This window comes from Brevundimonas balnearis (assembly GCF_042434805.1).
GTDB lineage: Bacteria > Pseudomonadota > Alphaproteobacteria > Caulobacterales > Caulobacteraceae > Brevundimonas > Brevundimonas balnearis.
On record NZ_JBHLSW010000003.1, the window covers coordinates 54,268 to 160,777 of the forward strand.

Genomic DNA, 106,510 nt, shown 5'->3' on the forward strand with positions numbered 1-106,510 from the left:
CAATGTGGCGCCCGAGGCGATGGTGGCGCTTTACGAGGCGGTCATGGCCTGCGACCGCGAGGCCGCCGGCGTGTGGCAGGAGCGGCTGATCGCGCTTCACAAGGCCCTGTTCCTCGACGCCTCTCCGGCGCCCGCCAAATACGCCCTGTCGCGCCTGGGCCAGTGCGCCGAGGAGACGCGGCTGCCGATCACGCCGTGCGCCACGGCTGTGCGGCCCGCGATCGACGCCGCGATGGCCGAAGCCGGTCTGCTCTGATGGCCGAGGGTATGGCCCGGATCATCGCGGAGAACCGCCGGGCGCGGTTCGACTACTTCCTTGAGGACTTCACCGAAGCCGGCATCCAGCTGACCGGGACCGAGATCAAGGCGCTGCGTGACGGCCGCGCCAATATCGCGGAATCCTATGCGGCCGTGGAGGGGCGCGAGATCGTCCTGATCAACGCCGACATCCCGCCCTATAAGCAGGCCAACCGCTTCAACCACGAGCCGAGGCGGCCCCGGAAGCTTTTGCTGCACCGGCGCCAGATCGACCGCTTCATCGGGGCGGTCCAGCGCGACGGCCGCACCATCGTGCCGACCAAGCTCTACATCAACGAGGCCGGGCGGGCGAAGCTGGAGATCGCGCTGGCCAAGGGCAAGAAGCTGCACGACAAGCGCGAGGCCTCGGCCGAACGCGACTGGCAGCGCGACAAGGCGCGCCTGATGAAGGATCTGGGCTGAGCGTCAGCCCGTGATCGGACGGGCGTCGATCACGCCGGGCGCTTCCGCCGGCGCGAAGCCGCTGCTCCACTGCCCAAGCGGCGGGGCCATGAACTCCCGCGCGAGGAAGGCGCCGTAGGCGGCGATGACGGTCGCGATGACCAGGGCATACAGCGCCATCTTCCGCTCCGTGGGCGAAAAGGCGCTCGACGAACGACGAGACATGGTCCCCTCCATGTCGGCTCCAACGCCGGTCCAGCCGGCCCGTTCCCGACCACCCGAAGATACCACCGAGTCTCGATTTCGCCTGTGGCGCGAACGCCACGAAACGCCGGACGGAAGGGTTAAGGCCGGGAGGCGATCAGGTCGCGGGCCCGCTCGAACACCTGCCGGAACATCTGGGGCGTCAGACGTCCGGTGTTCGTGTTCAGCCGGGAGCAGTGATAGCTGTTCAACAGCGCACAGCCGCCGACCTCCGCCTCCGCGCCGTGGCCTGACGGCGCCGCCGAGCCGGGCAGGCCGAGCGCCTTCAGCACGTTCCGGCGGGAGACGTCGCCGAGGGTCACGATCACCTTCAGCCGCGGCAGGGCCGACAGCCGGGCGGTCAGGAAGGGGCGGCAGGTCGCCTCCTCGACCGGCAGCGGCTTGTTGCCGGGCGGGGCGCAGCGGACGGCGTTGGTGATCATGCAGTCGACCAGCTCCAGCCCGTCGTCGGGCCGGGCGTCGTAGCGGCCCCGCGCGAAGCCCGTGGCCAGCAGGGTCTCGTAGAGCAGCCAGCCCGCGTGGTCGCCTGTGAAGGGCCGGCCCGTCCGGTTCGCGCCGGTGCGTCCGGGCGCCAGGCCGACGACCAGCAGGCGCGCCTCCGGGTCGCCGAAGGAGGGCGCCGCGCCGTTGAACCAGGTCGGCGCCTTCGCCGCGTTCTCCTGACGATAGGCGACCAGCCGGGGGCAGAGGGGGCAGTCGCGCGGGGCCTCCGGCGTCATGCGCCGGCCCGCTGGCGCCCGAACAGGTCGAGCAGGTCGGCGAGGTCGATGAAGGCGTCCGCCTGCCGCCGGAGCTCATCTGCGATCTGGGGCGGCTGGCTCTTCAGCGTCGAGACGACGGTGACGCGCACGCCCTTGTCCTGCAGCGCCTCGACCAGGCGGCGGAAATCGCCGTCGCCGGAGAACAGCACCGCGTGATCCAGCTGGGGCGCCAGCGACAGCATGTTCACGGCGATCTCGATGTCCATGTTGCCTTTGGACCGGGTCTGGCCCTGGGCGTCGGTGAAGCGCTTCATCGGCTTCGTCACCACGGTGAAGCCGTTGTAGTCGAGGAAATCGACAAGCGGGCGGACGGGCGAGTACTCCTCGCCCTCCACGATCGCGGTGTAGTAGTATGCGCGCACGAGCCGGGCCCGCTCGCGGAACACCTCGATCATCCGCTTGAAGTCCAGCTCCGCCGCCAGACTCTTGGCGGCCGAGTAGAGGTTCGCGCCGTCGATGAACACGGCGACGCGGTCGTTCGGGTAAAAATGCATGGCCGAAAATCCTTCAAGGATGGGCGTGGCCGGGGGCGACGAGCCCCTCGATCTCGACGCGGCCGTGGTGATCGCTCTCGGCTGCAATGACAAGGGGGTGTGGAGCGACTGCGTCGAGGCGCTGGAGGCGGCGCTGGCGCGCTTCCGGGCCGAGGGGATCGACGTGCTGCGCCGGTCCCGCTGGTGGCGTTCGGCCGCCTGGCCGGACCCGGATGATCCGCCCTTCGTGAACGGGGTCGTCATCGTCCGCACGGCGCTGGACCCGCATGCGCTGATGGCGACGCTGGGCCGGATCGAGGACGCGATGGGACGGGAGCGGCGCGGGCTGAACGCGCCCAGGACGCTGGACCTCGATCTGATCGCCTATGGGCGGCTGACCGGCGACCTCGACGGCCTGATCCTACCCCACCCACGCGCGGCCGAGCGTCTGTTCGTGATGGGCCCGCTGGCGGAGATCGCGCCGGATTGGCGGCATCCCACGCTCGATGTCGCCGCGCTGAGTCTCTCGGAGCAGGCTCCGGTTGCCAGGGACGCGCGCCCGATCGGCTGAACTCCAGGCTTCGCGGCGTTGCACAATCGGTCCGAACCCTTTATCTTTCTCTGTTCTCCCCCCGTTCCGAGGACTCCATGGCCCGCGTCACTGTCGAAGACTGCATCGAGAAGGTTCCGAACCGCTTTGGCCTCGTGCTGCTGGCCGGTCACCGCGCCCGCAACATCGCCAACGGCGCGCCTCTGACCATCGATCGCGACAACGACAAGAACCCGGTCGTGGCGCTGCGCGAACTCGCCGACGACACGGTCAAGCCGGACGAGCTGTCGGAGAACCTGATCACCACGCTGCAGCGCGTGGATGAGCGCACCGAGGCCGAGGACGAGGCCGAGACCGTGGCCCTGCTGGCCGAGCCCCAGCACATGAACATGGCCGAGCAGGAGCTGATCCGGGCGCTTCAGTCCGATCGCGACGGCGGCCAGGAGGAGCGCTACTGACGGCGGAGCCAGTCCCCGGCGTCACCGTTCTTCCGGCGCGGCCCTCGAAGTCCTCGCCGCCCAAGCCCGCGCCCGGGTCCCGATCGGGAACCGGCGCTCCGATCCTGCGTCAGTTCGAGCTGATCGAGGCGGTCCGGGCCTATGACCCGACGGCCGACGAGGCGTTGCTGAACCGCGCCTACGTCTATGCGATGAAGATGCACGGTTCGCAGCTGCGGGCCTCGGGCGATCCCTACTTCGCGCACCCGATCCAGGTCGCCGGCATCCTGACCGACTATCGCCTGGACACGGCGACCATCTGCACGGCCCTGCTGCACGACGTGGTCGAGGACACCTCCGCCACCAAGGCCGACATCGCCGAGATGTTCGGCGACGAGATCGCGGAGCTGGTCGAGGGGGTGACGAAGCTCAGCCGGCTGGAGCTCCAGGCCGAGCACACCCGCCAGGCCGAGAACCTGCGCAAGTTCATCCTGGCGATCAGCCGAGACGTGCGAGTGCTGCTGGTCAAGCTGGCCGACCGCCTGCACAACATGCGCACCCTCCAGTACGTCAAGCCGGAGAAGCGCGAGCGCATCAGCCGCGAAACGCTGGAGGTTTACGCGCCGCTGGGCCGTTCGATCGGCATCCACTCCATCGCCTCGGAGCTGGAGGAGCTGGCCTTCGAGCACCTGAACCCCACCGCGCGCGACGCCATCGCCCGGCGGCTGGAGGCGCTGAGCCTTGAGCACGGCCGCGCCGTCGACGTGGTCGCGCGCGACATCGAGCGGGTGCTGTCGGAAGCCGGCATTCCCGCACGGGTGTTCGGCCGCGAGAAGACGCCCTATTCGATCTGGCGCAAGCTGCAGAGGAAGTCGGTCGGCTTCTCGTCGCTCGCCGACATCTACGGCTTCCGCGTGATCGTTCAGGCCGAGGACGACTGTTATCGCGCGCTTGGGGTGGTGCACCGGGCCTGGCCGATGGTGCCGGAGCGGTTCAAGGACTTCATCTCCACGCCCAAGTCGAACAACTACCGCTCGCTGCACACGACGGTGGTCGGCCCCGGCGGCCTGCGGATCGAGATGCAGATCCGCACCGAGGCGATGGACCGGGTCGCCGAGGATGGGGTGGCGGCCCACTGGCGCTACAAGAACCAGTCCTACGGCTTCGACCGCGAGCAGATGGAGCGGGACGGCGGCCGCGATCCGCTGCAGAACCTGCGCCACCTCGTTCAGGTGATCGAGCACGGGGAGGGCGGGGAGGACTGGGTCGAGCACGCCAAGCTCGAGATGTACCTGGATCAGGTCTTCGTCTTCACCCCGAAGGGACGGCTGATCACCCTGCCGCGCGGCGCGATGGCGCTGGACTTCGCCTACGCGGTCCACACCGAGGTCGGCGACAGCGCGGTGGGCGTGAAGATCAACGGCGAGCTGAAGCCGATGCGCACGCGGCTCCAGAACGGCGACGTGGTGGAGATCATCCGCGGGGCCAAGCGGGACGTGCCGTCGGACTGGCGCTCGCTGACGGTGACGGGCCGCGCCCGGTCGGCGATCCGCCGGCACATCCGGACGTCGGAACGCTCGGAGTTCCAGAAGCTTGGCAGGGCGGCGCTGGAACAGACCCTGGCGCGGGTGGACAAGGCGTTGAAGGACGTCGCGCTGAAGCCGGCGCTGGAGACCCTGGCCATCGCGTCCGACGAGGATCTGTTCGAGGCCGTCGGGCGCGGCCAGGTGCCGCCCGCCAAGGTGGTCGAGACCCTGTTCCCCAGCCTGAAGGGCACGGTGAAGAGCGCCGGCGTCGGCCGCAAGAAGATCGCCGACGACTCCGCCCGCCTGTTCGTGCGCGGCGGAGGCCTGACGCCGGGCGTGTCGGTGCATTTCGGGGCCTGTTGCTCGCCGCTGCCCGGGGATCGGATCGTCGGCATTCTGGAGCCCGGTCAGGGCCTGACCGTGCACACGATCGATTGTCAGAAGCTCGCCGACTTCGCCGACGACGACTCGGTCTGGCAGGACCTGCAGTGGACCGCCCAGGCCGAACAGGGCGCATTGGCGGTGACCCGCCTGAAGGCCACGATGAAGAACGCGCCCGGCGTGCTGGGTCAGGTCGCGACCATCATCGGCGAGGCCGGCGGCAACATTCTGAACCTGGCCCTGTCGCACCGGCAGCAGGACTTCTTCGATGTCGACCTGGACATCGAGGTGACCGACCTGAAGCACGCGACCGCGATCATCGCGGCGCTTCGCGCCAACCCCTCCATCGACACCGTCGAGCGCGCCAAGGGTGAGTGAGCGCGAGTTGACCGAAGAAGGGCCGAACGCGGCGCAGATGGCGTCGCCGTCCTATCGGCTGGCGGCGCTGGATCAGGACTTCCTGCTCGGCGACTCCATGCGCGGCGTGCGCTTCCTGATGGAGTACGCCAAGGCCGAGGAGGCGCTCAGGGCCTGGGGCGTGCGCTCCACCATCGTCGTCTTCGGCAGCGCCCGCGTGCGGGAGGACGGCGAGGGCGAGCATGGGCGCTGGTACCGCGAGGCGCGCGCCTTGGGGCGGCTGGTCTCGCTGAAGGGCGGGGCGCTGCACGGCCGGCCGCGCGACAACGTCATCGCCACCGGCGGCGGTCCCGGGATCATGGAGGCGGCGAACCGGGGCGCCGCGGACATCGGGGCGCCTTCAGTCGGGTTCAACATCACCCTGCCGCACGAGCAGGAGCCCAACGCCTTCTCGACGCCGGAGCTGACCTTCCGCTTCCACTACTTCGCGATGCGCAAGATGCACCTGGCGATGCGGGCCAACGCCCTGGTGGTGTTCCCCGGCGGTTTCGGAACCCTGGACGAGCTGTTCGAGATCCTGACCCTGCGCCAGACCGGCAAGGCGCCGCCGATTCCGGTATGCCTCTTCGACGAGGCCTACTGGCGCGAGGTGATCAAATTCGACGGCTTCGTGAAGCACGGCATGGTCAGCCCGAAGGACCTCGACCTGTTCTGTTTCGCCGAGACGGCCGAGGACGCCTGGGAGAAGCTGCAGGCCAAGGGCGTGCGGCCGGACCATGAGATCACCTGACGCTCTTCAACCGACGCGGGCGAGGGAGTATGGCCACGCCATGACCTCTGAAGACGTTCTCGCCGAGTTCCGCGCCGCCGGCGCCCTGCGCGAAGGCCACTTCGTGCTCTCCTCCGGCCTGCACAGCCCGGTGTTCCTGCAAAAGAACCTGGTGTTCATGGACGCCGCCCGCTGCGAGCGGCTGTGCAAGGCGCTGGCGGACAAGGTCGTGGCGGCGGTGGGACGGCCGGACGCCGCCATCTCCCCGGCGGTCGGGGGCATCATTCCCGGCTATGAGACGGCGCGTCATCTGGGCGTCCGCTCCATGTACGTCGAGCGCGAGGGCGGCGAGTTCCGGCTGAGGCGGGGCTTCCACATCGAACCGGGCGAGCGGATCGTGATGGTCGAGGACATCGTCACCACAGGCCTGAGCTCGCGCGAGTGCATTGACGCGATCCGCAAGGCCGGGGGAAAGGTGATCGCGGCGGCTTGCATCGTCGACCGCTCGGGCGGGCGGGCCGACGTCGGCGTGCCGCTGATCGCCCTGGCGACCCTCGACGTGCCGGCCTATCCGGCCGACGCCCTGCCGCCGGAGCTGGCGGCGCTGCCGGTCGAGGATCCGGGCAGCCGGAGGCTCGCCAAGGCATGACCCGTCGCGTTCGTCTGGGCGTCAACATCGACCACGTGGCCACCGTGCGCAACGCCCGGGGCGGCGCGCACCCGGACCCGGTCCGCGCGGCGCGACAGGCGCTCGAGGCGGGGGCCGACGGCATCACGGCCCACCTGCGCGAGGATCGCCGCCACATCACCGACACCGACATCGAGGCCCTGTCGGTTCTCTGCCGGGAAGCGGGCAAGCCGCTGAACCTGGAGATGGCGCTGACCGAGGAGATGCTGGCCATCGCGCTGCGTCACCGGCCGCACGCCGCCTGCATCGTGCCGGAGCGACGCGAGGAGGTCACGACCGAGGGCGGTCTGGCCGTCGCCGGGCGCGAGGCTGACATCGCACCCTATGTGAAGGCCCTGTCCGAGGCCGGGTCGCGCGTCTCGCTGTTCATCGAGCCCGCGGAAGCCCAGGTCGAGGCCGCCGCGGCCGTCGGGGCCAAGGTCGTGGAGCTGCACACCGGCCGCTATTGCCACCTGTCGCCCGGCCTGCGCGCCGTGGAGTTCGAACGGCTGGCCGCCGCGGCCTCCCAAGCCTCGATCCTGGGGCTGGAGGTCCATGCGGGCCACGGGCTGGACTACGTCACCGCCGCCGAGATGCTGCGGATCCCTGAGATCGTGGAGCTGAACATCGGCCACTTCCTGATCGGGGAGGCGGTGTTCATCGGCCTGGGCGAGGCGATCGCCCGCATGCGCGCCGCCATGGACGCGGCCAAGGCTCCGGCATGATCATCGGCGTCGGCGCCGACATGACCGACATCCGGCGGATCGAGGCGTCGCTGGAGCGGTTCGGCGACCGGTTCAAGCGGCGCTGCTTCACCGAGCTCGAACGGACCCGGTCCGACCGCAAGCCCGACGCGAGCTGGTCCTACGCCAAGCGGTTCGCGGCCAAGGAGGCCTGCGCCAAGGCCTTGGGCACCGGCATGCGGCGCGACGTCTACTGGCGCGACATGGGCGTGGTGAACCTGCCGAGCGGGCAGCCCACCCTGCATCTGACCGGCCACGCGGCCGAGCATCTGGCGCGGCTGACGCCGCCCGGCCATGCGCCGCGCATTCACCTGACGCTGTCGGACGAGCACCCCTATGCGCTCGCCTTCGTGGTGATTGAAGCCTTGCCGGTGTCATGATCAGGCTATACCGCTCGGAGCACGAACGACCGTCCGGGACGGCTGGGGAAGATCACGCATGAGCGACTCGCCGAAGCCGCTGAACGAGGACGGCCTCTCGCCGACCGAAGACACGCCCGCGACGCTGGAGAGCGACCACAGCGACGCGTCCAGTCACGCCGTGACGGCGGAGGAGGGCGAGCCTCTCGAGGATCGCATCGAGCCGGCGCAGACGCCCGAGGTCGAGGCTGAGCCGGAATCCACACCGGCCGCGCCCGTCGTCGCCGCGACCACGACCAGCGACACCCGCCGTCCGGTGTGGAGCGACAACGGCGATGTTCCCTTCGATGACGGCGACAAGCGCGTGGACGACAGCGACACCAAGACCAAGGGCAAGGACGGCGGCGGCAACGAGACGCTGGAGATCCTGAAGACGATCGTCTTCGCCCTGCTGATCGCCCTGGTGCTGCGGACCCTGCTGTTCCAGCCGTTCACCATCCCCTCGGCGTCGATGGAGCCGAACCTCTACGAGGGCGACTACATCGTCGTGTCGAAGTGGAGCTACGGCTATTCCAAGTTCTCCAGCGGCCTGCCGGTGAACCTGCCGCTGGGGGAGGACAGGCTGTTCGGACGCGCGCCGGAGCGCGGCGACATCGTGGTGTTCAAGCTGCCGCGCGACGACCGCACCGACTACATCAAGCGCGTGATCGGCCTGCCCGGCGACCGGGTCCAGGTGATCAACAACCGTCTTCACATCAACGGCCAACCAGTTGAAAACGTAGAGGTCAGCCGCGAGGCGGTTCAGGACATCTTCGGCCCGCGCCAGACGATTCAGCAGCGCGAGACCCTGCCGGGCGGGCGCAGCTACACCATCCAGGACTTCGGCCCGGGCATGGAGCTGGACGACACGCCGGTGTTCGAGGTGCCGGACGGCTACTACTTCATGATGGGCGACAACCGGGACAACTCGATCGACAGCCGCGTGGACGGTTCGCTGAGCGGCGTCGGCCTGGTGCCGGACGAGAACCTGGTCGGCAAGGCGCAGATCATCCTGTTCTCGTGGAGCCCGGGCGCATCGCTGTTCAATCCGGTCACCTGGTTCGCCAACCTCAGGCCCAGCCGCTTCTTCACGATCCTGAACTGATGTCGAACGCGCGCGCCGAAGCCGTCGCGGCGCTGGCCCGGCGGCTGGGCCACGCATTCCGCGACCCCCGACTGCTGGAGCGGGCGCTGACCCACCCCAGCGTCGGCGAAGGGGCCGGGCAGGGCGCCAAGCCCGTGCCGGACAACCAGCGTCTGGAGTTCCTGGGCGACAGGGTGCTGGGGCTGCTGGTCGCCGACACCCTGATGCGTCGCTATCCGGAAGCGGACGAAGGCGACCTGTCGGCGCGCCTGCATGGGCTGGTCGACAAGCCGGCGTGCGCGCGGGTGGCCGAGGCCCTGGGCGTCGGCCCGGCGCTGCGCCTTTCGCCGGGAGAAGCGAAGTCGGGCGGTCGCCGACGCGAAAGCGCTCTGGGCGACGCCATGGAGGCCATCCTCGCGGCCGTGTTCCTGGACGGCGGGCTGGACGCGGCGCGCCGCGTGTTCGACGCCGCCTGGGCCGCCGAGCTCGATGCGCCCGCGCCTCGCGCGGTTGTGAACCCCAAGTCGGCGCTTCAGGAATGGGTGCTGAAGCAGGCCAAACCGCTGCCGCACTATGAGGTCCTGAAGCGCACCGGCTCGGACCACGCCCCGACCTTCACCGTCGAGGTCCGGGTGGCGGGCGTACAGCCCTTGACCGGTCAGGGCAGATCACGTCAGGACGCGGAGAAGGCGGCCGCGACCGCCATGCTCAAGCGCGAAGGCCTGATTTGACCGAACTGGACGTTCCGACCCGCGCAGGCTTCGCCGCCATCATCGGCGCGCCGAACGCCGGCAAGTCGACGCTGGTCAACCGGCTGACCGGAACCAAGGTCTCGATCGTCACCCAGAAGGTCCAGACGACGCGCTTTCCGGTGCGGGGCATCGCCATGGCGGGCCAGGCGCAGATCGTGCTGGTGGACACGCCCGGTATCTTCACGCCGCGCCGCCGGCTGGACCGGGCCATGGTCGCCTCGGCCTGGGGCGGGGCGGAGGACGCCGACGCCATCGTGCATCTGGTCGACGCCCAGGCCGAACTCGGCGCCGAGGATCGCGGCGGATCGGCGGCGGACCGGCGCTCGGCCGACGACACCGCGACCATCATCGAGAACCTGAAGGCGACCGGGGCCCGGGCGATCCTGGCGCTGAACAAGATCGACGGCATGCGCCGCGACAGCCTGCTGGCGCTGTCGCAGCGGCTGTTCGACACCGGCGTCTACGACGAGGTCTTCATGATCTCGGCCGCCACCGGCGACGGGGTCGAGGACCTGCGCGCCCGGCTGGCGGCGCGGATGCCCGAGGGGCCCTGGCTCTATCCGGAGGACCAGAGCGCCGACGTGCCGGTGCGGGTGCTGGCGGCCGAGATCACGCGCGAGAAGGTCTATCTGCGCGTCCATGAGGAGCTGCCGTATTCGGCCGCGGTGGAGACCACGGCCTTCGACGACAAGCCGGACGGCTCGGCGCGGATCGAACAGACCATCTACGTCGAACGCGACAGCCAGCGGCCGATCGTGCTGGGCAAGGGCGGCCAGACCCTCAAGTGGATCGGGCAGAAGGCGCGCGAGGAGCTGATCGAGCTGCTCGACCGGCCCGTCCACCTGTTCCTGACCGTCAAGGTCGACCCGAAGTGGCAGGAAAGCCGGGCCCTCTACGCCCAGTTCGGATTGGAGTACGACGTCTAGTGTTCATCGTTCCCCGGAAGGCGCCGCGTCCCTGGCTTCTGCCGATCATCGCCATCGCCCTGACCGCGACGGCCGCCGCCGGGTTGGGGGTCCGCAGCGTCAGCCCGGTGATCGCCCCTGCGGAGGCCGCCGAGGCCCCGCCGCCGCGCCCGCCCCTGGAGGCTGTCTCCCGCCTGCCGGCGCTGGAGACCCGCATGGCCCGCGCCGGGGACAGAGGCTTCATGGGCGGGGTCCTGGTCGCGCGCGGCGACGAGGTGCTGTTCCGCCAGGTCTATGGCGTGGCCGACGTGCGCACCGGTGAGCCGCTGAAGCTCGACACCCGCTTTCTTCTGGCGTCGGTCTCCAAGCAGTTCACGGCGGCGGCGATCCTGAGGCTCCAGGACGACGGCGTGCTCAGCGTCTCCGATCCGGTGTGCCGCTGGATCCAGCCCTGCCCGGAGGCCTGGCGGCCTGTGCGTCTGGAGCACCTTCTGGCCCATACCTCGGGAATCCCGGATCTGATGGCGCGGCCCGGCTGGGGTCAGGCGCGGGTCACGCCCAAGACGATCGCAGAACTCACATCGGAATCAACCGCCTATAGGCTTCAGTTCCAGCCTGGCACGAAGTTCAGATACGACAACGCGGGCTACAATCTCCTGGCGGACATCGTTGAGCGCGCCTCGGGGCGTCCGTTCTTCGACTATCTGGACGAGGCCTTCTTCCGGCCGCTGAACCTCAACATCGGCTACGGCGAGGGGGCGCCGGACGTGTCCGTCGGACACGCCAACTTCCCCGAGGGGGTGACGCCTCAAACCCAGACCAACCTAAGCATCGTGGTCGGCGCGGGCGCCCTGGCGGGCGATCTGGACGACCTGTTCCTGTGGACACGGGCGCTGCATACCGGGCGGGTGCTGAAGGCCGACAGCTATCGCGCCATGACCTCGGGACACATCGCGTCGGGCGGCGCGCGGCGTCGCGAGTGGGGATACGGCGTGGCGATCGGGGAGCTGGGACAACGCGTCGCGCCGGCCGTGCCGGGTCCCCAGATCTATCACACCGGCAGCTGGTCGGGGTTCCGCAACCTCGTGACCTATCATCCCGACAGCGGCGTCACCGTGGTGGTGCTGACCAACAATTACCACCAGCGCGACGAGGTGCTGCTGATCACCCAGCAGGCCATCGCCGAGGCGGCCGGTCTGCCGGTTCCCCACTTCCGCTGACCGGAACGGGCCGCGCGCTCAGGCTTTACCGTCACTCGACCTCAACGGAGTGACCCCATGCGCGCCCTCGTCCTGAACTGCACCCTGAAGCCTTCGCCGGACCCGTCCAACACCGAGGCCCTGGCGCGGGTGCTGATGCAGCAGTTCGAGGCGGACGGGGTGGAGACCGAACTGGTCCGTCTGGTCGATCTGAACATCAAGCCGGGGGTCGAGAGCGACATGGGCGAGGGCGACGAATGGCCCTCGGTCCGCGAGAAGATCCTGGCCAGCCAGATCTTGGTCATCGCCACCCCGACCTGGCTGGGCCAGCAGTCCAGCGTCTGCATGCGCGCGCTGGAGCGGATGGACGCGCTGATCTCCGAGACCGATGACACGGGCCGCCCCGTCGCCTTCGGCAAGGTGGCGGGCGTCGTCATCACCGGCAACGAGGACGGCGCGCACCATATCGTCGGCACGGTCAGCCAGGCCCTGATCGACATCGGCTTCACCATTCCGGGCCACAGCTGGACCTACTGGCACCTGGGGCCGGGGGTCGGCCCGGACTACACCCAGACCGACCAGGGCCACGATTACTCCGACCGGGTGGGGCGGAACGCGGCGCGAAACCTGACGGCGGCGGCGAGGGCGCTGTCCTCGAGCACCTTCCCCGTTCCCGAAAGCGGCGAGTGAGCCTAGTCTGGCGGCCATGATCGCGCTCATCGCCCCCCTGGCCCTTCAGGCCGCCCCCGATCCCGCGGAGACGGAGGTGGCCGCCGTTCTGGACGCGCTGAACGCGGCCTCCTCGTCAGCGAACGAAGAAGCCTACTTCGGGCTGTTCACGCCGGAGGCCCGCTTCGTCGGCACCGACGCGTCCGAGCACTGGACTCTGGACGAGTTCCGCGCCTTCGCGCGGCCCTACTTCGCGAGAGGGCGGGCCTGGTCCTACCCGGCGACGGAGCGGACGGTCACAGTCGCTGACATCCCCTGCCGATGCGTCGCCTGGTTCGAGGAGAAGCTGATCAACGGCGCATATGGCGAGACGCGCGGCTCGGGCGTGCTTCGCCTGACCGACGACGGCTGGAAGATCGAGCAGTATGTGCTGAGCTTCACCGTGCCGAACGACCGGGCGTCGGCCGTCGTCGCCGCCATTCGGGGCGACGCCGCGGAGTGATGGAGTTCCAGGACGACGCCTTCGTCCTGGCGGCGCGGGCGCACGGCGACACCGGCGTGGTGGTCGAGCTGCTGACCGAAACGCACGGCCGGATCGCGGCCTATGTCGCCGGCGGGGCGTCCCGCCGCATGAAGCCCTTCCTGCAGCCGGGCGCGCGGGTCGTGTCGGACTATCGCGCGCGCACGTCGGAACATCTGGGCGGGGCGAAGCTGGAGCCGGTGGGGGAGGGGCCGTCGGCCCTGTTCGACGATCCGCTGGCCCTGACCGGCCTCGCGGCGGCGGCGGCGGTGGCGCAGGGGGCCTTGCCTGAGCGGGAGGCGCATGCGGGCGCCTTCTACGGGTTCGAGGCCCTGATGGCCGCCTTCGCCGTGCCCGAGGTCTGGCCCGCCGTCTTCGTGCGGTTCGAGGCCGGGCTGCTGGACGAGCTGGGGTTCGGTCTGGACCTCAGCCGCTGCGGCGCCACCGGCGCGACCGACGAACTGGTCTGGGTCAGCCCGAGGACCGGCCGGGCGGTCAGCCGGGCGGCGGGCGCCCCCTATGCCGACAAGCTTCTGTCCCTGCCGCCGTTCCTGCTGGGCGCCCAGGCTGGGCTGGCGGAGGGCGACGTGGGGGCGGGCCTGGAGCTGACCGGTCACTTCCTGGAGCGCAACGTGTTCCACCCCCTCAACCGGCCGCTGCCGTCCGCCAGGGTGTGGATGATCGACCAGTTGCGCGCGGCCGGGCGCCTGTGACCCTGGGTGAGGCGTGCTAGTGAGCAAGGGGTGAGCAGGCCCGCGCCCGCTATGCTCACCTCTCGCCCACGAGCACTTTTCACCGGTCCTCGATGAGCGGCGCCGCTAGACTCCCGACCTGAACCTCCCGATTCGAAGCCGCATGACCGTTCACACCCCCACGCCCGAAGGCGGGCGCATCGTCGAGGAGCCGCTGAGCGAGGCGCTGAGCCGGCGCTATCTGGCCTACGCCCTGTCGACCATCACCAACCGGGCGCTGCCGGACGTGCGCGACGGTTTCAAGCCGGTGCACCGGCGCATCCTCTTCGCCATGCACCAGATGCGGCTCAACCCGCAGGCGGCGGCGAGGAAGTGCGCCAAGGTCGTCGGCGAGGTGATGGGCGGGTACCATCCGCACGGCGACGCCTCGATCTATGACGCCCTGGTGCGCCTGGCCCAGGACTTCTCGCAGCGCTATCCGCTGGTCGACGGGCAAGGGAACTTCGGCAACATCGACGGCGATAACCCCGCCGCCATGCGCTATACCGAGTGCAAGCTGACGCCGGCGGCGCAGCTCTTGCTCGAGGGCATCGACCAGGACGCCGTCGACTTCCGACCGACCTACGACGACCAGGACGAGGAGCCGGTCGTCCTGCCGGCGGGCTTTCCGAACCTTCTGGCCAACGGGGCCTCGGGCATCGCGGTGGGGATGGCGACTTCGATCCCCCCGCACAACGCGGGCGAGCTGATCGACGCCTGTCAGCTGCTGCTGCAGAACCCAGAGGCCACGACCGCCGAGCTGGTCGAGCGTGTCCCCGGGCCGGACTTCCCCACCGGCGGGGTGGCGGTCGAGGGCGGGGCGGCGATCCTGGAGGCCTATGAGACCGGGCGGGGCGGCGTACGGCTGCGCGCCCGCTGGGAGACCGAGGACCTGGGTCGCGGCCTCTGGCGGATCGTGGTCACCGAGATCCCGTATCAGGTGGGCAAGTCCAAGCTGATCGAGGACCTGGCCAACCTCATCGAGAACAAGAAGGCGCCGCTGCTGGCCGACGTGCGCGACGAGTCGGCCGAGGACATCCGGCTGGTCCTGGAGCCCCGGAGCCGCACGGTCGAGCCCGAGGTCCTGATGGAGAGCCTGTTCAAGCTCTCGGACCTGGAGATCCGCTTTCCGATCAACATGAACGTGCTGGACGCCACCGGCACGCCGCGCGTTCTGGGGCTGAAGGCGTGCCTGGAGGCGTTCATCGAGCACCGCCGCGACGTCCTGGTGCGACGTGGCAAGTGGCGGATCGAACGCATTGAAAAGCGACTGCATCTGCTCGAAGGTCTGCGGATCGTCTTCCTCAATCTGGATGAGGTGATCCGGATCGTCCGCGAGGAGGAGCAGCCCAAGGCGGTGCTGATCGCCCGCTTCGGCCTGACCGAGCTTCAGGCGGACTTCGTGCTCGATACCCGTCTGCGCCAGCTGGCGCGGCTGGAGGAGATGTCGATCGAGAATGAATTCAAGGCATTGTCCGAGGAACTTGCGGGTCTGAAGGCGATGATCGCCTCGCCGGCCCAGCAGTCGAAGCTGATCTCGGTGGGTCTGGAGGACGTCAGGAAGGCCCTGATCTCGCCGCGCCGCACGACGATCGGGGAGCCGGTGGACGTCTCGGGCCTGGCTCCGGTCGAGGCCTTCATTCCCCGCGAGGCGATCACGGTGATCCTGTCCGAGCGCGGCTGGATCCGCGCCGCCAAGGGCAAGGTCGACGATCCGTCGGAGCTGAAGTTCAAGGAGGGGGACCAGCTGGGCTGGCTGGTCCCGGCCTATACGACCGACAAGATCCTGATCGCCGCCTCGGACGGGCGGGTGTTCACGGTCGGCGCGGACCGGCTGGCCTCGGGACGTGGTCACGGCGAGCCGCTGCGCCTCATGATCGATTTGGAGGAGGGCGCCGAGATCGTCGGCGTGCTGGCCCACCAGCCGGGCGCGAAGGTGCTGGTGGCCTCTAAGGCCGGCTACGGCTTCGTGGCGCCCGAGGACGACCTGATCGCCCAGAAGCGCGGCGGCAGGCAGGTGCTGAACGGCGAGATGCTGACCCTGCTGCGCGTCGCCGGCGACCACGTCGCCACCATCGGCGACAACATCAAGGCGCTGATCTTCCCCGTGTCCGAACTGCCGGAGATGGGCCGCGGCAAGGGCGTGAAGCTGCAGAGCTTCAAGCAAGGCGGCCTCGCCGATGTCGCCGTGTTCGCCGCCGAGACCGGGCCGGAGTGGGTCGACGGCGGCGGCCGCCGCCGCAACTGGCCCGACTGGAAGGACTGGCTGGGCAAGCGCGCCCAGGCCGGTCGTCAGGGGCCGCGGGGCCTGCGGAAGTTCAGGTAGGACGGTGATCCCTTCTCCCCTTGTGGGAGAAGGTGTCATGCGGAGCATGACGGATGAGGGGTGTAAGCGCGACCTCCGTCATTTACAGCGCTTGACTGGTGTCAGTCGTCCGTCGTCGCGTTGACCCCCCTCATCCGAGCCGCTTCGCGGCCCACCTTCTCCCACAAGGGGAGAAGGAGACCTCCCTACCTCCGCTCCGCCGCCTTCGCCGCGTCCCACAGGGCGTCCATCTCGGCGAGGTCGGACTGGTCGGGCGCGCGACCCTGTTTCGCAAGTTCCGCCTCTATGAATTGGAATCGCCGGACGAATTTGGCGTTGGCGGACCGTAGGGCGTCCTCCGGCTCCACGCCGAGCTTGCGGGCCAGGTTGGCGACGACGAACAGCAGGTCGCCCATCTCCTCGGCGGCCTTGGCCGCGTCGCCCGAGGCGATCTCGGCCTTCAGCTCGCCGATCTCCTCCTCCAGCTTGGCGAACACCTCGTCGGTCGAGGGCCAGTCGAAGCCGACGCGGGCGGCGCGCTTGGTCAGTTTGGCGGCGCGATGCAGCGCGGGCAGGCCCACGGGGACGTCGTCCAGCACCCCATGCTGGGCTTTCGAGGCGCGCTCGGCCGCCTTGATGTCCTCCCAGCGGAGCTTCTGGCTGGCGCCGTCGCCCTTGGCGGCTTCGTCACCGAAGACGTGCGGATGACGGCGCTCCAGCTTGTCGGCGATCGCCGTCGCCACGTCGTCGAAGGCGAACAGGCCCCGCTCCTCGGCCATGCGCGCATGGAACACGACCTGGAACAGCAGGTCGCCGAGTTCGCTCTTCAGGTCGTCGAAGTCGCCGCGATCGATGGCGTCGGCGACCTCATAGGCCTCTTCGAGCGTATAGGGCGCGATGGTCGCGAACGTCTGCTCCACGTCCCAGGGGCAGCCGCCGTCGGGGTCGCGCAAGCGCACCATGATGCCCTTCAGCCGATCGATCGGGGTCATGCGGAGGCTCCGTCGCGGGCGGCCAGCCGGGCGCGGATCTCCGCGTGCCGCTCGGGCGTCAGCGGATAGATGCGCAGCACCACGGCCGAGAGCAGCAGCAGCGCCACGGGCGCGGCGATGAAAAGCCATTGCAGGCCGAGGATCACGCCCGGCTCGTTGACCGCGCCGGGCTCCGCATCGAAGCCGATCCATTCCAGCACCGCGAAGGCGCCGACGGAGACGGCGTAGCCCAGCTTGGAGGTGGCGTTCAGGATCGAGAACAGCAGGCCGGTGCGGTCCGCCGAGGTATCCAGCCGGATGGCGTCGGACGCATCCGCCATCATCGCCCTGAGCAGCAGGTCCGACGCCCCGAAGGCCAGTCCCGTGCCGAAGATGGCGGCGAGCGCGGCGGGGAAATTGCCCGCGGGAACAAGCAGGGTCGCGGCGGCGAAGCTGCCGGCGAAATAGACGCTGGCGACCGCGAGCGCCCGATGCTTGCCCATGCGGGTGGCCAGCCACGCCCAGCCGGGCGCGCCCACCAGACCGGCGACGAAATAGACCAGCAGCATCAGCGAGGTCTGGTCCCGCTCGAACCCGCGCGCCTGCTCGAAGAAGTAGAAGAACAGCACCCCGATCAGGCCCCGCGCGGCGCCGAGCAGGAGGTCGCTGAGCAGCAGCCGGCGCAGCACCGGCTTGGCGATCAGCGACAGGGTGGCGGTCAGGCCCCCGTGCGGCGGCGCCTCGACCCCCTTGGGCTCCGGCGTGAAGCGGATCGTCACGAACAGGGCGATGGGCAGGAGCGCGATGATGAACAGTCCCTGGGCCCGCACGGCGTCGACGTAGGAGTGGCCGAGGCCCTGGACGATCGGCGGGATCAGCAGCACCGCCAGGACGCCGACGATGTTGGCCGCCTGCCACCACCCGTAGATGCGCGAGCGCTGATCGTAGTCGGGCGACAGCACCGAGGCCCAGCTCATCTGGCTGAGCAAGCTGATCGAGTAGCCGAGGTACATGACCACAAGCCACAGGGCGAGGTGACCGGCCCCCGCGCCCGGCTGGACCAGGAACAGCAGCCCGACCGACAGCATCAGGATCGGCGCCCCCGCCACCATCCAGACTCGGTAGCGGCCGAAGCGGGTGGAGGTGCGGTCGATGATCAGGCCCAGCGCCGGGTCCACCACGATGTCGGCGAGCCGCACGACCAGGAAGATCAGGCTGACGGCCGCCAGCGAGACGCCGACGTGGCTGGCGTAGAACTCCGGCAGGGTGACGTAGACCGGCAAACCCAGCGCCGCATAGGGCAGGCAGCTGGCGGCGAAGGCGGCGAGCGTCCAGTTGGAGCGGCGCACGACAGGGGGCGAGGCGGACATGTCAGACCGGAAGGAGCGGGCGCCGAGTCGGCCCGTCCGCATCCTGCCGCGCCGGACCGCCGAGCGCGAGCGGCTTGCGGGGCGGCCCGGCTTGAGGCTTCCTTGGCGGGTGAAGGCGATGTCGATCCTGCTGGCCGTCGTCGGCCTCCTGTGCGTTTCCCCCGTCGCGCGGGCGCAGGAGATCTGCGACGCGGGCGCCGCCGAGTGGGCGACGGCCGCCGAGGCGAACGCCCTCAACGTCTACAGCCTGGAATGGACCCCGTTCGACCGGGTCGAATACGGCTGGATCACCTATCTGCCGCTGATCCAGAAAGAGCTCGACACGCGGTGCGCGCCGGGAAGTCCGGTGTTCGCCGCGCGGCTCGCGGCGGTCCAGGCCCGGTTCGCCCTTCCCGCGACGGGCGTCTTCGACCCCGCTGTCTTCCAGATCTTCCGGGGGCTGTGGCAGGAGCGCCGGCCCTTCGTGATGGCGCGCGTCGCCGACATCTGCCCGGAGCCGCCGCCGCTGCGCGAGCTCGGCTATCTGGTGGCGGAGGAGGAGCACGCCGATCGCCTGACGCGGTTGCTCAGGCGCGACACCCTGGCCGCCTATCGCCGCATGGTCGCCGCCGCCCGCGCGGAGATCCCGGAGATCGCCGCCGATCCCGAACTGCTGCAGATCTTCTCCGGCTTTCGCGATCCGGAGGCGGATGCCGCGCGCTGCGCGACCGAGGGCAACTGCGACGGGCTGCGCCGGGCCGTGTGCTCTCCGCACCGGACGGGCGCGGCGGTGGATCTGTATGTCGGCCATATCGAGGGACTCGGCGTCGACTCGACCCACCCCGACAGCCGCCGCCACATGAGCCAGGGGGCGACCTATCGCTGGCTGGTCCAGAACGCCGGCCGCTTCGGCTTTGTCCCCTACGTCTACGAACCCTGGCATTGGGAGTATGTGGGGGAGGCGATGGCGGAGGCGGCGGCGCCGTGATCCGCGCCCTGACGCCGGGCGAGCGCGCCTTGGCCTCGGCGGCGATCGGGCCGGCGCTGAGGCTCGATACGATCCGCATTCTGGCCGCGCCCGGGCTGTCTCGCGCCTTCGTCCCCGGCCGCTGGCTCGGGCGGGACTGGATCATCTGGCCGCGCCGCAAGCTGTCGGCGGACCTTTCGCAGGCCCCGCTCAGCCGCCAGGCGGTGTTCGTGCACGAGATGGTTCATGTGCTGCAGAGCCAGTCGGGCGTGCCGCTGGCGGTCGGCAAGCTGAAGGCGGGCGACAGCCCGGAGTCCTACCGCTATCCCACCCACGCCGCCTGTCGCTGGTCGGACCTGAACATCGAGCAGCAGGCGATGGTGATCGAGCATCGTTTTCGCCGGAGCCGAGGTGGAACGACGGCGGCGCAGCCGGATTTCTACGAACGGGTGCGCCCCGACTGAAATGCGACTTCGCGCGCCTTGAAGGCCTGCGGCCCGAACCTATATGGCAACCGTTCCTGTTACAGAACAGGTCCACACAAGATTCGAGGATCGCGAGATGGCGAAGGTTCTGGTGCTTTATCACTCCACCTACGGGCACATCGAGAAGATGGCCGAGGCGGTGGCCGAGGGCGCGCGCTCGGTGGAGGGCGTCACAGCCGATATCAAGCGGGTGCCAGAGCTGGTGCCCGAGGAACTGGCCCGCAAAAGCGGCTACAAGCTGGACCAGGCCGCGCCGATCGCCAGTGTCGATGACCTGGAGCAGTACGACGCCATCATCGTGGGCGCGGGCACCCGCTTCGGCACCGCCGCGTCGCAGATGCGCAACTTCTGGGACCAGACCGGCGGCGTGTGGTTCCAGGGCAAGCTGGTGGGCAAGGTCGGCGCGGCCTTCACCTCCTCGGCCACTCAGCACGGCGGCAACGAGACGACCCTGATCGGCCTGATCCAGACCCTGATGCACCACGGCATGGTGGTGGCGGGTCTGCCCTACGCCTTCCAGGGCCAGATGACGCTGGAGGAGATCTCCGGCGGCAGCCCCTATGGCGCCACGACCATCACCGGCGGCGACGGCAGCCGCTTCCCCAGCGAGAACGAGCTGGCGGGCGCCCGGCACCAGGGCGAATGGGTGGCGCAGCTCGCTAAGAAGCTGCACGGCTGATGACCGCCCCGGCTGTCTTCTTCGGCCACGGGTCCCCGATGAACGCGCTGGGCGGCCCCTACGCCGCCGCCTGGCGCGATCTCGGCGCCGCGATCGGGAGGCCCCGAGGCGTGGTCATGGTGTCCGCTCACTGGGAAACCGACGGCGCGCGGGCGACCGCCCAGGCCCAGCCCCGCACGATCCACGACTTCGGCGGCTTTCCCGCTGAACTTCACGCCTATGATTACCCGGCGCCGGGCGCTCCGGCCCTCGCCGCGCGGGTGGCGGACCTCACGGGGGCGGCGCCCGTGGACGAATGGGGGCTGGACCACGGGACCTGGTCGGTGCTGACGCATGTCTGGCCCCAGGCCGACGTGCCCGTGATTCAGCTGTCGCTCGATCGAAACCTCGGCCCCCAGGGCCATTTCGAGCTGGCGCGACGCCTGGCGTCCCTGAGGGACGAGGGGGTGGTGGTCGCCGGTTCCGGCGACTTCGTGCACAACCTGCGGACCTGGAAACGCGGCGGCGGCGAGCCGTACGGCTGGGCGGTCGCCTTCAACGAGGCCGTGAAGGACGCTCTGCGGCGTGGCGACGACCAGGCCCTGATCGATTGGGTGGGTCTGGCCGAGGACGCCCAGATGAGCGTGCCGACGGACGAGCACTTCCTGCCGCTGCTGTACGTCGCCGCCCAGCGCCGGCCGGGCGACGACGTCAGCTTCTTCAACGACGTCATCGAGGGCGGTTCGATCTCGATGACAGGCGTCAGGATCGGTTAGCGACGCTTCATCGCCGCGTCGGCGGACCAGGGGCCAGGGCCGGCGGCGGCGATGTACAGGAACACGAAGCAGTAGAGCGCGATCAGCTCCCCGCCGTTGAGGATCGGGTAGAACCCCTGTCCGCCGTGCGCCACCCAGTAGCCGACCGCGCAGAAGCCGGAGGCCAGGAAGGCGGCCGGCCGGGTCAGCAGCCCCAGCACCAGGAGCGCGCCCAGGATCAACTCCAGCGGGCCCGACAGGCCTGCGAGGCTGAGGCCCGGCGGCGGCACGCCCTCGACCACGGGGAAGCCCAGCACCTTTGCGGTGCCGTGCTGCACGAACAGCAGGCCTGACATGATCCGCAGCACGCTGAGCAGCGGTCCCTGATAACGCGATAGTCCGTCGAACATTCGGCCCTCCCTCGGTTTCGACCCGGGGAGGCTGGATCAAGCGTCGCCGTTGGGCAACCGCGAAAGGATCAGGCGGCCTTGTCCATCTCGACCAGCTGCTGGATCGAGACGTAGTCCGTCTTGCCGGTGCCCAGCACCGGCAGTTCGGCGACGCGCACGATCTTCTTCGGAACGGCCAGCTCGGGGGCGCCGTGATCCCGGGCCCACTCTGTCAGGCGCGCCACTTCGGCATCCGAGCGGTCGGTGACCAGCACCAGCTTCTCTCCCTTGCGGGTGTCGGCCACGGCGACGACGGCGTGACGGCCCTCCGGCCAGACGGCGGAAGCCAGTCCCTCGACGGCGGCCAGGCTGACCATCTCGCCGCCGATCTTGGCGAAACGCTTGGCGCGGCCGAGGATGGAGATGTAGCCCTCCTCGTCGATGTCGACGATGTCGCCGGTGTCGTGCCAGCCGTCGGGCAGGGGCTCGACCCGCTCGGGATCGCCTTCCGCGAGGTATCCGGACATCACGTTCGGGCCGCGGAGATAAAGCCGCGCGCCTTCGTCGATCCCCTCGATCGGCTCCAGCCGCCACTCCATACCGGGCAGCACCTGGCCGACGCTGCCGGGCCGGTTGCGGTCGGGGTGGTTCACCGCGACGACCGGCGCCGCTTCGGTGGCGCCGTAACCCTCGAGCAGCTTGAGGCCGTGGAAGCGGGTGTTGAACAGGTGGTGGGTCTCGTCGCGCACCTTCTCGGCGCCCGCGACGACGAACTGCAGGGTGTCGAAGTCATCAGCGCCCGCGACGCGCGCGTACTGGTTCAGGAAGGTGTCGGTGGCCAGAAGGATCGACGCCTTCACGTCGGGCAGCAGCTCGACGATCTGCTTGGCGTGCAGCGGCGAGGGATACTCGAACGCCTTCATCCCGGTGAGGATCGGCAGCAGGACCCCGCCGGTCAGGCCGAAGCAGTGGAAGGTCGGCAGCGGGTTGAACATCACCCACTCCGGCTTCAACGCGATGTGCTGGGCGACCTGGCGGGTGTTGGACACCAGGTTCCACTGGCTGAGGACCACGCCCTTGGGCGAACCGAAGCTGCCGGAGGTGAACAGGATCACGCCCGGCGCGGCCGGATCGGTGCGGGCGCGGAATCGCTTGGGCATCAGCCCGGCCATCAGGCCGTAGACCTTGTCCTGGAGCCCGATCGAGGCGCGCACGTCGTCCAGCCAGACGATTTCGGCCACCGTGCCGATGGCCGCGACCAGGTCCTCCAGCTTGGCCTGATCGATGAAGCGGCGCGCGGTCAGCACACGCTTGACGCCCGCCGCCTGGATCGCCGCCTTCACGTTCCGCTCGCCGGCCGTGAAGTTCAGCATCGTCGGGATGCGCCCGTGGGCGTGCAGGCCGAAGAAGGTCACCACCACGCCCATCGAGGACGGCAGCAGCACGCCGACCCGCTCCCCCGGCTCGGTCAGGGCCGCGATCTTGCGGCCCAGCACGAAGGCCGCGCGGATCAGGCCGGTGTAGGTGAGGGGCTTGCGGTCCTGATCCTCAAGGATCTCCTTGTCGCCGAACCGGTCGCGCGCCTCGATCAGCGCGTCGAAAACGGTCTCAGGGGAGCTGGCTGTCAGCGGTACGCGCAATCGTTCCTCCGCCGGCCGGGTTGATCGCGGCCTGGTGTCTGTCGTCGCGGAAACTAGACAGCGCCCGAGGCGAAGAAAAGATGCGTTACGTCGCGTGAGCTTCCGTCGCGGGCGCCTCGCTTGCCATTTGCCGGGGAAACGCCGACATACCGGGCGAAATGGCGACCCTGATCGACACACTCACGGCCCGTCCCTCCGACCTGCGCCACCCGGAGAAGCGCAACCGGCCGGAGACGGCGGTGCTGAAGAAGCCCGAGTGGCTGAGGGTCAAGGCGCCCGGCTCGGGCCAGTACAACGCCACTAAGGCGATCGTGCGCGACAAGGGCCTGCACACCGTCTGCGAAGAGGCGGCCTGTCCCAACATCGGCGAGTGCTGGAGCCAGAAGCACGCCACCCTGATGATCATGGGCGACACCTGCACGCGGGCGTGCGCCTTCTGCAACGTGAAGACCGGCCTGCCGGAGCCGCTGGACCCGGAGGAGCCCGCCAAGGTGGGGCTGGCGGTTCGGCAGATGGGCCTGAACCACGTGGTGATCACCTCCGTGGATCGGGACGACGTGAATGACGGCGGCGCGGCCCACTTCGCCGAGGTGGTGCGGCAGATCCGGCTTCAGGCGCCGAACACGACCGTCGAAATCCTGACGCCCGACTTCCTGAGGAAGGACGGCGCGGCCGAGGTGATGATCGACGCCCGGCCGGACGTCTTCAACCACAACCTGGAGACCGTGCCGCGGCTGTATCTGAAGATCCGCCCCGGCGCCCGTTACTTCCACTCGCTGCGCCTGCTCCAGATGGTCAAGGAGCGCGACCCCAACCAGTTCACCAAGTCCGGCATCATGGTCGGCCTGGGCGAAACCAAGGAGGAGGTCATGCAGGTCATGGACGACATGCGCTCCGCCGGCGTCGACTTCATCACCATCGGCCAGTACCTCCAGCCCACCCGCAAGCACGCGGCCATCGAGCGCTTCGTCACGCCCGAGGAGTTCAAGGCCTATGAGGCGATCGCCCGCGCCAAGGGCTTCCTGATGGTGTCGTCCTCGCCCCTGACCCGTTCGTCGCACCACGCGGGCGACGACTTCGCCCGGCTGAAGGCCGCGCGCGAGGGGCTGAACCGCTCGACGGCCCGCTGACCGACCGCCTTGGCCGTCCATCGCGTCACCCGCATCCTGCCCTACGCCCCCCATCAGCTCGCCGAGCTGGTGGCGGACGTGGACGCCTATCCGCGATTCGTGCCGTGGGTCACGTCCATGCGCACCTGGAACCGGCGTGAAGAGGGCGGGGTCCGCATGCTTGATGCGGAGGCCTCGGTCGGCTTCTCGTTCCTGAAGGAGCGGTTCTCCACCTGGGTGCGCCACGATCCCCGCCTGCCGTCCGTCGAGGTGGGGCTGCTGCGCGGCCCGTTCCGGCACCTGAGGAACCGCTGGGAGTTCCACCCGCACCCCGAGGGCGCGCGGCTGGAGTTCATGATCGACTTCGCCTTCAAGAGCCGGCTGCTGGATGCGATGCTGCACGCCAACTTCGACCGGGCGGTCGGATCGCTGATCCGCTGCTTCGAGGACGAGGCGCGGCGGCGGTTTGGGGCGACGGCTTAAGCCGGCCGCACGAGCACGATCTTCTTCTTGCCGGCGCCGAGCTTGAGCACGCCGTCGGCGTTGAGGTCGGCCTCGGTCAGCACCCGCGCGCCGTCCGCGATCGCCCCGTCATTCAGTCGCAGGCCGCCGCCCTGGGCCAGGCGCCGCGCCTCGCCGTTCGAGGCGGTCAGGCCCGCGCGTGTGGCGACGGCGGCGATCATCTGGCCGATCACTTCCGCGCGCGGCAGCTCGACCGAGGGCAGGTCGGCGGAGAGGCGGCCCTGTTCAAACGCGGCCTCGGCGGCGGCGCGCGCCTTCCGCGCCTCCTCCGCCCCGTGCAGCATGGTCGTGGCGGCGTCGGCGAGCGCCTTCTTGGCGTCGTTGATCCCGGCGCCCTCCAGCGCCTCGAGCCGCGCGATCTCGTCGAGCGGCAGGTCGGTGAACAGGCGCAGGAACCGGCCCACGTCGGCGTCGTCGACGTTCCGCCAGAACTGCCAGTAGTCGAAGGGCGAGAGCTGGTCGGCGTTCAGCCAGACGGCGCCCTGAGCGGTCTTGCCCATCTTGCCGCCCGAGGCGGTCGTGAGCAGCGGGGTCGTCAGGCCGAAGGCGGTCAGGCCCTCGTTGCGGCGCACCAGATCGACGCCCGAGGTGATGTTCCCCCACTGGTCCGAGCCGCCCATCTGCAGCGTCACGTTCAGCCGCCGGTTCAGCTCCAGGAAGTCCACCGACTGCATGAGCATGTAGTTGAACTCGAGGAAGGTCATCGGCTGCTCGCGCTCGAGGCGCAGCTTGACCGAGTCGAAGGCGAGCATCCGGTTGATCGTGAACTGCGTCCCGAACTCGCGCAGGAACTGGACATAGCCATAGGTCGACAGCCAGTCGTCGTTGTCGACCATGACCGCGTCGGTGGGGCCGTCGCCGAAGCTCAGGAACTTCGAGAACACCGTCTTGATCGAGGCGATGTTGGCCTTGATCGTCGCGTCGGTCAGTTGCGGGCGGGACGCGTCCTTGCCGGTCGGGTCGCCGACCTTGGTGGTGCCGCCGCCCATCAGCACGACGGGCTTGTGCCCCGCCTGCTGCAGCCGGCGCAGCATCATGATCTGGATCAGGCTGCCGACGTGCAGCGACGGGGCGGTGGCGTCGAAGCCGATGTAGGCCGCGACCACCCCCTTGTTCAGCGCCGCGTCCAGCTCGGCCGGATGGGTGATCTGGTGGATGTAGCCGCGCGCCTGGAGCGTCTGGAGGAAGTCGGACTGGAAGGCGGTCTCGGTCATGGCTCAGGCGGGGCTTGGCTTCGGGAGGAGGGGGCGTGTAGCACGACGGGATGCCGGAGCGAACCGACAGTCCGACGATGCTGGAAGTCCAGCTGATGCCGCATCCGAGCTCGCCCGAGAGCCCCATCGATTCACTGACGGTCCACTTGGAGCGCGACGGTCTGGCGCTGTGGCTTCGCTTCGTGGCCGAGGGCCGGATGCCCGGGGTGGTCTGGCCCGGACCCGTCGAGCCGGGGCGCACGGACGACCTGTGGCGGCATAGCTGCTTCGAGGCTTTCGTCGAGGCCGACGGCGGCTATGTGGAGTACAATCTGTCTCCGTCCGGACAGTGGGCTAGCTACCGGTTTGACTCGCCGCGTCAGGGCATGCGGAGCGCCCAAGAGGTTGCGACGCCCGGCGAGCTGGATCTGGCCCAGGACATGCTGGCGCTGGAGACGCGGATCGAGCTGCCGAACGGCGCGCGGCGGCTCGGGCTTTCCGCCGTCATCGAGTCCGTCGACGGCTCGTTCTCCTATTGGGCGCTGGCCCATCCGTCGGATAAGCCCGACTTCCACCACCCCGACTCCTTCGTCCTGGAGCTGCCATGAAGTTCGGCATCGACCGCCTGCTCGCCGATCCCGCCCTGCTGGCCGAGCTGAAGGGGCGGCGCGTGGGGCTTCTGGCGCATCCGGCGTCGGTGACGGCGGATCTGACCCATTCGATCGACGCCCTGATCGCGGCGGGGGTGAAGATCAGCGCCGCCTTCGGTCCCCAGCACGGGATGAAGGGCGACCTGCAGGACAATATGATGGAGACGCCGGACGAGACCGATCCGGTCCACGGCTTTCCGGTGTTCAGCCTGTACGGCGAGGTGCGGCGGCCGACGGGGCAGATGCTGTCGACGTTCGACGTCATCCTGGTGGACCTGCAGGACCTGGGGTGCCGCATCTACACCTTCGTGACGACGCTGCTCTATGTGCTGGAGGCGGCGGCGGAGACGGGCAAGACCGTCTGGGTGCTGGACCGGCCCAATCCGGCGGGGCGGCCGGTCGAGGGACTGACGCTGAGGCCCGGGTTCGATAGCTTCGTCGGGGCGGGTCCGATGCCGATGCGCCACGGCCTGACGATGGGCGAGATGGGCCGCTGGTTCATCGACCACTTCAAGCTAGACGTCGATTACCGCGTGATTGAGATGCAGGGCTATGATCCCGAGGCGGTGCCCGGCTTCGGCTGGCCGGTGGGGCGGAGGGAGTGGATCAACCCCAGCCCGAACGCGCCGAACCTGTCGATGGCGCGCTGCTATGCCGGGACCGTCATGCTGGAGGGCGCGACCCTGTCGGAGGGACGGGGCACCACCCGGCCGCTGGAGCTGTTCGGGGCCCCTGACATCGACGCCCGGGCGGTGATCGCCGAGATGCACAGGCTGGCGCCGGACTGGCTGGGCGGTTGCGTGCTGAGGGACATGTGGTTCCAGCCGACCTTCCACAAGCACGTGGGCCGGCTGTGTTCGGGCGTGCAGATTCATGTGGAGGGGCCGCACTACGATCATGCGGCCTTCAGGCCGTGGCGGGTCCAGGCGCTGGGCTTCAAGGCGATCCGGCGGTTGTATCCGGACTACGAGCTTTGGCGCGACTTCCCCTACGAATACGCCTTCGACCGCCTGCCCATCGACACCATCAACGGCGGGCCCGGCCTGCGGGACTGGGTGGACGATCCCCAGTCGACGCCGGGCGACCTGGACGCCCTGACCCGGCCGGACGAGGCGGCGTGGGACGAGGTGCGACGTTCCGTCCTGATCTACTGATCTCGCTTGAACGCCGACCGGCGGTCGCGTAACTCGGCCGCCAGCGGACCGGGCCCCTCTGACGTCTGGAGGCAGACGTGATGTCGGACCGCATCGAGCGAGCTCGGTGCGCGGCGACTTAACCGGTCGATCCCTGAACACGCTCCGAGGTCGCTCCCTAGCGAAGGGGAGTCCTATGGACCTGATGAGTTTCTTCCTGGCCGAGTGGCTGGGCAAGCCGGCCTGGATGTGGCTGGCGTTCATGGGCGTGGTCGTGGCGCTTCTGGTGCTCGACCTTGGCGTCCTGCATCGCGATCAGCACGAGATCGGCGTGCGCGAGAGCCTGCTGTTGTCCAGCATGTACATCGCCATCGCGCTCGTCTTCGGCGGCTGGGTGTGGTGGGAGCTGGGCAGCCAGTCCGGCGTGGAATACCTGACCGGCTTCGCGATCGAGAAGTCGCTGGCGATGGACAACGTCTTCGTCATCGCGATGATCTTCGGCTACTTCGCCATCCCGCGCGCGCTCCAGCACCGGGTCCTGTTCTGGGGCATCCTGGGCGTGATCGTGCTGCGGGCCCTGATGATCGGGGCGGGCGCGGCCCTGGTCAGCCAGTACGGCTGGGTACTGTATATCTTCGCCGCCTTTCTGATCTTCACCGGGATCAAGATGTTCTTCGCCGGAGACGGTCACGCCGACGTGGGGGCCAATCCGCTGGTGAAGTGGATGCGCGGGCATCTGAGGATCACCGATCAGCTGCACGGCCAGAAGTTCTTCGTGCGCGAGCCGCATCCCAAGACCGGCAGGATGGTGGTCTGGGCTACGCCGATGTTCCTGGCGCTGGTGATGATCGAGATCGCCGACGTGATCTTCGCGGTCGATTCGGTGCCGGCGATCTTCGCCATCACGACCGACCCCTACATCGTCTACACCTCCAACATCTTCGCCATCCTGGGCCTCAGGGCGCTGTACTTCGCCCTCGCCGCCATCATCCACCGCTTCGCCTATCTGAAGCAGGCGCTGGCCGTTCTCCTGGTGTTCATCGGCGGCAAGATCTTCGTCGCGGACATCCTGGGCTGGGAGAAGTTCCCGGCGGAGTGGTCGCTGGCCATCACCGCCCTGATCCTGACGGGCGGCGTGGTCTGGTCGCTGTGGAAGACGAAGGGGCAGCCGCCGGCCGAGGCGGCGCCTTGAGCGCGGACCGAGCTCGTCTGACGCACGTCAGGCGGGCTCGGCCTCCAGCCGCTTGTCGAGGTAGGCGCCGACGCGGGTCTCGACCGCCGGCAGATGGTCCTGCCAGAAGTGGCTGGCGCCCTCCTCGAGCTCGTAGTCGATGACGATGCCCTTCTGGGTGCGCAGCTTGTTGACCACGCGCTCGACCTCGATGGTCGGCACGATGGTGTCGGCGGTGCCGTGCAGGAACAGGCCCGAGGCCGGGCAGGGGGCCAGGAAGCTGAAGTCGTACATGTTGGTCGGCGGGCTGACCGAGATGAAGCCGTCGGTTTCGGGCCGGCGCATCAAGAGCTGCATGCCGATGTAAGCCCCAAACTGATAGCCGGCGACCCAGGTCTGGCTGGCCGCGGGGTTCTGGGCCTGGAGCCAGTCCAGGGCGGTGGCGGCGTCGGCCAGCTCGCCGATGCCGGAGTCGAACTCGCCCTGGGACTTGCCGACCCCGCGGCTGTTGTAACGCAGGGTCGCGAAGCCGCGCTTCACGAACAGCTGGTACAGGGTCACCGCCACCGGATTGTTCATGTGCCCGCCCGCCTTCGGGTGCGGGTGCAGGATCAGGGCGATCGGGGCGTTCGGGCGCTTGCCGGGGGAATAGCGGCCTTCGATGCGGCCCGAGGCGCCGGGCAGGATGACTTCAGGCATGGACGGGCGGGGATCCTGTTCAATCTCAGCCGAAAGGGCCGGCGAATACTTGACCGCCCAGGTCGGACTTTCTAAGTCCCGCCTGCGCGCCTCGCCGCCGGTCCGGAGCCGGGGGCCATAGCAGACCGTTTTGCGGAGCGCACGATTTTTGAGGTCTCCATGCGTCTGTCGACCAAGGGAAGATACGCCGTCATGGCCATGGCCGATCTGGCCAAGAACGGCCGCGCGCCCGACGGCGACCGCGCGGTGTCGCTGGCCGAGATCGCGGCGCGGCAGGAAATCTCCCTGAGCTATCTGGAGCAGCTGTTCGCGCGGCTGAGGAAGGCCGGGCTGGTCAGGAGCGTGCGCGGGCCGGGCGGCGGCTACCGACTGGCCAAGACCGCGGCCGAGACCGTGGTGTCGGAGATCGTACTGGCGGTCGATGAGCCGATCCGCGCGACCCGCTGCCTGGCGCCCGCCTCGCCGAAGGGCTGCATGCTGGGCGGCGAGCGGTGCATCACCCACAACCTGTGGCAGGACCTCGGCGACGAGATCCATCGCTACCTGTCCAGCGTGTCGCTGGAGGACATCGTCATGAACCGCACCCGTCGTCGCGGACCGGTGACGGCCGACGCCGGGATCGGCGCGGGGGTGGCGGCGTGAGCGTCTATCTGGACTACAACTCCACCGCCCTGGTGCGGCCCGAGGTGCGGGACGCCGTGGCCGAGGCTCTGGCGGAAGGCGGCAATCCGAACGCCGTCCATGCGCTTGGTCGGCGCGCGCGGGCGCGGGTCGAGACGGCGCGGGCGAAGATCGCCGACCTGGTCGGGGCGGACCCGACCGCCATTGTCTTCTCCTCCGGCGGCACGGAATCGAACGCCCAGGGGCTGGCCAGCGCGCTCGCCGCGGGCTGCGAGCGGGTGATCGTCTCGGCGACCGAACATCCCTGCGTGGCCGAGGCGGCGGCGGTGTCCGGCCGCCCGGTCGAGGTCATCCCGGTCGACGGCCAGGGGCTGATCGATCTCGACTGGCTCGGCGAAGCGCTCGCCCGCCCGGGCCGCGCCTTCGTGGCCGTCCACCACGCCAACAACGAGAGCGGCGCGATCCAGCCGATCGCCGAGGCGGCGGCGCTGGTTCGAGCGGCGGACGGCTGGCTGCACGTCGACGCCATCCAGTCGGCGGGCAAGATCCCGGTCGACATCCGGGCGCTGGACGCCGACACCCTGACCCTGTCCGGCCACAAACTGGGCGGGCTCCAGGGGGTGGGCGCCCTGGTGCTGAAGGACGGCCGCTCGGCGGTGAGGATCCTGCACGGCGCCGGACAGGAGCGGGGCCTGCGCGCGGGCACGGAGAACACGCCGGGCATCGTCGGCTTCGGCGTCGCGGCGGAGTGCGCCGCGCGGGACCTTCACGCGCACGCCCATCACGTCGCCTGGCGCGACGCGGCCCAGGCGGCGGTGAAGGCGGCGGGCGCGACGATCATCGCCGAGGCCGCGCCGCGCCTGCCCAACACCCTGTTCTTCGCAGTGTCGGACTGGGAAAGCCCGCAGCAGCTGATCACGCTGGACCTGGCGGGCGTCATGGTGTCGGCGGGGTCGGCCTGCAGCTCGGGCAAGACCAAGCCGTCCAAGACCATCACGGCCATGGGGCTGGAGCGCTTGGCGACCGGCGGCGTGCGCGTCTCCGGCGGCTGGGGCACGACCGAGGACGATTGGTCGCGCTTCGTTACGGCCTGGACGACCGCATATGCGAAGCATCGCGCGCGCGTCGGACAGCGCGAGAAGGAAGTCGCCTAACCCATGGCCGCCGTTAAGGAAACCATCGACACGGTCGCGGAGCTGGAGCGCTACAAGCACGGCTTCGTCTCCGACATCGAGCAGGAGTTCGCCCCGCCCGGACTGAACGCGGAGATCATCCGCTTCATCTCCGAGAAGAAGGGCGAGCCCGGCTGGATGCTGGACTGGCGCCTGGCCGCCTTCGAACGCTGGCAGGCGATGGAGCCGCCGACCTGGGCGGCCGTGTCCTATCCGCCGATCGACTATCAGGCGCTCAGCTATTACGCCGCGCCCAAGCAGAAGGTGGCGCCCAAGAGCTTGGACGAGGTCGATCCGGAGCTCTTGGCCGTCTACGCGAAGCTGGGCATTCCGCTGAAGGAGCAGGAGGTGCTGGCGGGCGTGGAGGGCGCGCCGCGCGTGGCGGTGGACGCCGTGTTCGACAGCGTCAGCGTCGTCACCACCTTCAAGGCGGAGCTGGCCAAGGCCGGCGTCATCTTCATGTCCATCTCCGAGGCGCTGCGCGAGCACCCGGAGCTGGTGCGCCGCTACCTGGGCTCGGTCGTGCCGGTGTCGGACAACCATTTCGCGGCGCTCAACAGCGCGGTCTTCTCGGACGGGTCTTTCGTCTATGTGCCGCCGGGCGTGCGCTGCCCGATGGAGCTGTCGACCTACTTCCGCATGAACGCGTCGGGCACGGGCCAGTTCGAGCGGACCCTGATCGTGGCGGACAAGGAGGCCTATGTCTCCTACCTCGAGGGCTGCACCGCCCCGATGCGCGACGAGAACCAGCTGCACGCCGCCGTGGTCGAGATCGTGGCGCTGGACGACGCGGAGGTGAAATACTCCACCGTCCAGAACTGGTACCCCGGCGACGCGGAAGGGCGGGGCGGCATCTACAACTTCGTGACCAAGCGCGCCGACTGCCGCGGCGACCGCTCAAAGGTCAGCTGGACCCAGGTCGAGACCGGCTCGGCCATCACCTGGAAATACCCGTCCTGCATCCTGAAGGGCGAGGAGAGCTCGGGCGAGTTCTACTCGATCGCCATCACCAACGGCCGCCAGCAGGCGGATACCGGCACCAAGATGATCCACCTGGGCAAGAACAGCCGCAGCCGGATCATCGCCAAGGCCGTGTCGGCGGGACGGTCGGATTCCACCTATCGCGGCCTGGTGTCGGTGCATCCGAAGGCGACGGGGGTGCGCAACTTCACCCAGTGCGACTCCCTGCTGATCGGCAAGGAATGCGGCTCGCACACCATTCCCTACATCGAGGCCAGGAACGGCTCGGCCCAGATGGAGCACGAGGCGACGACGACGCGCCTTTCCGAAGACCAGCTGTTCTACGCCCAGCAACGTGGCTTGAGCGAGGAGGAGGCGGTGGCCCTGCTGGTCAACGGCTTCGTCCGCGACGTGCTGCAGGAACTGCCGATGGAGTTCGCGGTGGAGGCCCAGAAGCTGGTGGCGATCAGCCTCGAAGGCTCGGTCGGATAATCAAAGAAGAACAATGCTCAAGATCGAAAACCTCCACGTCGCCGTCGGCGACAAGCCCATCCTCAAGGGCCTCTCCCTCGACGTGCCGGCGGGCGAGGTGCACGCCGTCATGGGGCCGAACGGGGCGGGCAAGTCGACGCTCGGCTACGCGCTGTCGGGTCGGCCCGGCTATGAGGCGACCGAGGGCGCCGTGGCCTGGCGCGGCGAGGACCTGCTGGCGCTGGAGCCGGCGGAGCGCGCGGCGAAGGGCGTCTTCCTGTCGTTCCAATATCCGCTGGAGATCCCCGGCGTGCCGGCCATGACGTTCGTGCGCACGGCGCTGAACGCCCAGCGCCGGGCGCGCGGCGAGGACGAGGTCTCGGCCCCCGACTTCCTCAAGCGCGTGCGCGAGGCGGCCAAGGCGCTGCGCATGGACTTCGACATGCTCAAACGTCCTTTGAACGTCGGCTTCTCCGGCGGCGAGAAGAAGCGGATGGAGATCCTGCAGATGGCGCTCTTGGAGCCGTCGCTGCTGATCCTGGACGAGACGGATTCGGGCCTCGACATCGACGCCCTGCGCATCGTGGCCGACGGGGTGAACGCCCTGCGCTCGCCCGAGCGGGCCATGCTGGTGATCACCCACTATCAGCGGCTGCTCGACTACATCAAACCGGACCGGGTGCACGTGCTGGCGGCGGGCCGGATCGTGGCGTCGGGGGGTCCGGAGCTGGCGCTGGAGCTGGAGGCGGAAGGCTACGACAAGTTCCTCCCGGCGGCGGCGTGAGCGCGCTGATCGACCTTCGCGATCCGTCGTCCTTCCCAACGCGCCGGGTCGAGGCGTGGAAGTACACCGACGTGCGTCGTTACCTGCGCGCGGCGCCGCCGCCGTCGCCGGAGGGCGAGGTCGCGCCGGCCGGGCCGTTCGCGGCGCTGACCGGCGAGGAGACGGCCGTCGTCAACGGGCGGGGCGCGGATCGCATCACGGTGACGGGCGAAGCCGTGCGGGCGCTTCGCTTCGTGTCCACTGCCGACGGCGCGGGCCATCAGGCGGAGGTGGCCGTCGATGTGGCCGCCGGAGCGTCGCTGCTGCTGCTGGAAAGCCACGAGGGACGGGCGGCGGGCTATGTCTCGAACGTCCGGCTGAGCCTGACGCTCGGCGCGGGCGCGACGGCGACGCGCATCGTGCTGGGCGAGGACGCGGCCGACGCCCTGGCCTTCGTGCGGGCCGAGGTCGTTCTCCAGCCCGGCGCGACCTTCAACCAGACCACCGTCACCTCCGGCGCCAAGCTGCAGCGGTTCGAGACCCACGTCCGGCATCCCGGCGAGGGGGGCGGCGTGCGCCTGGACGGGCTCTACGCCCTGACCGGCGAGCGGCATTCGGACCTGACCAGCGTGGTCACCCACGCCGGGCGCGACGGCCTGACCAGCCAGCTGACCAAGGGCTCGGTGCGCGACACCGCGCGCGGCGTGTTCCAGGGCAAGATCGTAGTGGAGCGCGGCGCCGACGGCACCGACGCGCGCATGGGCCACCACGCGCTGATCCTGTCGGAACGGGGCGAGGTCGACGCCAAGCCGGAGCTGATCATCTACGCCGACGACGTGCAGTGCGCGCATGGAAACACGGTCGGGGCGCTGGACGAACAGGCGCTGTTCTACATGCAGTCGCGGGGGCTTCCGGCCGACGAAGCGCGGGCGTTGCTGACCCAGGCTTTCCTGATCGAGGTCGTGGACCGGATCGAGCACGAGGGCGCGCGAGAGGTGGTGCGGACATGGCTGGAGACGCGGCTGTGAACATTCCTCCCCCGCAGAGCGAAGCGGCGCCGGGGAGGGGGACCGCCGGAACGGCGGTGGAGGGGGCGACCCCAACCGCCGTGCCCGCCGTCGCCCCCTCCACCACTTCGTGGTCCCCCTCCCCCGGTGGGGGAGGAAATGGGGCGTTCGATCCCCACGCCGCTCGCGCCCACTTCCCGATCCTGTCGCGGCAGGTGAACGGGCGGCCGCTGGTCTATCTGGACAACGCCGCGTCGGCGCAGAAGCCGCGCGCGGTGATTCAGGCCATGACGCGGGCGATGGAGGGGTCCTACGCCAACGTCCACCGGGGCCTGCACAGCCTGGCCAACGAGACGACCGAGGCGTTCGAGGCGGCGCGGGCGTCCGCGGCGCGGTTCCTGAACGCAGAGAGCCCGGCCAATATCGTCTTCACCAAGGGCGGGACCGAGGCGATCAACCTCGTCGCCCACGGGCTCGGCGCCTCGCTGCGGCCCGGCGACGAGATCGTCCTCAGCCAGATGGAGCACCACTCCAACATCGTGCCCTGGCACATGCTGCGCGAGACCCGCGGCGCCGTGGTGCGGTTCGCTCCGGTGCTGGACGACGGGTCGCTGGACATGGCGGCGTTGAAGTCTCTGATCGGCCCCGGCACGCGGGTGGTGGCCATCACCCACATGTCCAACGTGCTGGGCACGGTGAACCCGATCCCGGAGATCGCCGCGATGGCCCATGCGGTCGGCGCGCGTCTGGTGGTCGACGGCTGCCAGGGCGCGGTGCACTGCGTGTCCGACGTCCAGGCGCTGGGATGCGACTTCTACGTCCTGACCGGCCACAAGCTCTATGGACCGACCGGCATCGGCGCGCTGTACGGCACGACAGAAGCGCTTGAGGCGCTGCCGCCCTGGCAGGGCGGCGGCGAGATGATCGAGACGGTCACGGAGGAGGGGGTCGCCTACGCCCCGCCGCCGGCCCGGTTCGAGGCGGGCACCCCGCCGATCCTGGAGGCGATCGGCCTGGGCGCGGCGCTGGACTGGTTCGACGGCTTCGACCGGCACGCGGTGGCGGCCCACGAGCGGGCGCTGTACGACCACGCCCGGGAGCGTCTGGCGGGTCTGAACTGGCTGAGGGTGCTGGGCGAGGCGCAGGGGAAGGGCGCGATCCTGACCTTCACCGTCGAGGGCGCCCACGCCCATGACGTGGCCCAGATCATGGACCGCTACGGCGTGGCGGTGCGGGCCGGCCTGCACTGCGCCGAACCGCTGGCGCGCCGTTTCGGGGTCAGCTCGAGCGCGCGGGCCTCCTTCGCCCTATATAACACCCTGGAGGAGGCGGACGCCTTCGTCGATGCGCTGATCAAGGCGCGCAACTTCTTCGCCTGAGACCATGACCGACGCCATCACCGACAGCCCCGAGTTCGCCGACAGCTGGGACGCTCCTCAGCAGAGCGCCCTGTCGCAGGACGAACTGGCGCGCCTGACCGACGAGATGATCGCCGCGCTGAAGACGGTCTACGACCCGGAAATCCCGGTCGACATCTATGAGCTGGGGCTGATCTACAAGGTGGACGTGAGCGACGACCGGGACGTGGTCATCGACATGACCCTGACGGCGCCCGGCTGTCCGGTGGCGGGCGAGATGCCCGGCTGGGTCGAGGACGCGGTTCGCAAGATCGACGGTCTGGGCCAGATCCGTGTCAACCTGGTCTTCAATCCGCCGTGGGACCCGTCCAAGATGAGCGACGAGGCCAAGCTCGCGCTGAACATGTTCTGAGCCCATGACCGATCTCGCCGCCGCCACGCCCAGACCGCGCCGCCCCCGCCCCAAGGTCGTGACCCTGACCGAGGCCGCGGCCGAGCGCGTGCGCGAGATCATGGAGGGCGCGGATCGGCCCTATGTCGGTCTGCGCGTCGGCGTGAAGAACGGCGGCTGCGCCGGGCAGGAGTACACCCTGGCCTATGCCGAGGCCGTCGAGCCGCTGGACGAGGTGGTCGAGGACAAGGGCGTCACCGTCCTGATCGAACCCAAGGCGGTGCTGTTCCTGATCGGGACGGAGATCGACTTCGAGACGACGAAGCTCGCCTCAAGGTTCGTGTTCCGTAATCCGAACCAGACCGACGCCTGCGGCTGCGGCGAAAGCGTGACGATCGTCCCGGCGGCCGGCGCCTGACGCCCAGGCGCCGGCCGCCTTCAGACGCGCTCGAGATACCGCACCGCGTCCGCGTCCCGCGCCGACAGGTCGGGATAGTCCGGGTCCGACCCCACGTCCGGCACGCGCCGCCAGGAGCGGGCGCACTTCGGATGGTCCGCGGTGCGGACATCGACGGCGATCGTCTCGCCCGGCGTCAGCTCCGCACCCGAGGTGCGGAACACCTCCGCCGCGTCCAGGCCCTCGAACGCGGCCATCGCCTCGGCGGGCAGGGTGACGGCGGGCCAGGCGTCCAGCGCCCCGCCGATCCGCTTGTCGCGACGCGCGGCCTCCAGGGCCTCGTTGACGACCTCCAGCACCGCCTCGATGCGGCCCCAGCGCTCAGCCTCGGCCGCGTTCTCCCACGCCGCCGGGGTGTCCGGGATGACGCGCGCGCAGTTGGTCCCGGCGTCGGGGAAGCGGGTGGTCCAGGCCTCCTCCATCGTGAAGGGGGTCAGGGGGGCCAGCCACGCCGTCAGGCGCATGAACACCTCGTCCATCACCGTGCGGCAGGCGCGGCGGCGGACGGAGTCGGGCCGGTCGCAGTACAGGCTGTCCTTGCGCACGTCGAAGTAGAGGGCCGACAGGTCGTTGGAGCAGAACTCCAGCACCGGGCGCACGACATCCTGGAAGCGGTAGGATCCGTAGGCCCGCCGCACCTGGCCGTCCAGTTCCCACAGCCGGTGCAGGATGAACCGCTCCAGCGGCGGCATCTGCTCCAGCGGCAACCGCTCGGCCGCCTCAAAGCCGTTCAGGGCGCCGAGCAGGTAGCGTACCGTGTTCCGCAGCTTGCGATAGGCGTCGACCGTGGTCTGGAGGATCTGCTTCCCGATCCGCTGGTCCTCGGCGTAGTCGACCAGCGCCACCCACAGGCGCAGGATGTCGGCGCCGGATTCCTTGATCACGACGGCCGGGTCGGTCGTGTTGCCCTTCGACTTGGACATCTTCTCGCCGTTCTCGTCGAGCGTGAAGCCGTGGGTCAGGACCGCCTGATAAGGCGCGCGGCCTCGCGTGCCGCAGCCTTCCAGCAGGTTCGACTGGAACCAGCCGCGGTGCTGGTCGGAGCCCTCGAGGTACAGATCCGCCGGCCAGCGGCTGTCCGCCCGACCTTCCAGCGTGAAGGCGTGGGTGCAGCCGGAGTCGAACCAGACATCGAGAATGTCCTCGACCTTCTCGTACTGAGCCGGGTCGTGGACGCCCAGGAACTCCGTGTCCGGCGTCTCGAACCAGGCGTCGGCGCCGCCGGCCTCGATGGCCTTCAGGATGCGGGCGTCGACCTCCGGATCGTTCAGCGGCTGGCCCGTGTGCTTGTCGACGAACATGGCCAGCGGCGTGCCCCAGGCGCGCTGGCGGCTGATCAGCCAGTCGGGGCGCGTCTCCACCATGGACCGGATCCGGTTCTTGCCCCCCGCCGGGTGGAAGGCGGTGTCGTCGATGGCTCTCAACGCCAGCTCGCGCAGGGTCTCGCCGTCGTCGCCGCCCAGCGGCTTGTCCATGCGGATGAACCATTGGGGGGTGTTGCGGAAGATGACCGGCGCCTTGGAGCGCCAGCTGTGCGGGTAGGAATGCTCCAGCCGCCCTCGGGCGAGCAGGGTTCCCGCCTCGATCAGCTTCTGCACCACCGCCGGATTGGCGTCGCCGAACCGGCCGGTCTTCTTGCCCTCGGTCTCCAGCACCTTCAGCCCCGCGAAGAGAGGCACGTGCGGATAGTAGGCGCCGTCCGGATCGACCGTGTCCGGCACCTCGTGATGGCCGTGGGCCCGCCACACCTCGAAGTCGTCCGCGCCGTGGCCGGGGGCGGTGTGCACGAAGCCGGTGCCGGCGTCGTCGGTCACGTGGTCGCCGGCCAGAAGCGGCACCGAGAAGCCGTAGCCAGGGTGCAGCTCCGCAAGAGGGTGGGCGCACTCCAGGCCCGACGGGTTCAGGTCGTCCAGGCGGGTCCAGGTGGCGATCCTCGCCGCCTTGAAGACCTCCTCGGCCAGCTTGTCGGCGACGATCAGCCGGTCGCCCGCTTTGGCCCAGGGCTCGAACTCCAGCCCCTGTTCCATCGACTGCACTTCGTACAGGCCGTAGGCGATCTCGGGGCCGTAGCTGATCGCCCGGTTGGCCGGGATGGTCCACGGCGTGGTGGTCCAGATCACCACGGCGGGCGTCGCGTGGCGGAAGGCCAGAAGGTCGTCCGGATGGTCGTCGGTCGCTCCCGTGACCGGGAACTTGACCCAGATCGTCGGGCTGACGTGGTCGTGGTACTCGATTTCGGCGTCGGCCAGCGCCGTGCGCTCGACCGGCGACCACATAACCGGCTTTGAGCCGCGATAGAGCTGGCCGCTGGATTTGAACTTGTGGAACTCGCGCACGATCGCGGCTTCGGTGGCGAAGTCCATGGTGGCGTAGCGGCCAGCCCAGTCGCCGATGACGCCCAGGCGCTTGAACTGCTCGCGCTGGACGTCGATCCAGCCCGCGGCGTACTCGCGGCAGGCGGCGCGGAAGGCGGCCTTGGACACCTCGTCCTTGCGCTTGCCCTGGGCGCGGAACGTCTCCTCGATCTTCCACTCGATCGGTAGGCCGTGACAGTCCCAGCCGGGCACGTAATCGACGTCGTAGCCCAGCAGGAAGCGGCTGCGGACCACGAAGTCCTTCAGCGTCTTGTTGAGCGCATGGCCGATGTGGATGTCGCCGTTGGCGTAGGGCGGGCCGTCGTGCAGTACGTACAGGGGCGCGCCGTCGGCCTGGCGTCGCGCCCGCAGACGGCCGTAGAGGTCGCCCCACTGCTCGAGGATCAGCGGCTCCTTCTGGGGCAGGCCGCCGCGCATGGGGAAGGGCGTCTCGGGCAGGAAGACGGTATCGCGATAGTCGCGGGCGGCGGTCGGAGTCTCGGCGTCGGCCATGAGAGGGTCTCGGGTAGCGGGTGATCGGAAAGGGCGACGGTCCCGGCGAGCGCGGGGCGAACCCGGAGGCGCTACGCCGGGCGGCGAATCCCGATCTGGCGAATGCTGACGATCATGGCCGCAGGCTCTAGCAGAGGCCGACGGCGCCGCGCCATCCCTGTTCAGTCCGCGCAGACCGCATGCTAGGCCTTCGACCGGATGTAGAAGGAGGGGCCCGTGACGCGTTCCATCGTCTCCGTGTTGCTGGGGGCCGCGCTGGTCGCCGCATGTTCCGAAGCGGCGCCGCAACCGGATCCTACGGAACAGGCCGAGCCGGCCCCCGCCAGCCGCCGCGAAGCCGCCTATCGCGCCGGCGAGGAGGGGCCCGAGCCGTTCGTGCGCGCCCTGTTCGCCCGGTACGACGCCGCCAATCCCCTGCCTCCCGGAGAGACGCCGCCGCCGGGCCGCGAGCCCCTGTACGGCCGCACCCTGAACGCCATGATCGGCGCCGACCATCGTCAGGCGGCGGGCGAGGTTCCCTACCTGAACTATGATCCGGTCTGCGGTTGCCAGGACGGCGAGATCGCATTGCAGAGCGTCACCGTCACCGAGACCGAGCGCTTCAAGGCCGACGCCCAGGTCGTGTTCACCCGCGACGGAGAGACGATCAACCAGCTCATGAAGCTGGAGCGCGAGGGGCCCATGTGGCGGGTCGTTGACGTCATCCCCGAGGGCGAGCGGCCGCTGACCGAACGCCTGCTCGAGGTCATCGAATAGGCGAAGCGCCCAGCGCGGCGCGCGCGTCCTCGGCGTCCCTGGCGATCTGGGCCTTCAGCGCCCCAAGGCTTTCGAGCTTCATCTCGCCCCTCAGGAAGGCGACGAGTTCCGTTTCGACCGTCTGGCCGTAGAGGTCGCCGTCGAAGTCGAACAGCCAGACCTCCAGAAGCGGCTCGTCCAGAGCGTACATGGGCCGCAGGCCCAGGTTGGCGACGCCGTCGAGGACCCGACCGTCCGGCAGCCGCGCACGCGTGGCGTAGACGCCGTAGGCGGGCCGCATGTAGTCGCCCAGGCGGATGTTCGCGGTGGGGACGCCGATCGTCCGGCCGCGCTTGTCGCCGTGAATCACCTCGCCCTCGATCGCGAACGGTCGGCCGAGGATGGCGGCGGCGCGGGCCATGTCGCCCGCGTGCACGGCCTCGCGGACGGCGCTCGACGACAGCTTCAGCCCGTCGGGATCGTCCACGCGCGCACAGACGCTGACCGAGAAGCCCAGGTCCGCTCCCTGCCGCTTCAGGGCCTCTGGGGAACCGGACCGGCCCTTGCCGTAGGTGAAGTCGAAGCCGATCGCCGCGTGCGACAGTCCCAGGCCGGTCGCCAGCACGTCGCGGGCGAACGCCTCGTCCGAAAGGGCCGCCATTTCAGCGTCGAACGGTAGAAGGAACAGCGTCTCCACGCCCAACGGCTCCAGCGCGCGCGCCATCTGCTCGGCCGTCATCAGCCGGAACGGAGCCGCGGCGGGCTGGAAGAAGCGGCGAGGGTGGGGGTCGAAGCTGACCACGGCGAGCGGTCGTTCGGCGCGCCCGGCGGCATGACGCGCCTCGGCGATGACCGCCTGATGGCCTCGATGGACGCCGTCGAAGGCGCCGACGGCGGCGGCTGCGCCCTTCAGGTCGGCGGGAAGGTCACGCCACTCGCGGACGATTCGCGTCACGGTCGGCTCAGCGGTTCGCGGGCTTCCGACGGCGCGGCACCCGCACCACGGCGATGCCGTCCATGATCAGCCGGCCCTCGACGAAGCCCTCGCAGTTGAGTTCGACCCGAGCGCTCTCGGCGTCGACGCCGACCACGGTGATCTGGATCCGCACCTGATCGCCGATCCGCACCGGGTAATGGAAGGCCAGCGTCTGGGACACATAGATGGAGCCGGCGCCCGGCAGCATGGTGCCCACGACGGCCGAACCGAAGGCGGCCGACAGCAGGCCGTGCGCGATCCGCCCCCGATAGGCGGTCTTGGCGGCGTAGGCCTCGTCCAGATGCACCGGGTTGAAGTCGTCCGACGCCTCGGCGAACAGGCGGATTCGATCCTCGGTGACGTCGACGATCTTCTCGGCCGCCATGCCGACGTGAAGCTCCTCCAGGATGTAGCCGCCGGAGGGATGGGCTGAGACCAGTTCGACCATGAGCGGGCTTTAGCGACCCCGGCCCCGCTTGGCGAGCCTCACCAGACCAGATCCAGCGTGGCGTAGCGGGCATGGGCGGTTTCGGCCGCAAGCAGCGCCTGCGCCCGATCAACGTCAACCATCCCGTCGGGACCGCGCGCCTGATCGCCGTGGATGCCGGCGGCGACGAACAGGCAGTCGAGCCCTTGTCGGTTCGCGCCCAGCACGTCGGTCACAACGCCATCGCCGACGCAGAGCACGCGCGAGCGATCCAGACGCCCTTCGAGGAGGCGATCGGCTTCCTTCAGGGCGAGGTCGTAGATGGGCCCGAACGGCTTGCCCGCCATGACCACGCGCCCGCCGAGCGATTCGTACAGGTCGGCGAGGGAGCCGGCGCAGTAGATCAGCCGGTCGCCCCGCTGAACCACCCGATCCGGATTGGCGCAGACCAGCTCGAGCCCGCGCTGCGCCGCCGGCGTCAGGCGGTCTCTATAGTCTTCGGGCGTCTCGGTGGTGTCGTCGTAAGGGCCGGTGACCGAGATGAAGCTGGCCTGGTCGCCGCTCTTCACCGTCAGCACTCCCGTCCCTTCATAGAGGGGGGCGTCTCGTTCGGGGCCGATCGCCCAGGCCGGGCCGGGGGCGCGACGGGACAGCTCGGCCCGGGTGGCGTCGCCGGAGGTGACGAAGGCCCGCCAGGCCGAGCGCGGGACGCCCAGCTGGTCCAGCTGCGCCACCACGTCCGATGAGGGACGCGGCGAGTTGGAGATCAGGACCACATGACCCGAGGTCTCGTTGAAGCGGGTCAGGGCCGCGCACGCCTCGGGGTAGCTCTCGCGCCCATTGTGGATGACGCCCCAGACGTCGCACAGCAGCACGTCGTAGTCGGCTGCGACCTGGCCGAGGCCGGAGAGGGCGGTGAGCTGTATCATGGCGCGCAGATAGGGCGCCCGGCGGCCAAGGTCGACCCCGCTTCAGCCGTAGCGACGCCGCTGTTCGGCCGTGCGCAGGGTGGAGCGGAGAAAGTCGGAGGGCGGGTCCGTCTCGGCGAGCACCTGCTCCTTGATGGCGCGGGGTTCGCCGAACAGGTGGCCCTGGCCGAAGGCGACGTCGAGCTCGAGGATGTCGATCACCTGGCGCTCGGTCTCGACTTTTTCCGCGATCAGCTGGACGCCGTAGCGCTCGGTCAGGGCCGCGAAGTCGGCGGCGCGGATGTCGGGCATGGAGGGCAGGGGGGCGCCGCCGTCGAGGTCCAGCAGCTGTTCGATCAGCAGCTCGGCCGCCACCTTGATGAAACGCACGTCCGACCGCTGCAGATCGGCGAAGTCCAGGTCGAGCGTCTGGACCTTGTCGAGCGAGAATCGGAAGCCGAGGTCCGCCAGCTTAGCCATGTTGCGCGCCTCGATCGCGCCGCGCGCGTCGAACGTCGCCTGTCCGAGCTCGAAGATCAGCGACTGGGCCAGGTCGCGGTTCTGGCTGAGGAAGGCCAGGAACTCGGGGAAAAAGGTCTCGTCCCCGAGCGACGCGAGCGAGATGTTGCAGAACACCCCGACCTTCCTGTCCTCGCGGGACAGCCGCCGCACGATCTGGGCGCAGCGGAAGAGCAGCAGGTTGTCGATCGCCGGAACCAGGCCCTCGCCCTCCGCGACCGACAGGTACTCCGCCGGCATCATCACCCGGTCATCGGCGTCGCGCAGGCGCGTGAAGCTCTCGTAGAAGACCGTCCGCCGCTGGGGCAGGGTCACGACCGGCTGCAGATAGAGGTCCACCCGGTTCTCGGCGAGCGCGTCATGCACGGTCTGAAGCAGGGCGTTGGACTGCTGGCGACGGCGCCCCTCGTCGCTGCGGGGGTCGTGCAGGGGGGCGACCGACAGGCGCTGGTCGATCGAGGCGCTCATCTGCTGGACAAGGTCCTCCAGCATGCGAACCTCGCCGGTCAGGCTCTCGGCCTGGCTCAGCGCGCCCTTCTCGATCGCTTCGCCCAGTTCCGCGACGGCGTTCTGGGTCGCGTCCATGGCGTCGGCGAGCAGCCGGTGCGCTTCCCGGACCGCCGCCAGTTCGGCGCGCAGCGCCCGCGCCGAGAGGGCCTGGCCCGCCATGGCGTGCAGCGCGGTCAAGAGGGCGCCGGCCCCCAGCGCGCCTGCCGTCGCGGCCCCCACGCCGAAGCCCGCGCGCCACAGGAAGGCGCCGACGGTCAGCGACAGGAACGCATAACCGCAGAACAGGAACAGGGTGGTCAGACTACGCATCACGGGCGTTCGGGCCTTCCCCGAATGGATTCGGCGCAGTATCCGACGAGAATCGCCCGGCCGCCAGCGCCGGGGTGAAGGCGACGGAAACGGAAGGACGCCCGCCAATGCAGCTCTTCGACCTCACCGGCAAGTCGGCGATCATCACGGGCTCGTCCCGGGGGATCGGCAAGGCCATCGCCGAGCGACTGGCCGAGCACGGCGCCCAGGTGGTGATCTCGTCGCGAAAGGCCGGCCCCTGCGAGGAGGTCGCCGCCGAGATCAACGCCAGGTACGGCGAGGGCCGCGCGATCGCAGTTCCGGCCAACATCGCCTCCAAGGAGGACCTGCAGCGGCTGGTCGATGAGACCAACGCGGCGTTCGGCAAGGTCGATATCCTGGTCTGCAACGCCGCGTCCAATCCCTACGCCGGGCCGATGGCGGGCATCTCCGACGAGCAGTTCGACAAGATCCTTCAGAACAACGTCGTGTCCAACCACTGGCTGATCCAGATGGTCGCGCCGCAGATGCTGGAGCGGAAGGACGGGTCGGTGATCATCGTGTCGTCGATCGGCGGATTGCGCGGCAACGCCCTGATCGGCGCCTACAACGTGTCCAAGGCCGCGGACATGCAGCTGGCGCGCAATCTCGCCGTCGAGTGGGGGCCGTCGAACGTGCGGGTCAACTGCATCGCGCCGGGTCTGATCCAGACGGACTTCGCCCGCTATCTGTGGGAGAACCCGGAGATCCTGAAGGTCGCGACCGACCCCGCCCCGCTGCGTCGCATCGGCCAGCCCGACGAGATCGCGGGCGCGGCCGTCTATCTTGCCTCGCCGGCCTCGTCCTACATGACCGGCCAGACGCTGGTGGTCGACGGCGGCATCACCATCGCGTGGTGAAGCCGAGTTTTCGCCAGGACCTGGTCTGGCGGCTGGAGGCGGCGGCCTTCGCCGGCTTCGTCGCGCTGATGCGTCTGCTCGGGCTAGAGCGCGCCTCGGCCTTCGGCGGCTGGCTGCTGCGGCGGCTGGGCCCGATGACCGGGACGCACCGCACGGTCATCCGCAACCTCCGCATCGCCTTCCCGGAGATGACGACCGACGCGCGCGAGACGCTGGCGCGGAACGCCTGGGAGCAGACGGGTCGGTCCTTCGCCGAGACCGCGATCATGGATCGGCTGACGCCCGCGTCGGGCCGCATCGAGATCGTCGGCGGCGAGCGCTTCGAGGCGATCCGGCAAAGCGGCCGCCCCGTCGTGTTCGTGTCCGGTCATCTGGCCAACTTCGAGGTCATGGCGGCCTGTATCGTGGCGGCGGGCATCCCGTGCCAGATCACATATCGCCCGACGAACAATCCTTACGTCGATCGCCAGATCCGGGCGGCGCGGGCCCGCTATGGGGTCCAGCTGTTCGCTCCGAAGGGCGGCGACGGGGCGCGCGAGCTGCTGGCCGGGATGGCGCGCGGCGAGTCCGTGGCGCTGATGAACGACCAGAAGTTCTCGGAAGGCCCCGAGGTGACCTTCTTCGGCCATCCCGTGAACGCCGCGCCGGGACCGACCCGGCTGGCGCTCAAGTTCGGCACGGTGCTGCAGCCCCTGTCGGTGGAGCGCCTGCCCGGCGTGCGCTTCCGCTTCCACGTCCATGACCCGATCGAGGTGGGCGGGAGCGGCGACCGGTCGGCCGACATCCGGCGCGGGGTCCAGGCCGTAACCAGCTTCGTGGAGGAGCGGGTGCGGCACGCCCCCGTGGACTGGTTCTGGGTCCACAAGCGCTGGCCCGACAAGGTCTATGCGGCGCTGGACGCCTCGTCGAAGGTCGCGGGGGCCGTCTGAGCGTCCGTCGAGCGGCGAAACGGCCCGGCGTAGCTGGCTCGCGTCACCCTGCGGCGGCACGGGCCGAAATAGTCGTCGGTGCGGATGAAGGGGCGCGGGCGGAACACGACCGCATGGATGCGCTCAAGCATCGCCTTGGCCGTGATCGGCTTGACGACGAACTCCGTCACCCCGGCGTCGCGCGCCTCCTGAACCCGGCTGCGTTCGGAATGCCCGGTCATCATGATGATGGGCAGATAGGGGTTCGGGCTCTGCTCGCTGTTGCGGATCAGTCGGGTGAACGCCACCCCGTCCAGCGGGAACATGTTGAAGTCGACGATCGCGAGGTCGGCCGGGAAGTGGCGCATGACCTCAAGCGCCTTGGCTCCGTCATCGACCTCCTGGATGACCTTGGCGCCCGCCGATTTCAGGATGGCGCTCGCGATCGTCCGCATGTGCGGATTGTCGTCGACGAGAAGGATATGGAGAGCGGCCAGGCCGGACATGCGAAACTCCGAAACTGTCGCCATTCATTGGAGAAATTGGTTTACGAGGCGTGAGTTTCAGATCGCCGCCGGCCGCCCGACGAGCAGCGCCGGGTTCATCTGCCGATCGCGCCATCGCATGCGCCAGCACAGGTGCGGTCCGGTCGCCCGGCCGCTCATGCCCACCGCGCCGATCGTCTGGCCGCGCGCCACCCGCTGGCCGGCGGCAACATCCAGCCGCGACTGGTGCAGATAGGCGGTGATGGCGCCCTGTCCGTGGTCGATCAGCGTCAGCCCGCCCTCGAAGTGCAGATCGCGCTCGGCCAGCGTCACCAGACCGTTCGCCGGCGCCCGGATCGGGCTTCCCATCGGCGCGGCGAGATCGATGCCGTAATGAGGGCGGGCGGGCGTGCCGTTCAGGATGCGCTGCGCGCCCCATTCGCTGGACACTCGCCAGCTGGCCAGCGGCATGTCGAAGCCGTCGCGGAAGGCGTCGTCGCGCGTGCGGCTGGCGAACCCCTCGGTCTTCAGCGCCACCTCGCGGGCGATGCGTTCGAGCAGCACCGGGTCCTGGGGTTCGACGGTCGAGGGCGGCAGGCCGTCGATGCGGCGCAGCGGGAACGCGCCCGGCGCGACGTCGACGGTCCGCCGCGCGACGGATCGGCCCTCCCTGACGACCAGCTCGACGCTGGCGGCGCTGTCGCGGTCCAGTCCGACCAGGAACCATCCTTCGCGCGACGCTGTCGTCAGCGCCTCGCCGTCGACGAACACGGTCGCGAGCGGCCAGGTCCGCCCGATCAGAGCGCCGCCCTGCTGCGCGCGGCCGAACAGGGCCAGGCCCTCGGGATCGTCGGCGGCGCGCGCCGGAACGGCCGCGAGGCCGAGGGCGCCGGCCAGGAGCGAGCGTCGGCCGATCATCGGGTCCCCAGCCTTGAGGCCGCCTCGGTCGGGCCGGCGTAGGCTTCCTGGCGCGAGGCGCTCCAGTACTTCAGCGCCTGGAGCGGAATCGCGCGGCCGCTCACGGCGCAAAGGACCTGACGGCCGGGCCGCAGGACCACGAACTCGCCGTCGCCGTAGTGAAGCTGGGCCAAATCTGCGTCATCGGTCATGGCGGCAGGTTAATGCAGAGACGGCTGGACTAGAACAGCTGTCCCTGACCAGGCGAGGACGGCCTCGGCGCGGACTCCCGACGGGGCGTCCGGGCGGGCGTCGGAGACGTCGCCGACCCGCCGTCGACCGTCGCCGCCGCCGCGCCGTCCGAGAAGACCAGACGCACGCCGTCCCCGGACTTCAGGCCGGCCGCCGCGCGCACCAGGCCGCCGGCCTCGTCGTGAACCCGCGCGAATCCCTGGGACAGCGGCCGATCGGGGTTCAGGCTGTCGAACAGCCGGGCCAGGCGACTGAACCTGTCCGCCTCCCGCGCCGGAACGCGACTCAGGGCCAGGTCGAGGCGGGCGGCCAAGCCCGAGGTCTGCTCACGCCGGCGCTCGATCTGTCGTGTCAGGGCGGCGGGCGTCAGCCGTCCCGCGGCGCGGATCAGCTCGCGCTCATGCACCACCACATTGCGCGCCAGGGCGGCTCCCAACCGGCTGGAGACGAAGTCCAGACGCTGCTGGGGCAGGGCGACCAGCTCCTCGGGCCGCGCCGGCAGGCCGCGCGCGACCGCCCGCAGCCGGGTCCGCCGGTCCTCCAGCAGCCGCGCCCCGGTCCGGCTGAGGCGGCGCTCCAGGTCGGCGAGCCCCGCGCGCAGGTCCGCCAGCACCGGGGTCGCCATCTCCGCCGCGCCCGTGGGGGTGGGCGCCCGCCGGTCCGAGACGAAGTCGATCAGGGTGGTGTCGGTCTCGTGCCCCACGGCGGAGATGACGGGGATGGTCGCGGCCGCCACGGTGCGGGCCAGCGCCTCGTCGTTGAAGGGCCAGAGGTCCTCCACCGAGCCGCCCCCGCGCGCGACGATCACCACGTCCGGGCGGGGGATCGGACCGTCCGATCCCATGGCGTCGAAGCCCCGCACCGCCGCCGCCACCTGGCCCGCCGCCGCCTCGCCCTGGACCACGCAGGGCCAGACGACGACGCGGCACGGCCAACGCTCGGAGATGCGGTGCAGGATGTCCCGCACGACCGCGCCCGTCGGGCTGGTGACCACGCCGATGACGGCGGGGAAGGCGGGGATCGGCCGCTTGCGCGACGGCTCGAACAGGCCTTCCTCGCGCAGCCGGCCCTTCAACCGCTCCAGCTGAGCGAGCAGGGCGCCCGCGCCGGCCGCCTCCATCGTCTCGATGACGATCTGATAGCTGGAACGGGCCGGATAGCTCGTGATCTTGCCGGTGACGATTACTTCCAGGCCGGTCTCCGGCTGCACGCCCAGCCCCCGGACCGAGCCCTTCCAGACCACGCCGTCGATGCAGGCCTTGTCGTCCTTCAGGGTCAGATAGACGTGGCCGGAGGCGTGGCGGTTGACCTTGGAGACCTCGCCGCGCAGACGCACATGGCCGAACCGATCCTCCAGCGTGCGCCTCAGCGCGAAGGAAAGTTCCGAGATCGACAGCGGCGGATTGTTGTCGCGGGGGGGAACCGCGGGCTCGGCCGGACCTTCGAAGACATAGGAGTCGGAGGGCATCGCCGGATGCTAGCCGCCCCGCCGACGGGACGAAACCCGAACCGACGTTCGAAGGAGATGGCATGGCCGCGGACCCGCCCGGAACCGACCCCGCGGATCAGGACCCCCACGAGCGCGATCTGGCGCGCCGCAGCCGCACGCCCGCGCTCTCGCCCTGGCTGGTCGTCGCCTCGATCGTCCTTCTGGCGCTCGCGGCCTACGCCCTGTTCGCGCTTACGGGCTGAGCCCGCCTTGACCCGTTCGCGCCCGCACGTCATTGGCGCGGAATGAATATCCTGCTGGTCGGATCGGGAGGGCGCGAACACGCGCTGGCGTGGAAGATCGCCCAGTCGCCGCTGTTGGAGCGTCTGGTCTGCGCCCCCGGCAACCCCGGCATCGCGCGTCACGCCGAAATCCGACCCGAGATCAGGGCGACGGACGCGGAGAAGCTGGCCAGCCTCGCCCGCGAGATGAGGGCCGACCTCGTGGTCGTCGGGCCGGAGACGGCGCTCGAGGCCGGGCTCGCCGACCTGCTGGCGGCCTCGGGCATCCCCTGCTTCGGGCCGAGCGCCCGCGCGGCGCGGCTGGAGACGTCCAAGGCCTTCTCAAAGGCCTTCATGGAGCGGCACGACATCCCGACGGCGGGTTACGGGGTCTATGAGCGCAAGGCCGACGCCTTCGCGGCGCTGAAGGTGTTCAAGCCGCCCTATGTGATCAAGGCGGACGGCCTGGCTGCGGGCAAGGGGGTGTCGATCTGCACCGAACGCCGCGACGCCCAGGCCGAGATCGAGCGGATGCTGGGCGGTCGCTTCGGGCAGGCCGGGGCCCGGGTGGTGATCGAGGAGTTCATGGACGGCGAGGAGGGCTCGCTGTTCGCCCTCTGCGACGGTCGCCGGGCGATGCTGCTGGGCGGGGCCCAGGACCACAAGCGCGCGTTCGACGGCGATTTAGGGCCCAACACCGGCGGGATGGGCGCCTATTCGCCGGCCCCGGTCTTCACGCCCGAGCTCGTCGAGCGGGCGCGTCAAGAGATCGTGGACACCGCCGTGGCCGCCATGGCGGCGGAGAACACCGCCTATCGCGGCGTGCTGTACGCCGGGCTGATGGCCACGACGGACGGGCCGAAGGTGGTGGAGTTCAACGCCCGCTTCGGCGATCCGGAGTGCCAGGTCCTGATGATGCGCTGGGAGGACGACGTGGTGCCGTACTTCCTGGCCTGCGCGCGGGGCGACCTCACCCGCCTGCCGCCGCCCGAGTTCAGCGGCGACACCGTGATCTGCGTGGTGCTGGCCGCCCAGGGCTATCCCGAGAGCCCGCTGGAGGGGTCGATCATCCGCGGCGCGGACCAGAACTTCGGCCCGAACGTGCAGGTCTTCCACGCCGGCACCCGCCGGGACGAGGAGGGGCTGCTGGTCGCGTCCGGCGGCCGGGTTCTGAACGTCTGCGCTCGGGGTCGCGATATCGCGGAAGCGCGGGAGCGCGCCTATTCGGCGGTCAGGAAGATCGACTGGCCGGGCGGGTTCCATCGCACCGACATCGGCTGGCGGGCGTTGGAGCGCGACGACGCCGAGACCTAGGTCGTCACGCCCAGGCGAACAGCAGCCGCCCCTCGCCCATCCGCTCGCGCAGCGGCTGCAGGTCGGCGTGCGCCACCGAGAAACAGCCGTAGCTGCGGCCCAGCTTGCCCTCGCGCGCCAGGAAGTCCGGATCGGCGTAGTCCGCGCCGTGGACGATGATGGCCCGGTCGCGAGCGAGGTTGTTGGTGTACTCCAGCCCGTCCAGCAGCACGTTGGCCCCCTGCTGCGGCCCCCAGTTCGGACCCGCCGTGGCGTAGGCGCCGACGGACGACATGTGGCTGTCGGGCTCGTTGGAGAAGCGCTCGGCGAAGCCGGTGTGCGCGGGGTCCGAGCCGCGGCCGTGCGTCGTGCGGAACACGGTCACCGCGCCGGAGACCATGTCGACCTCGTAAAGCCGCTCGTCGCCCGAGAACTTCTTGAAGTCCACCAGATAGATGCGGTCGCGGTGCGGCAGCTTGTGGTGATGGATGTCGAGCGCCGCCAGCGCGCGGTCCAGAAGCTCCTTGCGAATCTCGCCGCGCGGATCGACGACGGGACGGCCCGCGTCGCCCACCTGGATCTCGGGGGCGACGGGTTGGGGCGCGGGCGCGAGCGGCAGGGTCGCCGCCGCCGTCTGCGGCGTCTGGGGCGCGGTCGCACAGCCCGCCAGCGCCAGGGAACCGCCCAGAATCAAGCCACGCCTGGAAAGTCGCATGCGACGCCCCTCGCACGATCACCGAAGACGACAGGATGTTTCAGAACCGGCCGGGGATGCAAGCGCGGCCTTGGCGCACGGCGCGGCGCTGCTAGGGTGACGCAAAGAGCCCTGAGAGGAACGCCATGAAATCCGTCGCCGCCGTCGCCGCCGCCTGGATGCTCGCCTTAGCATTCAACTCGGCCTCGCAAACCTCTGCGAACGCGCAGGAAAGCGGCGCGTCGGAGACGACGTTCGTCTATGCGGGCCGGCTTCTCGCCGATCCGCAGAGCGGTGTTGTGCAGCGCGATAAAACTCTCGTGATCCGGAACGGCCGCGTGGCGGAGATCCGCGACGGCTTTGTCAGCGACCCCGGCGGGCGGGTCGTCGATCTGAGCCAGAGCTTCGTCCTGCCCGGCCTGATCGACAGTCACGTGCACATCACCCGCCAGCAGAATCCGAACGCGCGGCTGATGGCGGTGACGGACAGCGAGGCGGACCTGGCCATCTCGGGCGCCCACTACGCCCGGATCACGCTGGAGGCCGGCTTCACCACCGTGGCGGACCTGGGGGCCGACAACAACGCCATCTTCGCCCTGCGCGACGGCATCGCCGCCGGCCAGGTGGCGGGCCCCCGCATCATCGCCTCGGGCTCGTCGGTGTCGATCCACGGCGGTCACGGCGACGCCAACGGCTATCGCGACGACATTCTGCATCTCCTGTCGTCCGAGAGCGTGTGCTCGGGGCCGGAGGACTGCATGCGGGCGGTCCGCACCCAGGTCCGGGCCGGGGCGGACGTCATCAAGATCACCGCCACCGGCGGGGTCCTGTCCAACACGGCCGCCGGCTTGGCCCAGCAGTTCACCGACGCCGAGCTGGCGGCCATCGTCGAGGCGGGCCATCGCATGGGCCGGCGGGTGACGGCCCATGCGCACGGCGTGGACGGAATCAACGCCTTCCTGCGTGCGGGCGGGGATTCGATCGAGCACGGCACCTATCTGGACGACGAGTCCATCCGGCTGTTCCGTCAGAACGACGCCTTCCTGGTGCCGACCCTGCTGGCCGGCGACTTCGTGGCCCGCATCGCGTCGAGCCCGGACAACTTCTTCACGCCCGCCCAGACCGCCAAGGCGCTGGAGGCCGGCCCGAAGATGCTCGACATGGCCAGACGGGCCCACGCCGGCGGCGTGCGGATCGCCTTCGGCACCGACTCCGGCGTCTCGGCCCACGGAGACAACGCCCAGGAGTTCGCGCTGCTGGTCCAGGCCGGCATGACCCCGCTTGAGGCTGTTCAGGCCGCCACCGTGGTCGCCGCCGAGCATCTGGGCATCTCGGCCGAGGCCGGCCGTCTGGCCCCGAACATGCCTGCCGATCTGATCGCCGTCTCCGGCGATCCGCTCAGCGACGTGACCGAGTTGGAGCGGGTGCGCTTCGTGATGCGCGGCGGCCGGATCTATCGTCAGGACTGAACGGCGCGCCGAAGCAGCGCCAGGACCGCGGGCGCGTCGTCGAAGCGGGCCCGCACCGGCCAGGCGGCGACCCGCGCGCGCCAGTCCGGCGGCAGCCGCGCCCAGTCCTTCTCGGTCGTGACCAGTCGGGCCTGATGAAGCGCCGCCCGCTCGGCGAGGAAGTGCAGGTCGCGCTCGGCGAAGGCGGCATGGTCGGGAAAGGGCGCGAAGTCCTTGAGGTCCGCCCCCGCGGCGATCAGCGACCGCTCGACCTTCCACGGCTTGGCGATGCCGGCGAATCCGACGAGCGGCCCGGAGGGCGGCCGGGCGTCGGCGACCAGCCGGGCGATGAAGACGGGCAGGGGTCGAAACAGCGCCAGCAGCTCGGGGTCGGCTCCGCGCGCATCGGTCGGCAACAGCACCACCACGGCGTCCGCCCGCGCGAGTCCGGCCTTCAACGGCTCCCTCATTGGGCCTGACGGAAAGACGCCGCCGTCGCCGAAGGGCCATTCCTCGTCCCGCGTCTCGCCGTCCACGACGATCAGGCTGAGCGCCTTGTTCAGGCTCGGATTCTGATGGCCGTCGTCCAGCACCACGGCCTGGGCGCCGGCGCCGACCGCCGCCCGGGCGCCGGCGGGCCGGTCGCGCGCGATCCAGGCGGGCCCGCCCTCGGCCAGCATCAGGGGCTCGTCGCCGACGTCCGCGGCCGCATGGACCGCCGGATCCACTCGGACCGGCCCCTCCAGTCGGCCGCCGTAGCCGCGCGACAAGGCGTGGGCGTCCACACCCGCCTCGCGCAGCAGGCGAATGACCTCCCGCGCCACCGGAGTCTTCCCGGAGCCGCCGACGGTCAGGTTGCCGACCGAGATCACCGGCGCCCCGACGTCGACGGGCGCGGCGCGCGCGATCCGGCGCGCCGTCGCCCAGGCCCACAGCCAGCTCGCGGGCTTCAGCAGGGTCCGCGCGACCCGGGCGTGCCGGTCGTCACGGCTGTACCACCAGCGCGGCGTGTTCAGCTTCATCGCCGGCGGCCCGCGGCGGGCGGCAGGAGCGGGCCGAGCGCGGTCATCAGCCGGTCCAGACCCGCGCCGGCCTCGGCCGCCGCCTTCTTGGCGCGCTCGCCCATGGCCCGTGCCTGAGCCGGGTCGGCCAGCAGGCTGCCGACGGTCTCCGCGAGCTCGGAGGGGCTCTTCACCACCGCCAGGGCGTGGCGCGCCTTCAGCGTGGCCGCGACGTCCTCCCAGTTCGTCGCGTCGGGGCCGCTGAGCACCGGCTTGGCCAGGCGCGCGGGCTCCAGCGGGTTGTGGCCCCCGACCATCGGCTGATCCAGCAACGGGGCGAACGAGCCCCCCATGATGACCACATCCGCGAGACGCAGGAACAGGCCCATCTCGCCCAGCGTGTCGGCGAGATAGATGTCGGTCTCGCCCGTCAGCGCCTCGCCCCGCGACCGCACCGCGTGGGCGTAGCCGTCGCGGGTGAGCAGCGCCGAAACCTCCCCGCCGCGCTCCGGATGGCGGGGAAGGAGCACGAGGCAGACGCGGGCCGCCAGGGCGTCGAGCGCGCGCACCAGGAACAGCTCTTCGCCCGGATGGGTGCTGGCGGCGACGATCACGGGCCGATCGCCGATGGCCGCCGAGATGCGGGCGAAGGCGCCCTTGTCGTGGGGCAGGGGACCGCCGGAGAGCTTGAGGTTGACCTGACCGTCCACGCGCCCGCCCAGGTCTTCGATCCTCGCGGCCGAAGCCTCGTCCTGCGGAAGGATCAGATCGAAGGCGCCGACCAGGCGGCGCGCCGCCGCCGGAACGCGCCCCCAGCCGTGGGCGGTCTTTTCGGTGATGCGGGCGCTGACCAGCGCCAGCCGGACGCCGCGCGCCTTCGCCTGAAGGATCAGGTTCGGCCACAGCTCGCTTTCGACGAAGACGCCGACGCTTGGTCGCCAGTGGTCCAGGAAGCGGGCGACCGCGCGCGGACCATCCACCGGCGCGAACTGATGGATCACCCCCTTCGGCAGCCGCTCGGCCAGGAGCCGCGCCGACGTCGCCGTGCCCGAGGTGACGAGAAGGGTCAGATCGGATCGCGTCGCGACCAGCCGCTCGACCAGCGGCAGCAGGGACAGGGTCTCGCCGACGCTCACGCCGTGCAGCCACACCAGCGGCCCGTCCGGGCGGGGGCGCCTCGAGACGCCCAGCCGTTCGTCGACGCGGGCGCCGTCCTCCTTGCCCCGGTTCACCCGCGCGTCGAGCAGGCGGGGTGCCAGGGGCTCCAGCCAGCGCGTCAGTTGGCGATAGGCGAAGAGCGCCGGACTCATGACGCCAGGCCGGTGATTACGTCCGCGCGGGCCTCGACGGCGTTCAGCCGCGCGGTCCAGTCGGCGGCGACCGCCGCCATGTCGCCGCCCTCGGGGTACCGCGCCCGGTCCCAGACGACCGCGCCCCGGGCGAAAGGCAGCGGCAGGATGGCGCGGTCCCAGCTCTTCAGCCGGATCGCCGGGCTGCACGACAGGCCGATGAAGAGGACCGGCGCGCCCGACAGCTTGGCCAGCAGCGGCAGGCCCTCCGCCATCCGCCGGGCCGGCCCGCGGGGACCGTCCGGCGTGATCGCCAGGGCGCCGACCTTCAGCTGGCGCAGGCCGTCGCGTAGCGCCTGCGCCCCGCCCTTGGCGCGGTCGGCCTTGTCCTTGTTGGCCGAGGAGCCGCGCACCGCCGGAAACCCCTGCCGCGCCACGGCCTTGGCGATGAACTCCCCGTCCGCCGAGAGCGAGATCAGCGCCTTGGCCGGCTGCGCCCGGTCCAGCGGCCAGGAGGCCGGCGACAGCCCGATGCGCGAGTGCCAGAAGACGCACAGGACCCCGCCGCCCCGATCCCAAACCTCTTCGGCCAGATGCATGTCCTCCCAGGTCCAGCGCATGGTCCGGAAACACAGCTGCATCCAGGCGGCGAGCAGCCAGGCCAGGGCCGACTGGATGACGGGATTCCTCAACGGCCTCATGCGCTCTCGGCCTCCGCGGCGTCTCCGTCCAGCGACTGCTGCTTCGCCAGACGGGCGTAGAGCCCGCCCTTGCGCACGAGCGCGGCGTGGGTTCCGGCCTCGACGACGCGTCCGGCCTCGATGACGTGGATGCGGTCGGCCTTGCGCACCGTCGACAGACGATGCGCGATCATCAGCGTGGCGCGCCCCTGCATCAGCCGCTCCAGCGCCGCCTGGACCAGAGCTTCGCTCTCGGTGTCCAGCGCCGAGGTGGCTTCGTCGAGCAGCAGGATCGGCGCGTCCTTCAGGAAGGCGCGGGCGATGGCGACGCGCTGGCGCTGACCGCCCGAAAGCCGCATCCCGCCCTCGCCGACGCGGGTCTGATAGCCGTCCGGCAGGGCGACGATGAAGTCATGGGCCGCCGCCGCCTTCGCCGCCGCCTCGATGGCCGCCTGATCGGCGTCGGCGCGGCCGTAGGCGATGTTGGCGGCGATGGTGTCGTCGAACAGGAAAGGCTCCTGGGTGACCAGGGCGATGCGATCCCGCAGATCGTCGATCCGCACCTCGCGCACGTCCAGCCCGTTCACTGTCACCCGGCCGCCCGTGACGTCATAGAAGCGCGGGAGCAGCGACAGCAGGGTCGACTTGCCCCCGCCGGAGGGGCCCACCAGCGCCGCCGTCTCTCCGGGCTTCACGGTGATCGACACGTTCGACAGGGTCGGCGCGCCCGCCGGCCCATAGGTGAACGAGACGTCCTCGAACGCCACCGTCACGGGCCCCGGGGGCAGGGCCCTGGCGTCGGCCGCCTCGCGGATCTCCGGGGCGATGTCGAGCGCCGCGAACAGGCGCCGGGCGGCGGTGAAGCCCTCGGTCATGACCGTGGCCAGGTTGGTCACCTGGCGCAGCGACTGTCCGGCCGCCAGCAGCAGGCCGATGAAGGCGGCGAACTGGCCGACGTTCATGGCGCCCGACTGGGCGCGCCAGCCGGCGTAGGCGAGCACCAGCGCCACGACCACATAGGCGACCAGGTCGCTGGCGGGGCCCGCGAAGGCCCGGGCGTCGGCCCCCTTGATGACGAAGCGCTGGCGGCGCCCCACCAGCTCGGCCACGCGCGCCTCCTCGGCCGCCTCACGGTTCTCGATCTTGATCAGACGGACGCCGTCCAGGTTCTCCATCAGCGCGGTCGAGAGGTTCTCGGTCTCCTCCATCGCCCCCTGCGCGGCCTTGCGCGTGCGTTTGGAGAAACGGCGCAGGATCAGGCTGACCATCGGCACGCCCAGCAGCACAATCAGGCTGAGGCGCCAGTCGATGAAGACCATGGCGATCAGGACCGCGATCAGCGTCAGGCCGTGCTGGGTGTAGTTGACCACGCCGCTCGTGAAGGCCTCGCGCACCAGGTTGGCGTTGAACAGGACGCTGGCGACGAAGCTGCCGGAGTGCTGGGAGCGCAGGCGCGCCAGGTCCGCCCGGATCATGGCGCCGAACAGGCGGATCTGGATGTCGCCGACCACGCCGTGGCCCAACCGGTTGACCAGGGCGGCCTGGCCCAAAGCGAAGACGGCGCGAAGCGCCGAGGCGGCCACGATGATCAAGGGAATCCAGACCGCCGCCTCTCGCGTCGGGATCTCGATCAGGCCCAGGATCGAAACCGCTGTGTCCTGGCGCACAAACAGGCCGTTGATCGCCGGCTCCAGCAGCTTGAGCAACAGCGCCGTCAGGCCGCCGGCCCCGGCCGCACACGCCAGCGACAGCGCCAGCCGCCCCCAGCGCCGGGACAGGTAGTCGCGCCACACCCGGGCCAGCAGGGGCCGGAGCGAAGCGTCGTCTTGAAGGGCGTCGGGCGCGGTCATCGGGCCCTCGGTCTGACGCGGGCGCGGCGAAGTCAAGCGGCGGCCGGTCGAGCGTGGGTCGGCGCGGCCCGGCTCGCGGACACAAGATGTTGTGGCGGCGGGGCCTGAAGCGTAGATAGGCGAGCCCCGTTTTCCGCCCGCCGAGGACCGCGCCCGTGACCGCCTTCAACCATGACGCCTTCTTCCAGACCGCCCTGTCGAACGCCGACGCCGACGTCTTCAAGGCGATCCAGGGCGAGCTGAAGCGTCAGCAGGAGCAGATCGAGCTGATCGCGTCCGAGAACATCGTCTCGCGCGCCGTGCTGGAGGCGCAAGGCTCGGTCCTGACCAACAAGTACGCCGAGGGCTATCCGGGTCGGCGCTACTACGGCGGCTGCGAGTTCGTGGACGTGGTCGAGGACCTGGCGCGGGACCGGGCCAAGGAACTGTTCGGCTGCGCCTTCGCCAACGTCCAGCCGCACTCGGGCGCCCAGGCCAACCAGGCGGTGTTCATGGCGCTGCTGCAGCCGGGCGACACCTTCCTGGGCATGGATCTGGCGGCCGGCGGCCACCTGACCCACGGCAGCCCGGCGAACCAGTCCGGCAAGTGGTTCCGACCGGTGACCTACAAGGTGCGCGAGGACGACCACCTGATCGACTACGACCACGTCGCGGCGATGGCCGAGGCGGAGAAGCCGAAGATCATCATCGCCGGCGCCTCGGCCTATTCGCGGCACATCGACTTCAAGCGCTTCCGCGAGATCGCCGACTCGGTCGGGGCGTATCTGATGGTCGACATGGCCCACTATGCGGGTCTGGTGGCCGGCGGCGTCTATCCCAGCCCGATCCCGCACGCCCACGTGGTGACCACCACCACGCACAAGACCCTGCGCGGCCCGCGCGGCGGCCTGATCCTCTCGAACGACGTGGAGCTGGGCAAGAAGATCAATTCCGCCGTCTTCCCGGGTCTGCAGGGGGGGCCGTTGGAGCACGTCATCGCGGCCAAGGCCGTGGCCTTCGGCGAGGCGCTGAAGCCCGAGTTCAAGCAGTACGCCCAGCAGGTGGTGGACAACGCCCGCGCCCTGGCCGCCGTGCTGGTGGAGCGGGGCCTGAAGATCGTGTCCGGCGGCACCGACAGCCATGTCATGCTGGTCGACCTGCGGCCCAAGGGCGTGACCGGCAAGGCGACCGAGGCGCAGCTGGATCACGCCCTGATGACCTGCAACAAGAACGGCGTGCCGTTCGACACCGCGCCCTTCACGGTCACCTCGGGCGTCCGGCTCGGCACGCCGGCCGCGACGACCCGCGGCTTCGGCGTGACGGAGTTCCAGCAGGTCGGTCACTGGATCGCCGACGTGATCGACTCCATGAACGGCACGGACGAGGCGGACGCCGCCGTGGCGCAGAAGGTGGCGGGCCAGGTGCGTGAGCTGACGCGCCGCTTCCCCATCTACGGATAAGCCCCTGATGAAGTGCCCTTTCTGCGGCCACGCCGACACGCAGGTGAAGGACAGTCGCCCGTCCGACGACGGCGCGGCCATCCGGCGTCGTCGCTCGTGCCCGAACTGCAACGGGCGCTTCACCACCTTCGAGCGGGTCCAGCTGCGCGAGCTCGTGATCGTCAAGCGCAACGGCCGCCGCACGCCGTTCGACCGGGACAAGCTGGAGCGGTCGCTGAACGTCGCCCTGCGCAAGCGTCCGGTTCAGCCCGAGCAGATCGAACAGCTGGTGAGCCGCATCACGCGCCAGCTGGAAAGCCTGGGCGAGACCGACATCCAGTCCAGCGTCGTCGGCGATTTCATCATGAAGGCGCTGAAGTCGGTCGATGAGGTGGCCTACGTCCGCTATGCGTCCGTCTACAAGGACTTCCGGAAAACCGGGGACTTCGCTCGGTTTCTTGACGCCGAAGGTTTCGACGAGACCGATCGGTCGTGAACCGGCCGCCCCTCACACGACCCCACGTCACCTGGAAGGTCGCGACGTCACTGGACGGCCGCATCGCCACGTCCTCGGGCGAGAGCAAATGGATCACGGGGGAGGCCGCCCGGACCGAGGGACATCGCCTGCGCGCCGCGTCCGACGCAATCCTGGTCGGGGTCGAGACGGTGCTGGCCGACGACCCGCGCCTGACGACGCGTCTCTCGGAAGGGGGCGCCGACCCCCTGCGGGTCATTCTGGACAGCCGCCTGCGCACGCCGGAGTTCGCCCGCGTCGCCGTGCCGGGCACCCTGATCCTGACGACCGCCGAGGCCAGGCCGGTCGGCGGCGCGGAGGTCGTAAGGGTGGCGAAGGACGCGAACGGCCGCGTGGACGTGGGGGCGGCGCTTGACGTCCTGGCCGCGCGCGGCGTCGGCCGCCTGATGGTCGAGGGGGGCGGTCGCGTGGCGGCGGCCTTCGTGGCGGCGGGTCTGGTCGATGCGATCGAGTGGTTCCGCGCTCCGATCCTGCTCGGCGCCGACGGTCGACCGTGTCTGGGCCTGCTCGCCCTGAAGCGCCTGGGTGACGCACCGCGCTACAGGCGCCTTGCGGTGGAGCTTCTGGACGACGACCTGTGGGAACGTCTGGAACAGGTCGGGTAGGCCTTCACGCATGTTCACCGGGATCATCACCGACGTCGGCCGGGTGCGCCGCGTCGCCGCGACCGAGCGGGACCGCCGCTATGAGGTCGAGACCGCCTGGGATGTCTCCGGCATCGACATGGGCGCCTCCATCAGCCACGCCGGCTGCTGCCTGACCGTGGTCGAGAAGGGCGACGGCTGGTTCGCGGTGGAGGTCTCGAACGAGACCCTGTCCAGGACCACGCTGGGCGACTGGACCGAGGGCCGGCCCGTGAACCTGGAGCGCGCGGCGCGTCTGGGCGACGAACTTGGCGGGCATATCGTCTCCGGCCACGTGGACGGCCTCGGCGTCGTGCGCGCCATCACGCCCGAGGGCGGCTCGCACCGGGTCGAGATCGAGGCCCCCGAGCCGCTGCACCGCTACATCGCCGCCAAGGGCTCGATCACGGTCGACGGCGTGTCCCTGACGGTCAACACGGTGGACGGCCGGCTGTTCGGGGTGAACATCATTCCGCATACCTGGGAGGTCACGACGCTCGGCCGGCTCAAGGTCGGCGACCGCGTCAACCTGGAGATCGACATGCTGGCGCGCTATCTCGCGCGGTGGCAGGAGACAGCCCGATGAACCTCGCCGCCAACCTGAACGACAGCCCGATCAGCCCGATCGAGGACATTCTGGAGGACGCCCGCAACGGACGTCCCTACATCCTGGTCGACGCCGAGGACCGGGAGAACGAGGGCGACGTCATCATCCCGGCGCAGTTCGCGACGCCGGACCAGATCAACTTCATGGCCAAGCACGCGCGCGGGCTGATCTGCCTGGCCATCACGGCCGAGCGGGCCCGCCAGCTGCGCCTCCCGCCCATGGCCGCCGACAACCGCACCAGCATGGGCACCGCCTTCACCGTATCGATCGAGGCGCGCGAGGGCGTGACCACGGGCATCAGCGCGGCGGATCGGGCGCGCACGGTCCAGGTCGCGGCCGATCCGGCCAAGGGCGCCGACGACATCGTCTCTCCGGGACACGTCTTCCCGCTGGTGGCCCGCGACGGCGGCGTCCTGGTCAGGACCGGCCACACCGAAGCCGCCGTCGACATCAGCCGCATGGCGGGCCTGACGCCCGCCGGCGTGATCTGCGAGATCATGAACGACGACGGCACCATGGCGCGGATGCCCGACCTGGTCGCCTTCGCCCAGCTGCACGGGCTGAAGATCGGCACCATCGCCGACCTGATCGCCTACCGCCGCCGCACCGAGCGCTTCGTCGAGCGAGTGCTGGAGACGCCGTTCGAGAGCGTGCACGGCGGACCGTTCCGGCTGATGCTCTATCGCAACGTGATCGAGGGCGCCGAGCACGTGGCGCTGGTCCACGGTCGCATCGAGCCGGGCAAGCCGACGCTGGTCCGCATGCATCAGGTCGATTTCGCCGCCGATCTTTTGGGCCATGTGGAGGCGCGGCAGGACTACGTGCCGCGGGCGCTCAAGACGATCAGCCGCCACTCCGGGCCGGGCGTGGTCGTGTTTCTGCGCGATCCGGCGCTTCAGGGGCTTGCGGAACGGCTCGCGGGAGAGGACAAGCCCGCCGCTGTGGACCGCTCGCTCAAGGCCTATGGCGTCGGCGCCCAGATCCTGCTGGACCTGGGAGTGCGCGACATGATCGTGATGAGCTCCACGCGACCCGCGCCGACCGCGCTCGAGGGCTACGGCCTGCGCATCGTCGGCTGGCGCGACATGGACGGAGAAGAGCCATCCTGAAGGATCCCCCGCGCGTCCTGATCGTCGAGGCGCGCTTCTATGACGACCTGGCCGACGCGCTGCTCGAGGGCGCGCGCGACGCGCTGGAGGCGCGCGGCGTTCAGGTGGACGTGGTCACGGTGCCCGGCGCTCTGGAGATTCCGGCCGTCATCGCCATGGCCGAGGAGGCGGGCCGCTATCCCACCGCGCCGCGCTATGACGGCTATGTGGCGCTCGGCTGCGTCATCCGGGGCGAGACCTATCACTTCGAGATCGTGTCGGATCAGTCGGCGGCGGGCATCATGCAGCTGACGCTCAAGGGCCTGGCCATCGGCAATGGCGTCCTGACGACCGAGGACGAGGCTCAGGCCTGGGCCCGCGCGCGCCGGACCGAGGGCGACAAGGGGGGCTTCGCGGCCCGCGCCTGTCTGGACCTGATCGAGCTGCGCGGTCGCCTGCGCATGGGGCTGGGTTCATGACCGAGCCGACCGATCTGAAGGCTGTGCTGGCCCAGCTGGAGGCCGCCGAGGCCGAGCGCGCGGACGCCCGCGAGAACCACCTGTCCGCCCGCGAGCGCCGGGCGCGGACGGTGGCGCGCCTCGCGGCGGTTCAGGCGCTCTACCAGATGGAGCTGGCGGGGACGGGCGTGGAGGCGGTGATCCGCGAATTCTCCGACTATCGCTTCGACGCCGACATCGAGGGCGAGCCGCTCGCCGAGGCCGACGAGGCCTGGTTCGCCGACATCGTTCGCGGGGTCGTGGCCGGACAGCGCGAGATCGACGCGGCGGTCACGGCGCGGCTGGCGTCCAACTGGCGGCTGGAGCGGATCGACTCCACGCTCCGGGCGTTGCTGCGGGCGGGGGCCTATGAGCTCCGCGAGAAGCCCGAGGCGCCGCGCGAGGTGGTGATCAACGAATACGTCGAGCTGGCCAAGGCCTTCTTCGATTCCGCAGAGGCCAAGTTCGTCAACGCCGCCCTGGACGGGGTCGCGCGCGATGCCCGCGATTGACGTCGCTGGAGAGTTCGAGACCATCGAACGGCTGTTCCGGCCGCTCGCCCATCCGGAGTGGGGCCGGGGACTGAAGGACGACGTCGGCGTCCTGCCCTCGCGGCCCGGCTTCGACCTGATCCTGACCAAGGATGCGATCGTCGAGGGCGTGCACTTCCTGCCGGACGACCCGCTGGACCTGGTGGCGCGGAAATTGCTCCGGGTGAACCTGTCCGATCTGGCGGCCAAGGGGGCCGAGCCCTTCGGATATCTGCTGGCCTGTCACTGGTCGGGGCGCTGCGGTTGGCCCGAACGCGAGGCCTTCGCCGAGGGCCTGAGGCAGGATCAGGAGAGCTTCGGCGTCCACCTGATCGGCGGGGACACCGTGAACACGCCGGGGCCGGCGAGCTTCAGCGCCACCTTGCTGGGCTGGGCGCCGAAAGGGCGGGCGGTGAGCCGCGCGGGGGCGCGGCCGGGCGATCTGGTGCTCGTCACCGGGACGATCGGCGACGGCGCGCTGGGCCTGAAGGCGGTGCAGGGGCGGTTGGGACTGGAGCCGGAACGTCTGGAAGCGCTGGCTGACCGGTACCGCCTGCCGCAGCCGCGGCTGGAGATGCGTGAGGCGATCCTGGCGCACGCGAGCGCCGCCGCCGACGTGTCCGACGGGCTGCTCGCGGACGCCGCCCGCATCGCTGAGGCGTCGGACGTGGGCCTGTCCATCGACCTGGGCCGATTGCCGCTGTCGCTCGCGGCGACGGCCTGGCTGGAGACCCGGGTCGATCCCGAGGCCTCGCGCGTCATGCTGGCGACCGGCGGCGACGACTACGAGGTCGTCCTGACCTGTCCGCCCGGCGGCGAGGCGGCCCTGAAGCGTCACGCCGACCAGCACCATCTGCGCCTGACCGCCCTCGGCCGGGTCACGGCCACGTCGGGCCTCCAGGTCGTCCTGAACGGCGGCCCGGTCGAGGTCGAACGGCTCGGCTGGCGCCACGACGCCTCGCCAACGGTTTCGAAACCCGGTTGAGCTACACCTCACGGCCATGAAGCGCCGTGACCTCATCGCCGCCGCCGCCGTGACCGCCGTCGCGTCCCCCGCCTTCGCCGGCGGCCCGGGGGGCGGAGAGGGCGCGGGCGGCGGACAGATGAACCTCGCCTCCACCGGGCTCCCGGTGATCGTGGACGGCCGGATCCGCAACTACGTCTTCGTCTCCGTGCGGCTCTCGCTCGCGGCGGGCGCCGACCTGGCGGCCCTGCGGCTGAAGGAGCCTTACTTCCGGGACGCCCTGGTCAAGGCGGCGCACCGCACGCCCTTCACCGTGGCGGGGGACGCCACCCGGCTGGACGCCGCCGCGATCGTCCGCGAGCTCACGCGCCAAGCCGCGACCATCGCCGGACGCGGACGGATCGCCTCGATCGAGGTGACGTCGCAGACGCCCCGCCGCCGCTCGGGCATGGGCGGCCGCTGAACCGCGCCGTCCGACATCCCTAATCAGTCGTTGCGCCGCCTCGGGGCATTTGGCACTTTCCCGCCGTAATTCCCCAGGGACGCGCCTTTGCGTCCTCTGCGCTCGGGGGGACCGGAAGGCGGACAAGAGGCGATCACGCCCGCCGCGCCAAGGGCCGCGCGCTCACAGCAACTAGGGTTGGAACACGCAATGACGTCATATCTCTGGCTGGTCATCGCGGCCGGCGCTCTGGGGGTGCTCTACGGCGCCGTCCAGACCGCGGCCCTGATGAAGGCCGACGCCGGCAACGAGAAGATGCGGGAGATCGCCGCGGCGATCCAGGAAGGGGCCTCGGCCTATCTGCGCCGCCAGTACACCACCATCGCCATGGTCGGCGTGGTCATCCTGATCGCCGCCTACGTGCTGATCGGAGCCTACGCCGCGCTCGGCTTCCTGATCGGCGCGGTGCTTTCGGGCGCCGCCGGCTTCGCGGGCATGCTGATCTCGGTCCGCGCCAATGTGCGCACCGCGCAAGCCGCCTCGCAGAGCCTGGCCAAAGGCCTGGATCTGGCCTTCCGCTCGGGCGCGGTCACGGGCCTGTTCGTGGCGGGCGGGGCCCTGATCGGCGTTGCGGGCTACTACGCGGCCCTGACCGTCGGCATGGGTCTGGAGAGCACCAGCCGCGAGGTCATCGACGGGCTGGTGGCGCTGGGCTTCGGCGCATCGCTGATCTCCATCTTCGCGCGTCTGGGCGGCGGCATCTTCACCAAGGGCGCCGACGTGGGCGGCGACATGGTGGGCAAGGTCGAGGCCGGCATCCCCGAGGATGATCCCCGCAACGCCGCGACCATCGCCGACAACGTGGGCGACAACGTCGGCGACTGCGCCGGCATGGCCGCCGACCTGTTCGAGACCTATGCGGTGACCACGGTCGCCACCATGGTGCTGGCGGCGATCTTCTTCCGCGACCAGCCCTACGTCGACGCGATGATGCTGTTGCCGCTGGCCATCTGCGGCGCCTGCGTCGTCACCTCGATCATCGGCACCTTCTTCGTCCGCCTGGGTAAGTCCAACAACATCATGGGGGCGCTGTACCAGGGCCTGATCGTCACGGGCGTGCTCTCGGTGGGCGCGCTCTGGCTGGTCGTCGAACAGGTCGTCGGCGGCCCCGTCACCACGTCCGGCGGCGACATCATCGAGCCGATGAACCTGTTCTGGTCCGGTCTGGTCGGGCTGGTCGTGACCGCCGCCATCGTGGTGGTGACCGAGTACTACACCGGCACCGGCTTCCGTCCGGTGAAGTCGGTCGCCAACGCCTCCGTCTCCGGGCACGGCACCAACGTGATCCAGGGTCTGGCGGTTTCGCTGGAGTCCACCGCGATTCCCGCGCTGATCATCATCGTCGGCATCGTCGTCACCTATCAGCTGGCGGGCCTCTTCGGCATCGCCATCGCCACCACGACCATGCTGGGCGTGGCCGGGATGATCGTGGCGCTGGACGCCTTCGGCCCGGTGACCGACAACGCCGGCGGCATCGCCGAGATGGCGGGCCTGCCCAGCGACGTTCGGGTCTCCACCGACGCGTTGGACGCCGTGGGCAACACCACCAAGGCCGTCACCAAGGGCTACGCCATCGGCTCGGCCGGCCTCGGCGCCCTGGTCCTGTTCGCCGCCTACACCGAGGACCTGCGCTACTTCGCCGAGGAGGCCGCCGCCGGCAGCTTCTTCGCCGATCTGGGGCCCGTGGCCTTCGACCTCGCCAACCCGTACGTCGTCGTCGGCCTGCTGTTCGGAGGGCTTCTGCCGTTCCTGTTCGGCGGCATGTCCATGATGGCGGTCGGCCGCGCGGCCGAGTCGGTCGTGGCGGAGGTCCGTCGCCAGTTCCGCGAGAACCCCGGCATCATGACGTTCCAGACCAAGCCGGAGTACGGCAAGGCCGTGGACATCCTGACCTCGGCGGCGATCCGCGAGATGATCGTGCCCAGCCTGCTGCCGGTGCTCACGCCGATCCTGCTCTTCGTGGTGGTGCTGCTGATCCAGCCGGACAAGGCCAACGCCTTCGCGGCCCTCGGCGCCATGCTGATGGGCGTGATCGTCACCGGCCTGTTCGTCGCCATCTCGATGACCTCGGGCGGCGGCGCGTGGGACAACGCCAAGAAGCTGATCGAGGAGGGCTACACCGACAAGTCGGGCGTGCTTCACCAGAAGGGCTCCGAGGCGCACAAGGCCGCCGTCACCGGCGACACGGTGGGCGATCCGTATAAGGACACCGCCGGTCCGGCCGTGAACCCGATGATCAAGATCACCAACATCGTCGCCCTGCTGCTGCTGGCGGTGCTGGCGAGCGGCAAGATCGTGTGATCGAGGCGCAAGCCTGAACGAAAGACGCCCCGGAGAGCGATCTCCGGGGCGTTTCTCTTTGTCGACTGCGGCGGCGGTCAGTCCGGCCGGCGCTGGCCCGGCACGTCCTCGTCCGTCCGCGGCAGCTGGCCCCGGCCGACGTTGCCCAGAAGCTGTTCGATCACGGTCAGCTCGCGGCCGCGCGTCGGCGTCTCGCGATCGTTCATGGCCACCTGCTGCCCGTCGTCCAGCCCCAGCTGGCGAACCTCGGCGACCTTGTCGTCGCCCTCGCTGAAGGTGATGGCGGTGACCGAACGCTGGGACACCTCGGCCTTGTTGAAGGTGTACTGCTCGGTCGTCTGGGTGATGTAGTACCAGATGTTGTCGCCCTCGAAGACCGACGTCGTCGACGGCGATCCCAGCTTGGCCAGCACGCTGGTCTTGTCGTCGGTCCCGACCTGGATTTCGGACGGCTGGACGTCGATCGGCTGGAAGCCGTTGCGACCCACCGTCGGCGCGCAGGCCGCGACCGCCGCCGACGCGAGCAGGGCCGCCAGGGCTGGAGAGATGCGAACCATGCGGATCCTTCGATGTTGTCGCGGGGCGCCTGCTGCCCTCGAACCTTTGACCTATCTCCGTCGGACGCCTAGTTCAACGTCGCGGCGGAAAGAGGGCCGCGTGTCCATGCTGAAACGCCTGCTGAAGCTGCCGTTCCGACGCCCGTCAGGCGAGGTGCTCTACGCCAGAGCCGTCGCCCAGGCGCGACGTCCCGAGTTCTACGCCGATCTGGGCGTGCCCGACCGGATCGACGCCCGGTTCGAGCTCTACACCCTCCACGTCCTGCTGCTGGTGCTGCGGCTGCGCGAGGAGGGACAAGCGGGGGCCGATGCGGCCCAGGACCTGTTCGACACCTATGTTTCGGCGCTGGATCACGCCCTGCGCGAACTCGGCGTCGGCGACCTGTCGATCGCCAAGAAGATGCGCAAGCTGGGCGAGTCCCTGTACGGCCGCATGACCGCTTACGAGGCCCCTCTGAAGTCCGACGATATCGACGGCCTGGCCGAGGCCCTCGGGCGCAATCTGTTCGAGGATGCGGCCTCGCCGGCGGCCCGCGGCCTCGCCGATTACGCCGTGCGCAGTCGGGCGAGCCTCGCCGCCCGCCCCGCCGAAGACCTCAAGAACCAGCCGCGCTGGGCGGAGATTCTGCAATGAGCCTGCCCGTCGACATCGTTCGTCTGAACCAGATCGGCCCCGGCGTGAGCCGGCGGCTGGAGGCGGACGCGCCTGCGCGCGAGGCGATCCGGCGCGAGTTGAGCCTCGGCGCGGTCCGGGAGCTCGCGGCGGACATCTCGATGGTCCCCTACGGCGAGGGCTGGCGGCTTTCGGGCCGCGTGGAGGCCGACATCGACCAGACCTGCGGCATCACCCTGGAGCCGTTGCCGACGCGGATCGACGAGCGATTCGCCATCGACCTGATCGAAGGCGCGCCCCCCGAGGCGGACGGCGAGTTGGATGTCGATGTCGAGGCGGATGTGCCGGATTACGTCGAAGGGCACGTCGACCTCTGGGCCTATGCGATCGAGCAGCTGGCGCTGGCGCTCGATCCTTTCCCTCGCAAACCCGGCGCGGAGTTCGTCCAGCCCGAGGAGCCGGCGGAGGTGTCGCCCTTCTCGGTCCTGACACGGCTGAAGCCGAAGGACGACGGACAAGGTTGACCTAGGGTCCGTTCGCTTGCATCCCGGCGCGCGCCGGTTATCGTCGGCGCGTTCGAGACGCGCCCGGCCAGACGTTCCGGCGCAGGAGCCGATCCGCTTGACCTCTCCCATCATCATCTCTCTGGACGCCATGGGCGGCGATCATGGCCCGACCGTCGTCGTCCCCGGGGTGGCCGACTATCTGCGTCGGCACGGCGGCGAGGGCGTGCGGTTCCAGCTCCACGGCGACGCCGACCGGATCGAGGCCGAACTCGCCAGGCACCCGACCGCCCGCGCCGTCTGCGACGTCCGCCACACGGACAAGGTGGTGGCGATGGACGAGAAACCCGCCCAGGCCATGCGCCGCGGCAAGGGCTCAAGCCTGTGGAACGCCATCGAGACGGTCAAGGCGGGGGAAGCCCACGCCGCGGTCTCTGCCGGCAACACCGGCGCCCTCATGGCCATCTCCAAGCTGATCCTGCGCATGTCCGCGCCCGGACTGGAGCGGCCGGCCATCGTGGCCAGCTGGCCGACCCTGCGTGGCGTCACCGCCGTGCTGGATGTCGGCGCGAACGTGGAGAGCGACGCCGAGCAGCTGGTGGAGTTCGCCATCATGGGCGAGGCCTTCCACCAGGCGGTCCATGGCGTGGAGCGCCCGACCGTCGGCGTCCTGAACGTCGGCTCAGAGGACATGAAGGGCCACGAGGAGGTCCGCGAGGCGGCCCGGATCCTGCGCGAGGGCGGGCTGGGCCTGGCCTACCACGGCTTCGTCGAGGGCGACGACATCGCCAAGGGCACGGTCGATGTGGTGGTCACCGACGGCTTCACCGGCAACATCGCCCTGAAGACGGCCGAGGGCGTGGCGCGGTTCATCTCGACCCTGATGCGCGAGGCGCTGACCTCCGATCTCCAGGCCAAGCTCGGCGCCTTCATCGCCATGCCGGCCCTGAAGCGCATGGGCCAGCGGATCGACCCCAGCGCGATCAACGGCGGCCCCCTGCTGGGGCTGAACGGGATCGTGGTGAAGAGCCACGGCGGCGCGGACGCCAAGGGCTTCGGCAACGCCATCCGCATCGCCGTCGACCTGGCGCGTAGCGGCTATCTCGACAAGGTCAGCCGGAACCTGGGCCGCCTCGCCGCGCTCGAGCCCCTGACATCTCCCTCCGACGCCCCCATGCAGGACGCCCATTCGTGACCCTGGTTCGTAGCGCCGTCACCGGCGTGGGCTCGTATCTGCCCGAAGAGATCGTCACCAACGCCGATCTGGCCAAGATCGTCGATACGTCCGACGAATGGATCGTCGCGCGCACCGGCATCCGCCAGCGGCGCCGCGCCCGCCCGGATCAGCCGACCAGCGACCTGGCCGTCGAGGCGGCGAAGAAGGCGCTGCTGGAGGCCGGCCGCACCGCCGCCGAAGTCGATCTGATCATCGTCGCCACGACGACGCCGGACCTGACCTTTCCGGCCGTGGCCTCCATCGTCCAGCGCAAGCTGGGTTGCCCCGTGGGCATCGCCTTCGACGTCCAGGCGGTCTGCTCCGGCTTCGTCTATGCGCTCAGCGTCGCCGACGGCTTCGTGTCGCGGGGCCAGGCGCGCTGCGCCCTGGTCATCGGGGCCGAGGAGATGACAAGGCTGATGGACTGGACCGACCGGACCACCTGCGTCCTGTTCGGCGACGGCGCCGGCGCGGTCGTGGTCGAGCCGGTGGAAGGGCAGGGGACCAAGGCCGATCGCGGCGTCCTGGGCTTCGCGCTGCGCTGCGATGGAAACAAGACCGATCTTCTGTACGTGGACGGCGGCCCGGCCTCGACCGGCACGGTCGGCCACCTGCGCATGGCGGGCAACCAGGTGTTTCGCCACGCGGTCGTGAACATCGCCGAAGGCATCGGCGCGGCGGCCGCGGCGGCCGGCGTCACCATCGCCGAGATCGACTGGTTCGTGCCGCACCAGGCCAATCAGCGCATCATCAGCGGGGTGGGCGAGCGCCTGGGTCTGGACGAGAACAAGGTGATCTCGACCGTGGCGCTGCACGCCAACACCTCCGCCGCGTCGATCCCGCTGGCCTGGGACGCGGCGATCCGGGACGGCCGCATCAAGCGGGGCGATCTTGTGATGCTGGAGGCCATGGGCGGCGGCCTGACCTGGGGGGCCTGCGCCGTCCGGATGTAGGGCCGATTCGTCGTAACCCTTTTTGGCCCTTTGATTCGTCGGCGCTTTGGCGTTGAATGCGCCTGAAACGCGAGGGAGGGGCCCATGCAACCGCAGACCGTGACCCGCGCCGATCTGTGCGAAGCGGTGCATCAATCCTTGGGCCTGTCCCGGCAGGAATGCGCGGCCCTGGTCGAGCGCACCCTGGACCTGATCGTCGAGGCGCTGGAGCGCGGCGAGACCGTCAAGCTGTCCGGCTTCGGCGTTTTCCAGATCCGCGACAAACGCGCCCGCATGGGCCGCAATCCCAAGACCGGGGAGCCGGCCGCCATCCATCCGCGTCGCGTGATCAGCTTCCGGGCCTCCCAGATCATGAAGGGCAAGGTCGACGGGGCCAACGGGAAGGCCTGACGATGGCGGCCAAGAGCGCCGACGCCTTCCGCACCATCTCCGAAGCCGCCGAGGAAGTGGGCGCGCCCCAGCACGTCCTGCGCTTCTGGGAGGGTCGTTTCGATTTCATCCAGCCGCTGAAGCGCGCGGGCGGCCGCCGCTTCTACCGACCGCACGACATCGCCGTGCTGAAGGCCGTGCGGCGGCTGCTCCACGACGAGGGCCTGACCATCAAGGGCGTCCAGCGCCTGCACAAGGAGCAGGGTCTGAAGCGGCTGGTCGAGTACGCCGATCCTGCGGTGGCGCTGGGCGCGCGCCCGGCCGACGACGGCCCCATCGAGGTGGCCGACGCCCCGCCGCGCCCGGCCCTGGACTCCAGCGCCCGCCGCCGCCTGCAGGACGCGCTTGAGCGCATCGAGACGGCGCGCCGCCGCCTGGACGCGGCGCTTCAGGCGTGAGCGGCTTTTTCGCTTGGCGAGGCGAGGGGCCCCCGTCTATAGGGAGCGCCTTCGGAGCGTGGCGCAGCCTGGTAGCGCACTTGACTGGGGGTCAAGGGGTCGCAGGTTCGAATCCTGTCGCTCCGACCATCTTCCCGACATCGACGACGTGACGCCGGTCCCCCAGACCGGTCGTCAGCCTTTTTCGGCCCAGGTCAGCAGGGGCAGGATCGGCACGCCCCAGGCGACGCCCGCGACGCCGAAGTACAGCAGCTGCGCCCACCAGATCTCGGGCACGAACGGCGCCAGCGACACCACGCCCCAGATGTAGAGCGCCAGGAACGCCAGCACGCCCAGCGCCGCGACGCCGCGCCTCAGGCGGGGGTTCATCGCTTGCTCCGGAACAGCAGGAAGGCGACCAGCGCCGCGATCGCCCCGACCCAGCTCCACACCGCCCAGCCCCAGCTCTCCAGGGGGGCGACGTCGAACACGCGCAGGGCCAGGAAGGCGCCGCAGGCCGCGCCGGTCAGCGCCACCAGAGAGGCGATGCCCACGCCGCGTCGTCCGGACAGCTGGTCCGCGGCCCAGGCCATGGCCAGGGCGACGAGGACGACGATCACCGCTTCCATGTACTGCACGGCCCGGCGCTCCCTACTGCCTGCGACGCCGCGATCGACGCGGACGACTCGATTCTGCCTCCGCGCGGCGCTATCGCCCATGTGGAGCGTCGCCGCGCGCGACGGACCATACTCACCCCAGTGTCGAGCGTCGAATGCCTGTTTTCACCGCCCCTGACCGGTCCCGGCCCGTCGCCGTCTGGCTGCTGGCCGTCGCCGCCCTGGTGTTCGCCATGGTGGTGGTCGGCGGGGTGACGCGTCTGACGGGATCGGGCCTGTCGATCACCGAGTGGCGGCCGATCATGGGGGCGATCCCGCCGCTGAACGCGGCGGACTGGGCCGAGGCCTTCGACAAGTATCGCGCGATCCCCCAGTACCGGCAGGTCAACGCCGGCATGTCGCTGGACGAGTTCAAGTTCATCTTCTGGTGGGAGTGGGGCCACCGGCAGCTGGGTCGCTTCATCGGCCTGGCGTTCTTCCTGCCCTGGGCGGTTTTCATGGCGCTGCGGGCGCTGCCGGCGACTTCGCGGCTGCGGGCCTGGGCCATGCCGGACCGGCTGGTCTGGCGCACGACCCTGCTGCTGGCGCTTGGCGGGCTCCAGGGCTTCATCGGCTGGTGGATGGTGTCCAGCGGCCTTTCGGAGCGGGTCTCGGTCGCGCCGGAGCGGTTGGCGACGCATCTGGGACTGGCCTTCCTGATCTTCGCCCTGCTGATCTGGACGGCGCTGGAGGCCTGGCACGGCGAGGAGCGGACGGCGTCGCCCGCCGGCTGGTCGCGGGGCGCCGCGCTGCTGCTTGGGGCCGTGTTCGTCCAGTGCCTGCTGGGCGCGCTGGTCGCCGGCGGCAAGGCGGGCATGGTCTATACCGACTGGCCGCTGATGAACGGACAGGCGTTTCCGCCGGTCGACTGGAGCCAGGGGGCGCTGGCTTTCCTGCACGACCAGGGCCTGACGCAGTTCAATCACCGCCTGTGGGGCTATGGTCTGCTGGCCTTCGCCACGGTCTATGCGGTCCAGGCCTACCGCTGGCGGCTGGCGGAGGGCGCGGGCGCGACCGCCTATGCCTTAGCGGGCGCGATCTGGCTGCAGGCGATCCTGGGCGTCTTCACCCTGATCCACGCCGTGCCGCTGTGGCTGGGCGTGGCGCACCAGGGCGGGGCGGCGATCCTGATGGGTCTGGCGACGGCGAACCTGTGGGGGGTTCGCCGGTCTCAGCCCCGCCGGTTCATGTCCGGACCGAGGTCCACGGGCCTCTGATCGCGATTGTCATGCCCGGGTATATGATGTTGACGAACAGCACCTCGCCGTCCGGCGAGAAGCAGGCGCCCGCGAACTCGGAGTTGCCCGTGAAGACGTTGCGCCCGATCACATAGATCTTGCCGTCCGGCGTGACGCCCTTGAGGTGGTTCCGCGTGGTCTCCGAATAGTTGTCCTCGCACAGGATCAGGTGACCCCACGGCGCGACCGTGATGTTGTCGGCCATGTTGACGGACTTCTCGTCCGTGCTCTCGACGAACAGCTGAAGCCTGTCAGGGCCGCCGTCGAGGTTGGGCTGCAGCCTCAGCACCTGCCCCCGGCGGATCGGGCCGCCCGAGGTGGCGGTGAAATAGGCCTCGTCGTCTCCCCACCAGATGCCTTCGCCGCGCGCGACCAGCGCCGCGCCGGCGGCATGGCCCCGCTGGCGCAGGTCGCCGGCGGGCGATTCGACATCCTCCAGGTCGATCCAGTCGACCTCGACCCAGTCGCCGACGTTCCAGGCGCGCTGATCCTGGTTGCGGGTGTCGGCGCCGGCCCGGCCACGCAGAGCCATGGCCTGCAGCTTGCCACCCTCGGCCAGACGGCCCGGCGTGTTCGGGATGAAGCGGTAGAACAGGCCGTCGTTCTGATCCTCGGTCAGATAGACCACGCCGTTGCGGGGATCCACGCAGACGGCCTCGTGGTCGAACCGGCCCATGGCCTTCAGCGGCACGGGCTGGACCGGACCGGTTGCCGTGGCCGGCACCTCGAACACCCAGCCGTGGGCCTGGGCGACGTCGGCGCTCTCGGGCGTTTCGTCGGTCTCCTCGCAGCTCAGCCAGGTGCCCCAAGGCGTCGGGCCGCCGCAGCAGTTGGTCGAGGTGCCGATCAGGGTCAGTCGCTCGCTGACCGTCTGGCGGGTGGCCAGATCATAGACCAGGGTGGTGCATCCGCCGGGCAGGGGACGCCCGTTCTTGTAGGTGCCGAAGGCGAGGCTGGCGTCGACCAGGCCGAGCCGCTCCTCGTTCAGACCGCCGGGCCCCAGGTTCCGATGCAGGAAACTGCGGCCGCGCAGCTCGTGATTGCGCACCAGGGCCACGCGCGAGCCCTCCAGCGGGAAACAGGCCATGCCGTCCGGCTGGCCGGGGACGAACAGGCCGTCGTCCATCGTGTCGCCGCTCTGGGAGATGATCTGGTAGGTGAAGCCCTCCGGCAGGTCGAGCAGGCCGTTCGGGTCACGCACCAGGGGACCGTACCCATCCACCTCGTTGACGTAGGTCTCGCCGCTCTGGGCGTGGACGTTCCGGGCGAGGCCGGTGAAGGCCAGGGCGGCCGCCCCGGCGTGGATGAGTTCGCGACGTTGGATGCGCATGAGGATTCTCCCGACGCGGGTGCTTATGCCCGGCGGAGGAGCCGGGTTCATCACCGATCCATGACGTTGCCGCGGCCGAAATGTCGCGCGGGCCGAGCCAAGCGCATGGTATTTTGATACCGTGCGCAAAAACTCATTTGATGTCAATGGGTTGATCCGTGATGGGCGCACGAATGGCTCTTGACCACCTCCGTCCCGTCCTCTACACGCCCCGCTTCCGCTCGACCGGTCTCCCGGCGGGCCCGATCGTCTGCCTCTAGGACCCGAACCCATGCTGAAGACCACCACGGCTTCGCTGAAGCCGGCCGAGGTCGAGAAGAAGTGGATCCACATCGACGCCGAGGGCGTCGTCGTGGGCCGTCTCGCGACCTTCATCGCCAATCGCCTGCGCGGCAAGCACCGCAGCGACTACACCCCGCACGTCGACTGCGGCGACTACGTCGTCGTGACCAACGTCGACAAGGTCGTGTTCACCGGCAAGAAGCTGACCGACAAGGTCTACTACCGCCACACCGGCCACCCGGGCGGCATCAAGGAGGTGACCGCCGGCAAGCAGCTGAACGGCCGCTTCCCCGAGCGCGTGCTCGAAAAGGCGGTCGAGCGCATGCTGCCGAAGGAATCGCCCCTGGCCCGCAAGCAGATGACGCACCTGCGCCTCTACACCGGCGCCGCGCATCCGCACGAAGCCCAGTCGCCCGAGACGATCGACTTCAAGTCGGCCTCGCCCAAGAACACCCGGAGCGTCTGAGCATGACCGACGTGACCAACACTGAAACCACTGCGACCGGCTTCGACGCCCTGAAGGGCCTGGGCACGGTCGCCGCCGAGGAGTCGGCGCCCCGCGAGCCGCAGATCGACGCGCTCGGCCGCGCCTATTCGACCGGCAAGCGCAAGAACGCCATCGCCCGCGTGTGGGTGAAGCGCGGGTCCGGCAAGATCACCGTCAACGGCAAGGACGTGGCCGCCTACTTCGCCCGTCCGGTGCTGCAGATGATGGTGGCCCAGCCGCTGAACGTCGCCGACCGCGCCACGCAGTACGACGTGATCTGCACCGTCGAGGGCTCGGGCCTGTCGGGCCAGGCCGGCGCCATCCGCCACGGCCTGTCGCACGCGCTCACCCACTACGAGCCGGAACTGCGCAAGGTTCTGAAGCCGCACGGCTTCCTGACCCGCGACAGCCGCGTCGTCGAGCGCAAGAAGTATGGCCGCGCCAAGGCCCGCCGCAGCTTCCAGTTCTCGAAGCGCTAAGGGCGGTTCATCGATCCCACATGCGAAGGGCGCTTCGGGGAGACCCGAAGCGCCCTTTTCATTCGCGCATACGCCTGGGCCGGATCAGCCGCCGGCGCGCGCCTTGGCCCACTTCTCAAGCCAGTGGATGTCGTAGTCGCCCGACAGGATGTCCGGCTCGGCGAGCAGCTTCTGGAACAGGGGGATTGTCGTGTCGACGCCGCCGACGACCATCTCGCCCAGGGACCGCTTCAGGCGCGCCAGGCACTCCTCCCGGTCGCGGCCGTGGACGATCAGCTTGCCGATCAGGCTGTCGTAGTAGGGCGGGATCGAATAGCCCGCGTAGATGGCGCTATCCAGCCGCACACCCAGACCGCCCGGCGCGTGGAAGTCGTTCACCTTGCCCGGCGAGGGGGTGAAGGTCTCGGGGTTCTCGGCGTTGATGCGGCACTCGATGGCGTGGCCCTCGAACACCACGTCCTCCTGGGTGAAGGACAGGGGCAGGCCCGCCGCGATGCGGATCTGTTCGCGCACCAGGTCCACGCCGGTGATCATCTCTGTGACCGGATGCTCGACCTGAAGCCGCGTGTTCATCTCGATGAAGAAGAACTCGCCGTCCTCCCACAGGAATTCGATGGTGCCGACGCCCAGATAGCCGATCTTGCGGATCGCCTCGGTGACGGTCCGGCCGATCTTCTCGCGACCGGCGGCGTCGAGCGCCGGGGAGGGGGCCTCCTCCAGCACCTTCTGGTGGCGGCGCTGCAGCGAGCAGTCCCGTTCACCCAGGTGCACGACGTTGCCGTGGCTGTCGGCGATGACCTGGATCTCGATGTGGCGCGGCTTCTGGAGGTAGCGCTCCATATAGACCGCGCCGTTGCCGAAGGCGGCCTGGGCCTCGGACTGGGCGGTCTGGACCGCCTCGGTCAGGTTCTCGGGCGTCAGGGCCACCTTCATGCCGCGCCCGCCGCCGCCGGCGGCCGCCTTGACGATCAGGGGGAAGCCGATGGCCTTGGACGCCTTGATCGCCGCCTCGACCGTTTCGACCTCGCCGTCGGAGCCGGGGACGACCGGGATGCCGGAGTCCTTCGCCGTCTGCTTGGCGGTGATCTTGTCGCCCATGATGCGGATGTGCTCGGGGCGCGGACCGATGAAGGTCATCCCGTGAGCTTCCACGATCTCAGCGAACCGGGCGTTCTCCGACAGGAAGCCGTAGCCGGGGTGGATGGCCTGGGCGCCGGTGATCTCGGCCGCGGCGATGATCGAGGGGATGTTCAGATAGGACTTCGCCGCCTGCGCCGGGCCGATGCAGACGCTCTCGTCGGCCAGGCGCACCCACATGGCGCCCCGGTCGGCCTCGGAGTGCACGGCGACAGTGGAGATGCCCATCTCCTTGCACGCCCGGTGGATACGCAGCGCGATCTCGCCCCGGTTGGCGATCAGGACCTTGGTGAACACTGATCAGGCCTCGAGCAGGATCAGGGGTTCGCCGAACTCGACCGGCTGGGCGTCGCCGACCAGGATCTCGGACACCACGCCGTCGCGGGGCGAGGTGATCGGGTTCATGGTCTTCATGGCCTCGACGATCAGCAGGGTCTGGCCCTTCTTCACCTTGTCGCCGGGCTTGATGAAGGCGTCCGCGCCTGGCGCGGGCGACAGATAGGCGGTGCCGACCATGGGCGACTTCACCTCCTCGCCGGCCCTGGCCACGATGGTGGCCGGGTCGCTGGGCATGGAGGCCGGGGCGGCGGCCGGAGCCGGCGCGGCTTGCGGCGCGGCCATCGGCTGGGGCGCGGCGGCGTAGGTCACGGGCGCCGCGGCCACGGTGATCTCGCGCTTGACCTTGATCTTCAGGTCGCCGCGCTCGACCTCGATCTCGGTCAGCTCGGTCTCGCGCAGGATGTCGGCCAGCTGGCGGACCAGGGCGGCGTCGGAAGCGTCGGCTTTCTTGGGGTCGGACATGGGGTCGATAAAGCTCCTCAGGACCGTGGGGCGCGGGCGCGGGCGAGCCGCAGCGCCGCCCGGACGGCCAGGTCGTAGCTGAAGGGGCCGAAGCCCGATACCACGCCCGCCGCGACCGGCGAGACGTAGGAGTGATGGCGGAACGGTTCGCGCGCCGCAGGGTTCGACAGGTGGCACTCCACCAGCGGGATGGTCAGCGTCTTGATCGCGTCATGCAAGGCCACCGAGGTGTGGCCGTAGCCGGCGGGGTTCAGCACGACGGCGTCGGCCTTGTCGCGGGCCTCGTGCAGCCAGTCGATCAGCTCGCCCTCGAGGTTGGACTGGCGGAACACCACCTCCGCCCCCTCGGCGGCGGCGCGGCACAGGGCCTCGACGTCGGCCAGCGTCTCACGGCCATAGATGTCCGGCTCCCGCGTCCCCAGCAGGTTGAGGTTCGGGCCGTTCAGGACGTAGAGGACGGGGGAAGAGGACATGGGCTCCAGCCGACGAGTCGGGCGGGCCTTTTAGCGGACCCGCCCCGCCGGTCAAAGCGGCGTTCTTAAAGAAGGTGACGTTGCGTCATGCGTATCCACGTCAACGGCGAACAGCGCGAGGTCCAGGCGACGACGCTGTCGGACCTGGTCGAAGCCCTGGGTCTGGACCCCAGGAAGGTCGCCATCGAGCGCAATCTGGAGATCGTGCCCCGCAGCCTGCACGGCCAGACACCGCTGGCCGACGGCGACCGGATCGAGATCGTGCAGTTCGTGGGCGGCGGGTGAGGCCTAACCCACCTTCACCCGCGTCGCCGCTTCCGGCAGGTCCTCGCCGAAGGCGCGCTGGTAGAACTCGGCGATCTGGGGGCGCTCCAGCTCGTCGCACTTGTTCAGGAAGCTGAGGCGGAAGGCGAGCCCCAGGTCGCCGCCGAAGATCAGGGCGTTCTGGGCCCAGGTGATGACCGTGCGGGGGCTCATGACGGTGGAGATGTCCCCGTTCATGAAGGCGTTCCGCGTCATGTCGGCGACGCGGACCATGGCGGCGATCTGACGCTTGCCCTCGGCGGTGGCGTACTCCGGCGCCTTGGCCAGCACGATCTCGGCCTCCACGTCGTGATCCAGGTAGTTCAGCGTGGTGACGATGTTCCAGCGGTCCAGCTGGGCCTGATTGATCTGCTGGGCGCCGTGGTACAGCCCCGAGGTGTCGCCCAGGCCGATGGTGTTCGAGGTGGCGAACAGGCGGAACCACCTGTTCGGCCGGATGACCCGGTTCTGGTCCAGCAGGGTCAGGCGCCCCTGCGCCTCCAGCACGCGCTGGATCACGAACATCACGTCCGGACGGCCGGCGTCGTATTCATCGAACACCAGGGCGATAGGCCGCTGCAGGGCCCAGGGCAGCATGCCCTCGCGGAACTCGGTGACCTGCTTGCCGTCCTTCAGGACGATGGCGTCCTTGCCGACCAGGTCGATCCGGCTGACGTGGGCGTCCAGATTGACCCGCACCATCGGCCAGTTCAGCCGCGCCGCCACCTGCTCGATGTGGGTCGACTTGCCCGTGCCGTGATAGCCCTGGACCATCACCCGACGGTCGTGGGCGAAGCCGGCGCAGATGCTCAGCGTCGTCTGGGGGTCGAAGCGATAGGCCTCGTCGATCTCCGGCACATGGCTGTCCCGCTCGGTGAAGCAGGGCACTTGCATGTCCGAATCGACCCCGAACATCTCGCGGATCGACACCTTGCGGTGGGGTTCAAGCGTGAGCAGCGGGTCGGGAGAGGCGTCGAGGGGCGAGGTCATGCGCCCCACTTAGAGGGCCGCCGCGCGCGGCTCAACACGCGCGCGGCGTTTGGCGTCAGCCCGCGCTCAGCCGCACGTCGACATTGCCGCGCGTGGCGTTCGAGTACGGGCAGACCTGGTGCGCCTTGTGGATCAGGTCGTCGATGGTCGCCTGGTCCAGGCCGTGGTCGGTGATCTTCAGCTCGATGTCGAGGTTGAAGCCCTCGCCGCGGGTGTTGGGGCCAAACCCGACGGTGGAGTGCACCTTGGTGTCCGGGCCGACCGGCGTGCCCGCCTTGCCCGACACCAGACGCAGCGCGCCGAGGTAGCAGGCCGCATAACCGGTGGCGAACAGCTGTTCCGGGTTGGTGCCCGGGCCGTCGTCGCCGCCCATGGCCTTGGGCACCGACAGGGTGACGTCGATCTTGCCGTCGTCGGTGTGCGAGCGACCGCCGGCGCGGCCTCCGCCCGAGGCCGTGGCGTGGGCGCGGTACAGAACGTCCATGATGATCCTCCGTGATGCCGCCTGAAGATGGGCGTTCCGGGCTCAGGCGCCAGGCGTCTCCGTCAGGAAGTCGCCCGTACGCAGGCTGATCGTGCAGGTGACCGCGCCGTCCGCCGCCGCGCGACAGCCATCGGCCCCGAACAGGTCGCGCCGGATCGGCTCGGTGGTGCGCAGGACCGCGCCGTCCAGCGCGACCTCAGACCCCACACGGGCGCTGCGCGGGCCCAGGGCGTCGAAAAAGGCGCGAGCCGGCGCGCCGTCGCACGCGAAGACCAGCAGTTCGGTCGTGTCGTCGAAGGCGCGGCGCACCCGGCCTCGCTCGATCGCCTGACCGATGCAGCCCACATACAGCGCGGCGTTGGGCGGCGCGTCAGACAGCCGGACGGGCGCGTAGTCCGCCGACGTCGTGATCTGAGGTCCGGTCGCGCAGGCGGCGAGCGCCAGCGGCAGGACGACGGGCGGCCAGGGTCGCATGGGGCTCTCCGGGGTTTGGAACGCCATCCTGCGGCGCCCGACGCGCTTACGCCATCCCCGCCCTCTTCAGGGTCTTCCAGGCCTTGATGACGCGCTGGAGCTTGGCCTCGGCGGTGCGGTCGCCGCCGTTGGTGTCGGGGTGGAAGCGCTTCAGCATCTCGTGATAGCGCCGCTTCACCGCGGCCTTGTCGGCCCCGGCGTCCAGATCCAGATCCGCCAGCGCCTGGCGCTCCAAGCGCCCCAGGCGGGCCCAGGCGTCCTCCTTGGGAGCTTCGTAGGCCCCCTTGCGGCCGAACAGGCCGAAGCTGTCGCGCCACGAGCCCGCGCCGCTGTTGGCGCCCGAGCCCATCTTGGCGGCGAAGGCGGCGGCCTCGCGGCTAAGCTTGCCGGCCTTCATCTCCCAGGTCGGGCGCCCCCCCGTCATGGCCTCGTTCTCCTGGGCGGCGCGGACCTCGCCCTCGCTCATGCCGGCGTAGAAGTTCCAGCCCTTGTTGTACTCGGCCGCGTGCGGCTGGCAGAACCGGTAGTAGTCGTTCAGCCGCTCGCGCGACTTCGGCGCCTTGGCGTTCGCCGCCCTGACGCAGTCGGGCCATTCGCAGCGGACCTCGCCGGGCTTCAGGCGCGTGACGTCGGCGTCCGCCGCCTCCTCTTCGGGCTTCGGCGGCTTCACGCGGATGTCGGTGAAGCGGGGCTTGTATTGAAAGGCGGCGGGCATCGCACGAAGTGTAGGGCTGATTTGGTCCTCTTCAAGGAAGCCGAGATGCCGCAAGGCCCTGTCGCGCAGGCGATCCACCGGAAATTGACCGAGGCCTTCGCGCCGGAACGGCTGGAGCTCGTCGACGACAGCTGGAAACACGCGGGCCACCATCATGAGGGCGGGATCGACGCCAGACCGGGCGGCGAGAGCCACTTCAACCTTCTGATCGTCGCCTCGGCCTTCGAAGGCGTATCGCGCCTGGAACGGCAGCGCCGCATAAACGCGGCGCTTCGCGAAGAGCTGTCCGGTCCCCTCCATGCCCTGTCGATCCAGGCCCGCACGCCGCAAGAGGCCGGCTGAACCCTCTTCCGCGATCGGAGAAACCGCCGTTCATCCTGTCTTAGGTGATTGACCCTAGCGTTCGCCGGTCACTGGGCTGGGAGGCAAGTGGGGCATGGTCGGATCCGAAGGCGCGGCGTCACAGGTCGGCGAGCGCGCAAGCGAGGCGGCTCAGGCTCTGACGGCCATCCTGCAGACCCAGTACCTGCGCTATCTCATCATCGCCACCTGGGCCCTGGGCCTGATCGGCACGGTCGGCCCCCTGGCCGGCGCCGTCTGGTTCGTCGGCACGATGGCGGCCGGCATGCTGCGCGGGGCCGTCGAGCGCCACGTCATAGAGCGGGTCGGCGAAGGCTGGGGCTTCGTGTTCCCGGCCGTGGCGACGCTGACCACGGCGGCCTGGGCGGTGGCGCCGCTGCTGGCCTGGTTCGCGCCCCATCCGTTCGGTCACGCCCTGGCCGTGGCGCTGCTGATTTCCGGCTATGTGCTGGTGTTCTCGCAGCTGCGGCGCTCGCCCAAGCAGGCGATGGTCATCTCCGCCCCCTACACGGCCGTGGCGTGCTTCATGCTGGCCACGAGCTGGGGCACGGCGAACTTCTGGCCGCTGCTGGCGGTCATGCCGCTCACCGCCTCGGGCCTGTTCGTTCTCGTCACCATGACGATGCTGCGCGAGGAGAAGATCCGCAGCATCCAGGAGCACCAGTCCCATTTGATCGCCGAGCTGGAGCAGGCGCGTGACAAGGCGGACGCCGCGAACGCCGCCAAGTCAAGCTTCCTCGGCGTCATCTCCCACGAGCTGCGCACGCCGATGAACGGCGTGTTGGGCGCCGCCCAGCTGATGAGCGCGACGCAGCTGGACGCCACCCAGCGCGAGTATCTGTCGATCATCCGCAACTCCGGCGACGGCCTGCTGGGACTGCTCAACGACATCCTCGACATGACCAAGATCGAGGCGGGCAAGATGACCTTCGAGGTCGTCGACGTGGACGTGCAGCAGCTGATCCAGCGCGCCGTCGCCGCCTACACCGCCCAGGCCGAGGCCAAGGGCATCCGCTTCTCGGTGGAGACGGAGGGCGAGGTTCCCGACATCGTGCGCGGAGACCCGCTGCGGGTGTCGCAGGTCATCCAGAACCTGCTGTCCAACGCCGTGAAGTTCACCGACCAGGGCGAGGTGCGCTACGTCATCCGGGGCGAGCGTCTGAGCGAGCGGCGTTGCCGGTTCGCCTTCGAGGTGCACGACACGGGGTCCGGCATCTCGCCCGAGGATCTGGACCGGCTGTTCCAGCCGTTCACCCAGGTGGACGCCTCGTCGACCCGCCGCTTCGGCGGAACCGGCCTGGGCCTGACCATCGCCCGCCGCATGGCCCAGATCATGGGCGGGGACATCACCGTAGCCTCCACCTTCGGCCAGGGCTCGACCTTCACCTTCACCTGCGAGGCCGAGGTCGTGTCCTGGGCCCAACTGGCCCCGGTCGAGGCCATCACCGCCGACACCCACGACGGCGTCGCCCTGAACGTGCTGGTGGTCGAGGATCACCCCGTCAACCGCATGATCCTCGAGGCCTGGATGGCCTCCGCGGGCCACGCGACGGCGTCCGCCGAGAACGGCGAGATCGCGGTGGCCATGGCGCAGGACCAGGCCTTCGACCTGATCGTCATGGACGTCAACATGCCGGTCATGGACGGCCTGTCCGCCACGCGGGCGATCCGCGCCGGGCAGGGCGTCAATCGCCAGACGCCCATCGTCGTGCTGTCGGCGTCGGCCCGGCACGAGGATCACGAGGCCGGGCTGGAGGCGGGGGCGGACGCCTATCTGAACAAGCCGATCGACTTCGCCGCCCTGGCCGCCCTGATGACCGAGGTCGGCGGGGGTCGCGACGCGGTCCGCGCCGCCGGCCCGGAATCGAGCGAGAGCATGGCGGCCTGATGAACCCCGCCTGACCCGCCCGGTTCAGGTCGAGGTCAGGGCCGCGGCGTCATTCTCCTTAGCATCGGCAGATGTTCGAAGGAGGACCGCCATGAACAAGTTCGCAACCGCCGCCCTGGCCGCGACCCTCGCCCTCGGGACCGTGGGCGTGGCTGGCGCCGCCGAGGCCCAGTCGCGCCGCGACGCCCGCGAGTGGCGCCAGGATCAGCGTGAGGATCGTCGCGAGCTCCGTCAGGATCGGCGCGAGTTCCGTCAGGACCAGCGCCAGGACCGGCGCGAGTTCCGCCAGGAGGTCCGCCAGTACGAACGCTGGCAGCGCGCCCAGCGGCGCTACTCGGCCCCCCGCTATGTCCCGCCGCGCGGCTACTATGCCCGCAGCTGGGGCTATGGCCAGGCCCTGCCGCCCGCCTATCGCGGCCGTCAGTACGTGGTCTACGACTACAACCGCTACGGCCTCAGGGCCCCGCCCCGCGGCTACCACTATGTCCGGACGGGCGATGACGTGGTGCTCGCCGCCGTGGCGACGGGCGTGATCACCGCGGTGATCGCGGGCCTGTTCAACTGAGGCGGGCCGTCGCGGCCTATGTCCGGCCGCGACCATCGGCGCCCCGGAGGTCCGTCTCCGGGGCGTTTGCCTGCGCGCGCGGCCCTTCTATAGCTCGGGCCATGAGCGTGACGATGGAGCGGCCCGGTTGGATCGAGGTGGGGCGGACGTTCCTCACCCTGGGGCTGACGTCGTTCGGCGGCCCCCTCGCGCACCTGGGCTACTTTCACCGCGAGTTCGTCGAGCGCAGGCGCTGGATCTCTCCCGAGGCGTTCGCGGAGATCGTGGCGGTCAGCCAGGCTCTGCCGGGCCCGAGCTCCAGCCAGGCGGGATTGGCGATCGGATGGCGGCTGGCGGGCTGGCGAGGCGCCCTGGCGGCCTTCATCGGTTTCACGACGCCGTCGGCTATCCTGATGCTGCTTTTCGCCTTTGCGGCCCCGTGGCTGGCGGGCGTGCTGGGCGGCGGCTGGCTGGGCGGGCTGAAGGCGGCCGCCGGCGCGATCGTCCTAGTCGCCGTCGTGCAGATGGCGCGCCAGACCGCCCCGGACATGCAACGGGTCCTCGTGCTCATCGTCGCGGCCTTCGCGGCGCTCGGCTACGGGGCGGCGGGCCAGCTGTGGATTCTCAGCGTGGCGCTGGTCATGGGGGCCGTCGTTCCTCCCGTATCGATCGCGACGGCGCGGCCTGACGTCGCCGGCGCGGTCTCGCGCGGCGATCTGCTGCTCGGCGCGGGCCTCATCATCGCCGCCATCGGACTGTTGGCGCTCGCCGTCATGGCGCCGCCGTCGCCCCCGGCCTCGGCTTACGGAGCCGGGGCGCTGGTGTTCGGCGGAGGCCACGCCGTGCTTCCATTGCTGGAGGGCGAGTTCGTCGGCCGCGGCTGGGTGGAGCGGGAGGCCTTCCTGGCGGGGTATGGCGCGGCGCAGGCCCTGCCGGGGCCGCTCTTCGCGTTCGGCGCCTACCTCGGCGCGACCCAGGGCGGGCTCGGCATGGGCGTTCTGACGCTGCTGGCGATCTTCCTGCCGGGCGCCCTGCTGATCCTGGGGCTCGAACCGCTGTGGCCGCGGCTGCGTCGCCGGGCCCGCCTGCGCGGAGCGTTGGCGCTGGCCGGAGCGGCGGCGACGGGGCTTCTGCTCGCGGCCTTTCTGAACACGGTCGCCCCTGAGGCGTTGAGCACACCGGCGACGAGCCTGATCGCCCTGGGGGCGCTGCTGATGCTGACGGTGTTCAAGCTGCCGACGCCGCTGGTGGTCGCCGTCGCGGCCCTGGCGGGGTTGGTCACAGGCTGATGCGGGCCTTCGCCGAGCTGCTGGACCGGCTGTCGCTGACGGCGTCGCGGAACGCCAAGCTGGTGCTGGTGCGCGATTATCTCAGGACCGCGCCGGACCCGGATCGCGGCTGGGCGCTCGCGGCGCTGACGGGCGACCTGACTTTCCACGCCGCCAAGCCCGCCATGATCCGCCAGGCGGTCGAGTCCCGCGTCGACCCGGTGCTGTTCGGCTGGTCCTACGACTATGTCGGCGACCTGGCGGAGACCGTCGCGCTCATCTGGCCGGCGTCGGAGACCCGCCCCAACCGGGAACCCGAACTGTCCGAGGTCGTGGAGGCGCTGCGCGCCGCCGGCCGGGGCGAGGTGAGGGGACTCATCGAGGGTTGGCTCGACGCGCTGGAGCCCCGCGGCCGATGGGCGTTGCTGAAGCTGATGACCGGCGCCCTGCGCGTCGGCCTGTCGGCCCGGCTGGCCAAGACGGCGGCCGCCATGGTGCGGCCGGCGCATGTGATCGAGCCGCCCGACCCGCACCGCCATGAGGCGACCCGTTCGCTTGAGCCGATCGACGTTTCCGAGATCGAGGAGATCTGGCACGCGCTCGAGGCGCCTTACGCCGATCTGTTCGCCTGGCTGGAGGGCCGCGGCGAGCGTCCGTCCACCAACGCCCCGGGCCGTTTCCGACCGGTCATGCTCGCGGTCGCGCTCGACGAGGCGGTGGACTTCGAACGGCTGGCGCCGACGGACTACGCGGCGGAGTGGAAGTGGGACGGCATCCGCGTCCAGGCGGTGCGTGAAGCGGGGGTGGAGCGCCTCTATTCCCGCACCGGCGACGAGATCTCCGCCGCCTTTCCGGACGTCATGGCCGCGCTGCGGTTCGAGGGCGCCATCGACGGAGAGCTGGTGATCCTCAAGAACGGCGAGGTCGCGCCCTTCGCCGAGCTTCAGACCCGTCTGAACCGCAAGGTCGCCGATCCCAGGCTGATGTCGGCCAGCCCGGCCGGAATCATCGCCTATGATCTGCTGGCTCTTGAGGGCGAGGATCTGCGCGGCCGTCCGCTGGCCGAGCGGCGGACGGCGCTGGAGCGGCTGGTCGCCGCCCATCCGGGGGACCGGCTGAAGCTCTCGCCCGTCGTCGATTACGGCGACTGGGAGGAACTGGCCAGGCTGCGCGCCGATCCTCCGGTCGGGGCGGCGGCCGAGGGCCTGATGCTGAAACGGTGGGACTCCACCTACGTCGCCGGCCGCCCGAAGGGCCCGTGGTTCAAGTGGAAGCGCGACCCTCACGTCATCGACGCGGTCCTGATGTACGCCCAGCGCGGGCACGGAAAGCGATCGAGCTTCTACTCGGACTACACCTTCGGCGTCTGGACCGAGGACGGCGCGCTGACGCCGGTGGGAAAGGCCTATTTCGGCTTCACCGACGCCGAGCTGAAGCAGCTGGACAAGTTCGTGCGCGATCACACCGTGGAGCGCTTCGGCCCCGTCCGGTCGATCAGGGCCGAGCGCGACTTCGGCCTGGTGCTGGAGATCGCCTTCGAGGGCCTGCAGCGGTCGCCCCGGCACAAGTCCGGCGTCGCCATGCGCTTTCCCCGGGTCAGCCGCATCCGCTGGGACAAGCCGGCGCGCGAGGCCAATACGCTCGACGACGTCCTGGACCTGCTGGACGCCATCGAGCGCGGCGGCGGGCGCATCGCCGGGGCGGCCTAAAGGGGTTCACATCTCCGCGTCAGGCGTTAGACCCGCCCCATGTCCCTGCCTGTCCTGACCGAAGCCCTGGCCGCCGGAGAGCGCGCCGCCGCCATCGACGCGGCCATGATCGCCAAGCTGACCCAGATGGCCGGCGACTTCGCCGTCAACCTGTTGATCGCCGCGCTGATCCTGGTCGCGACCATCGTGGCGTCGAAATGGGCGGGCCGCGCGGCCCGGCGCGGCCTGTCGCGGGTCCGGGGCTTCCGCCACGACCAGACGGTCCTCAGCTTCGTGGTGCAGGTGGTGCGCGTCGGCGTGGTCATCATCGGCCTGATCGCGGTGCTGCAGCGGCTGGGGGTTCAGACGACCTCCATCATCGCCGTCCTGGGCGCGGCGTCTCTGGCGGTCGGCCTGGCGCTCCAGGGGACGCTGTCCAACGTGGCGGCGGGCGTGCTGCTGCTGGTGCTCCGTCCCTATCGGGTCGGCGACGTCATCCAGATCAACAATGTCGCGGGCTCCGTCCAGCGCCTGGACCTGTTCACCACCCAGCTGTCCAACGCGAACAACCACAAGATCGTGGTGCCGAACGCCCAGGTCCTGGGCGACGTCATCGTCAATCTGTCCGGTCAGAGGACGCGTCGCGTGGAGATCAACTTCACCGTGGGCTACGGCGAAGACCTGAACGCGGCGCGCGAGGTTCTGAGGGCCACGGCCGAGGCGCATGAGAAGGTTCTGCCCGACCCCGCGCCCTGGACCGGCGTGACCGGGCTGCTGGACAGCGCGGTGCAGATCACACTGCACGCCTGGGTCAAGTCCGACGACTGGTGGCAGACCCAGGCGGACCTGATGCAGTCCGGCAAGGAGGCGCTGGACGCCGCCGGCATCGAGATCCCGTTCCCGCACCAGGTGGCGGTGCCTTACGACGACGCGCCGTTTCCGGTCGCGCCGGTGGACCCGGCGAGGAGGGCCTGAGCCATGCGCTACGATTTCGGCTCCGACAACACCGCCGGCATGGCGCCCAGCGCGCTGCGGGCCCTGAACGCCGCGAACGCCGGCTTCATGCGCGCCTACGGGGCCGACGACGTCACGGCCCGCGCGGCCGAACTGATCCGCGAACGGCTCGATGCGGACGCCGAGGTGCGGTTCGTCTTCTCCGGCACGGCGGCCAACGCCATCGCCCTGTCGATGCTGGCCTGGCCGTTCGAGGCGGTGCTGGCGCACCAGGCGGCGCACGTCTGCACCGACGAGACCGGCGCGCCCGGCTTCTTCGGTCAGGGGCTCGGCCTGATCGGCCTGCCGGGCTTCTCCGGCAAGATCGACCCCAGGGCGCTCGCGGCCGTTCTCGAAGAGCCCGAGGTCGGCCATCGCCAGCCGCCGGCGGCGCTGAGCCTCACCCAGTCGACGGAGTACGGCGCCGTCTACACCGCCGAGGAGCTGCGCCACCTGATCGAACCGGTGAAGGCGCGTGGGTACGGCGTGCATCTGGACGGCGCTCGGCTGGCCAATGCGGCGGCGGCGGGCTTCGACCTGAAGGATATCGCGCGGCTGGGCGTGGACGTGCTGGTGCTGGGCGGGGCCAAGGCGGGCGGTCTATGCACCGAGGCGCTGGTGCTGTTCGACAAGAGCCTGGTCCGGCGGCTGGACAACCGCCTGAAACAGGCGGGTCAGACCGCGTCCAAGGCCCGGTTCCTCGCCGCGCCCCTGCTCGGGCTGCTTGAGAGCGGCGAATGGGAAGGCGGCGCGGCCCACGCCAATCTGATGGCTCAGCGGCTGGCGGCGGGCGTCGCCACGCGCAGCCCCTTCATCCTGGCCCACCCGGTCGAGGCCAACGCCGTGTTCGTGCGCATGCCGGCGCGTGCCCATCAGGCCCTGAACGACGCCGGCTGGGCCTGCTACCGCTTCGACGACGGCTCGGTGCGCTTCGTCTGTTCCTGGGCGACGACCGAAGAGGCGGTCGATGAACTGATCGACGCGGTGGCCGCCCTTTCGTGATAGTCTGAGCGCATGGAACACCCGCGCATCTCCCGTGACCCGGACGTCATGGTCGGCAAGCCCTGCATCAAGGGGACGCGGATCACGGTCGAGCTTATCCTTCGCGCCCTTTCGCGAGGCGCGTCGGTCGAGCTGATCGTCGAAGAGTACCCCCAGGTTTCGCGCGATGACGTGCTGGCGGCGATGGCTTACGCCGCGGACTACCTGAGGCAGGAAGGTCTGGTCGCGGCGTGATCCACCGGCTCTACGCGGACGAGTGCTGCGCACGCGGCCTCGTCCTGGAGCTTCGGCGACTTGGCCACGACGTTATCTGGGCTACCGAGGTCGGGCCGGGCTTGAGCGACACCGAGCACGCCGAGGCCGCGTTTGACGACCGACGGATCGTTATCAGCGCCGACTACGACTTCGCGGAACTGGCGGTGCGGGGCGCCGCCCCATTCGTCGGGCTGATCCTTCTGGGCGCGAACCTGGCCTTGGAGGGCGCCCCAGCCCGGGCGCTCGCCCTGCGTATCGACAGTGTGCTTGAGAAGGCCGAGGCTCAGTTGATCGTGCTGGAGCAAGAAAGAGTACGAACGCGGCCTATTCAGGCTGGCGCTCTCTGAGATCGCGCGCATATCACGTCCATGGCGATGAGAGGCGAGCGCGGCGGCCGGGGCCGTGACAGAACGGCGGCGGCGGACGTCGAGATCAACACCTGGTCGGCGCTGGCCGACCTGATGCGGCTGGTGGCGCGCTCGGAGGCGCCGCAGCTGCGCCTGAGGCTGATCGCGGCGATCGTGCTGACGCTCGCCGGCCGCGCGCTGGGCGTGCTGGCGCCGCTGGCGCTCGGCGCGGCGGTCAACGACCTCGCGGCAGGGCAGGGGGCGGCGGTCGCCGTCAGCCTGGGCTTCGCGGCCTTCGCCGCCGGCTACGCCCTGATCCGGTTCCTGAGTTCGGCGGCGCCGCAGGTGTCGGACGTCGTCTTCGCCCCCGTGCGCGCGGCGGCCCAGCGTCGGACGGCGGCCGAGACCTTCGCCCATGCGCTCAGCCTGTCGCTGGACTTCCACCAGACCAAGCGCTCCGGGGCCCTGTCGCGGACGGTGGAGCGGGGCTCGCGATCGGTCGACTTCCTGCTCAGGGTCCTGGCGTTCAACCTGATCCCGACCGGGCTGGAGCTGGTGCTGGCGGCCGGCGTGCTGGCCGGGCGCTACGACTGGCGGTTCGGGGCCGTCGCCGTCGTCGTGGTCGTCGTCTACGCCATCTCGACCTTCGCCCTGTCGAACTGGCGGCTGGAGCATCGGCGCATCATGAACCAGGCCGACACCGCCGCCGCGGGTCAGGCGGTCGACGCCTTCCTCAACTACGAGACGGTCAAGGCCTTCGGGGCCGAGACGCGGGCGGCCTCCAGCTATGACGCGGCGCTCGCGACCTACACGTCCGCGGCGCTGAAGGCGAACAGCTCGCTGGCGCTGCTGAACGTCATCCAGTCCGGCATCATGAACCTGGGCCTCGGCGTCATGGCCGTCATGGCCGGGTTCGAGGCGGCGGCCGGCCGGATGGGGCCGGGCGACGTCACCGCCGCCGTCCTCATCATGATCTCCCTCTATCAACCATTGAACATCCTGGGCTTCGCCTATCGCGAAGTGCGCCAGTCGTTCATCGACATGGAGGAGATGCTGAAGGTCACGCGTCAGCGGCCCCTCGTCGCCGACGCGCCGGACGCCCGGCCCCTGCCGCCGACCGCCGACGCCCGCGGCGGCGAGATCGCCTTCGAGAACGTCAGCTATCGCCACGACGCCCGCGCCAACGGGCTGGAGGAGGTCAGCTTTGTCGCCGCGCCGGGCACGACCACGGCGCTGGTCGGCCCCTCCGGCGCGGGCAAGTCGACGATCGTCAAGCTGGCGCTTCGCCTGGTCGATCCGCAGGGCGGACGGGTGCTGATCGACGGGCAGGACGCGCGCGCCGTGACCCAGGCCTCGCTCAGGGCCGCGGTCGCCCTGGTCCCCCAGGACGTGGCCCTGTTCAACGACACCCTGAAGGCCAACATCGCCTTCGCCCGGCCGGACGCGAGCGAGACCGAGATCTGGGCGGCGGCGGAGGCCGCGGAGCTGGGCGAGTTCATCCGGGGGTTGCCCCTCGGAATGGACACGCTGGTCGGCGAGCGCGGGCTGAAGCTGTCGGGCGGCGAGCGTCAGCGGGTCGGCATCGCCCGCGCCTTGCTGGCCGACCCTTGCGTGCTGATTCTGGACGAAGCCACCAGCGCGCTCGACAGCCGCACCGAACAGGCGATCCAGAAGACGCTTCGCAAGGCGCGCGCGGGCCGCACGACCCTTGTCGTCGCCCACCGGTTGTCCACCATCGCCGACGCGGATCAGATCCTGGTGCTCAAGGCCGGCCGGATCGTCGAGCGGGGCGCGCACCATGAGCTGGTGGCCCGCGTGGGCGGCGAGTACGCGGCGCTCTGGCGCAAGCAGACGCGGGGCGCGAAGCCCGTGGAGACCGTCTAGGCCGCGCGACCGATGGCGTAGAAGCGATCCGCGCGCTGGCGGCGCAGCTGTTCCGGCGTGAGACCGGACAGCGCCTTGAGCTCTTCCTCCAGCACGTCGCCGACGGCCTGGATGGCGGCGTCGCGGTCCGCGTGGGCGCCGCCGACCGGCTCCTTGACGATACGGTCGACGATCTTGAGCTCCATCAGGTCCGGGCCGGTGATCTTCATCGCCGCCGCCGCGTCCTGGGCCCGGGCCCCGTCGCGCCACAGGATCGAGGCCGCGCCCTCGGGCGAGATCACCGAATAGATCGAATGCTCCAGCATCAGCACGCGGTTCGCGGCCGCCAGCGCGATCGCGCCGCCCGAACCGCCCTCGCCGGTGATGGTGGCGATCATCGGCACCTCGAGCGTCAGCCCGCGCTCGGTCGAGCGGGCGATGGCCTCGGCCTGGCCGCGCTCCTCCGCCCCCAGGCCCGGATAGGCGCCGGCGGTGTCGACGAAGGTCAGGACCGGCAGGCCGAACCGGTCGGCCATGTCCATCAGCCGCGCCGCCTTGCGATAGCCCTCGGGCCGGGCCATGCCGAAGTTGTGGGTCAGGCGGGTGGCGGTGTCGTGCCCCTTCTCGTGACCTATGACCACGCAGGCCTGGCCGCGAAAGCGGGCCAGACCGCCGAGGATCGCCTGGTCGTCGCCGAACTGGCGGTCGCCGCGCAGCTCGGTCCAGTCGGTGAAGAGGCCCGCCAGATAGTCCACCAGGTGCGGCCGCTGCGGGTGGCGCGCGACCTGGGTCTTCTTCCACGGGTCGAGGTCGGCGTAGGTCTTCTTGCGAAGCTGCTCGGCCTTCTTGCGCAGGCCCTCGATCTCGGCCTCGAACGATCCCGCCGTGGTCGAGAGCAGGCTCAGCTCCTCGATCTTGGCTTCCAGCTCGGCGATCGGCTTTTCGAAATCGAGGTAATGGGTGGCCATCAGGCGTCCGGAAATCGGCGGGCTTTCGCGCCCGGAACAAGGCGGCGGAACCTAGTCGCGCCCGTGCGACGGGGCAAGCGTGCCCCAATCAGCCCTTCGCCAGCGGATGTTTGGAGCGCACCAGATCGGTCAGGCGGTCCACGGCGACGTGGGTGTAGATTTGAGTCGTGGCGATGTCGGCGTGACCCAGCAGGGTCTGAACCACACGCAGGTCCGCGCCCCCCTCCAGCAAATGGGTGGCGAAGGCGTGCCTCAGCACATGCGGGCTGACGCGGGCCGGATCGATCCCGGCGTCGATCGCCGCCTGGTCCAGCAGCTGGGCGAAGCGCCGGGGCGTCAGCCGTCCTGTTCGGCCGCCGGACGGGAACAGCCACGGACTGTCCGGCGCGTCGGGCTCGCGACCGGCGTCCCGCGCCGCCAGCCAGGCTTTCACCGCCTCCCGCGCCGAGCCGTTCAGCGGCGCCAGCCGCTCCTTTCCGCCCTTGCCCTTCACGATCAGATAGGCCGGGTCCTTGCGCGCCGCCGCGATCGGCAGCGCCAGGAGCTCGGACACCCGCAGTCCCGAGGCGTAGGCCAACTCGACCAGCGCCAGCAGGCGCACGCCCGCCGCGCCCTCCCGCGCGGCTGAGGCGGCGATCAGCCGCTCGACCTCGTCCCGGCTCAGCGTCTTGGGCAGGGGCCGGCCCTGCTTGGGGGCGTCGATCCGGCGCGAGGGATCGTCGGCCCGCCATCCCTCGACCAGGGCGAATCGGTAGAACTGCCTGAGCGCGCTGCGCCGCCGGGCCGCCGTCGCCGCCGACAGGCCCCGCCGCGACAGGTCGGCGAACCAGGCCTCGACAGCTTCCCGGTCGGCCGCCAGCAATCCGCCCGCGTCGAAGAGTCCGCGCGCGGCGTCCTCCAGGTCCCGCCTGTAGGCGGCGAGCGTGTGGGGCGAGGCGTCGCGCTCCACCGCCATCATCTCCAGAAAGGCCTCGATCTGGGCTTCGCTCATGGCCGCGCTTGTGTAGGATCGTTCGTCCGCATGTCCGATCCCGCCTCCGCCGTCCCCGCCGCGCCGCTGCGACCCGAGCGACGAACCATAGCCCTGATCGGGCTGATGGGCGTGGGGAAATCGACCGTGGGCCGACGGCTGGCCGGTCGCCTGAACCTGCCCTTCGTCGACGGCGACGCGGAGATCGAGGCGGCCGCGGGGATGTCCATCCCCGAGATCTTCGCGCAGCTGGGCGAGCCGGAGTTCCGGGCGGGCGAGGCGCGCGTTATGAAGCGCCTGCTGGAGGGGCCGCCGATCGTCCTCGCCACCGGCGGCGGCGCCGTGCTCAATCCGGATACGCGGACGTTGATGAAACGGCGGGCGATCTCGGTCTGGCTGCGCGCGGAACTTCCCGTGATCGCCGAGCGGGTCTCCCGGCGCGACACGCGGCCCCTGCTGCGGGGACGGGACCCGCTGGAGGCCCTCTCGACCCTGGCGGAAGCCCGCTATCCGATCTACGCCGAGGCCGACGTCGTGGTCGACGTCGGTGAAGGGGCGCACGGCCAGGCGGTCGCGGCCGTGATCAGCGCCCTGGACGCCTTCAGAGCGCGTCATCCCGGAGTGAGCTGGTGAACATCGTCCCCGTCTCGGGTCAGGGATTCCGGCCCTACGAAGTGCACATCGGCCGCGGATTGCTCGCCGACGCCGGCGAACGCCTGGCCGATATCCTCCGGACACGGACCGTCGTCGTGGCGGACGAGAATGTCGCGCGGACGCATGGCGCGACGGTCATCGGCGCGCTGCGGCGGGCGGGCGTCGAGGGCGCTCTCGTCCAGGTGCCGCCCGGCGAGGCCTCGAAGTCCTGGCGCGGGCTGGAGCGGCTGTGCGACGCCCTGTCGGAACAGGGCCTGGACCGCAAGGACCTGATCCTCGCGCTCGGGGGCGGGGTGGTCGGCGATCTGGCGGGCCTGGCGGCCGCCCTCTACATGCGCGGGATCGACTTCGTGCAGCTGCCCACCAGCCTGCTGGCCCAGGTGGATTCGTCCGTAGGCGGAAAGACCGCCATCGACACGCGGCACGGCAAGAACCTCATCGGCGCCTTCCATCAGCCCCGACGCGTGCTCGCCGACATCGACGTCCTGGCGACCCTGCCGCCGCGCCAGCTGCGCTCCGGCTGGGCCGAGGTGCTGAAGCATGGGCTGATCCGCGACGCGGCCTATTTCGAGTGGCTGGCGGGGCAGGGCGCGTCCGGCGCGTCAGGCGACCCCGACGCCCTGGAGCCCGCGGTCGTCCGCTCGGTGGAGATCAAGGCGGCGGTCGTGTCGGAGGACGAGAAGGAGGCCGGCGTGCGCGCCCTGCTGAACCTCGGGCACACCTTCGGCCACGCGCTGGAGGCCGAGCTCGGATTCGACGAGGCGATCCTGACCCACGGCGAGGCCGTCGCCATCGGCTGCGCCATGGCCTTCAGATTTTCGGCGAGGGAAAAGCTCTGTGCGCCCGGCGACGCGAATTTGGTGGAGTCGACCTTCATCGCGGCGGGGCTTCCCACGCGACTGGACGGTCTGGGCGGCTTCTCCGCAGACGCCCTCCTCAAGCGCATGGCCGGAGACAAGAAGGCCGAGGGCGGCCGCCTGACCCTGATCCTCGCCCGCGCCATCGGCGACGCCTTCGTTCAGAGGGACGTGGACGACGCCGCCGTCCGCTCCTTCCTGATCGAGGAAGGGGCGGCCTGAACCTACCAGCCGAGCGGCTGACCATCCCGGAAGAAGCCGCCCGTGGGGCCGTCCTTCGGCAGCCGAGCCGCCCAGACCACGCCGGCCGCGCCCTCGGCGACGGGACGAGCGCCCATGGCCTCGCCGCCTTCGAACGTGGCCGTGAAGCCGGGACAGACCGCATTCACGCGCATGCCGGGGTTCTCGACGGCCAGTCGTGAGGTGAGGGCGTTGAGCGCCGCCTTGGCGATCCCGTACGCCGCGCCCATGCCGTTGCCGGTCGTCAGACCAAAGGCCGGGTCCGCATGCGAACCGGCGCCGCTGGAGACATTGACGATGCGCGCCACGTCGCTGTGGTTCAGCAAGGGCAGCATGGCCTGGGTGACGCGCCAGGCGCCGAACAGCGTGGCCTCCAGCGTCGCCCTTGCGGTATCGAGGTCGGCCACGGCGATCGTCTCGCCATACACACCCGTCGCCGCTGCGTTGTTGATCAGGACGTCCAGCCGCCCGTGACGCGCTCGCACGGCGTTCGCCACGGCGTCGATCGATCCATCATCCGTCACGTCGAGCTCCAGCCCGGCGACATCGTGGCCCAGACCCCTCAGCTCCGTCGCCCGGGCGTCCGCATCGGCGCCGCGCCGCGCCGTCAGGATCACGGAGCCGCCGGCCTGGGCCAGCTGCCGCGCCGCCTCGAAGCCGATTCCCGTCGGCTTGCCCGCTCCCGTGATCAGGATCACGTCGCCCATATTGCGTCTCCCCTAGTCCACCGCCCTGCATTCCGTAGGTTCGCGGCCGTCGGCGGTCCAGGTGGCCATGACGCCCTGGCCGCGCAGCTCATGGCCTGACGCCCGGTACCAGATGCCGCTGCCCGTCTGTTCCCGGCGCAGATCGACCGCCTCTCCGATCGAGTTGCGCACCGTCGCCATCTCGCGCGGATTGTCGAAGTCGACCGACAGCCGCTCGCCGTTGTTGCAGAGGTAGACGGCGCGGATCACACGATTTAGCGCCCGGTCCTGAATCTCGGCGCCCGTCCGCCGACGCGCGGTCTGGGCCTCCTGGGCGCGCTGCTGCACCTCGTCGCCGCTCGTCGGCGCGTTGAACGGGTCCGGACCGCAGGCCGGCAGCGTCAGGGTGAGAGCAAAGGGGATGAGGACAGCGCGGGTCATGGCGTGATGCCTAACGTCACGCTTGTTTGGCCGTTCCCCGTCTGGCGCGGAAGAAGCCGCGCAGTAGGTCGGCGCTTTCCTCGGCCATGACCCCGCCCTCGACCTCGGGCCGCCAGTGACAGGTCGGCTGGTCGAACACCCGGGCTCCGTGGAAAACCCCGCCGCCCTTGGCGTCCTCGGCGCCGAAGACCACCCGCCCCAGCCGCGCATGGCTGATGGCGCCCGCGCACATGGGACAGGGCTCCAGCGTGACGTACAGGGTCAGGCCCGTAAGCCGATAGTTGCCCAGCCTCGCCGCGGCCCGCCGGATGGCCACGATCTCCGCGTGCGCCGTCGGATCGTGGTCGCGGATCGGCGCGTTCGAGCCCTCGGCCACCACCTCGCCGCTCGCCGGATCGACGATGAGGGCGCCGATCGGGGCCTCGCCCGCGTCGGCGGCGGCTTGCGCCAGATCGAGCGCCATGCGCATGAACCGCTGATGGTCCGTCATACTTCCGACAACGACAAGAAGCCCCGCCCGCGTCAAGGCGCAGGGGACCGCCCCCGCCGCGACGACGCCGGCAAGGCCGCCTTCGACAAGCGCCCCGGCGGCAAGCCCGGCCCGCGCGACAAGACCGGCGCCAAGGGGGCTGGTTCCAGGGGCGCAGGCTCCAAGGGCGCCAAGCCCGACGCCAAGGCCGAGGCCCCGTTGCGCCAGGAACGTATCGCCAAGGTCATGGCCCGCGCCGGCTACGCCTCGCGCCGCGAGGTCGAGCGGCTGATCGGCCTGGGCCGCGTGGCGGTGAACGGCCGCATCCTGGACACGCCCGCGACCCTGGTCACGCGCGAGGACAAGATCACCGTCGACGGCAAGCCGATCGGCTCGGCCCAGTCGACGCGCGTCTGGCGCTATCACAAGCCCGTCGGCCTTCTGACCACCCACAATGATCCTCAGGGGCGCCCGACCGTGTTCGACGCCCTGCCCAGCACCCTGCCGCGCACGATCTCGGTGGGGCGGCTCGACATCAACTCCGAGGGGCTGCTGCTTCTGACCAACGACGGCGAGTTGAGCCGGGCGCTGGAGATGCCGACCACGGGCTGGGTGCGTCAATACCGGGCCCGCGCACGCGGCCGGATCACCCAGGAGCAGCTGGACCGGCTGAAGGACGGCGCCTTCGTCGACGGCGTCCGCTATGGGCCGATGGAAGCCACCCTCGACAAGGTGAAGACGCCCTCCGGCGAGGACGAGAAGGCCGCCGCCAACCTGTGGGTCAGCGTCTCCATCGCCGAGGGCAAGAACCGCGAGGTCAGGAAGGTGCTGGAGTCGGTGGGCCTGAAGGTCAACCGGCTGATCCGCCTGGCCTACGGCCCGTTCCAGCTGGGCACGCTCCCCGTGGGAGCGGTCGAGGAGGTGGGGCCGCGCGTGATCCGCGAGCTCCTGGCCGAGCACATCCGGCCCGAGAACCTGCCCACCGGCGACACCGTCGAGACGCCCGCGCCGATCCCCGGCCGCCGCGTCCAGACCTCGATCGTCAAGGGCAAGTCCGGCTCGGCCATGTCCGATCCGTCGCGCAAGCCCAGCCGTGTGCGGGCCGCGGCGGCCGCCTCAACCGAGGCCGCCGAGCGCGCCGACCGGCCGCAGAAGAAGCCCGGCTGGGCCAAGGCCGCGCCGCGTCCCGACCGGCCGAAGCGCCCCTTCAAGCCCCGCGAGGGGGCCGAGGGCGAGCGCCCGCAACGCACCTTCAAGCCACGCGACGGCGCGACGCGCCGCGACGGCGAGGACCGGCCCAAGCGTCCCTTCAAGCCGAGAGGCGAGGGCGGCGGTGATCGGCCGCGCTCCGGTCCTGCGCGCTCGGGTCCTGCTCGCTCCGGCCCGCCTCGCGGCGGTCCCGGACGCCCGGGCGGGGGCGGCGGGGACAAGCGGCCGGGCCCCGGCGGCGGGTCACGTCCCCCGCGCCCGCGCGGCTGACCGGCGCGCCAGCCACTCGACCGCCAGAACGACCACCAGGCCCGACGCCGTCTGGCTGGCCGGTCCCGCCCAACCGATGTCGCGGTCCACGCGCATCGCCTCGCTGAGCGGCACCAGCATCACCAGCACCAGGTTGTTGACCAGGTGCAGGCCCGTCGAGAACTCGATCCCGCCGAGCCGGAGCGCCGCCCAGCCCCAGGTCAGGCCCATGATCAGGCGCACCGCGAAGGCGGCGGGGTCTGGATCGGCGTGGACGGCGGAAAAGGCGATCGCCTGGAGCACCAGGGCGACGCCGACGACCCTGACCCAGGCGACCAGCAGCTGCTGCGCCACGCCCCGGAAGATGACCTCCTCGGCGGCGGCGGCGAGCCCCAGGGCGCCGGCGGCGGCCAGCACATAGGTCGGGCTGAGGGACGGCGGGTCGGGCAGGTCGGCCAGCGACGGCGGCGCGCCCTGCAACGCGGAGACGGCCGCCGCCGCGAGCGCGCCTGCGATCATGGCCGGGACCGCGACGACCATGCCCGTCGCCAGCCGGCCGCCGCTGAACCCGGACGGCCACAGGAACGAGGCGAAGGGGCGTCCATAGGCCACGCGCGCGGCGATCAGCACCGCCGCCCCCAGCGCGCCCGTCGCCACGCCGATCAGCAGCAGGAGCTGCTCGGGCCGGGTGTCCGGATCCGGCTCGACCATCGAGATCCCCGCCAGCGCCGCGGCGATCGCGGCGGCCACGGCGACGCCGACGATCAGGACCAGCGCCAGGCCCAGGCAGCCGAACGCCCGCGCCGCCCCGCGGTCCGATTGCCTGACGGGCTGCAGTAGGGGAAAGAAGGGCCGCGACATGCGTCGACGGTGGCCCGCCCCGGGGCGCGAGTAAAGGCGGACCAGCATTTGAGAATCGTCAGCGGAAGCCTGAAGGGCCGGGCGATCACGACCCCCGAGGGGCAGGGCACGCGCCCCACCAGCGACCGGGCGCGCCAGGCCATCTTCAACGTGCTGGAGCACGCGTCGTGGGCCGAGGGGCTGACGGACGCGCGGGTGATCGACCTCTACGCCGGATCCGGCGCCCTGGGGTTCGAGGCGCTCAGCCGGGGCGCGGCCTTCTGTCTGTTCGTGGAGACCGACGACGGTGCGCGCGGCGCCATCCGCGAGAACATGGACGCCTACGGCCTGTTCGGCCGCTGCCGGGTGCACCGCAGAAGCGCGACCGACCTGGGCCCCCGTCCGGGCTCGGCCGGCGAGGCCTTCACCCTGGCCTTCCTCGATCCCCCCTATCGCCAGGGCCTGGGCGAGCAGACCCTGGCGAAGCTGCTGGAGGGCGGCTGGCTGGCCCCCGGCGCGATCGTGGTGTTCGAGCGCGGCTCCGACGAGCCGGAGATCGAGACGCCGGGCTACGAGCGGCTGGACGCGCGCGACTACGGCGCCGCGCGCGTCCTCTTTCTGCGGGCTCTACCAGCGGCGGGCTGAGACCCGGTTGTCGAGCTGGCTGCGCATCCGGGCCAGACCCTCGCGGTTGACGCGATAGGGTCCGCCGTCGCGGCTGGCGATCAGCCCCTTGGTCTTCAGCTTCTTCCAGACCGACAGGGTGCAGTCGGTCAGCAGGAAGCCGTCGCGGGTGAAACAGTCGGCGCGGACGATCCGGCCGTCGGGGTCGCGTTCCAGCACGATGCCGCCGCCCTGGGCCAGGGCGTGGAGCGTGCGCTGTTCCGCACGGGAGATGTTCATTTGAGGGATGTCCGAAAGGCGTGACGGGACGCTCCGGCGCGCGAGGCGACGGAGGGCGGGTCAGAGGCTCTTCACGGCTTGCCGCGAGGCCTCAGGCCTGACGCGCAATCTCGGACATGGACTTCCTTGTCGGGCGGAGGGCCCGGAGGGCGACGCCCGCATATGGCACGTCTCGCGCTTCCGGGCCAAGATCGGGTCATGAGCCAGATGACCCGCCGCACCCTGATCGCCACGGCCGCCGCCGCGGCCGCCGTCGCCCCGACCGTCGCCCATGCCATCGCCCCGGCCGCCCCCGCCTGGACCGCGCGCGCGCCGACGCCCTGGCCGGTTCAGGAGGTCTACGCCGCCGTCTGGGCCGGGCGGATCGCCGTGGCGGGCGGGCTGGTGGGGCGCACCGACGCGCCGCTGCACATCGAGGACCGGCTGGGCCTCTACGACCCCTCGACCGATACGTGGACCCAAGGCCCGCGCCTGCCCCAGCCGCGTCACCACCCGATGATCGTCGCGACCGGCGACACGCTGTTCGCTGTCGGCGGCTATGGGCGCGGGGAGGGGGACTGGACCAATGCGACCGAGGTCTGGACGCTTGCGCCCGGCGACGCGGCGTGGCGGCCGGGACCGGCCCTGCCGACGCCCCTGGCGGAGACGGTGGGGCTCAGCCATGACGGCCGCATCCACCTGATCACCGGACGCTCGCCGCTGGGTCAGGCCAACGCCCAGTGGCGGGACCAGGGGGACGTGGCGACCCATCTGGCGCTCATCGACGGTCGTTGGGAGACCTTGAGCCCCTGTCCGATGGCGCGGAACAGCGCCGCCGGCGCGGTGCTGGACGGGGCCCTGTGGATCGCCGGCGGGCGCACGGTCTCGGGCGGCGGCACCGGGCGGCTGGACCGCTACGACCCCGCAGGCGACCGCTGGGACACGCTCGCCCCCATCCCCCCGTCGCCCAGCCAGGGCCGGCAGGTCGGCGGCGGGCTGGCCATGGCGGCGCTGGACGGGAAGCTGGTCGCGTTCGGCGGAGAGTGGTTCGGGGCCGGAGGGGGCGGCGGCGTCTTCCCGGAGACCTGGATCTACGACCCGGCGGAGGACCGCTGGCGCGAGGGCCCGCCCATGCCGACGCCCCGCCACGGCCTGGCCGCCGCCGCGACGGGCGGCGCGATCCACGCCATCGCGGGCGGAGAGGTCGTCTCCGGCGGCCGCGCCGGCGGCGTGGTCGAGGCGTTCAGCCTTTAAGTCCCTCTCCCGATGGGAGAGGGCTTGAGGCTCGCAGAGCGTAGCGATGCGTATAGCCGAAAGGGTGAGGGGCGTCGGTGTCCGACGATCCGCCATCCAACCCTCACCCTTTCGCGCAAGTCCGATCGCCTGGCGGCTCTCGGGCGCTCAAGCCCTCTCCCAATGGGAGAGGGTGTCGAGCAGCCCCGCCACGCCCGCGTTGACGTCGGCCCAGGTGGTCTCGAACCCCGCCGCGTCGCCGAAATAGGGGTCGGCCACCGCCTGGCCCCGGCGGCCGGGCGCGTGATCCAAGAGCAGGCTGAGCCCGGCGACGGCGTCGGCGGGCGCCAGGCGGCGCAGGTTCCGCAAGTTGTCGCCGTCCAGCGCGATCAGATGGGTGAAGCGCCGGAAGTCGTCGGCCCGAACCTGCCGCGCCCTGAGCCCCGAGATATCCACCCCGTGCCGCGCCGCGACCGCGACGGCGCGCGGGTCCGGCGGCTGCCCCGCATGCCAGTCCCCCGTCCCGGCGGAGTCCACCTCGACTTCCAGCCCCCGCCGCCGGGCCTCAGCCCGCATCGCCCCCTCCGCCAGCGGCGAGCGGCAGATGTTCCCGAGACAGACGAAGAGGAGGGAGGGCATGGAGTTATTGTGAAAGGCACGAGGTCTATCGTTCGCGGACGAAGTCGACAATGTCGATCCGCGAAAGCTGACCCCCGACATATCCGGCACGCGCTAGCACGATGATCTCCGCTCTGCGCTGAGCAGCCGCCGTATAAGGATTCTCCGGCTGTTCGAAACGTGGATCGGAAACCTTGGCCATGAGGTATCCGTCGCGGTCGGGATTCTCGATGCTCAAGCCATTGGTATGGAACCTGAAGCCGTCGGTCTTTAGGGCCATCTCGCGAAGCGGCTCCCATACGACTTCCCCGGCGGCTCTGATCTTGTCGGCTTCTTCGGCGTCGACATGGACACTGGGCGCGTCAGCGGGCGAGAAAGTCGCTGTAGTTACAGAGCGACCCACCGGGGCTACATACTGCTCAAGTGCCCGCTGCTGCTGCGGAAGCATCTCACGCATTAGGTCGAGATAGGCCATACGCTCGTCGTGCAGTCTGGACGCAGCAGCATCGGCAGAAGCAATCTGCGCTAGTCGCTCTTCGTGAAAGCGAGCCTCCGAAGCATCCCGGGCAGCTAGGTGTTCGCGATTCAGGTCAGCTAACGCCTGTAATGCCGTCTCCGCGATGTCGGGTCGCCCGCTAAAGGTCGCCTTCACGGCTGCCATCCATTCGCTGATGTGCGTGCCTACAACCTGTTGTGCAATCGGCAAGCCGAGCTGCAACATCCAAGCGTGATCCTGAAGTCCTCCAAGGAAATCGTAAGACCCCGCCTGCGGCTGGCGAACCTTCGCGATTACCGGAGCTCGCTCGCCGCGCTTTGGTGAGCGCCCATGGATGAGCAGGATGAGTCCATCCGAGATAATCTTGTCGGCACCTTGGAGCGATGCACCAAGCATACGCATGTCCATAACGTGACGATCGGCGTCGCGCCGTCGTATGTCAGCCGAAACAGCGGCTCCGCCATGTCTGATCCCTCCAACCCTTTGCGAAAGTGGAGGCAAAACCTGAGATCGTCGAGACTGAGACCTAGACACAGCCAAGTTGTGGCGGAGCGCTGCGTCGTTAACGGACGCACCGGGGCACCTATTGGCGGCTGCTGAGACCGAAATGGCTCGCGCCCCGCAGCGCCTCACCGCCTGCCAAACAGCCTTTCCAAATCCGCCAGCTTCAGCTCCACATAGGTCGGGCGGCCGTGGTTGCACTGGCCTGAGTGCGGGGTGGCCTCCATCTGGCGCAGCAGGGCGTTCATCTCGGGCGCGGTGAGGACGCGGCCGGAGCGAACGGAGCCGTGGCACGCCATGGTGCCGCAGACCTCGGCCAGCCGCTCCTTCAGCGACAGGGCCGCGCCGTGCTCCGACAGGTCGTCGGCGATGTCGCGGATCAGCCCCTGGACGTCGACGGTTCCCAGAAGCGCCGGGGTCTCGCGCACCAGCACCGCCCCGCCGCCGAAGGGCTCGACCACCAGGCCCAGCTCGGCCAGCTCGTCGGCCCGGGCGACGACGCGGTCGGCCTCGGCCGGGTCCAGCTCGACCACCTCGGGCGCCAAGAGCGCCTGCCGGGCCACGGCGCCCTCGGCCATCTGGGCCTTCATCCGCTCATAGACCAGCCGCTCGTGCGCCGCGTGCTGGTCGACCACCACCAGCCCGTCGCGCGTCTGAGCGACGATGTAGTTGGCGTGCAGCTGGGCCCGGGCGGCGCCCAGGGGACGGTCGATGTCGGGACGGTCGATGTCGTCCTGAGCGGCGAGGGGCGCGTGGCGGGTGGCGAGGTCGGACGCCGCAGGGGCCGGCTCCACCCTCGCACTGGGTTCGGACAGGCCGGGCAGGGATTGCGGCGCGGGTCGGGCCCAGCCGGTCCACCCGCTGAACCCCTGGGCCGACGGCGTGCCGGGGCTGTAGGCGGGGGCCCCCGCGCCGGGCCGGAACCCCGCCAGGGCGTCCGCCGCCACGGTCGTGGAGGCGCGGTGGCCGGCGGCGGCGAGCGCATGCCTCAGGGCCCCGACGATCAGGCCGCGCACCAGGGCCGGGTCGCGGAACCGCACCTCCGCCTTGGCCGGATGCACGTTCACATCGACCAGCATGGGGTCCAGGTCCAGGAACAGGGCCGCCGCCGGGTGCCGGTCCCTGGCCAGGAAGTCGGCGTAGGCGCCCCGGATCGCGCCTTGCAGCAGCCGGTCGCGCACCGGCCGGCCGTTGACGAACAGATACTGGTGCGCCGCATTGCCCCGCGAATAGGTCGGCAGGCCCGCATAGCCGGACAGGCGTAAGGACTCCCGCGTCTGGTCGATCAGAAGCGCGTTCGCCTCGAAGTCGCGACCCAACAGCGCCGCCAGCCGCTTCAGCCGCCCGGCGTCGCCCGGATGTTCGGCGGGCAGGCGCAGCGTCGTCCTGCCGTCCAGCGTCAGGGTGAAGGCGGTGGCCTCATGCGCCATGGCCTGGCGCTTGATCTCTTCGGAGATGGCCATGGCCTCGGCCCGCTCGGACTTCATGAACTTCAGCCGGGCGGGGGTGGCGTAGAACAGGTCGCGCACCTCGACCCGCGCGCCGTGGGGGCCGGGGAAGGCGGCGGGGGCGGGGGCCCTGGCCTGACCGCCCTCCACCGAGATGGCGAAGGCGTCCTCGCATCCCTTCGCCCGGCTGGCGATCGACAGCCGCGCCACCGAGCCGATGGAGGGCAGGGCCTCGCCCCGGAAGCCCAGGGTGAAGATGCGCAACAGGTCCACGTCGCCCGCGTCGTCGGGTTCGAGCTTGGACGTCGCGTGGCGCTCGATGGCCAGCGGCAGCTCGTCTCTGGGAATGCCCTTGCCGTCGTCGGCGACCAGGATGCGGCTCAGGCCCCCGCCGTCCGCCTGCACCTCGATGGCGCGCGCCCCGGCGTCCAGCGCGTTCTCGACCAGCTCCTTGATGGCGCTGGCCGGCCGCTCGACCACCTCGCCGGCGGCGATGCGGTTGACGGTCTCGGGCGGAAGGCGGCGGATGGGCATGGGGCGGGGATCATCCCCTGATTCTGCTGCGCCTCAGCGCGCGTCCATGACGATGCAGGTGGAGGTGGCCGACGCATAGAGCTTGCCGTCCGGGCCGGTCAGGCGGCCCTCCGCGAAGCCCGCGCGGCGGCCGACCGACAGCACCTTGCCCTCGGCGCGGACGGGGCCGACCTCGGGCGTCAGGGGCCGGTGATAGGCGACCTTCAGCTCCAGCGTCGTATAGGCCTGGCCGGGGTTCAGGGTGGAGTGGACGGCGCAGGCGACGCAGGAATCCAGGACCGTCGCGGCCCAGCCGCCATGCACAGTGCCCATGGGATTGAGGAAGGCCGCGGTCGGCCGCCCCTCGAACACCACCCGGCCGGGCTCCACCTCGATCAGGCGATAGCCCAGGCTGATCGCCATGGGGATGTCAGGGCGACGCCCCTCCATGACGGCGCGAAGCGTCTCCACGCCGGACTCGGAGAAATCGACGGGCGAGTCTGTCATGGAACGCTCCGGATGAGGTGCGTTCAGAATAAGGACGCGGTCCGGCGGCGCAACCCGGGATCAGAGGCCGGGCAGCTTGAAGCCGCGGTCGTCGCGCGGCTGGATCGTGATCGACCGGTTGCCGCCGGTCAGGGCCTGCAGTCGGGCCTGCTCGCTGGAGGCGTCGATGGTGACCGCGCCCTCCGGCCCGTTCACCACGGTCGCGGTCTGGGTCGAGGGATCGTCGCGACGCCAGAACAGCAGCCGGCTGGCGAAGTTCTCTTCCTTGTGGGCCAGATCGCCGAACTCGTCGTCGATGACGTAGCGGGCCAGGGGGTCGGCGCGGTCGCCGCCGGCGGCGGTGACCAGGGCCTGCTCACCCGGCGTGCGGGTCACGGCCTGACGCTGGCCCAGCAGGATCTGACGCGCGGCGCTCTCGGGGGCCAGCTCCTGCGGCCGGGGCTCGCCTGGCGAGGGCGGACGCAGGCCGTATTCGGGCGGCACGGTCAGCGGCGCGGTCGAGACGGTGACGAACTCGTCCGGCACCACCTTGGTCAGTCCGATGCTCTGGCGCATGCCGCTGGAGCAGGCGGCGGTCGTCAGGGCGGCGGTGGCGACGATCGACAGGGCGGCGAGGCGGCGAAGGGTCATGGCGGTCGGGCGGCCTTTGGCGAGCGCCCACGAGAACGGGGCGACAGTATTCAGAACGGGCTGATTACGACTTTTCGTGGGCCGCGCCAACCTGAGCCGAGGCTTCCGGACGCAGGCTGTCGAGGATCAGCAGGACGACGCCCACCGTGATGGCGCTGTCGGCGACGTTGAACACCCAGGGGAACAGGCCGGTGTCCGAGAAATCAATGAAATCGACGACGTAGCCGTACTGAATCCGGTCGATGACGTTGCCGATCGCCCCGCCCATCACCAGTCCGATGGCGCTGATCAGGGTGCGCCGCTCGGCCCGGACGGCCCAGACCGCCAGGGCGATCGCCACGATGATCGAGAAGACCGTCAGCGCCCAGCGCGCGGACCCGCCGCCCAGCAGGCCGAAGCTGACCCCGGTGTTGCGCACCATGGTGAAGTCCAGCACGCCCGGAATGACGCTGGCGAACAGATAGCCGTCGGGGATCAGGCGCGAATCCGCCACGTCGGCGGAGCCCAGGATCATGGCCTTGGTGATCTGGTCGATCACGATGACGGCGAGGGCGAAGCCGTAGGCGGCCCAGGCGATGCGGGGAATCCTCATGGCGCGGCGACTAGCAGGAA

General features: G+C 70.2%; 122 protein-coding genes and 1 tRNA gene (1 of these 123 cut by a window edge). 76 read left to right on the forward strand and 47 right to left on the reverse strand.

Features of this window, described 5'->3' with window-relative positions; all coding sequences use genetic code 11:
* Positions 1–256: the end of a 4-hydroxy-tetrahydrodipicolinate synthase gene (gene dapA / locus ACFFGE_RS01225; RefSeq protein WP_376833506.1), read on the forward strand. 629 nt of this gene lie to the left of the window's left edge; 256 of the gene's 885 nt are visible here — the last part of the coding sequence; the start codon falls outside the window, past its left edge; its stop codon occupies positions 254–256.
* Between the two features lie 11 nt (positions 257–267).
* On the forward strand, positions 268–720 hold the full coding sequence (gene smpB / locus ACFFGE_RS01230) for an SsrA-binding protein SmpB (protein ID WP_376835160.1): 453 nt from the start codon (positions 268–270) through the stop codon (positions 718–720).
* Positions 721–723: 3 nt separating this feature from the next.
* Here smpB and ACFFGE_RS01235 read toward each other — a convergent pair whose 3' ends face one another.
* From ACFFGE_RS01235 to ACFFGE_RS01245, 3 genes are all read right to left on the reverse strand, one after another.
* Positions 724–879, reverse strand: coding sequence for a hypothetical protein (locus ACFFGE_RS01235; RefSeq protein WP_376833508.1), 156 nt, complete (start codon positions 877–879; stop codon positions 724–726).
* A 164-nt stretch (positions 880–1,043) separates the two neighbouring features.
* The gene (locus tag ACFFGE_RS01240; RefSeq protein WP_376833510.1) at positions 1,044–1,682 is read right to left on the reverse strand and encodes a uracil-DNA glycosylase; all 639 of its coding nucleotides are present in this window, start codon (positions 1,680–1,682) and stop codon (positions 1,044–1,046) included.
* The gene (locus ACFFGE_RS01245) at positions 1,679–2,218 is read right to left on the reverse strand and encodes a LabA-like NYN domain-containing protein (RefSeq protein WP_376833512.1); all 540 of its coding nucleotides are present in this window, start codon (positions 2,216–2,218) and stop codon (positions 1,679–1,681) included. The genes ACFFGE_RS01240 and ACFFGE_RS01245 overlap by 4 nt, the downstream gene beginning before the upstream one ends.
* 19 nt (positions 2,219–2,237) lie before the next feature.
* Here ACFFGE_RS01245 and folK point away from each other — a divergent pair, with 19 nt between their 5' ends.
* The 15 genes from folK to parC all read left to right on the forward strand — a co-directional run bounded on the left by folK (position 2,238) and on the right by parC (position 16,211).
* Positions 2,238–2,768, forward strand: a complete 531-nt coding sequence (gene folK, locus ACFFGE_RS01250) for a 2-amino-4-hydroxy-6-hydroxymethyldihydropteridine diphosphokinase (RefSeq protein WP_376835162.1) — start codon at positions 2,238–2,240, stop codon at positions 2,766–2,768.
* A 77-nt stretch (positions 2,769–2,845) separates the two neighbouring features.
* Positions 2,846–3,205, forward strand: a complete 360-nt coding sequence (gene rpoZ, locus ACFFGE_RS01255) for a DNA-directed RNA polymerase subunit omega (protein WP_376833514.1) — start codon at positions 2,846–2,848, stop codon at positions 3,203–3,205.
* 101 nt (positions 3,206–3,306) lie between these two features.
* Positions 3,307–5,469: a RelA/SpoT family protein gene (locus tag ACFFGE_RS01260; protein WP_376835164.1), complete on the forward strand. Its 2,163-nt coding sequence runs from the start codon at positions 3,307–3,309 to the stop codon at positions 5,467–5,469.
* A 37-nt stretch (positions 5,470–5,506) separates the two neighbouring features.
* On the forward strand, positions 5,507–6,238 hold the full coding sequence (locus ACFFGE_RS01265; RefSeq protein ID WP_376835166.1) for an LOG family protein: 732 nt from the start codon (positions 5,507–5,509) through the stop codon (positions 6,236–6,238).
* Between the two features lie 40 nt (positions 6,239–6,278).
* Positions 6,279–6,866: an orotate phosphoribosyltransferase gene (gene pyrE / locus ACFFGE_RS01270; protein ID WP_376833516.1), complete on the forward strand. Its 588-nt coding sequence runs from the start codon at positions 6,279–6,281 to the stop codon at positions 6,864–6,866.
* Positions 6,863–7,609, forward strand: a complete 747-nt coding sequence (locus tag ACFFGE_RS01275; protein ID WP_376833518.1) for a pyridoxine 5'-phosphate synthase — start codon at positions 6,863–6,865, stop codon at positions 7,607–7,609. Before pyrE ends, ACFFGE_RS01275 begins: the two co-directional genes overlap by 4 nt.
* On the forward strand, positions 7,606–8,007 hold the full coding sequence (acpS, locus tag ACFFGE_RS01280) for a holo-ACP synthase (protein WP_376833520.1): 402 nt from the start codon (positions 7,606–7,608) through the stop codon (positions 8,005–8,007). Before ACFFGE_RS01275 ends, acpS begins: the two co-directional genes overlap by 4 nt.
* 343 nt (positions 8,008–8,350) lie before the next feature.
* Positions 8,351–9,130, forward strand: coding sequence for a signal peptidase I (lepB, locus tag ACFFGE_RS01285; RefSeq protein ID WP_376835168.1), 780 nt, complete (start codon positions 8,351–8,353; stop codon positions 9,128–9,130).
* Entirely contained in the window at positions 9,130–9,840 is a 711-nt protein-coding gene (rnc, locus tag ACFFGE_RS01290; RefSeq protein WP_376833522.1) for a ribonuclease III, read from the forward strand. The genes lepB and rnc overlap by 1 nt, the downstream gene beginning before the upstream one ends.
* Positions 9,837–10,787, forward strand: a complete 951-nt coding sequence (gene era / locus ACFFGE_RS01295; RefSeq protein ID WP_376833524.1) for a GTPase Era — start codon at positions 9,837–9,839, stop codon at positions 10,785–10,787. Before rnc ends, era begins: the two co-directional genes overlap by 4 nt.
* Positions 10,787–11,986 (forward strand): serine hydrolase domain-containing protein, encoded by a 1,200-nt coding sequence (locus ACFFGE_RS01300; RefSeq protein ID WP_376833526.1) that lies wholly within the window; start codon positions 10,787–10,789, stop codon positions 11,984–11,986. Before era ends, ACFFGE_RS01300 begins: the two co-directional genes overlap by 1 nt.
* 57 nt (positions 11,987–12,043) lie before the next feature.
* A complete protein-coding gene (locus tag ACFFGE_RS01305; protein WP_376833528.1) occupies positions 12,044–12,655 on the forward strand; it encodes a flavodoxin family protein in 612 nt (203 codons plus the stop codon).
* Positions 12,656–12,671: 16 nt separating this feature from the next.
* On the forward strand, positions 12,672–13,136 hold the full coding sequence (locus ACFFGE_RS01310; protein ID WP_376833530.1) for a nuclear transport factor 2 family protein: 465 nt from the start codon (positions 12,672–12,674) through the stop codon (positions 13,134–13,136).
* Positions 13,136–13,867 carry a DNA repair protein RecO gene (gene recO, locus ACFFGE_RS01315; RefSeq protein WP_376833533.1) on the forward strand — a complete coding sequence of 244 codons (732 nt, stop codon included), beginning with the start codon at positions 13,136–13,138 and terminating at the stop codon, positions 13,865–13,867. The genes ACFFGE_RS01310 and recO overlap by 1 nt, the downstream gene beginning before the upstream one ends.
* 142 nt (positions 13,868–14,009) lie before the next feature.
* Positions 14,010–16,211: a DNA topoisomerase IV subunit A gene (gene parC, locus ACFFGE_RS01320; RefSeq protein WP_376833535.1), complete on the forward strand. Its 2,202-nt coding sequence runs from the start codon at positions 14,010–14,012 to the stop codon at positions 16,209–16,211.
* A gap of 185 nt (positions 16,212–16,396) precedes the next feature.
* On the opposite strand, the gene mazG is transcribed toward parC, so the two are convergent.
* Both mazG and ACFFGE_RS01330 read right to left on the reverse strand, forming a co-directional pair.
* Positions 16,397–17,182 carry a nucleoside triphosphate pyrophosphohydrolase gene (gene mazG, locus ACFFGE_RS01325; protein WP_376833537.1) on the reverse strand — a complete coding sequence of 262 codons (786 nt, stop codon included), beginning with the start codon at positions 17,180–17,182 and terminating at the stop codon, positions 16,397–16,399.
* A complete protein-coding gene (locus ACFFGE_RS01330; RefSeq protein WP_376833539.1) occupies positions 17,179–18,531 on the reverse strand; it encodes an MFS transporter in 1,353 nt (450 codons plus the stop codon). The genes mazG and ACFFGE_RS01330 overlap by 4 nt, the downstream gene beginning before the upstream one ends.
* Here ACFFGE_RS01330 and ACFFGE_RS01335 point away from each other — a divergent pair.
* The 4 genes from ACFFGE_RS01335 (at position 18,530) to ygiD (ending at position 21,396) form a co-directional block, all read left to right on the forward strand.
* Positions 18,530–19,498 (forward strand): D-alanyl-D-alanine carboxypeptidase family protein, encoded by a 969-nt coding sequence (locus ACFFGE_RS01335; protein WP_376833541.1) that lies wholly within the window; start codon positions 18,530–18,532, stop codon positions 19,496–19,498. The genes ACFFGE_RS01330 and ACFFGE_RS01335 overlap by 2 nt on opposite strands.
* Entirely contained in the window at positions 19,495–19,941 is a 447-nt protein-coding gene (locus ACFFGE_RS01340; RefSeq protein WP_376833543.1) for a hypothetical protein, read from the forward strand. Before ACFFGE_RS01335 ends, ACFFGE_RS01340 begins: the two co-directional genes overlap by 4 nt.
* Positions 19,942–20,038: 97 nt before the next feature.
* On the forward strand, positions 20,039–20,641 hold the full coding sequence (gene wrbA, locus ACFFGE_RS01345; RefSeq protein ID WP_376833545.1) for an NAD(P)H:quinone oxidoreductase: 603 nt from the start codon (positions 20,039–20,041) through the stop codon (positions 20,639–20,641).
* Positions 20,641–21,396: a 4,5-DOPA-extradiol-dioxygenase gene (gene ygiD, locus ACFFGE_RS01350; RefSeq protein ID WP_376833547.1), complete on the forward strand. Its 756-nt coding sequence runs from the start codon at positions 20,641–20,643 to the stop codon at positions 21,394–21,396. The genes wrbA and ygiD overlap by 1 nt, the downstream gene beginning before the upstream one ends.
* On the opposite strand, the gene ACFFGE_RS01355 is transcribed toward ygiD, so the two are convergent.
* Both ACFFGE_RS01355 and ACFFGE_RS01360 read right to left on the reverse strand, forming a co-directional pair.
* The gene (locus ACFFGE_RS01355) at positions 21,393–21,785 is read right to left on the reverse strand and encodes a DoxX family protein (protein ID WP_376833549.1); all 393 of its coding nucleotides are present in this window, start codon (positions 21,783–21,785) and stop codon (positions 21,393–21,395) included. The two genes, ygiD and ACFFGE_RS01355, sit on opposite strands and share 4 nt — an antisense overlap.
* Positions 21,786–21,853: 68 nt before the next feature.
* On the reverse strand, positions 21,854–23,404 hold the full coding sequence (locus tag ACFFGE_RS01360) for an AMP-binding protein (protein WP_376833551.1): 1,551 nt from the start codon (positions 23,402–23,404) through the stop codon (positions 21,854–21,856).
* A 158-nt stretch (positions 23,405–23,562) separates the two neighbouring features.
* Between ACFFGE_RS01360 and lipA the strand changes: the two genes are divergently transcribed.
* Together lipA and ACFFGE_RS01370 are read left to right on the forward strand one after the other, a co-directional pair.
* Complete coding sequence (lipA, locus tag ACFFGE_RS01365) at positions 23,563–24,534, forward strand: lipoyl synthase (protein WP_376833554.1); 972 nt, start codon at positions 23,563–23,565, stop codon at positions 24,532–24,534.
* A 9-nt stretch (positions 24,535–24,543) separates the two neighbouring features.
* Positions 24,544–24,996, forward strand: a complete 453-nt coding sequence (locus ACFFGE_RS01370; protein ID WP_376833556.1) for a type II toxin-antitoxin system RatA family toxin — start codon at positions 24,544–24,546, stop codon at positions 24,994–24,996.
* Here the strand turns inward: ACFFGE_RS01370 and tyrS are convergent.
* A complete protein-coding gene (gene tyrS / locus ACFFGE_RS01375) occupies positions 24,993–26,249 on the reverse strand; it encodes a tyrosine--tRNA ligase (RefSeq protein WP_376833559.1) in 1,257 nt (418 codons plus the stop codon). The two genes, ACFFGE_RS01370 and tyrS, sit on opposite strands and share 4 nt — an antisense overlap.
* 50 nt (positions 26,250–26,299) lie before the next feature.
* Here tyrS and ACFFGE_RS01380 point away from each other — a divergent pair, with 50 nt between their 5' ends.
* The 3 genes from ACFFGE_RS01380 (at position 26,300) to ACFFGE_RS01390 (ending at position 29,203) form a co-directional block, all read left to right on the forward strand.
* Positions 26,300–26,836, forward strand: coding sequence for a DOMON-like domain-containing protein (locus ACFFGE_RS01380; protein WP_376833562.1), 537 nt, complete (start codon positions 26,300–26,302; stop codon positions 26,834–26,836).
* Positions 26,833–28,032 carry an exo-beta-N-acetylmuramidase NamZ family protein gene (locus tag ACFFGE_RS01385; protein ID WP_376833565.1) on the forward strand — a complete coding sequence of 400 codons (1,200 nt, stop codon included), beginning with the start codon at positions 26,833–26,835 and terminating at the stop codon, positions 28,030–28,032. The genes ACFFGE_RS01380 and ACFFGE_RS01385 overlap by 4 nt, the downstream gene beginning before the upstream one ends.
* 184 nt (positions 28,033–28,216) lie before the next feature.
* Complete coding sequence (locus ACFFGE_RS01390; RefSeq protein ID WP_376835170.1) at positions 28,217–29,203, forward strand: TerC family protein; 987 nt, start codon at positions 28,217–28,219, stop codon at positions 29,201–29,203.
* A 27-nt stretch (positions 29,204–29,230) separates the two neighbouring features.
* Here ACFFGE_RS01390 and ACFFGE_RS01395 read toward each other — a convergent pair whose 3' ends face one another.
* Positions 29,231–29,881 carry an alpha/beta hydrolase gene (locus ACFFGE_RS01395; protein WP_376833567.1) on the reverse strand — a complete coding sequence of 217 codons (651 nt, stop codon included), beginning with the start codon at positions 29,879–29,881 and terminating at the stop codon, positions 29,231–29,233.
* 159 nt (positions 29,882–30,040) lie between these two features.
* Between ACFFGE_RS01395 and ACFFGE_RS01400 the strand changes: the two genes are divergently transcribed.
* The 8 genes from ACFFGE_RS01400 to ACFFGE_RS01435 are packed head-to-tail and all read left to right on the forward strand — an operon-like array spanning position 30,041 to position 37,042.
* Entirely contained in the window at positions 30,041–30,523 is a 483-nt protein-coding gene (locus ACFFGE_RS01400; protein ID WP_376833570.1) for an Rrf2 family transcriptional regulator, read from the forward strand.
* Positions 30,520–31,656, forward strand: coding sequence for a cysteine desulfurase family protein (locus ACFFGE_RS01405; RefSeq protein ID WP_376833573.1), 1,137 nt, complete (start codon positions 30,520–30,522; stop codon positions 31,654–31,656). The genes ACFFGE_RS01400 and ACFFGE_RS01405 overlap by 4 nt, the downstream gene beginning before the upstream one ends.
* A gap of 3 nt (positions 31,657–31,659) precedes the next feature.
* Positions 31,660–33,126, forward strand: a complete 1,467-nt coding sequence (gene sufB / locus ACFFGE_RS01410; RefSeq protein ID WP_376833576.1) for a Fe-S cluster assembly protein SufB — start codon at positions 31,660–31,662, stop codon at positions 33,124–33,126.
* Positions 33,127–33,139: 13 nt separating this feature from the next.
* Positions 33,140–33,889: a Fe-S cluster assembly ATPase SufC gene (gene sufC, locus ACFFGE_RS01415; protein WP_376833578.1), complete on the forward strand. Its 750-nt coding sequence runs from the start codon at positions 33,140–33,142 to the stop codon at positions 33,887–33,889.
* Positions 33,886–34,896 (forward strand): Fe-S cluster assembly protein SufD, encoded by a 1,011-nt coding sequence (gene sufD / locus ACFFGE_RS01420; RefSeq protein WP_376833581.1) that lies wholly within the window; start codon positions 33,886–33,888, stop codon positions 34,894–34,896. Before sufC ends, sufD begins: the two co-directional genes overlap by 4 nt.
* Entirely contained in the window at positions 34,875–36,254 is a 1,380-nt protein-coding gene (locus ACFFGE_RS01425; protein WP_376833584.1) for an aminotransferase class V-fold PLP-dependent enzyme, read from the forward strand. The genes sufD and ACFFGE_RS01425 overlap by 22 nt, the downstream gene beginning before the upstream one ends.
* A gap of 4 nt (positions 36,255–36,258) precedes the next feature.
* Positions 36,259–36,645 (forward strand): SUF system Fe-S cluster assembly protein, encoded by a 387-nt coding sequence (locus ACFFGE_RS01430; RefSeq protein WP_376833586.1) that lies wholly within the window; start codon positions 36,259–36,261, stop codon positions 36,643–36,645.
* A gap of 4 nt (positions 36,646–36,649) precedes the next feature.
* Entirely contained in the window at positions 36,650–37,042 is a 393-nt protein-coding gene (locus ACFFGE_RS01435) for a HesB/IscA family protein (RefSeq protein WP_376833589.1), read from the forward strand.
* A gap of 20 nt (positions 37,043–37,062) precedes the next feature.
* Here ACFFGE_RS01435 and ileS read toward each other — a convergent pair whose 3' ends face one another.
* Positions 37,063–39,948: an isoleucine--tRNA ligase gene (gene ileS / locus ACFFGE_RS01440; RefSeq protein WP_376833592.1), complete on the reverse strand. Its 2,886-nt coding sequence runs from the start codon at positions 39,946–39,948 to the stop codon at positions 37,063–37,065.
* 216 nt (positions 39,949–40,164) lie between these two features.
* On the opposite strand from ileS, the gene ACFFGE_RS01445 reads away from it, so the two are divergent.
* On the forward strand, positions 40,165–40,704 hold the full coding sequence (locus ACFFGE_RS01445) for a DUF3828 domain-containing protein (RefSeq protein WP_376833595.1): 540 nt from the start codon (positions 40,165–40,167) through the stop codon (positions 40,702–40,704).
* On the opposite strand, the gene ACFFGE_RS01450 is transcribed toward ACFFGE_RS01445, so the two are convergent.
* From ACFFGE_RS01450 to tipF, 4 genes are read right to left on the reverse strand one after another with little or no spacing between them, the layout of a single operon-like run.
* Complete coding sequence (locus ACFFGE_RS01450) at positions 40,694–41,638, reverse strand: bifunctional riboflavin kinase/FAD synthetase (RefSeq protein ID WP_376833598.1); 945 nt, start codon at positions 41,636–41,638, stop codon at positions 40,694–40,696. The genes ACFFGE_RS01445 and ACFFGE_RS01450 overlap by 11 nt on opposite strands.
* Positions 41,639–41,645: 7 nt before the next feature.
* A complete protein-coding gene (locus ACFFGE_RS01455) occupies positions 41,646–42,107 on the reverse strand; it encodes a MaoC family dehydratase (protein ID WP_376833601.1) in 462 nt (153 codons plus the stop codon).
* A 38-nt stretch (positions 42,108–42,145) separates the two neighbouring features.
* Positions 42,146–43,015: a TIGR01459 family HAD-type hydrolase gene (locus tag ACFFGE_RS01460; protein ID WP_376833603.1), complete on the reverse strand. Its 870-nt coding sequence runs from the start codon at positions 43,013–43,015 to the stop codon at positions 42,146–42,148.
* Between the two features lie 42 nt (positions 43,016–43,057).
* Positions 43,058–44,332 (reverse strand): flagella assembly cyclic-di-GMP phosphodiesterase TipF, encoded by a 1,275-nt coding sequence (gene tipF, locus ACFFGE_RS01465; RefSeq protein ID WP_376833606.1) that lies wholly within the window; start codon positions 44,330–44,332, stop codon positions 43,058–43,060.
* A gap of 107 nt (positions 44,333–44,439) precedes the next feature.
* On the opposite strand from tipF, the gene ACFFGE_RS01470 reads away from it, so the two are divergent.
* Complete coding sequence (locus ACFFGE_RS01470) at positions 44,440–45,210, forward strand: SDR family NAD(P)-dependent oxidoreductase (RefSeq protein ID WP_376833609.1); 771 nt, start codon at positions 44,440–44,442, stop codon at positions 45,208–45,210.
* Positions 45,204–46,139, forward strand: coding sequence for a lysophospholipid acyltransferase family protein (locus ACFFGE_RS01475; RefSeq protein WP_376833611.1), 936 nt, complete (start codon positions 45,204–45,206; stop codon positions 46,137–46,139). The genes ACFFGE_RS01470 and ACFFGE_RS01475 overlap by 7 nt, the downstream gene beginning before the upstream one ends.
* Here the strand turns inward: ACFFGE_RS01475 and ACFFGE_RS01480 are convergent.
* The 4 genes from ACFFGE_RS01480 to xseA are packed head-to-tail and all read right to left on the reverse strand — an operon-like array spanning position 46,094 to position 49,220.
* On the reverse strand, positions 46,094–46,624 hold the full coding sequence (locus ACFFGE_RS01480) for a response regulator (protein WP_376833613.1): 531 nt from the start codon (positions 46,622–46,624) through the stop codon (positions 46,094–46,096). The genes ACFFGE_RS01475 and ACFFGE_RS01480 overlap by 46 nt on opposite strands.
* Before the next feature lie 57 nt (positions 46,625–46,681).
* Complete coding sequence (locus tag ACFFGE_RS01485) at positions 46,682–47,521, reverse strand: M23 family metallopeptidase (protein ID WP_376833615.1); 840 nt, start codon at positions 47,519–47,521, stop codon at positions 46,682–46,684.
* The gene (locus tag ACFFGE_RS01490) at positions 47,518–47,712 is read right to left on the reverse strand and encodes a DUF2093 domain-containing protein (RefSeq protein ID WP_376833617.1); all 195 of its coding nucleotides are present in this window, start codon (positions 47,710–47,712) and stop codon (positions 47,518–47,520) included. The genes ACFFGE_RS01485 and ACFFGE_RS01490 overlap by 4 nt, the downstream gene beginning before the upstream one ends.
* Before the next feature lie 29 nt (positions 47,713–47,741).
* Positions 47,742–49,220 carry an exodeoxyribonuclease VII large subunit gene (gene xseA, locus ACFFGE_RS01495; protein WP_376833619.1) on the reverse strand — a complete coding sequence of 493 codons (1,479 nt, stop codon included), beginning with the start codon at positions 49,218–49,220 and terminating at the stop codon, positions 47,742–47,744.
* A gap of 62 nt (positions 49,221–49,282) precedes the next feature.
* On the opposite strand from xseA, the gene ACFFGE_RS01500 reads away from it, so the two are divergent.
* Positions 49,283–49,444, forward strand: a complete 162-nt coding sequence (locus ACFFGE_RS01500; protein WP_376833621.1) for a hypothetical protein — start codon at positions 49,283–49,285, stop codon at positions 49,442–49,444.
* Between the two features lie 42 nt (positions 49,445–49,486).
* Positions 49,487–50,776, forward strand: a complete 1,290-nt coding sequence (gene purD / locus ACFFGE_RS01505; RefSeq protein ID WP_376833623.1) for a phosphoribosylamine--glycine ligase — start codon at positions 49,487–49,489, stop codon at positions 50,774–50,776.
* Between the two features lie 4 nt (positions 50,777–50,780).
* Here the strand turns inward: purD and ACFFGE_RS01510 are convergent, their stop codons facing one another.
* Positions 50,781–51,470: a murein L,D-transpeptidase catalytic domain-containing protein gene (locus ACFFGE_RS01510; protein ID WP_376833625.1), complete on the reverse strand. Its 690-nt coding sequence runs from the start codon at positions 51,468–51,470 to the stop codon at positions 50,781–50,783.
* A 125-nt stretch (positions 51,471–51,595) separates the two neighbouring features.
* Between ACFFGE_RS01510 and ACFFGE_RS01515 the strand changes: the two genes are divergently transcribed.
* A complete protein-coding gene (locus ACFFGE_RS01515; RefSeq protein WP_376833627.1) occupies positions 51,596–52,918 on the forward strand; it encodes a metal-dependent hydrolase family protein in 1,323 nt (440 codons plus the stop codon).
* On the opposite strand, the gene lpxK is transcribed toward ACFFGE_RS01515, so the two are convergent.
* The 4 genes from lpxK to ACFFGE_RS01535 are packed head-to-tail and all read right to left on the reverse strand — an operon-like array spanning position 52,909 to position 57,717.
* Positions 52,909–53,919 (reverse strand): tetraacyldisaccharide 4'-kinase, encoded by a 1,011-nt coding sequence (gene lpxK / locus ACFFGE_RS01520; protein WP_376833629.1) that lies wholly within the window; start codon positions 53,917–53,919, stop codon positions 52,909–52,911. The two genes, ACFFGE_RS01515 and lpxK, sit on opposite strands and share 10 nt — an antisense overlap.
* Entirely contained in the window at positions 53,916–55,208 is a 1,293-nt protein-coding gene (locus ACFFGE_RS01525) for a 3-deoxy-D-manno-octulosonic acid transferase (RefSeq protein ID WP_376833630.1), read from the reverse strand. The genes lpxK and ACFFGE_RS01525 overlap by 4 nt, the downstream gene beginning before the upstream one ends.
* A complete protein-coding gene (locus ACFFGE_RS01530) occupies positions 55,205–55,888 on the reverse strand; it encodes a lysophospholipid acyltransferase family protein (RefSeq protein ID WP_376833632.1) in 684 nt (227 codons plus the stop codon). Before ACFFGE_RS01530 ends, ACFFGE_RS01525 begins: the two co-directional genes overlap by 4 nt.
* A complete protein-coding gene (locus tag ACFFGE_RS01535; RefSeq protein WP_376833634.1) occupies positions 55,885–57,717 on the reverse strand; it encodes an ABC transporter ATP-binding protein in 1,833 nt (610 codons plus the stop codon). The genes ACFFGE_RS01530 and ACFFGE_RS01535 overlap by 4 nt, the downstream gene beginning before the upstream one ends.
* 155 nt (positions 57,718–57,872) lie before the next feature.
* Between ACFFGE_RS01535 and glyA the strand changes: the two genes are divergently transcribed.
* The 10 genes from glyA (at position 57,873) to ACFFGE_RS01585 (ending at position 66,782) form a co-directional block, all read left to right on the forward strand.
* Positions 57,873–59,156 carry a serine hydroxymethyltransferase gene (gene glyA / locus ACFFGE_RS01540; RefSeq protein ID WP_376833636.1) on the forward strand — a complete coding sequence of 428 codons (1,284 nt, stop codon included), beginning with the start codon at positions 57,873–57,875 and terminating at the stop codon, positions 59,154–59,156.
* Between the two features lie 7 nt (positions 59,157–59,163).
* Positions 59,164–59,631, forward strand: coding sequence for a transcriptional regulator NrdR (nrdR, locus tag ACFFGE_RS01545; RefSeq protein WP_376833638.1), 468 nt, complete (start codon positions 59,164–59,166; stop codon positions 59,629–59,631).
* Positions 59,628–60,275, forward strand: coding sequence for a RibD family protein (locus ACFFGE_RS01550; protein ID WP_376833640.1), 648 nt, complete (start codon positions 59,628–59,630; stop codon positions 60,273–60,275). The genes nrdR and ACFFGE_RS01550 overlap by 4 nt, the downstream gene beginning before the upstream one ends.
* A 10-nt stretch (positions 60,276–60,285) precedes the next feature.
* Positions 60,286–60,879: a riboflavin synthase gene (locus tag ACFFGE_RS01555; RefSeq protein ID WP_376833641.1), complete on the forward strand. Its 594-nt coding sequence runs from the start codon at positions 60,286–60,288 to the stop codon at positions 60,877–60,879.
* On the forward strand, positions 60,876–62,009 hold the full coding sequence (gene ribB / locus ACFFGE_RS01560) for a 3,4-dihydroxy-2-butanone-4-phosphate synthase (RefSeq protein ID WP_376833642.1): 1,134 nt from the start codon (positions 60,876–60,878) through the stop codon (positions 62,007–62,009). The genes ACFFGE_RS01555 and ribB overlap by 4 nt, the downstream gene beginning before the upstream one ends.
* Positions 62,006–62,467, forward strand: a complete 462-nt coding sequence (gene ribH / locus ACFFGE_RS01565; protein ID WP_376835172.1) for a 6,7-dimethyl-8-ribityllumazine synthase — start codon at positions 62,006–62,008, stop codon at positions 62,465–62,467. The genes ribB and ribH overlap by 4 nt, the downstream gene beginning before the upstream one ends.
* Positions 62,464–62,997, forward strand: coding sequence for a transcription antitermination factor NusB (gene nusB / locus ACFFGE_RS01570; RefSeq protein WP_376833644.1), 534 nt, complete (start codon positions 62,464–62,466; stop codon positions 62,995–62,997). The genes ribH and nusB overlap by 4 nt, the downstream gene beginning before the upstream one ends.
* Positions 62,984–64,000, forward strand: coding sequence for a thiamine-phosphate kinase (thiL, locus tag ACFFGE_RS01575; RefSeq protein ID WP_376833646.1), 1,017 nt, complete (start codon positions 62,984–62,986; stop codon positions 63,998–64,000). Before nusB ends, thiL begins: the two co-directional genes overlap by 14 nt.
* A gap of 16 nt (positions 64,001–64,016) precedes the next feature.
* Positions 64,017–64,442: a hypothetical protein gene (locus tag ACFFGE_RS01580; RefSeq protein ID WP_376833648.1), complete on the forward strand. Its 426-nt coding sequence runs from the start codon at positions 64,017–64,019 to the stop codon at positions 64,440–64,442.
* A gap of 189 nt (positions 64,443–64,631) precedes the next feature.
* Positions 64,632–66,782: a sodium-translocating pyrophosphatase gene (locus tag ACFFGE_RS01585; RefSeq protein WP_376833650.1), complete on the forward strand. Its 2,151-nt coding sequence runs from the start codon at positions 64,632–64,634 to the stop codon at positions 66,780–66,782.
* A gap of 77 nt (positions 66,783–66,859) precedes the next feature.
* Here the strand turns inward: ACFFGE_RS01585 and ACFFGE_RS01590 are convergent, their stop codons facing one another.
* A complete protein-coding gene (locus ACFFGE_RS01590; protein ID WP_376833652.1) occupies positions 66,860–67,339 on the reverse strand; it encodes an outer membrane protein assembly factor BamE in 480 nt (159 codons plus the stop codon).
* A 106-nt stretch (positions 67,340–67,445) separates the two neighbouring features.
* On the opposite strand from ACFFGE_RS01590, the gene ACFFGE_RS01595 reads away from it, so the two are divergent.
* The 7 genes from ACFFGE_RS01595 to ACFFGE_RS01625 all read left to right on the forward strand — a co-directional run bounded on the left by ACFFGE_RS01595 (position 67,446) and on the right by ACFFGE_RS01625 (position 71,580).
* Positions 67,446–67,973 (forward strand): ubiquinol-cytochrome C chaperone family protein, encoded by a 528-nt coding sequence (locus ACFFGE_RS01595; RefSeq protein ID WP_376833653.1) that lies wholly within the window; start codon positions 67,446–67,448, stop codon positions 67,971–67,973.
* Positions 67,970–68,476, forward strand: a complete 507-nt coding sequence (locus tag ACFFGE_RS01600) for a YceD family protein (RefSeq protein WP_376833655.1) — start codon at positions 67,970–67,972, stop codon at positions 68,474–68,476. Before ACFFGE_RS01595 ends, ACFFGE_RS01600 begins: the two co-directional genes overlap by 4 nt.
* A gap of 97 nt (positions 68,477–68,573) precedes the next feature.
* Positions 68,574–69,650, forward strand: coding sequence for a phosphate acyltransferase PlsX (gene plsX / locus ACFFGE_RS01605; protein WP_376833657.1), 1,077 nt, complete (start codon positions 68,574–68,576; stop codon positions 69,648–69,650).
* A complete protein-coding gene (locus tag ACFFGE_RS01610) occupies positions 69,647–70,624 on the forward strand; it encodes a beta-ketoacyl-ACP synthase III (RefSeq protein ID WP_376833659.1) in 978 nt (325 codons plus the stop codon). Before plsX ends, ACFFGE_RS01610 begins: the two co-directional genes overlap by 4 nt.
* Positions 70,625–70,708: 84 nt before the next feature.
* A complete protein-coding gene (locus ACFFGE_RS01615) occupies positions 70,709–71,014 on the forward strand; it encodes an integration host factor subunit alpha (RefSeq protein ID WP_376833661.1) in 306 nt (101 codons plus the stop codon).
* 2 nt (positions 71,015–71,016) lie between these two features.
* The gene (locus tag ACFFGE_RS01620; RefSeq protein WP_376833663.1) at positions 71,017–71,451 is read left to right on the forward strand and encodes a MerR family transcriptional regulator; all 435 of its coding nucleotides are present in this window, start codon (positions 71,017–71,019) and stop codon (positions 71,449–71,451) included.
* Between the two features lie 52 nt (positions 71,452–71,503).
* Positions 71,504–71,580: transfer RNA gene (locus ACFFGE_RS01625), tRNA-Pro, on the forward strand.
* A gap of 45 nt (positions 71,581–71,625) precedes the next feature.
* Here ACFFGE_RS01625 and ACFFGE_RS01630 read toward each other — a convergent pair.
* Positions 71,626–71,820, reverse strand: coding sequence for a DUF2842 domain-containing protein (locus ACFFGE_RS01630; protein ID WP_376833664.1), 195 nt, complete (start codon positions 71,818–71,820; stop codon positions 71,626–71,628).
* Positions 71,817–72,059 (reverse strand): transglycosylase, encoded by a 243-nt coding sequence (locus tag ACFFGE_RS01635; protein WP_376835174.1) that lies wholly within the window; start codon positions 72,057–72,059, stop codon positions 71,817–71,819. The genes ACFFGE_RS01630 and ACFFGE_RS01635 overlap by 4 nt, the downstream gene beginning before the upstream one ends.
* A 143-nt stretch (positions 72,060–72,202) precedes the next feature.
* Here ACFFGE_RS01635 and ACFFGE_RS01640 point away from each other — a divergent pair, with 143 nt between their 5' ends.
* Positions 72,203–73,303 (forward strand): COX15/CtaA family protein, encoded by a 1,101-nt coding sequence (locus ACFFGE_RS01640; protein WP_376833666.1) that lies wholly within the window; start codon positions 72,203–72,205, stop codon positions 73,301–73,303.
* Here the strand turns inward: ACFFGE_RS01640 and ACFFGE_RS01645 are convergent.
* On the reverse strand, positions 73,272–74,654 hold the full coding sequence (locus ACFFGE_RS01645) for an alkaline phosphatase PhoX (RefSeq protein ID WP_376833668.1): 1,383 nt from the start codon (positions 74,652–74,654) through the stop codon (positions 73,272–73,274). The two genes, ACFFGE_RS01640 and ACFFGE_RS01645, sit on opposite strands and share 32 nt — an antisense overlap.
* A 274-nt stretch (positions 74,655–74,928) precedes the next feature.
* Between ACFFGE_RS01645 and rplM the strand changes: the two genes are divergently transcribed.
* Both rplM and rpsI read left to right on the forward strand, forming a co-directional pair.
* Complete coding sequence (rplM, locus tag ACFFGE_RS01650; RefSeq protein WP_376835176.1) at positions 74,929–75,402, forward strand: 50S ribosomal protein L13; 474 nt, start codon at positions 74,929–74,931, stop codon at positions 75,400–75,402.
* Between the two features lie 2 nt (positions 75,403–75,404).
* The gene (rpsI, locus tag ACFFGE_RS01655) at positions 75,405–75,902 is read left to right on the forward strand and encodes a 30S ribosomal protein S9 (protein WP_376833670.1); all 498 of its coding nucleotides are present in this window, start codon (positions 75,405–75,407) and stop codon (positions 75,900–75,902) included.
* Between the two features lie 84 nt (positions 75,903–75,986).
* Here the strand turns inward: rpsI and accC are convergent, their stop codons facing one another.
* Genes accC through aroQ form a run of 3 tightly spaced genes read right to left on the reverse strand, consistent with a single transcriptional unit; the run spans position 75,987 to position 78,313 of the window.
* Entirely contained in the window at positions 75,987–77,336 is a 1,350-nt protein-coding gene (gene accC / locus ACFFGE_RS01660; RefSeq protein WP_376833672.1) for an acetyl-CoA carboxylase biotin carboxylase subunit, read from the reverse strand.
* Between the two features lie 3 nt (positions 77,337–77,339).
* A complete protein-coding gene (accB, locus tag ACFFGE_RS01665) occupies positions 77,340–77,840 on the reverse strand; it encodes an acetyl-CoA carboxylase biotin carboxyl carrier protein (RefSeq protein WP_376833674.1) in 501 nt (166 codons plus the stop codon).
* 17 nt (positions 77,841–77,857) lie between these two features.
* Positions 77,858–78,313, reverse strand: a complete 456-nt coding sequence (gene aroQ / locus ACFFGE_RS01670) for a type II 3-dehydroquinate dehydratase (protein ID WP_376833676.1) — start codon at positions 78,311–78,313, stop codon at positions 77,858–77,860.
* Between the two features lie 87 nt (positions 78,314–78,400).
* On the opposite strand from aroQ, the gene thiS reads away from it, so the two are divergent.
* Entirely contained in the window at positions 78,401–78,598 is a 198-nt protein-coding gene (gene thiS / locus ACFFGE_RS01675) for a sulfur carrier protein ThiS (RefSeq protein ID WP_376833678.1), read from the forward strand.
* 3 nt (positions 78,599–78,601) lie between these two features.
* Here thiS and cobS read toward each other — a convergent pair whose 3' ends face one another.
* Genes cobS through ACFFGE_RS01695 form a run of 4 tightly spaced genes read right to left on the reverse strand, consistent with a single transcriptional unit; the run spans position 78,602 to position 81,279 of the window.
* A complete protein-coding gene (cobS, locus tag ACFFGE_RS01680; protein WP_376833680.1) occupies positions 78,602–79,606 on the reverse strand; it encodes a cobaltochelatase subunit CobS in 1,005 nt (334 codons plus the stop codon).
* Between the two features lie 55 nt (positions 79,607–79,661).
* Positions 79,662–80,090 carry an organic hydroperoxide resistance protein gene (locus ACFFGE_RS01685; RefSeq protein WP_376833682.1) on the reverse strand — a complete coding sequence of 143 codons (429 nt, stop codon included), beginning with the start codon at positions 80,088–80,090 and terminating at the stop codon, positions 79,662–79,664.
* Between the two features lie 42 nt (positions 80,091–80,132).
* Positions 80,133–80,564, reverse strand: coding sequence for a hypothetical protein (locus ACFFGE_RS01690; protein WP_376833684.1), 432 nt, complete (start codon positions 80,562–80,564; stop codon positions 80,133–80,135).
* A gap of 46 nt (positions 80,565–80,610) precedes the next feature.
* The gene (locus ACFFGE_RS01695) at positions 80,611–81,279 is read right to left on the reverse strand and encodes a J domain-containing protein (RefSeq protein WP_376833686.1); all 669 of its coding nucleotides are present in this window, start codon (positions 81,277–81,279) and stop codon (positions 80,611–80,613) included.
* A gap of 45 nt (positions 81,280–81,324) precedes the next feature.
* On the opposite strand from ACFFGE_RS01695, the gene ACFFGE_RS01700 reads away from it, so the two are divergent.
* The 10 genes from ACFFGE_RS01700 (at position 81,325) to ACFFGE_RS01745 (ending at position 91,508) form a co-directional block, all read left to right on the forward strand.
* Positions 81,325–81,621: a BolA family protein gene (locus tag ACFFGE_RS01700; protein WP_376833688.1), complete on the forward strand. Its 297-nt coding sequence runs from the start codon at positions 81,325–81,327 to the stop codon at positions 81,619–81,621.
* 94 nt (positions 81,622–81,715) lie between these two features.
* Entirely contained in the window at positions 81,716–83,527 is a 1,812-nt protein-coding gene (locus ACFFGE_RS01705; RefSeq protein WP_376833690.1) for an ATP-binding protein, read from the forward strand.
* Between the two features lie 91 nt (positions 83,528–83,618).
* The gene (locus ACFFGE_RS01710) at positions 83,619–84,092 is read left to right on the forward strand and encodes an RcnB family protein (protein WP_376833692.1); all 474 of its coding nucleotides are present in this window, start codon (positions 83,619–83,621) and stop codon (positions 84,090–84,092) included.
* A 101-nt stretch (positions 84,093–84,193) separates the two neighbouring features.
* Positions 84,194–85,360: a chromate efflux transporter gene (gene chrA, locus ACFFGE_RS01715; protein ID WP_376833694.1), complete on the forward strand. Its 1,167-nt coding sequence runs from the start codon at positions 84,194–84,196 to the stop codon at positions 85,358–85,360.
* A complete protein-coding gene (locus tag ACFFGE_RS01720) occupies positions 85,360–87,048 on the forward strand; it encodes a cisplatin damage response ATP-dependent DNA ligase (RefSeq protein ID WP_376833696.1) in 1,689 nt (562 codons plus the stop codon). The genes chrA and ACFFGE_RS01720 overlap by 1 nt, the downstream gene beginning before the upstream one ends.
* Positions 87,049–87,087: 39 nt before the next feature.
* Positions 87,088–88,002 carry a mechanosensitive ion channel family protein gene (locus ACFFGE_RS01725; protein WP_376833698.1) on the forward strand — a complete coding sequence of 305 codons (915 nt, stop codon included), beginning with the start codon at positions 87,088–87,090 and terminating at the stop codon, positions 88,000–88,002.
* A 3-nt stretch (positions 88,003–88,005) separates the two neighbouring features.
* Complete coding sequence (locus ACFFGE_RS01730) at positions 88,006–89,022, forward strand: threonine aldolase family protein (protein ID WP_376833700.1); 1,017 nt, start codon at positions 88,006–88,008, stop codon at positions 89,020–89,022.
* A 12-nt stretch (positions 89,023–89,034) separates the two neighbouring features.
* Complete coding sequence (locus ACFFGE_RS01735) at positions 89,035–89,256, forward strand: DUF433 domain-containing protein (protein WP_376833702.1); 222 nt, start codon at positions 89,035–89,037, stop codon at positions 89,254–89,256.
* On the forward strand, positions 89,253–89,624 hold the full coding sequence (locus tag ACFFGE_RS01740; protein ID WP_376833704.1) for a DUF5615 family PIN-like protein: 372 nt from the start codon (positions 89,253–89,255) through the stop codon (positions 89,622–89,624). Before ACFFGE_RS01735 ends, ACFFGE_RS01740 begins: the two co-directional genes overlap by 4 nt.
* A gap of 27 nt (positions 89,625–89,651) precedes the next feature.
* Complete coding sequence (locus tag ACFFGE_RS01745) at positions 89,652–91,508, forward strand: ABCB family ABC transporter ATP-binding protein/permease (RefSeq protein WP_376835178.1); 1,857 nt, start codon at positions 89,652–89,654, stop codon at positions 91,506–91,508.
* Here ACFFGE_RS01745 and ACFFGE_RS01750 read toward each other — a convergent pair.
* The gene (locus ACFFGE_RS01750) at positions 91,505–92,455 is read right to left on the reverse strand and encodes an acetyl-CoA carboxylase carboxyltransferase subunit alpha (RefSeq protein ID WP_376833706.1); all 951 of its coding nucleotides are present in this window, start codon (positions 92,453–92,455) and stop codon (positions 91,505–91,507) included. The genes ACFFGE_RS01745 and ACFFGE_RS01750 overlap by 4 nt on opposite strands.
* Before the next feature lie 88 nt (positions 92,456–92,543).
* Positions 92,544–93,446: a tyrosine recombinase gene (locus ACFFGE_RS01755; RefSeq protein ID WP_376833708.1), complete on the reverse strand. Its 903-nt coding sequence runs from the start codon at positions 93,444–93,446 to the stop codon at positions 92,544–92,546.
* A gap of 30 nt (positions 93,447–93,476) precedes the next feature.
* Between ACFFGE_RS01755 and ACFFGE_RS01760 the strand changes: the two genes are divergently transcribed.
* Both ACFFGE_RS01760 and aroB read left to right on the forward strand, forming a co-directional pair.
* Positions 93,477–94,058: a shikimate kinase gene (locus ACFFGE_RS01760; RefSeq protein WP_376833710.1), complete on the forward strand. Its 582-nt coding sequence runs from the start codon at positions 93,477–93,479 to the stop codon at positions 94,056–94,058.
* Entirely contained in the window at positions 94,052–95,158 is a 1,107-nt protein-coding gene (gene aroB, locus ACFFGE_RS01765) for a 3-dehydroquinate synthase (RefSeq protein WP_376835180.1), read from the forward strand. The genes ACFFGE_RS01760 and aroB overlap by 7 nt, the downstream gene beginning before the upstream one ends.
* A 2-nt stretch (positions 95,159–95,160) precedes the next feature.
* Here the strand turns inward: aroB and ACFFGE_RS01770 are convergent, their stop codons facing one another.
* The 3 genes from ACFFGE_RS01770 to tadA are packed head-to-tail and all read right to left on the reverse strand — an operon-like array spanning position 95,161 to position 96,772.
* Positions 95,161–95,883 (reverse strand): SDR family NAD(P)-dependent oxidoreductase, encoded by a 723-nt coding sequence (locus ACFFGE_RS01770; RefSeq protein WP_376833712.1) that lies wholly within the window; start codon positions 95,881–95,883, stop codon positions 95,161–95,163.
* Positions 95,884–95,895: 12 nt separating this feature from the next.
* On the reverse strand, positions 95,896–96,303 hold the full coding sequence (locus ACFFGE_RS01775; protein ID WP_376833714.1) for an MliC family protein: 408 nt from the start codon (positions 96,301–96,303) through the stop codon (positions 95,896–95,898).
* A 16-nt stretch (positions 96,304–96,319) separates the two neighbouring features.
* Positions 96,320–96,772, reverse strand: a complete 453-nt coding sequence (gene tadA, locus ACFFGE_RS01780) for a tRNA adenosine(34) deaminase TadA (protein ID WP_376835182.1) — start codon at positions 96,770–96,772, stop codon at positions 96,320–96,322.
* A 9-nt stretch (positions 96,773–96,781) separates the two neighbouring features.
* Here tadA and ACFFGE_RS01785 point away from each other — a divergent pair, with 9 nt between their 5' ends.
* Positions 96,782–98,251 carry a pseudouridine synthase gene (locus ACFFGE_RS01785; protein ID WP_376833716.1) on the forward strand — a complete coding sequence of 490 codons (1,470 nt, stop codon included), beginning with the start codon at positions 96,782–96,784 and terminating at the stop codon, positions 98,249–98,251.
* On the opposite strand, the gene ACFFGE_RS01790 is transcribed toward ACFFGE_RS01785, so the two are convergent.
* Positions 98,225–99,139, reverse strand: coding sequence for a CPBP family intramembrane glutamic endopeptidase (locus tag ACFFGE_RS01790; protein WP_376833718.1), 915 nt, complete (start codon positions 99,137–99,139; stop codon positions 98,225–98,227). The genes ACFFGE_RS01785 and ACFFGE_RS01790 overlap by 27 nt on opposite strands.
* On the opposite strand from ACFFGE_RS01790, the gene rsmD reads away from it, so the two are divergent.
* Complete coding sequence (gene rsmD, locus ACFFGE_RS01795) at positions 99,140–99,715, forward strand: 16S rRNA (guanine(966)-N(2))-methyltransferase RsmD (protein ID WP_376833720.1); 576 nt, start codon at positions 99,140–99,142, stop codon at positions 99,713–99,715.
* On the opposite strand, the gene ACFFGE_RS01800 is transcribed toward rsmD, so the two are convergent.
* Positions 99,698–99,973: a YjhX family toxin gene (locus ACFFGE_RS01800; RefSeq protein ID WP_376833722.1), complete on the reverse strand. Its 276-nt coding sequence runs from the start codon at positions 99,971–99,973 to the stop codon at positions 99,698–99,700. The genes rsmD and ACFFGE_RS01800 overlap by 18 nt on opposite strands.
* Positions 99,974–100,171: 198 nt before the next feature.
* On the opposite strand from ACFFGE_RS01800, the gene ACFFGE_RS01805 reads away from it, so the two are divergent.
* On the forward strand, positions 100,172–101,206 hold the full coding sequence (locus tag ACFFGE_RS01805; protein ID WP_376833724.1) for a Kelch repeat-containing protein: 1,035 nt from the start codon (positions 100,172–100,174) through the stop codon (positions 101,204–101,206).
* Between the two features lie 147 nt (positions 101,207–101,353).
* On the opposite strand, the gene ACFFGE_RS01810 is transcribed toward ACFFGE_RS01805, so the two are convergent.
* The 6 genes from ACFFGE_RS01810 to lspA all read right to left on the reverse strand — a co-directional run bounded on the left by ACFFGE_RS01810 (position 101,354) and on the right by lspA (position 106,490).
* Positions 101,354–101,824 (reverse strand): low molecular weight protein-tyrosine-phosphatase, encoded by a 471-nt coding sequence (locus ACFFGE_RS01810; protein WP_376833726.1) that lies wholly within the window; start codon positions 101,822–101,824, stop codon positions 101,354–101,356.
* 25 nt (positions 101,825–101,849) lie between these two features.
* Positions 101,850–103,001 (reverse strand): DUF7946 domain-containing protein, encoded by a 1,152-nt coding sequence (locus ACFFGE_RS01815; protein WP_446680605.1) that lies wholly within the window; start codon positions 102,999–103,001, stop codon positions 101,850–101,852.
* The gene (mutL, locus tag ACFFGE_RS01820) at positions 102,929–104,782 is read right to left on the reverse strand and encodes a DNA mismatch repair endonuclease MutL (RefSeq protein WP_376833730.1); all 1,854 of its coding nucleotides are present in this window, start codon (positions 104,780–104,782) and stop codon (positions 102,929–102,931) included. Before mutL ends, ACFFGE_RS01815 begins: the two co-directional genes overlap by 73 nt.
* 33 nt (positions 104,783–104,815) lie before the next feature.
* Complete coding sequence (locus tag ACFFGE_RS01825; RefSeq protein ID WP_376833732.1) at positions 104,816–105,268, reverse strand: PaaI family thioesterase; 453 nt, start codon at positions 105,266–105,268, stop codon at positions 104,816–104,818.
* A gap of 60 nt (positions 105,269–105,328) precedes the next feature.
* Positions 105,329–105,898, reverse strand: a complete 570-nt coding sequence (locus tag ACFFGE_RS01830) for a DUF3035 domain-containing protein (RefSeq protein WP_376833734.1) — start codon at positions 105,896–105,898, stop codon at positions 105,329–105,331.
* A gap of 64 nt (positions 105,899–105,962) precedes the next feature.
* Positions 105,963–106,490 carry a signal peptidase II gene (gene lspA / locus ACFFGE_RS01835; RefSeq protein ID WP_376833736.1) on the reverse strand — a complete coding sequence of 176 codons (528 nt, stop codon included), beginning with the start codon at positions 106,488–106,490 and terminating at the stop codon, positions 105,963–105,965.
* Positions 106,491–106,510: the final 20 nt, after the last annotated feature.

Excerpts from the sequence above, each read along its gene's own strand:
- ACFFGE_RS01645 (WP_376833668.1), bottom strand. The coding sequence starts at position 74,654 with ATGCGCATCCAACGTCGCGAACTCATCCACGCCGGGGCGGCCGCCCTG.
- xseA (WP_376833619.1), bottom strand. The coding sequence starts at position 49,220 with ATGCCCTCCGACTCCTATGTCTTCGAAGGTCCGGCCGAGCCCGCGGTT.
- ileS (WP_376833592.1), bottom strand. The coding sequence starts at position 39,948 with ATGGCCGACGCCGAGACTCCGACCGCCGCCCGCGACTATCGCGATACC.
- ACFFGE_RS01775 (WP_376833714.1), bottom strand. The coding sequence starts at position 96,303 with ATGACCCGCGCTGTCCTCATCCCCTTTGCTCTCACCCTGACGCTGCCG.
- ACFFGE_RS01480 (WP_376833613.1), bottom strand. The coding sequence starts at position 46,624 with ATGTCCGGCCTGGCCGCTCTCCATATCCTTCTCGTCGACGACAATCCG.
- ACFFGE_RS01395 (WP_376833567.1), bottom strand. The coding sequence starts at position 29,881 with ATGCCTGAAGTCATCCTGCCCGGCGCCTCGGGCCGCATCGAAGGCCGC.
- ACFFGE_RS01355 (WP_376833549.1), bottom strand. The coding sequence starts at position 21,785 with ATGTTCGACGGACTATCGCGTTATCAGGGACCGCTGCTCAGCGTGCTG.
- ACFFGE_RS01245 (WP_376833512.1), bottom strand. The coding sequence starts at position 2,218 with ATGCATTTTTACCCGAACGACCGCGTCGCCGTGTTCATCGACGGCGCG.
- ACFFGE_RS01805 (WP_376833724.1), top strand. The coding sequence starts at position 100,172 with ATGAGCCAGATGACCCGCCGCACCCTGATCGCCACGGCCGCCGCCGCG.
- mutL (WP_376833730.1), bottom strand. The coding sequence starts at position 104,782 with ATGCCCATCCGCCGCCTTCCGCCCGAGACCGTCAACCGCATCGCCGCC.
- recO (WP_376833533.1), top strand. The coding sequence starts at position 13,136 with ATGGAGTTCCAGGACGACGCCTTCGTCCTGGCGGCGCGGGCGCACGGC.
- lspA (WP_376833736.1), bottom strand. The coding sequence starts at position 106,490 with ATGAGGATTCCCCGCATCGCCTGGGCCGCCTACGGCTTCGCCCTCGCC.
- chrA (WP_376833694.1), top strand. The coding sequence starts at position 84,194 with ATGAGCGTGACGATGGAGCGGCCCGGTTGGATCGAGGTGGGGCGGACG.
- rnc (WP_376833522.1), top strand. The coding sequence starts at position 9,130 with ATGTCGAACGCGCGCGCCGAAGCCGTCGCGGCGCTGGCCCGGCGGCTG.
- ACFFGE_RS01770 (WP_376833712.1), bottom strand. The coding sequence starts at position 95,883 with ATGGGCGACGTGATCCTGATCACGGGAGCGGGCAAGCCGACGGGAATC.
- ACFFGE_RS01235 (WP_376833508.1), bottom strand. The coding sequence starts at position 879 with ATGGCGCTGTATGCCCTGGTCATCGCGACCGTCATCGCCGCCTACGGC.
- ACFFGE_RS01305 (WP_376833528.1), top strand. The coding sequence starts at position 12,044 with ATGCGCGCCCTCGTCCTGAACTGCACCCTGAAGCCTTCGCCGGACCCG.
- ACFFGE_RS01490 (WP_376833617.1), bottom strand. The coding sequence starts at position 47,712 with ATGACCGATGACGCAGATTTGGCCCAGCTTCACTACGGCGACGGCGAG.
- acpS (WP_376833520.1), top strand. The coding sequence starts at position 7,606 with ATGATCATCGGCGTCGGCGCCGACATGACCGACATCCGGCGGATCGAG.
- ACFFGE_RS01330 (WP_376833539.1), bottom strand. The coding sequence starts at position 18,531 with ATGTCCGCCTCGCCCCCTGTCGTGCGCCGCTCCAACTGGACGCTCGCC.
- ACFFGE_RS01725 (WP_376833698.1), top strand. The coding sequence starts at position 87,088 with ATGTCCCTGCCTGTCCTGACCGAAGCCCTGGCCGCCGGAGAGCGCGCC.
- ACFFGE_RS01760 (WP_376833710.1), top strand. The coding sequence starts at position 93,477 with ATGTCCGATCCCGCCTCCGCCGTCCCCGCCGCGCCGCTGCGACCCGAG.
- ACFFGE_RS01460 (WP_376833603.1), bottom strand. The coding sequence starts at position 43,015 with ATGATACAGCTCACCGCCCTCTCCGGCCTCGGCCAGGTCGCAGCCGAC.
- ACFFGE_RS01640 (WP_376833666.1), top strand. The coding sequence starts at position 72,203 with ATGCCTGTTTTCACCGCCCCTGACCGGTCCCGGCCCGTCGCCGTCTGG.
- thiL (WP_376833646.1), top strand. The coding sequence starts at position 62,984 with ATGCCCGCGATTGACGTCGCTGGAGAGTTCGAGACCATCGAACGGCTG.
- ACFFGE_RS01600 (WP_376833655.1), top strand. The coding sequence starts at position 67,970 with ATGAGCCTGCCCGTCGACATCGTTCGTCTGAACCAGATCGGCCCCGGC.
- nrdR (WP_376833638.1), top strand. The coding sequence starts at position 59,164 with ATGAAGTGCCCTTTCTGCGGCCACGCCGACACGCAGGTGAAGGACAGT.
- ACFFGE_RS01385 (WP_376833565.1), top strand. The coding sequence starts at position 26,833 with ATGAAGTTCGGCATCGACCGCCTGCTCGCCGATCCCGCCCTGCTGGCC.
- folK (WP_376835162.1), top strand. The coding sequence starts at position 2,238 with ATGGGCGTGGCCGGGGGCGACGAGCCCCTCGATCTCGACGCGGCCGTG.
- ribB (WP_376833642.1), top strand. The coding sequence starts at position 60,876 with ATGAACCTCGCCGCCAACCTGAACGACAGCCCGATCAGCCCGATCGAG.
- ACFFGE_RS01580 (WP_376833648.1), top strand. The coding sequence starts at position 64,017 with ATGAAGCGCCGTGACCTCATCGCCGCCGCCGCCGTGACCGCCGTCGCG.
- ACFFGE_RS01735 (WP_376833702.1), top strand. The coding sequence starts at position 89,035 with ATGGAACACCCGCGCATCTCCCGTGACCCGGACGTCATGGTCGGCAAG.
- ACFFGE_RS01590 (WP_376833652.1), bottom strand. The coding sequence starts at position 67,339 with ATGGTTCGCATCTCTCCAGCCCTGGCGGCCCTGCTCGCGTCGGCGGCG.
- rpsI (WP_376833670.1), top strand. The coding sequence starts at position 75,405 with ATGACCGACGTGACCAACACTGAAACCACTGCGACCGGCTTCGACGCC.
- ACFFGE_RS01615 (WP_376833661.1), top strand. The coding sequence starts at position 70,709 with ATGCAACCGCAGACCGTGACCCGCGCCGATCTGTGCGAAGCGGTGCAT.
- ACFFGE_RS01825 (WP_376833732.1), bottom strand. The coding sequence starts at position 105,268 with ATGACAGACTCGCCCGTCGATTTCTCCGAGTCCGGCGTGGAGACGCTT.
- ygiD (WP_376833547.1), top strand. The coding sequence starts at position 20,641 with ATGACCGCCCCGGCTGTCTTCTTCGGCCACGGGTCCCCGATGAACGCG.
- ACFFGE_RS01700 (WP_376833688.1), top strand. The coding sequence starts at position 81,325 with ATGCCGCAAGGCCCTGTCGCGCAGGCGATCCACCGGAAATTGACCGAG.
- ACFFGE_RS01630 (WP_376833664.1), bottom strand. The coding sequence starts at position 71,820 with ATGAACCCCCGCCTGAGGCGCGGCGTCGCGGCGCTGGGCGTGCTGGCG.
- ACFFGE_RS01515 (WP_376833627.1), top strand. The coding sequence starts at position 51,596 with ATGAAATCCGTCGCCGCCGTCGCCGCCGCCTGGATGCTCGCCTTAGCA.
- ACFFGE_RS01400 (WP_376833570.1), top strand. The coding sequence starts at position 30,041 with ATGCGTCTGTCGACCAAGGGAAGATACGCCGTCATGGCCATGGCCGAT.
- ACFFGE_RS01595 (WP_376833653.1), top strand. The coding sequence starts at position 67,446 with ATGCTGAAACGCCTGCTGAAGCTGCCGTTCCGACGCCCGTCAGGCGAG.
- tyrS (WP_376833559.1), bottom strand. The coding sequence starts at position 26,249 with ATGACCGAGACCGCCTTCCAGTCCGACTTCCTCCAGACGCTCCAGGCG.
- ACFFGE_RS01470 (WP_376833609.1), top strand. The coding sequence starts at position 44,440 with ATGCAGCTCTTCGACCTCACCGGCAAGTCGGCGATCATCACGGGCTCG.
- ACFFGE_RS01455 (WP_376833601.1), bottom strand. The coding sequence starts at position 42,107 with ATGGTCGAACTGGTCTCAGCCCATCCCTCCGGCGGCTACATCCTGGAG.
- ACFFGE_RS01745 (WP_376835178.1), top strand. The coding sequence starts at position 89,652 with ATGAGAGGCGAGCGCGGCGGCCGGGGCCGTGACAGAACGGCGGCGGCG.
- ACFFGE_RS01265 (WP_376835166.1), top strand. The coding sequence starts at position 5,507 with ATGGCGTCGCCGTCCTATCGGCTGGCGGCGCTGGATCAGGACTTCCTG.
- ACFFGE_RS01555 (WP_376833641.1), top strand. The coding sequence starts at position 60,286 with ATGTTCACCGGGATCATCACCGACGTCGGCCGGGTGCGCCGCGTCGCC.
- ACFFGE_RS01720 (WP_376833696.1), top strand. The coding sequence starts at position 85,360 with ATGCGGGCCTTCGCCGAGCTGCTGGACCGGCTGTCGCTGACGGCGTCG.
- ACFFGE_RS01810 (WP_376833726.1), bottom strand. The coding sequence starts at position 101,824 with ATGCCCTCCCTCCTCTTCGTCTGTCTCGGGAACATCTGCCGCTCGCCG.
- ACFFGE_RS01730 (WP_376833700.1), top strand. The coding sequence starts at position 88,006 with ATGCGCTACGATTTCGGCTCCGACAACACCGCCGGCATGGCGCCCAGC.
- ACFFGE_RS01755 (WP_376833708.1), bottom strand. The coding sequence starts at position 93,446 with ATGAGCGAAGCCCAGATCGAGGCCTTTCTGGAGATGATGGCGGTGGAG.
- ACFFGE_RS01310 (WP_376833530.1), top strand. The coding sequence starts at position 12,672 with ATGATCGCGCTCATCGCCCCCCTGGCCCTTCAGGCCGCCCCCGATCCC.
- ACFFGE_RS01800 (WP_376833722.1), bottom strand. The coding sequence starts at position 99,973 with ATGAACATCTCCCGTGCGGAACAGCGCACGCTCCACGCCCTGGCCCAG.
- ACFFGE_RS01510 (WP_376833625.1), bottom strand. The coding sequence starts at position 51,470 with ATGCGACTTTCCAGGCGTGGCTTGATTCTGGGCGGTTCCCTGGCGCTG.
- mazG (WP_376833537.1), bottom strand. The coding sequence starts at position 17,182 with ATGACCCCGATCGATCGGCTGAAGGGCATCATGGTGCGCTTGCGCGAC.
- smpB (WP_376835160.1), top strand. The coding sequence starts at position 268 with ATGGCCCGGATCATCGCGGAGAACCGCCGGGCGCGGTTCGACTACTTC.
- ACFFGE_RS01685 (WP_376833682.1), bottom strand. The coding sequence starts at position 80,090 with ATGGACGTTCTGTACCGCGCCCACGCCACGGCCTCGGGCGGAGGCCGC.
- lpxK (WP_376833629.1), bottom strand. The coding sequence starts at position 53,919 with ATGAAGCTGAACACGCCGCGCTGGTGGTACAGCCGTGACGACCGGCAC.
- aroQ (WP_376833676.1), bottom strand. The coding sequence starts at position 78,313 with ATGTCCTCTTCCCCCGTCCTCTACGTCCTGAACGGCCCGAACCTCAAC.
- ACFFGE_RS01695 (WP_376833686.1), bottom strand. The coding sequence starts at position 81,279 with ATGCCCGCCGCCTTTCAATACAAGCCCCGCTTCACCGACATCCGCGTG.
- ACFFGE_RS01240 (WP_376833510.1), bottom strand. The coding sequence starts at position 1,682 with ATGACGCCGGAGGCCCCGCGCGACTGCCCCCTCTGCCCCCGGCTGGTC.
- sufC (WP_376833578.1), top strand. The coding sequence starts at position 33,140 with ATGCTCAAGATCGAAAACCTCCACGTCGCCGTCGGCGACAAGCCCATC.
- nusB (WP_376833644.1), top strand. The coding sequence starts at position 62,464 with ATGACCGAGCCGACCGATCTGAAGGCTGTGCTGGCCCAGCTGGAGGCC.
- accB (WP_376833674.1), bottom strand. The coding sequence starts at position 77,840 with ATGTCCGACCCCAAGAAAGCCGACGCTTCCGACGCCGCCCTGGTCCGC.
- cobS (WP_376833680.1), bottom strand. The coding sequence starts at position 79,606 with ATGACCTCGCCCCTCGACGCCTCTCCCGACCCGCTGCTCACGCTTGAA.
- ACFFGE_RS01435 (WP_376833589.1), top strand. The coding sequence starts at position 36,650 with ATGACCGATCTCGCCGCCGCCACGCCCAGACCGCGCCGCCCCCGCCCC.
- ACFFGE_RS01690 (WP_376833684.1), bottom strand. The coding sequence starts at position 80,564 with ATGCGACCCTGGCCGCCCGTCGTCCTGCCGCTGGCGCTCGCCGCCTGC.
- ACFFGE_RS01500 (WP_376833621.1), top strand. The coding sequence starts at position 49,283 with ATGGCCGCGGACCCGCCCGGAACCGACCCCGCGGATCAGGACCCCCAC.
- thiS (WP_376833678.1), top strand. The coding sequence starts at position 78,401 with ATGCGTATCCACGTCAACGGCGAACAGCGCGAGGTCCAGGCGACGACG.
- ACFFGE_RS01530 (WP_376833632.1), bottom strand. The coding sequence starts at position 55,888 with ATGAGGCCGTTGAGGAATCCCGTCATCCAGTCGGCCCTGGCCTGGCTG.
- ACFFGE_RS01710 (WP_376833692.1), top strand. The coding sequence starts at position 83,619 with ATGAACAAGTTCGCAACCGCCGCCCTGGCCGCGACCCTCGCCCTCGGG.
- purD (WP_376833623.1), top strand. The coding sequence starts at position 49,487 with ATGAATATCCTGCTGGTCGGATCGGGAGGGCGCGAACACGCGCTGGCG.
- lipA (WP_376833554.1), top strand. The coding sequence starts at position 23,563 with ATGGCGACCCTGATCGACACACTCACGGCCCGTCCCTCCGACCTGCGC.
- pyrE (WP_376833516.1), top strand. The coding sequence starts at position 6,279 with ATGACCTCTGAAGACGTTCTCGCCGAGTTCCGCGCCGCCGGCGCCCTG.
- ACFFGE_RS01635 (WP_376835174.1), bottom strand. The coding sequence starts at position 72,059 with ATGGAAGCGGTGATCGTCGTCCTCGTCGCCCTGGCCATGGCCTGGGCC.
- ACFFGE_RS01380 (WP_376833562.1), top strand. The coding sequence starts at position 26,300 with ATGCCGGAGCGAACCGACAGTCCGACGATGCTGGAAGTCCAGCTGATG.
- ACFFGE_RS01830 (WP_376833734.1), bottom strand. The coding sequence starts at position 105,898 with ATGACCCTTCGCCGCCTCGCCGCCCTGTCGATCGTCGCCACCGCCGCC.
- ACFFGE_RS01535 (WP_376833634.1), bottom strand. The coding sequence starts at position 57,717 with ATGACCGCGCCCGACGCCCTTCAAGACGACGCTTCGCTCCGGCCCCTG.
- rpoZ (WP_376833514.1), top strand. The coding sequence starts at position 2,846 with ATGGCCCGCGTCACTGTCGAAGACTGCATCGAGAAGGTTCCGAACCGC.
- ACFFGE_RS01620 (WP_376833663.1), top strand. The coding sequence starts at position 71,017 with ATGGCGGCCAAGAGCGCCGACGCCTTCCGCACCATCTCCGAAGCCGCC.
- ACFFGE_RS01335 (WP_376833541.1), top strand. The coding sequence starts at position 18,530 with ATGTCAGACCGGAAGGAGCGGGCGCCGAGTCGGCCCGTCCGCATCCTG.
- ACFFGE_RS01525 (WP_376833630.1), bottom strand. The coding sequence starts at position 55,208 with ATGAGTCCGGCGCTCTTCGCCTATCGCCAACTGACGCGCTGGCTGGAG.
- ACFFGE_RS01425 (WP_376833584.1), top strand. The coding sequence starts at position 34,875 with ATGGCTGGAGACGCGGCTGTGAACATTCCTCCCCCGCAGAGCGAAGCG.
- ACFFGE_RS01485 (WP_376833615.1), bottom strand. The coding sequence starts at position 47,521 with ATGATCGGCCGACGCTCGCTCCTGGCCGGCGCCCTCGGCCTCGCGGCC.
- wrbA (WP_376833545.1), top strand. The coding sequence starts at position 20,039 with ATGGCGAAGGTTCTGGTGCTTTATCACTCCACCTACGGGCACATCGAG.
- ACFFGE_RS01750 (WP_376833706.1), bottom strand. The coding sequence starts at position 92,455 with ATGGCCACCCATTACCTCGATTTCGAAAAGCCGATCGCCGAGCTGGAA.
- sufB (WP_376833576.1), top strand. The coding sequence starts at position 31,660 with ATGGCCGCCGTTAAGGAAACCATCGACACGGTCGCGGAGCTGGAGCGC.
- ACFFGE_RS01430 (WP_376833586.1), top strand. The coding sequence starts at position 36,259 with ATGACCGACGCCATCACCGACAGCCCCGAGTTCGCCGACAGCTGGGAC.
- ACFFGE_RS01275 (WP_376833518.1), top strand. The coding sequence starts at position 6,863 with ATGACCCGTCGCGTTCGTCTGGGCGTCAACATCGACCACGTGGCCACC.
- parC (WP_376833535.1), top strand. The coding sequence starts at position 14,010 with ATGACCGTTCACACCCCCACGCCCGAAGGCGGGCGCATCGTCGAGGAG.
- ACFFGE_RS01390 (WP_376835170.1), top strand. The coding sequence starts at position 28,217 with ATGAGTTTCTTCCTGGCCGAGTGGCTGGGCAAGCCGGCCTGGATGTGG.
- ACFFGE_RS01585 (WP_376833650.1), top strand. The coding sequence starts at position 64,632 with ATGACGTCATATCTCTGGCTGGTCATCGCGGCCGGCGCTCTGGGGGTG.
- ACFFGE_RS01705 (WP_376833690.1), top strand. The coding sequence starts at position 81,716 with ATGGTCGGATCCGAAGGCGCGGCGTCACAGGTCGGCGAGCGCGCAAGC.
- ACFFGE_RS01790 (WP_376833718.1), bottom strand. The coding sequence starts at position 99,139 with ATGCTGGTCCGCCTTTACTCGCGCCCCGGGGCGGGCCACCGTCGACGC.
- ACFFGE_RS01785 (WP_376833716.1), top strand. The coding sequence starts at position 96,782 with ATGGTCCGTCATACTTCCGACAACGACAAGAAGCCCCGCCCGCGTCAA.
- tipF (WP_376833606.1), bottom strand. The coding sequence starts at position 44,332 with ATGCGTAGTCTGACCACCCTGTTCCTGTTCTGCGGTTATGCGTTCCTG.
- tadA (WP_376835182.1), bottom strand. The coding sequence starts at position 96,772 with ATGCGCATGGCGCTCGATCTGGCGCAAGCCGCCGCCGACGCGGGCGAG.